The organism is Janthinobacterium sp. 64, assembly GCF_002813325.1.
Taxonomy (GTDB): domain Bacteria; phylum Pseudomonadota; class Gammaproteobacteria; order Burkholderiales; family Burkholderiaceae_D; genus Janthinobacterium.
Genome location: NZ_PHUG01000001.1, coordinates 2222532 through 2337874 on the forward strand (window position 1 = coordinate 2222532; position 115343 = coordinate 2337874).

Below are 115343 nucleotides of genomic sequence, written 5' to 3' on the forward strand. Positions count from 1 at the left end.
AGTGTCCGGGTGATGGCAGAACGACAGCTTGCCCACCTGGTGCGGTTCATCGACCATGCCGATGCCCAGCGCGGCGGCCGGGTCGCCCGCATGCGCATCGTGGTTGCCGCGCACCACCGTCAGGCGCAGGCCCGGATGGCGCGCGCGCCAGGCCAGCATGGCGGCCACGGTGGCGGGCGCATGCGCGGCGCGCGCGTGCAGGAAGTCGCCGAGAAAGACGATTTCCTCGCAAGCGTAACTGGCCATCAAGGCGTCGAGCGCCAGCAGGTTTTGCGTCGTGGTGCCGCGCGGCACGGGCACGCCCAGCGCGCGGAACGCGGCCGCCTTGCCGAAATGGATGTCGGCGATGACCAGCATCTTGCGCGCCGGCCAATACACGGCCTTGTGCGCCAGCAGCCACATAATCTCGCCGGCCAGTTCCACCACGCAGTGCGCCTGCTGCTGCCCGCTCATGCGGCCGCCTTTTCCAGCGCGCTGACCAGGCGCGCCACCCGGTCCGACAGTTTTTCCGTCGTCAGCTGTTCGCGGAAACGCTCGACCATCAGGCCGAAGGCAAAGGGCGACGCGCGCTCCAGCGCTTGCAGGCTGATGCTCCTGCCATGCAACTCGCGCAAGGTGGCGCGCAGGCGCGTCAATTCCAGCTCCTGTTCCAGCACTTCGCGCTGCGCCTGCGTGAGCAGCAGATTGGTCGCATCGTGCTTGCGGAACACTTCAAAAAACAGCGAAGACGATGCCTGCAGCTGGCGCGCGCTTTTCGGCTGGCCCGGATAACCCTGGAACACCAATCCCGCGATGCGGGCGATTTCGCGGAAGCGCCGCTGCGACAGCTCCGTCGCATTCAGGCTGGCCAGCACGTCTTCGAGCAGATTGTCCGTGCTGAACAGGGCAAGATCGGCGCCGCTGGCGCCCGTCAACAACGGCGCAAAGTCGATGTCGTGCGCGCCCAGCAATTCAAAGCCGTAATCGTTGACGGCGATCGACAAGGTCGCCGGCTGAGTACGGGCAATGCGGTAGGCCAGCAGGGACGCCAGGCCCAGGTGCACCGAGCGGCCCGCAAACGGATACACGAACAAATGGTGGCCTTCGCGGCTGGAGAGGGTTTCCACCAGCAGGGTTGCGCGCGTGGGCAGGCTCGACCATGCCTGCTGGATGGCCAGCAGCGGCGCCAGCGCGCGCATTTCCGGCCCGCTGGCCTTGCCTTCCTGCGCCAGCTGCAACTGGTCCAGCACGGCATGTGCCAGTTCCGACGACAGCGGCATCTTGCCACCCTGCCAGCGCGGCACGGCGCCGCGGCTGCCTGTTGCGCGCCGCACATAGGCCGTCATCTCATGCACGCGCACAAATTCCAGGATGCGCCCGCCGAACAGAAAATGGTCGCCCGACTTCAGGCGCGCGATGAACGATTCCTCGATGCTGCCGATCCGCCCACCGCCGAGGAACTTGACCTGGATCGCCGCCTCCGACACGATGGTGCCGATGCTCATGCGGTGGCGCCGCGCCAGGGCGACGTCCGGCACGCGGTACACGCCTTCCTCGTCCGGCAGCACTCTCCGGTATTCCGGATACACGGTAAGGCTTTGCCCGCCGCGCGCAACGAAATCGAGCGCCCATTGCCACTCGTCCAGGCTCAGGTGACGATACGACCAGGCGGCGCGCACTTCCCGGTACAGCTCGGGCGAATGAAAACCGCCACCCAGCGCGATCGTCACCAGGTGCTGCACCAGCACGTCGAGCGGCTTGTCCGGCACGGGCCGCGCCTCCAGCTGGCCTTGCGCCAGGGCGGTGCGGGCAGCGGCCGCTTCCAGCAATTCCAGGCTGTTGGTGGGCACCAGGGTGACGCGCGAAATGCGTCCCGGCGCATGGCCGCTGCGTCCGGCCCGCTGTACCAGGCGCGCGATGCCTTTCGCGCTGCCCACTTGCAGCACCCGCTCGACGGGCAGGAAATCGACGCCCAGGTCCAGGCTGGACGTGCACACGACGGCTTTCAGCTCGCCCGATTTCAAGTGCTGCTCGACCCACTCGCGCACTTCGCGGTCCAGCGAACCGTGGTGCAGGGCGATCAGGCCGGCCCAGTCGGGCCGCGCATCGAGCAAATGCTGATACCACAGCTCGGCTTGCGAACGCGTGTTGGTAAACACCAGGGTGGTGGCGCTGCCTTCGATCTCGGCAATCAGCGGTTGCAGCATCTGGATGCCCAAATGCCCGCCCCAGGGAAAGCGCGTGGGGTTGGCGGGGATCAGGCTGTCGACGAGGATGCGCTTTTTGACTTTGCCTTCGACCAGCACGCCGGCGTTTTCCTCGCCCAGCAAGACGTCCTGCGCCTGCCGCAGATTGCCCAGGGTGGCCGACAGGCCCCACGTCATCAACGTGTCATTCCAGCGGCGCAAGCGGGCCAGCGCCAGCTGCACCTGCACGCCGCGCTTGCTGCCCATCAATTCGTGCCACTCGTCGACGATCACGGTTTCCAGCAGGCCGAAACGCTCCCGGGCATCCGCCTGGCTCAGCATCAGCGACAGGCTTTCCGGCGTGGTCACCAGCACCTCGGGCCAGGCTTTCGCCTGCCGCGCCCGCTGCGCGGCGCTCGTGTCGCCCGTGCGCGCCTCGATGCGCCAGCCCGGCGCTAGCTCGGCGCCAGAGGCTTGCAGCGCGCGCACGGTGTCGGCCGCCAGCGCCCGCATGGGCGTGATCCACAGCACGCGCAAGCCCTGCTTTCGTCCCTTGCGCGCCAGCCGCTCGGCGCGCAGCAAGGCGCCGAACCAGACGGCATAGGTCTTGCCCGATCCCGTGCTCGCATGCAGCAAACCGGACTGGCCCTGTGCCGCCGCACGCCAGACGGCGCGCTGGAACGGGAACACGGTCCAGCCGCGCGCGTCAATCCAGGCGTCGATGCGCTGCGCCAGCGCACTTTTGCTCATCGCTTGCTCATGTGGCCTGGACCAGCATGGCCTTCAAGGTGGCCAGGGTATCCGCATCGGCGATGGCCTTGTCTTCGCGCCGGCGCAGGATGCGGGGAAAGCGCACGGCGATGCCCGCCTTGTGCCGGCTGGACGCGGCGATGCCTTCGAAGCCGATCTCGAACACCATCGTCGGCTTGACGCTGCGCACGGGGCCGAATTTTTCTATCGTCGTCTTGCGGATGGCGGCGTCGACCTGTCCGATCTCCGCATCCGTCAAACCGGAATACGCCTTGGCGAACGGCACCAGCTTACGTTCCCCCTGCTCGCCTTCCTCGACGTCATCCCACACGGCAAACGTGTAGTCCGTGTACAGCGACGCGCGCCGGCCGTGGCCCGCCTGGGCGTAGATCAGCACGGCGTCGATGGCATACGGGGCTATCTTCCATTTCCACCACGTGCCCACGTCTTTCGTGCGGCCCACGCCATACGCGGCCGACACGGCCTTGAGCATCAAGCCTTCCACGCCGCGCGCCCGCGATTCAGCGCGGATGGCCGCCAGCGCCTCCCAGCTTGCCGCCGCTATGCGCGGCGACAGCCGCAGCGCGCGAGCATTTACCTGCGCCACGACGCTTTCCAGCAGCGCGCGGCGCTCCAGCTGAGGCAACTGGCGCACGTCCACGCCTTCGCATTCGAGCACGTCGTAGGCCACGAGCACGGCCGGCAGCCCGGCCAGCAACTTGGACGACACCGTCTTGCGGCCCATGCGTTGTTGCAGATCGGCAAACGGCGCAGGTACGTCGCCCGGCTGCCAGATAAGGATTTCGCCATCGAGCACGGTGCCCTCGGGCAAGGCCAGCTGCGCCAGTTCGGGAAAGCGCTCCGTGATCAATTCCTCGCCACGCGACCACAGCCAGTTCACGCCTTCGCGGCGCAGCAGCTGGGCGCGCATGCCGTCGTATTTCCATTCGGCCAGCCAGTCGCCAATATCACCGAGACTCTGCGGCTCCGCCTGCAAGGGATGGGCGAGAAAAAACGGATACGGCTGGCCGCCGCGCAGCGCATGTTCGCCATCGGACTGCGCGGCGATCAGTTTGAGAAAACCCGCGCCCGTGGGATTGACCTTGCCATCGGTCCAGCCCATCAAACGCTGGGCGATCAGCTTGCTGTCGACGGCGGCAATCGACGCCAGCGCGCGCGTCACCAGCAGTTTGGACACGCCCACGCGAAAGCCGCCGCCGATCAGTTTGATCAGCAGGAAGCGTTCACGCGTTTCCAGTTCATCCCAGTAAGCCAGCAAGTCGGCGCGGATGGTCTCGGGCGGCGCGCCGCGCAGCGGCGCGATGCGCTGCTCGACCCACTCGGCCAGGCCGACGTCGCTGCGCCTGCCCGGCGCGGGCAAGATCAGGGCGATGGTTTCGGCCAGGTCGCCTACGGCATGATAGGCCTCGTCGAACAGCCAGGCGTCAAGGCCCGCCCTTTCGGTCGCATACTCGCGCAGCAACCTGGTGGGCACGGCCTGGCGCGGCTTGCCGCCGGCCAGAAAATACACGGCCCAGGCTGCGTTTTCCGGCGAGGCGCCGCGAAAATACGCTTGCAGGGCCGCCAGCTTGCGGCTGGTGGAGGTCGTCTCGTCGAGTTCCGCGTACAGCCGGGCAAAGTCACGCATGGGTGACGTCCTCCGCTGCCGTGGGCGCACCGGGCGCACCGTCATCGGCCTCGTCGTCGCCATACTCCGTCTCGAAGCCGCCCGCCTGCCAGCCGTTTTGCCGCAGCCAGCGCACCATCACGGGAATCGATCCATGCGTGACGATGATGCGTTCGGCCTGCGTGGCCGTGATCGCTTGCATCAGTCCCGGCCAGTCGGCATGGTCGGACAGCACAAAACCGCGGTCCACGCCACGCCGCCGGCGCGCGCCGCGCAGCAGCATCCAGCCGCTGGCAAACGCATCGCTGTAGTCGCCGAAGCGCTTCATCCACGGCGAACCGGCAGCCGACGGCGGCGCGATCACCATCGCCGTTTTCAGTGCCGCCTTGTCCGTCACGTCGCCCGCCATCACGGTGGCGGGCAAGGCCACGCCGGACTCGCGGTACACCTGCGTCAAGGCTTGCGCCGCGCCATGGCAGATGATGGGGCCGATGGAAGGATCGAGCCCCGCGAGGATGCGCTGCGCCTTGCCGAAGGCATAGCAGAACAGCACGCTGGCGCGCCCCTCGGCCGCATTCCTGCGCCACCACTGGTTGATGTCATCATAAACTTCCTGCGGCGCCTGCCAGCGGTAGATGGGCAGGCCGAACGTCGATTCCGTAATAAACGTATCGCAACGCACAGGCTCGAACGGTGCGCACGTGGGGTCGGGCTGCAGCTTGTAGTCGCCCGAGGCCACCCACACTGTGCCGCCCACTTCCATGCGCACCTGGGCCGAACCCAGCACGTGGCCGGCCGGATGCAGCGACACGCGCACGCCATGGTGTTCGATGGTCTCGCCATACGCGAGGCCCTGGATGGACACGGCGCCCAGGCGCGCACGCAGCACCTGCTCGCCGGGCGCGGCGCACAGGTAATGCCGGTGGCCAACTCGCGCATGGTCGGCATGCGCATGCGTGATGATGGCGCGCTCGACGGGGCGCCACGGGTCGATGTAGAACTGACCCGGCACACAGTACAAGCCCTCCTTGCGCACCACCACCATGTCTGCCATGCCCTGCCCCCTGCGTTAAAAAGCGCGTTGGAATGGGGTGATTCTAGCGCGCTTGCACCAGATCACTGTTCGACAGCGCACCATGGCTTCACGCAGGGACAACGAACTCCGCCATGAAAGTACGCGTGGTGTTTTCCGGAAAGGCAATGGTGACCTGGTCGCCGGCTACCGATAGTACGGTACCGATCTGGTAGCGGGGCACGCGCACGCGGCTGCCGACGGCGATCTGGGGCGCTGGCGCGGGCGGCGGCGCTTCAGCAGGCGCTGGAGGGAACTCGTCGAGGGAGATGGGCGCGGCCAGCGCGGGCGGCGACAGGCAATTGTCGCAGGTGCAGCAGCGCTCAAAATCGTCCGCATCGCCAAAGTAATCGAGCAGCAGTTTCCAGCGGCACAGGCCGCTTTGCGCATATGCCACCATCTGCTCGAGCGCCTGTTTGTCGCGCTCCTGCTTGTCGACGTAGATCTGCGCCAGCTGCGCATACGAGGGCGACTTCGCCGAGGGCGCTTTCAGGCTGTAGCCCAGCTTGCGGTCCTGGCGCAGCAGCTTGCCGTCTTTTAACAATTTCAGGCAGACCTTCAGGTGGCCGTCGGAAAACTCGGGCAGGCTGGACGCCAGCGCAGCGAACGCAAACGTGGCCGGAAATGTTTGCGCTGCGGCCACGATGGCCGCCAGTTCTTCCGCCGTGGGATAGTGCTTGGCCAGAAAGAATTGCTGCACCCGCTTGTCTTCCTGAAAGTACAGCAAGGTACAGTCGGCGGGCAAGCCGTCGCGCCCTGCCCGGCCCGATTCCTGGTAGTACGCTTCCAGGTTAGCCGGCACCTGCAAGTGGATGACGAAGCGCGTGTCGGGCTTGTCGATGCCCATGCCGAAGGCGTTGGTGGCGACCATGATGCGGCGTTCGCCATTCATGAACAAATCCTGCTTGTGCTTGCGCTCGCGCGCCGCCAGCTTGCCGTGGTAGCACGTGACGCTCTCGCCCAATTCCTCCAGCCGCGCCGCCAGATCTTCGACGGCCTTGACGGTGGCCGCATACACGATGCCCACGCCGGCCGTCTCGCGCAGCAGGCGCAGAACTTCGTCCTGTTTTTCCGCGGCATTCGTGACCTGGATCACGCGGTAGCGCAAATTGGCGCGGTAGATGCCGGTATTGATGACTTGCAGCTTGCGCGCTTCCAGCTGCGCGTCGATATCGGCTATCACTTCCCCGGTGGCCGTGGCCGTCAGCGCCAGCACGGGCGGACGGCCCAGCACGCGCAGGGCGGCCGCTATCTCCAGGTAGGCGGGACGGAAATCGTGGCCCCACTGGGAAATGCAATGGGCTTCATCGATGACGACCAGGCTGGGCGGCGCACTGGCCAGCAGGGACAGAAAATCGGGGCTGGCCAGGCGTTCCGGCGTGCAAAAGATGATGAGCCTGCCGCCCTGGCCGATGCGGGCGATGGCCTCGTCCTCTTCCGCGCGCGACAGGCTGCTGTTGAGCTGCACTGCCGTGATGCCCAGTGCATGCAGCTTTTCCAGCTGGTCTTTCATCAGCGAGATCAGCGGCGAGACGACCAAAGTGGCACTTGGCAACAGCGCGGCGGGCAACTGGTAGCACAGCGACTTGCCGCTGCCGGTGGGCATGATGGCCAGGGTATCGCGCCCGGCCAGCACGCTGTCGATGACTTCCTGCTGGCCCGTGCGCAGCCGTGCCACGCCAAAGACCGAGCGCAGCAGGCGCTGGATGTGTCGACCAGATTGGTACACTGAAGCATGCATGATTACCGTCCCGAAAGTAGCACTGCCGGCGCCCCAGCGCCAGCGTAGAACTACTTTACGGAAGGGCCTGGCGCGCCGCCATAGGACGGGCGCCACAGCTGACGTAGGAATTCAGGAAGCAAACAGGATGGCCCAGAACAGCATCAGCAAGCCGGCTATCGACACGCACCACACGAGCGTGCGCACGACGGGCACGCCAAACGCGTACAGCGGTAAATACAGCACGCGCGCGGCCAGGTACAGGGCCGTGCCGTACAGGGTCAGTGCGCTTTCCTGCGCCGTCACGTGGACGATCAGCACGGCGGCGGCGAACAGGGGCAGGGTTTCAAACAGGTTCGCCTGGGCCCGCTGCAAGCGGCCCGTGATCTTGCCCACGGGCGGCCCGTCGCCATCGCGCGCGCTCACGTTATAGGCCGTACCCGTTTCGCGCGTGCGGAACAGCGCGGGCAGCAGGATGTGCACCAGCGCCAGCACCAAAGTACAGCCCAGCATGGTCAATTCAGGAGTCATCTTTACCTCTGCGGATGGGATAGGCAAGCCGTGCCGGCGCGTGCCCGTCAGGGTTGGTCGAGTGCTGCTTGCAACTCTGTCAAATCATAGGGCTTGCGCAAGACACTGGCGGAAAAGCCCAGTTCATCCATCGATTCCTTGCCATAGCCCGTGGAAAAGATGATGCGCATGTCCGGTTTCTCGCGCAGCACCATGCGTGCCAGCGCGATGCCAGACATGCCGGGCAGGCTGACATCGGTAAACAAAATATCGAAGTCTTGCTCATTGAGCAATTTCCACGCCGCCTCGCCATCGGACACGCCGCTGACCGTGTGGCCCAGCATGCCCACCAGTTCGCATACCATCAGCTGGGAATCGAGATTATCTTCCACTACGAGTATCTTCATCGATGTCGGCATGTCACCCTGCGGTGTTGGCGCATGGCCCGTCAAGTCCAGCCCCGGCGTACCGCTCGCCAGTATGCTGGCCGCCATGGTGCCGCTTGCCGGAGCGCCAGCCACCGGCGCGCCGGACCGCTCAAACTGGCGCGCGCGCATTTGCTGCTGGCGGTTGGCCAGCACATGGCGCAGCTTGCGCGCCAGCTCTTCGCGCCGGTACGGCTTGCTGAGCAATTCCACTCCCGCGTCGAGCCTGCCCTCGTGCACGATCACATCCTGCGCGTAGCCCGACGTAAACAAGACGGCGATATCGGGCTGCAATTCGCGCGCCTGGCGCGCCATCTCCGTGCTGCTGACGGGGCCTGGCATGATCACGTCCGTAAACAGCAAGTCGATCTGCGCGCCACTGTGCAGCACGGCGAGCGCGCTTTCGCCATCTTCGGCTTTCAGCACCGTATAGCCGAGCGCGCCGAGCATATCAACCACGGTGGTGCGCACGCCCACGTCGTCTTCCACCACCAGCACGGTTTCCGTGCCGCCCGTGACGACGCCGCTCAATTCCAGTTCCTCGTCCGCTTCGGCCATCAGGGAACGGGGCAAATAGATTTTGACTCCCGTGCCCACGCCAGGTTCACTGTAAATGCGGATATGGCCGCGGCTTTGCGTGACGAAACCATACGCCATCGACAGGCCCAGGCCCGTGCCCGCGCCTTCCGGCTTCGTCGTGAAAAACGGCTCGAACGCGCGCTGCAGCACGGGGCCGCTCATGCCGCGGCCCGTGTCCGTCACCGACAGCATCACGTACTGGCCCGCCGGCACGTCGACCAGATTATGCACATACTGCTCGTCGAGCACGACATTGCCCAGTTCGATGGTCAGCTTGCCCACGCCATCCATGGCGTCGCGCGCATTGATGGCCAGATTGAGAATGACGTTCTCGATCTGGCTGCGGTCGACCAGGGTATTCCACAGCCCGCCGCCGCCCACCAGCACGATGTCGATCGCTTCGCCCAGAGCGCGCCGCAGCAGCGCATCCATGTTGCGCACCACGCGCGCCAGGTCGGCCACTACCGGTTGCAGCGGCTGGCGCCGCGCAAACGCCAGCAGATGCGACGACAACTTGGCACCCCGCTCGACGGCGGCAATCGCCGTGTCCAGGCGCTGGCGCATCAAGCCATCCGTGCCCGCCAGATGATGCAACAAATGCAAATTACCGGAAATGATTTGCAGCACATTATTAAAATCGTGCGCGATCCCCCCTGTCAGCTGGCCCACGGCTTCCATCTTTTGCGCCTGGCGCAAGGCGTCTTCGGCCTTGGTGCGCTCACCGACTTCCTGTTCGACACGGTGTTCCAGCGTTTCGTTCAATTCATGCAGCGCTTTTTCCACGCGGCGCCGGTCCGTGATGTCCGTCTTGACGGCGATCAGGGAACGCGTATGACCCTGCTCATCGACCAGGCGGCTGACATTGCTCGACACCCACACTTGCGAGCCATCGGGTTTCAGGTAGCGCTTTTCCAGCGAGAACGACTCGCCCGTTTCCACCAGGCGCCGGAACAGTACGCTGTTGCCGGGCACATCCGCCGGATGCATGATGTCGTTCATGTTTAGGCTCAGCAGCTCTTCGGCCGAGCGGCCCAGCATGCAGCACAGGGCCCCGTTGACCCTCTGGAAACGGCCATCGAGGCCCAGCTCGGACAAGCCCACGGAGGCCTGGCCGAAAATGGCCGCCATGCGTTCCTGGCTGGCGTTCAGTTCATCCTCGATCTGGCGCCGCTCCGTCACGTCGAACGACACGCCCACGTAACGGCGCTGGCCCGGCACGCGGCCGGCCACCACCTCGCCCTGGCGCGCGATCCAGCGCAGCGCGCCGTCGGCAGGACGGCGGATGCGGTATTCCACGTATTCGAGGGGATTGGGCGTCAGGTCCAGCTTGCTCGGTCCGACCTTTTGCTGGTCGCGCGCATCGACCAGGCTCACCAGCAGGCGTTCCGTCACCTCCACCTCGTCGGCAATGCCCCACAGGCGGCGGAAGGTGGGCGACACCAGCATCGCGCCCGTCTCGGGGAACCATTCGAAGGTGCCGATACCGCCCGCCTGCTGGGCCAGGCGCAAACGCTCCTCGCCGTCCATGCGCTCGGTGACGTCGATGCCTTCGACGAGGATGCCCGTGACCACGCCCTCGTCATCCTTGATGGGCTGGTACACGAAATCGATCTGGCGCAGGCCCGTCTGCCCATCCGCCGTCTGCAAATCCACCTTCATCTGGCGCCCTTCGAAGGGCTCGCCCGTGCGGTAGACCTGGTCGAGCAATGCGATGAAGCCTTGCTCCTTGACTTCAGGCAAGGCCGCTTCGACTGTCTTGCCCAGCATATCGCGGTGCCCCACCAGGCGCAGATAATGCTCATTGGCCAGTTCGAACACGTGCTGCGGACCACGCAGCATGGCCATGAAGCTCGGTGCCTGCTGGAACAGGGCGCGCAGCAGCGCGCGCTCCTCGCCCAGGCGGCGGTTGGCCGCGCGCACGGCCTCGCTCTCGGCCTGCAAGGTGGTGTTGAGTTCACCCAGCTCAGCCGTGGCCAGCTTCAGCTGGCGCCCCTCTTCCATGCGCGCCGTCAATTCCAGCGCCGTGCACAACACGCCATCGACCTGGCCGTCGGCGCCATGCACGGGCGCATAAAACAGGTCGAAGCAAACATCCGTCGGTTTTCCATCACGCAACAGCGGCAAACAGCACTCGCGGTGTACCTGCGTTTCGCCGCGCAGTCCCGCTTCGAGGATGCGCGCGTTCCAGTCCCAGATTTCGGGCCAGACGGCGGGCACCGTGCCGCCCAGCGCCGCCGGATGGCGCGCCCCGGCGATCTGGATGTAATCGTCGTTGTAAATCATGACGTGCTGCGGACCCCACATCAGCACCATCGCCATCGGCGAATGGAGCATGATGTCGACACTGGTACGCAAATGGGCGGGCCAGCCTTCGAGTGCGCCCAGGCTGGTGGCGGACCAGTCGCGCTGGCGCACCAGTTCGCCCATGCTGCCGCCGCCGCGCGGCCAGGCTGGCGCGCTCATGTGGCCAGTCCCGCTTGCACGCGCACCTGGCACTGGCGCGGGATGCGCACCGTCACCAGCGTGCCCTGCGTGGCCGTGGAACTGAGCTCGACCGTACCGCCGTGGGCCTTGACGAACATGTTCACCGTGTACAGCCCCAGCCCCAGCCCCTGACCCGTCCGGCGCTTCTCGCCCGCTTGCTGAAACGGCTCGAACAGGGTCGGCAGCAAGGCGGCAGGAATCACGCCACGATTGGCAATGCGCAACGCAATGCAGTCGGCGGCGCGTCCGTCCAGGGCCAGTTGCACGGGCGTGCCCGCCTCGCCATGCGTGAGGGCATTGCTTAACAGATTCGAGATGACTTGCGACAGCAAGCCCGCATCGCATTGCCCGTGCAGCTCGCCGACACTGCTGACTTCGACCAGCGGGACCTGGCCGGCCGTCTCGAATTCCTCGACGATGGCGCGCACCAGCGCCAGGTAGTCGTGCGTGCTGCTGCGCAACTCCATCGTGCCGGAACGGATGCGCGCCAGGTCCAGCAACTGGTCGACCATGCGCGCCATGCGCTTGGCGCTGCTTTCGATGCGCTGCGCCGTGACGATCACCTTCGGGTGGTCGCTCATCATCGGCAACAGCATGGCGCCGTTCATCACCACCGACAGGGGCGTGCGCAAGTCGTGGCCCAGCACGGCCGTGAACAGTTCATTGAGGTGCAGCGCGTGCTTGAGCTCGTCGAGCTGGGCCGACAATTCGCGCTTTTGCTGGTACAGCTGCACCAGCACCGCCACCTTGCTTTGCAAGGCTTTCACGTCGATGGGCTTGTAGAGGAAATCGACGGCGCCCGCCTCGTAGCCACGGAAGCTGTAGCTCGGTTCGCGCGACGCGGCCGTGAGGAAAATCAAGGGGATGCCGCGCGTGCGTTCGCTGCCGCGTATCAGTTCGGCCAATTCAAAACCGTCCATCTGCGGCATTTGCACGTCGATCAGGGCCAGGGCGACTTCATGCGTCAACAGCAATTCCAGCGCTTGCGCGCCCGAACTTGCTTTCAGGATCACAATACCGGGCCGCGCCAGCACGGCTTCGGCGGCGACCAGGTTTTGCGCGATGTCGTCAACGACGAGGATATGGATAGGAGCGGTCACGGAATCATCTTCAGGCATCGCAACGGCAAGATGCCATCGTGTTTCGATATGAACATCAACATTGTTTCAATTCTCACATATATTACACGCACTGCCCCACTCCCATTCACTTGTGTTCGTCAGCGCCCAGCAATGCCAGGCTGGCTGCCATCTGCGGCAAATCGAGCACGCGGTCGGCGCCGGCCCGCTTGAGCGCGGCGGCCGGCATGATGCCACAACTGGCCCGTTGCGGATCTTGCACCCAGGCGCTGCCGCCCAGTTGCCGCACGCGCGCCAGGCCCGCCGCGCCATCGGCCGAAGCGCCCGTCAGGATGATGGCCAGCATGGCGCGCCGGTAAGCCAGGGCTGCCGTTTCCAGCAGGACATCGATGGACGGGCGCGAAAAATACACGGGTTCTTCCTGCGACAGGGAAAAACAGCCATCGGGTTCGACTTGCAGGTGGTAGTCGGGCGGCGCGAAATACACGGTGCCACCTTGCAGCGGTTCCTTGTCCTGCGCTTCGCGCAAGGGCAGCGCGCAGCGCGCCGCATACAGCTGCGGCAAACGGCTGGAACGGCCCGGCGCCAGATGCAGCACCACCACCACGCTTGCGCCGCAGGTGTCGGGCAAGGCGCGCAGCACGGTGCCCAGCGCTTCCACGCCGCCGGCCGAGGCGCCGATGGCGATCAGGCGCAGGCCAAGGGGCGGCGGCGCCACGTCGCAGGTCGGCAGCATGTCAGGCACGCTGGAAGATTTTTTCAGCCGGGCACAGCTCATTGAAGCTGGCGCAGTGGCGGCTGAAATGCAGGCTTTCCTTCATGCCCAGGCCCAGGAAGCCCCGGTTCACCAGCGCTTCGTGGAACAGTCCCAGGCTGCGATCTTGCAAGTCTTTATTGAAGTAAATCATGACGTTACGGCAGGAAACCATGTGCACCTCCGAAAACACGCTGTCCGTCGCCAGGCTATGGTCGGCGAAGACGAACTGGCGCCGCAGGCGCCGGTCAAAGATGGCGCCCTTGTAGGCGGCCGTGTAATAGTCGGACAGCGAACGCTTGCCGCCCGCCAGCTGGTAGTTTTCGCTGAACTGGGCGATGCGCTCGACTGAATAGATGCCCGCTTCGGCAGCGGCCAGCGCCTCGACATTGATGTCGGTCGCATAAATCATGCTGCGCTCCAGCAAGCCTTCCTCTTCCAGCAAGATGGCCAGCGACCACACCTCTTCGCCGCTGCTGCAACCGGCCACCCAGATCTTGATGGAGGGATAGGTGTGCAGAACGGGCACGACTTTTTCGCGCAAGGCGCGGAAGTAGGCGGGGTCGCGGAACATCTCGCTCACCTGCACCGTGAAAAACTGCAGCATCTGCGCGAACATGGCGGGCTCGTGCAAGATGCGGTCCTGCAGTTGCGACAGGCTGGCGCAGCCGAAGCGCTCCATGGCCTGGCGCATGCGCCGGCGCAGCGACGCCACGGAATAATCGCGGAAATCGTGCTGATAGCGCAGCAGTATTCCCTCAAGCAATAACTTCAGTTCTATATCGAAAATATCGTCATCTAACAACATCCACCTCATCGGATACCTGACCGTTAAACACGGTACAACCTGCCAAATGCTAGCAGATCACCGGCAATTATCGCGCAGAGAAAGTGTCAGTTAGGTACGCTGGCGTACGCTCGCGCGTTTTTTTCACGCATCCACGCCCTTCATGCCCTCGTCCGTATAACGCGCCCCCGCCGCCATGCCCAAGGGAAAGGCCGCATTCATCGCCGCCAGTTCCGCCCCGTCCAGCTGCACGGCCAGCGCGCCGAGGTTGTCGTGCAAATACGCGATGCGCTTGGTGCCGGGAATGGGGATGATGTCGTCGCCTTGCGCCAGCAGCCAGGCCAGCGCCAGCTGGGCCGGCGTGCAGCCTTTTGCGCGCGCCAGGTCCCGCACTTGCGCGACGATGGCCTGGTTGCGCGCCAGGTTGTCGGCCGCGAAGCGGGGATTGAAGTGGCGGAAATCGCCCGCATCGAGACTGGCCGCATCGGCGATGGCGCCCGTCAGGAAACCGCGCCCCAGCGGGCTGTAGGCAAAGAAACTGGCGCCCACGTCGCGGCAGGCGGCCAGCACGCCCTGCTCCGGCTCGCGCGTCCATAGCGAATATTCGCTCTGCACGGCCGCCACGGGGCAGATGGCCGCCGCGCGCCGCAAGGTAGCGGCGCTCACTTCGCACAGGCCCACGGCGCGAATTTTTCCTTCTTGCCGCAGTTGCGCCAGCGCCCCCATCGACTCTTCCAGTGGCGTGTCCAGGTTCAGCCGGTGCAGGTAAAACAGGTCGATGCTTTCCACGCCCAGGCGCGCCAGCGACGCGTCGCACGCCTGGCGGATGTAGGCGGGGGAATTGTCGACGCGGCGCGCATAGCTGCCCGCCTCGCGCGCCAGGCCGCACTTGGTGGCGACCAGGGCCAGGCCCCTGTGGCGCGCCAGGAAACGGCCCAGCAATTGCTCGTTGTGGCCAAAGCCGTAGGCGTCGGCCGTGTCGAACAGGGTCACGCCCGCCGCCAGGGCAGCTTCCAGCGTGGCCAGCGATTGCGCCTCGTCCGTGGCGCCATAAAATTCCGACATGCCCATGCAGCCCAGGCCCAGTGCCGAGCTGGTCAGGCCGCTATGGCCGATGCGTCGTTGTTGCATGCTGCTCTCCTCAGTTGTTAACGCGATGGAGCCAGTCTGGACCGAGCAGCCAGGCAAGGGAATGCCCGATTTCGTGATACCTTTATGGTATGAGAGCCCTTGACACCCACGCCTTGACCCTGTTTTGCGCCGTCGCCCGCTGCCTGAATTTCCGCCAGGCGGCGGAGCAATTGCACATGACCCAGCCGCCCTTGTCGCGCGCCATCAAGACGCTGGAAGACAAGCTGGGTACACGATTGTTCGAACGCGACACGCAAGGCGTGGCCCTGACGCAGGCGGGCCGCACCTTGCTGCCGCAGGCGCTGCACATTCTCGATTTGCTGGAGATGGCACAGCAATCGCTGCGGCAAGACAGCGCGCCCGCGCGCCTGCGCCTGGGCCTGACGAGCTCCGTGGCGGCCGGCCTGTTCCGTCCGCTGCTCGCGGCGCTGGAAACGCAACTGGGCAAGGTCCGCCTGGAACTGACGGCGGCACCGTCGCCGCGCCTGGTGGCTAGCGTGCGCAAGGGCCAGCTCGATGCGGCCCTGCTCGCGCTACCCAGCGCCACGTTCGAACTGGCCGTGCAGCCGCTGGCGCGCCAGCCCATGATGCTGGCCCTGCCCGCAGGCCACCGGCTGGCGAAAAAGCGCAAGCTCAGCCTGGCCGACATTTCGATGGAATCCGTCTACTGGTTCGAACGGGCACGCCAGCCCGCCTTCTTCGACCATTGCCAGCAAGTGTTTCGCCGGCATGGCTTCGCGCCGCATTTCCTGCGTGAAGCGGTGGACCACCACGTGCTGCTCGGCGATGTGGCGGCCGGCAAGGGCATGGCCCTGCTGGCCGACTCGTTCCGCGCGCTGCGCATGGATGGCGTGGTCTACCGGCCCTTGCTGGAAGGTGAAGAACTGGCTGCCGGCATCGGCCTGGCCTGGCAGACCGATGCGGGCCATGCGGCCCTGCCCCTGCTGCGCCAGCTGGCGCAAGAACATCTGAGCATCAGTTGCCGGCCTTGACGGCGATGAATTCGCCCTTGCCGACGGTGGCCAGGCACGTCGTGTAGCGGCTGTCGGCGCGGATGGCTTCGATAAAGCCGGCCATATCCGCGTAGTGCGAACTGGCGTTGTCAACCACCAGCACGCCGCCGGCCGCCAGAGCGCGGTCCAGCTGCGGCCACCATAGGGCGTATTGCTGGCGCGCGGAATCGAGGAAGATGACATCGTAGGCGCCGTCCGCCGCATCGCGCAGCACGTCGCCCGCGTCCGCCAGCAGCTGGCCTATCACCCCTTGCAATTGCGCGCGCACGAAGTTGGCGTGCGCCATGTCGAACTTGTCCTGCGCCTTTTCCACCGTCACCACCTTGCCGCCCAGCGCCTGCACGGCGCGCGCCAGCCACAGGGTGGAATAGCCGTTCGAGGTGCCGATTTCCAGCACCCGCCGCGCGCCGCGCGCGTGCACCAGCATGGCCAGCAATTCGCCCGTGTCGCGCGTGATGTTGAGCATGCGGCTGGCGCGCTCCGTCTGCGCCGCGTCATTGGTGTTGCCGAATGCTTCCAGTTCACTCAACAAAGTATCGATGTCAGGCATGGCGGCTCCTTATCCAAAGCGCCAGCATAGCAAAAATACTACGCTTGCGCGCGCCTCAACGGGCGTTTCAGGGTTTGCACCATCAGCACGCCCAGCAAGGTCACGCCGCCGCCGATCACATCGTAGCTGTGCAAGGTTTCACCGAGGAACAGCATGGCGATGATCACCGTAAACACGGGCAGCAGATTCATCAAGGTCGTCGCGCGGCTCGGGCCCAGCTTGGCCAGGCCATGCATCCACAAGAACGGCGCGATGATCGAGGCGGGAATGCCGGCAAACAGCACCAGCGGCAAGCCGGCGCTGGTGACGGGCGGCGCGGACTGGCTCAGGTAGTACACGAACAGCACGGGCACGGCGCACCAGACCTGGATCAGCAAGGAATGCCAGTTATTCATGGGAATCTTCCAGCGCTTGAGCAGCACGCCGTAACCCGCATACGACAGGCAAGCCAGCAGCATCAGCGCGTCGCCCACGGCCGCGCCATGGGCCAGCAGGGCGGCCGGGTCGCCATGGCTGAGCAGATAGCCGAGTCCCAGCAAGGACACGATACCGCCAAACACGCCGCCCACCGTCGGCGCCTCACCCAGCAGCAGCACGGACAGGCCCACGGCCAGCAGCGGCATCATCGACGCCAGAATGCCCATGTTCGTCGCCGTCGTCGTTTGCGCGGCGATGTAGGCCAGGCATTGATACATGACCATGCCCAGCATGCCCAGCACAAACAGTTTGCCCAGATACGGTTTCACCACGGACCGCTGCTTCCATACAGGGCGGGCAAACACGAGCGCCAGCAGCACGCCGGCCAGCAGCCAGCGGTAGAACGAGATGGCGGCCGGGTCGATCACGCCGACAGCCATCTTGCTGACGATGGTATTGATGGCCCAGATCAGCACGGCGATCACGGGAAACAGATAATGCTTGGCTTTCATGCAAGTAACTCCAGTATTCAAGACTGCCATTTTCGCACGGTCCGATTCCATGGATATAATGCATATCGGACAAACGATGCGAAGAACCGGACAAAGGCACCATGGCCAGCAACCAGCATTTCCCTGCCGTCTCCGACGCCCTGCCCTATCCCGTGTATTTCCGCCTCGACGATTATCACGCGCACCAGCAGTTCGATTACCAGAGCCATCCCTGGGGACAGCTCACGTATTGCTCCACGGGCGTGATGGAAATCACGGTGGCGGGCCAGCGTTATCTGTCGCCGCCCCAGTACGCCGTGTGGATACCGCCCGAGACCCTGCATGACGGCTATATCCGCCAGGATGTCGTGTTTCACTCGGCCTACATCGACGCCAGCCTGTGCGAGGGGCTGCCAGCGCAGCCGTGCGCGCTGGTATTGAGTCCCTTGCTCAAAGCCATACTCGGCGACTTTGCCGAGCGCAACGTCACCACGCCCGCCACCGAAGCCGACCAGCGCCTGGCGCAAGTGCTGGTGGACCAGCTGCGGCTGGCGCCGTGCAGCCGCAACTACCTGCCCGGCAGCGACGAGCCCGTCATCGCGGCGCTGCTGGCCGCCCTGCAGGCGGAGCCCGGCAGTAACCGCTCACTGGCGCAGTGGGCCGTGCAACTGCATGTTACCGAGCGCACCCTGGCGCGCCGCTGCCAGCGCGAACTGGGCATGCCGTTCGGCGAATGGCGCCAGCGCCAGCGTTTCCTGGCAGCCCTGCCCCTGCTGGAACAGGGAGACACCGTGCAGGCGATTGCGCTGGAACTGGGCTACAGCACGGCGTCCGCCTTCATCGCCATGTTCCGCCGCCAGAGCGGCGGCACGCCCGACCAGTTCCGCCGCGGCCTGCGCTGACAAAGGGGGTCCGCTTTGTCATGCTTTGTCATATGGGGATGCTAAAATTCAAACATCTTTCCAGAGAGCAAAAGGACGCGCATGAACCCCAGCACCGAAACGGCCCATGAAGAAACCCCAGGCAGCGAGGATGCGCCGCAGGTGACGGAGACAGCCGCGACGGCGCCAGCGCCCCTCCGCCTCGACAAGGAAGACATCCCCACCGTGCTGGGCAAGCTGCGCACCCTGGTGCAGGACAAGACGCGCTTCGAGCCGCAGGACATTACGCCGCTGGCAGAGGAAGACGTGCTGCAGGAGTTTTCGCTGCAAGCGAACTATGCGCTGGAAGCGCGCTTCGAACAGCGCATCATCAATGGCTATTTCACGCCGGCGGGCAATGACTGCCGCTGTGGCTCCCATGAGGTGGGAGCGCTCGCTCACGCGCAGGAAAAGGAAAGACTGCGCCGCGCGGCGGCAAAGCTCGACAATGCCTTGCGCCAGCCGGGCCAGGCCTACAAAGGCATCGAGGCGGGCGTCTACCTGCCGCACGCCGTCAAGCATTGGCACCTGGATACCTGCAACAACTGCACCGGCAAAGGCCGCATCAGCTGCCACACCTGCCACGGCTTGACCACGGAAACCTGCTGGAGCTGCCACGGCGGGCGCACCGTCAGCTGCGACGCGTATGGCTGCTACGGCAGCGGCAAGGTGTCGTGCTCGTATTGCAGCGGCAGCGGCACGGTGGCCGAGCAAGTCACCGATTACATCACGGTGCAGGTGCCCACTACCACCTACAGCAACGGCAGCTCCCACACCAGCTACCACAGCGAAACGCGCACGCAGTACCGCACCGAATACCGAAATTGCTACCATTGCAGCTACGGCAAGGTCACGTGCAACAGCTGCCACGGTTCCGGCAGCATCAATTGCGGCACCTGCCGCGCCAGCGGCAAGGTCACGTGCCGTACTTGCAGCGGCGTGGGCGACTTGCGCTGCAACCCGTGCGACGGTTCCGGCAAGGTCGGCAAGGCGGCCTGGGTCGACGTGCACGTGGCGCCCGGCTACAGCGTCAGCCTGCCCAAGCAGGCGCCCGACGACGCGCGCCGCATCCGCGACAAGGAGAGCGTGTACTCACTGGCGGCCATTGCCAGCAGCCTGGCCCTGGCGAAAGTGAGCATTTACAATGAAGACCAGCCGCAGGAAGTCGACGCCCTGTACGGGGGCAAGCTGCGCATCGTGCGCCTGGACGCATCGTGCAACGCCGAAAAGCACCACCTGGTGGCGTACGGCACCGACCTGCGCTGGCTGACCCTGGACGACATCGTGGAAAAGCTGCTGCGCGGCGACCTCAAGGCGCTCAGCGACGCGCTGGCCGGCAGTGCCGACGACGGCCTGTTCTCGGCCCATGTGCAGGGTTTGCTGACGCCGCTGCGCGACGTGGCCGCCTCGGAACTGAATGCGGACGTGATTGAATCGGTGCTCAGCGGAGTAACCGACCACGCGCACGTCGACGTCGTCTCGGCCGAGTATGCGCAAAATGTGCGCACCTGCGTGCTGGGTGCGCTGCGCCAGGTCTACACGCGGCTGGCCAAGCAATTCTGGTGGAAAAGCGCGCTGGCCGCCCTGGCCGCCGCCATCGCCACCTGGTTCTTCGCCGGGCGCGGTGCGGCCGCCGTAGCGGGCCTGCTCGTCACGGGCGCCAGCTACTGGCTGTTCAACCGCAAGGTGAAAGCCGTGCTGAGCGAGGCGCTGGGCGGCGAGCAGCAAGCCGAACGCGCCATGGGCATCGCCGGCAAGGGCCGCCGCAACCAGCTGGCGCAGGTGCTGATCCTCGCGCCCGCCACTCTGGCCGTGCTGGCCGCCAGCTATGGCTTGCCCGTGCGCGTGCGCCCGGTGTCCGCGCCGCCGCAAACGGCCATGGCGTCGGCGCCCGTCGCACCCCATGCGCCAGCCGCCGTGCCGCAGGACGCGAGCAGCGCCAAAGCCGTCAAGCTGTACGAAAATGGCGACAAGGTGCAGGCGCTGGCCATGCTGGAAAGCCTGGTCGGCAAGGGCGACGCCGGCGCGTATGGCCTGTATGGCTGGATGCTGCTGATGGGCGAAGGCAAGCCCGGACCCGCCACGGCGCCAACGGCGCAGCAGCGCGCAGCGCGCCAGGTGGCCGCCAAGCCCCTGGTCGGCAAGGGCTTGCTGAAAAACGACAGCTATGCGCTGACGGCGAAAGGCGTGATGCTGGCCGAAGGCTGGCAAGAGCCGCGCAACATGGCGCGCGGCCTCGACTTGCTAAAACAGGCCGCGAACAAGGGCAATGCGCAAGCCATGCACTTATTGGGCCTGTACCACGTGCGCGGCTACCAGATCCCCGTCAACCACAAGGAAGCGCGCAAATGGTTCACCCTGGCCGCCGACAAGGGCAGCGCGGGCGACATCTACAACCTGGGCCTGATGGACTGGGAAGGCGCAGGTTTGACGCGCCCCGACCGCGCCAGCGCCATGCAGCGCTGGAAGATCGCGGCCGCCATGGGCGAAGAGCGCGCCATTAAAGCCGTCGCACAGGGAAAACCTTAAGCGGCTGCCGCCAACGCCTGCAGCGCTTGCAGCGCCATCGGGTTCGGCGTCGGCTCGGCGACTTTTGTCAGCAGGTTGCGGTCCGTGTGGTGGAACGGCTCGTCCTTGCCGCGAATGAGCATGACCGTGTCTTCATCGTAGCCCCAGGTGCCATCGGCGTGGATGTCGACCTTGATCCGGTATTCGACGGTGGTGAACGCGTGTTCGAGGAAAGGGTTCGAGCAGATGCCGTAGGCCGTCGAATCGCGCCTGGCCACCAGTTCGAAACTGGTGGCGTCCGCCGTCGTCGTGCCGGACGCCATGGCGATCTGGCCGCGCGGGATGGCCAGGGTCTGGATCACGGCGCCCGTGGCCGGTTCCCACAGCCAGTAGCCGACCTGCTCATGATACGTCTTGACCTGGTCCGGCTTGGTGATGTGGATGTAGTAGCGCAAGCCGTAGAACAGTTGCGGGCCGTTGGTGACGGGGTCGATCGGCTGCAGTTCGATGCGCTCGACGAAGGCCTGCTTGCGCGGGCCGTCCGCTTTCGGCTTGACGTCCAGGCCGCGCGTGCCCGTCCAGATGCCGGCCATGCCGGTCAAGGGGCCCAGGTTGTTCAGGGTGTGCACGTCGGCGGACGGCTCGGTGTAGATATCTTCGGGAAAATCGCTCATGCGGAAGTCTTCAAAATGGGGCAACAGTGCTTGCCTCCATTGTAAGACGCGCGCCACTATCCGGGGAAGAGCGCGATGTGGCGTTCGATGAACAGCAGGGCCGCAGGGGCAAGTGCGGGGCGCTGCGCCTCGAACACAGTCGCGTCGCGCGCCTGCAGCAAGTTGGCGGCCACCGCGGGCAGGTCCAATGCACCGGCGATGATCGCCGCCACCGCGTCGATATTCGCGTACAGGGCGCTGTCAAAACCCTCCCAGTCCACATAGGCCAGCCACTCGGCCAGCAGCACCATGCCGGCGACGGGCGGCGCCAGGGCCGCGATGCGATCAAGGCGCAGCACGCTGTCATCGCGGATGCCCTCCTGCTGCAGCACGGCCAGCGCCACCTGCTGCAGTGCGTCTTCGGCGTCGAGCCGGTGCCGCTCCAGCAGGCGCTGCGTCAGGCTGGCGCCATCCATCGTCAGACCAGCGGCTCGGTCGAACCGGTCAGGGTGAAGATTTCAAAGCCCGTTTCCGTCACGGCCAGCGAGTGCTCGAACTGCGCCGACAGCGAACGGTCCTTCGTCACCGTCGTCCATTTGTCCGGCAAGACCTTGACCTGGTAGCTGCCCACGTTGAGCATCGGTTCAATCGTGAAAATCATGCCCGGTTCGAGCACGATGCCCGTGCCGGCGCGGCCGTAATGCAGCACTTGCGGCGTGTCGTGGAAGACCTGGCCCACGCCATGGCCGCAGAAGTCGCGCACCGAGGAAAAGCCCTGCGCCTTGGCCACCGCTTCGATGGCGGCGCCCACGTCGCCCAGGGTCGCGCCCGGACGCACGGTGTGGATGCCGGCCATCATGGCGTCATACGCCGTGTTGACGAGGCGGTTGGCCAGGATGGAGACGGCGCCCACCTTGAAGGTGCGGCTGGTGTCGCCGAACCAGCCCTGGAACTTCGGCGTCACGTCGATGTTGAGGATGTCGCCCACTTTGAGGATCTTGGTCTCGGACGGGATGCCGTGCGTGACCACGTGATTGACGGAGATGCAGCTGGCGTGCTTGTAGCCGTGGTAGTCGATGGTGCCCGGAATGGCACCGGCGGCACGCATGAATTCTTCGCACAGGGCGTCGAGCTTGGCCGTCGAGACGCCCGGTTTGACGAAAGGCGCGATGTAGTCGAGCGTGTCGGCGGCGATACGGCCGGCCGCGCGCATGCCGATGAAACCTTCTTCGTCGTGCAGGGGGATTTTCTTGCCGTGTTCAAGCTGGGTGGAATAGCGCATGGGGATTCTTTTCTTTGTTAGTGTGAGGTAGTGTGGGCGGCCCAGCCGCGCACGGCGTCGTGCGAGGCGCGCAGCATGGCGTCGACGCTGGCCGGTATCGGCCGCTCCTGGGTCAGGTAAGGCTTGACGACGGCCACGGGCGCGTCGATCAGCACGAATTTGAGCAGCATGTGGTCGAGGTCCAGCTCCGTGGTGGCGGGCATGGCTTCGGCGCAGCGCACAAAGCAGGCGTCGAGCGCGGCCTGCTCCTCTTCCACGGCGGCCAGCAATTGCTCGCTGAGGCCACTGCTGAAATCGGGGCTGTCCGCGCATTGCAGCAGGAAGCGCGCATACACGGGCTTGCGCCGGCACCAGTCCAGCAAGCCGTGCACGCCGGCCCAGGTGTCGCCGCCGAGCCAGCGGCTGGCCACTTCCTCGCGGAAGTCGCTTTTCACGCGCAGCCAGGCGCGCGCCAGGATGGCGTTGCGCGAATCGAAGCGGTGATACACGGAACCGATGGGGGCACCAGCCTTGACGGCGATGGCGGCCATCGACACGGCGCCCACGCCGCATTGGGCGGCGACGGCAATCGCGCTGTCGATAAAGTTGTTTTCGTTGAATTTGGCGAGTCTGACCATTCAAATAGAATACAGATTCTATTTGAATCCGTCAAGCGGCCCAGCCAGGCAAGAAACGCGTCCAACGCGAGTTGCCTTGCTGCCTTACAATGGTATGCACGAACCGCTACAAGGAGAATCCGCTTGCTTACGCCCCCCTTCATCGCCTCCTCCCGCTTCGACGATCCACGCCTGGCGTTGGAACAGGTGCAAGCCATTTACCGCAGCAGCATCGAACACTTGCGCGATGCGCTGCAGCGCTTTGTCGCTGGCGAAGACATGCACGAGCGCGTGCGCGCCTGCTACCCCTTCGTGCGCATCCAGACGGAAACCGTGGCGCGCGCCGACTCGCCGCTGGCCTACGGCTTTGTCGCCGGTCCCGGCGTGTTTGAAACCACCCTGACGCGCCCCGACCTGTTCGGCGACTATTACCTCGACCAGTTCACCCTGCTGCTGAAAAACCATAACAGCGGCCAGAAGGTGCAGCTGGAAGTGGGCGTGAGCGCCCAGCCCATCCCCGTGCATTTCTCGTTCGCCGAGCATGACCATATCGAAGGCAATATGGATGCGGGCCGCCGCCTGGCCATGCGCGACCTGTTCGACCTGCCCGACCTGTCGGCCATGGACGACGGCATCGCCAACGGCACGCACGAAACGGCGCATGGCGAAGCGCAGCCGCTGGCCCTGTTCACGGGGCCGCGCGTCGATTACTCGCTGCAGCGCCTGCGCCATTACAGCGGCACCTCGCCGCAGCATTTCCAGAACTTCGTCCTGTTTACCAATTACCAGTTCTACATCGACGAGTTCATCCGCCTGGGCCACGCCATGATGGAGCGCGCGCCCAACGCGCAAGCGCCCTCGGACGACGACGGCTACATCGCCTTTGTCGAACCGGGCAACGTCGTCACGCGCCGGGTCGGCCAGACGGTGGAGAGCGACGATGCGCTGGGCGCCGCGCCGCCGCGCCTGCCGCAGATGCCCGCCTACCATTTGCTGCGCGCGGACGGCAGCGGCATCACCATGGTCAATATCGGCGTGGGACCGGCCAATGCCAAGACCATTACCGACCACATCGCCGTGCTGCGCCCGCACGCCTGGCTGATGCTCGGCCATTGCGCCGGCTTGCGCACCACGCAAAGCCTGGGCGACTACGTGCTGGCGCATGCGTATGTGCGCGAAGACCACGTGCTCGACGAAGATTTGCCGCTGTGGGTGCCGATCCCGCCGCTGGCGGAAATCCAGCAAGCGCTGCAAACGGCGGTGGCGGAAATCACCCAGCTGACGGGGCATGATTTAAAGCACATCATGCGCACGGGGACCGTGGCCAGCACCGATAACCGCAACTGGGAATTGCTGCCGCAGCGCACGCCGGAGCGCCGTTTCAGCCAGAGCCGCGCCATCGCGCTGGATATGGAAAGCGCGACGATCGCCGCCAACGGCTTCCGTTTCCGCGTCCCTTACGGCACCTTGCTATGTGTGAGCGACAAACCGCTGCACGGCGAAATCAAGCTGCCCGGCATGGCCAACCACTTCTACCGCGAACGCGTCGACCAGCACCTGCGCATCGGCATCCGCGCCGTGGAACTGCTGCGCCGCCAGGGCGTGGACCGGCTGCACAGCCGCAAATTGCGCAGCTTTGCGGAAGTGGCGTTTCAGTAAGCGTGCGTCAAGGGAAAAAGCGGGGGTCGTAGCTCCACCGCCGGACGGTGCTGGCGGTGAGCGCCGCGGCATCGGCATGGCGGGGGTTGAGCAAGACATTGTATTCGTCGGGCACGATCACGGAAGGCACCAGCAGCAAGGCGGATTTTCCCGCTGCGATCCAGCCATCGCCGGCCCGCTTGCCCGCCAGGCCGGCCGGTATGGCGTCCCAGCCGCCGGGAAATGGATCGAGGACCTGGCGCGCATTCCACACGCCATCGGGAATGGCGATACGCACCAGGTAACGGTTGAACGGCAAGCCGCCACCGCGCAGGTAATGCACGGTTTCCAGGGTGGCCAGGGCGATACTCGTCGAGCAATACACGACGGGCGCGCCCTTGCTGTTCCAGCGGCCACCCGTGATCCTGGCGCCGGTGCCGCTCAGGTCACTGGCGGCATACGCTGGCGTCTCGACGGCAATACGCCAGAGCACATTCATGCATAGGCCCCGCTCTGCGTCATGGACAGCAATTCCGCCACCAGTTTTTGCCCCTCGAAGGTGTCCATATAGCTGGCCGGCGTGGCCCCCGCCAGCGCAGGCAGCGGTTTGCTCAGCCAATCGGAGACCCAGCGCGCCGCGTCAAAACCGGCGGGATCGCCCGATTGCTCGACCATCGCCTGCACCATGCCGATCAGGGTTTCAATCCCCAGCACGCGTTCCGATTCATCCTTCGACAGCAAGCTGGCGTCTTTTTCCTTGCGGCTGATGGTGGCGCGCGACAACCCCAGGCTGGACAACAGGAATTCCTTGCTCATGCCCATGCGCGCGGACAGGCGGCTGATCGTCGAGGCTGGAATACCCCGCCGTATCAGCGCAATGCGCGCATCAGTATCAAAACCGTACAGCGCCATGCCTTCGTACAGCGTCCTCGCTTGCTGAGCCGGGACGGGAGCATCAATGTGTTGTTCCATAGCCACCTCCTTTAAGACGATAGTATAGCTCAAATGAGGCAACCCACAAGGAAAGCACAAGGCCAAAAAAATGCCGCTCAGCGCAAGCTGAACGGCATGAGCGGCGACCCTGCGCCACGTTCCAGGGCGTTCCTTACAGGAAGCGGTCGAGTATCTTGCGCGTCGTCTTGTCGATATTGAACATGTCGCGTATCAAAAAGTGAATGCCGTGGTTATCGGCGATCAAGAGCGACGCGGCGCCGATGCGGCGGATGTCTTCCTCGCCTTTCAGCACGAATTGCGTCTCGCCCCGGTCCGTATCGACATGCCAGGTGCATGGCGTGGCGAAGCTGGAGACGCTTTTCACGCGCGCGATCTCGGGCATGAACTCGCGCCCTTCCAGCTCTTCCTGCAGCAGGCTGCGCGCCGGTTCCGGCAAGGCGTCGAGGCGCTCGATCCACGCCACTTCCTTGCCATTGCCCAGCACCAGCGAAATGCCTTCGTCGGGCGACTGGATGGGGAAGGCGCGCACGGGCGCCACGCCTTCAAAGACCTGGCCGTCCGCATCCGTCATGACCAGCTTGCCGAAGGGGTCGCGGCTTAATGTAAAAGTTGTACTGGCCATGCTTATTCCTTGTCATCCAGGGCGAGTTCGTTGTTGCGCGCCTGTGCTTCGTAGAGGCGGAAATAGGCGCCCTCTTTCGCCATCAATTCGTCGTGGCTGCCCACTTCGACGACCTGGCCGCGATCCAGCACCACCAGGCGGTCGGCACGGTGCAAGGTCGACAGCCTGTGCGCGATGGCGATCGTCGTGCGGCCCTGCACCAGGTTGTCGAGCGCCTTTTGAATCTCTTTTTCCGTTTCCGAATCGACCGACGATGTGGCTTCATCCATGATCAGGATGCGCGGATCGATCAGCAGGGCGCGGGCGATCGAGATGCGCTGGCGCTCACCGCCCGACAAGCCCTGGCCACGCTCGCCCACCATCGAATCGTAGCCTTGCGGCAGGCGCAGGATGAATTCGTGCGCATGCGCGGCGCGCGCGGCGGCGATGATCTCCTGGCGCGTCGCATGCGGTTTGCCGTAGGCGATATTTTCCGCGATGGTGCCGAAGAACAGGAACGGCTCCTGCAGCACCAGGCCGATGTTGCGGCGGTAGTCGGACACGGCAAACGAGCGGATGTCTACGCCGTCGAGCAGAATCGCCCCTTCCGACACGTCATAGAAGCGGCAGATCAGGTTGACCAGCGTGCTCTTGCCCGAACCGCTGTGGCCCACCAGGCCGATCATCTCGCCCGCCTTGATGTTCAGGGTGATGCCGCGGTTGACGGCCCGGTTGCCATAGCGGAAACCGACTTCGCGCAAATCGATCCTGCCTTCGATCTTGTCCAGCTTCACCGGTTGCGCCGGTTCCGGCACGCTCGACACGTGGTCGAGGATGTCGAAGATGCGCTTGGCGGCCGATGCCGATTTCTGCGTCACGGAGACGATGCGGCTCATCGAATCGAGGCGGCCATAGAAGCGCGTGCTGTAGGCGATGAAGGCGGTCAGCACGCCGACGGTGATTTCGCCGCGCGACAATTGCCAGATGCCGAAGCACCAGATGACCAGCAAACCCATCTCCGTCAGGAAGGAGACGGTGGGCGAGAACAGCGACCAGACTTTATTGAGCTTGTCGTTGACGGCCAGGTTGTGCGCATTGGCGTCGCGGAAGCGGGCCGCTTCGCGTTTTTCCTGCGCGAACGCTTTGACCACGCGGATGCCGGGTATCGTATCGGCCAGCACGTTGGTCACTTCGCTCCACACGCGGTCGATCTTTTCAAAGCCCGTGCGCAAGCGGTCGCGCACCAGGTGGATCATCCAGGCGATGAACGGCAGCGGCGCCAGGGTCATGATGGCCAGCCACGGATTCATCGACCACAGAATGACACCCGTCATGATGATCATCAGCACGTCGGACGCGAAATCGAGCAGATGCAGCGACAGGAAGACGCAGATGCGGTCGCTGCCGCTGCCGATGCGCGCCATCAGGTCGCCCGTGCGCTTGCCGCCGAAAAATTCCAGCGACAGCTTCATCAGGTGTTCATACGTGGCCGAGCGCAAGTCGGCGCCCATGCGTTCGGACACCAGGGCCAGCACATATGTCTTGCCCCAGCCCAGCAGCCAGGCCAGCAGGGCCGAACCGAGCAAGCCGCTCATGTAGTACACCACCAGCCACGGGTCGATATGCTTGCCGTTCTGATACGGGATCAGCACATTGTCCATCAGTGGCGCCGTCAGATACGGTGGGATCATGTGCGCAGCGGTACTCAGCAGCATCAGCATGAAGCCCAGCGCCAGCTGGCCACGGTAGGGATGGGCGAAGCGCCACAGGCGGAACAGGGTCCAGGTCGATGGCGGCGTGTACAGCACCTTGGCGCAGATCGGGCACTCTTCCTGCTCCGGTTCCAGAGGCGCCTTGCAACTCGGACACACTTCCTGCTCCGCTTGCAGCACGGGCTGGCCCGTCAGGTGGCTGTCGAGGCGCTCGACGAACTGCTCCAGCACGCGGATCGCATGCAGGTTCTGGCCCAAGGTGAAGCGCCACGAGGCCAGGCGGCCGTGGTCGTCGAACAGTTCCAGGTGGCCGACACCGGCGTGGTCGTGGTGCGTCAGGCGCAGTCCGGGGCGGAAAGACCAGCTTTTCCAGGCGGTATCGCCCGGTGAACGGGCCAGCAAACGCTTCTCAGTGACAACAATTATGCCTTTTGTGAAACGTAATCGCGCATCGAGGTCAACCTCAACGCTACTTAAAACGTTCTCCCCTGGAGAAAGGTTGCTCTCCACCTCCGCCAGCCAGGCTTCTGCTACCGGCGCCGGCAGCGAGGTGAGGGGAATAGTTGTTGCAGGAACACTCAGTTCAGTTGTCATCGTAAAGCATACTCCGGCTCGAGGCCAAGCCCTTCAGGGCGGGATTTGGGGGATGGGGCAGACGCCCGATCAATGTTTGTGTACTGCGCGATGGCGAGGTGGATGCACCAGTGGCAATTTCCTGTATTGTATCGAATGGATGCCTGCCGGTAAGAAATGATGGCAAAACGGCGCAAAAAAATCAGCGGCCATCGACCAGCGGCAAGTATACAACAGCGCGCTGTTGCGCAAATGCTCCAGCTTGGCCCGGAGTCGGTATCTTTATAACAAGTAAGGCAACATTTAGTAACAATTAGAATGACAACAGCAGCAGAATACGAGAAGCAAACGCGACAAGAGGCCGCTAAAAGTGGCACACTGCGCATACCCGGGATAAAGAACCAAGCACGAGCCTGAAAAGACTCTGTAGAGCCACCATAAAGTATCTGGCGCCCAGACGCCTGGCTTGTTATCAAGAAACCACTTACATGATCAAGAAGAAGAACATCGAATTTGCCCGCGTCACCCACTTGCGCGGCCCCAACATCTGGACTTACCGCCCGGTGATTGAAGCCTGGGTCGACATCGGCGAACTGGAAGACTATCCATCCAATACCCTGCCCGGCCTGTACGAGCGCCTGGTGGCGTGGCTGCCCGGCATGATCGAGCACCGCTGCGGCGTGGGCGAACGGGGCGGCTTTTTCGAGCGCCTGCGCGAAGGCACGTGGTCGGCCCACATCCTCGAACACGTCGTATTGGAACTGCAAAACCTGGCAGGCATGCGCACAGGCTTCGGCCAGACGCGCTCGACCAGCCAGCGCGGCGTCTACAAGATGGCTTTCCGCACGCGCGAAGAGCACGTGGGCCGCGCCGCCCTGGCCGCCGCGCGCACACTGCTGATGGCCGCCATCAACGATGAAGCCTACGACCTGGAAGCGGCCCTGGCGCCCCTGCGCGACATGGTCGATGCGCGCTGCCTGGGTCCGAGCACGGCCAGCATCGTCGATGCGGCCACCGAGCGCGGCATCCCTTCGCTGCGCCTGAACGACGGCAACCTGGTGCAACTGGGCCATGGCGCCGCGCAGCGCCGCATCTGGACGGCCGAAACGGACCGCACCAGCGCGATTGCCGAAGGCATCGCCAGCGACAAGGATCTGACCAAATTCCTGCTCAAATCGTGCGGCGTGCGCGTCCCTGAAGGCAGCCTGGTGCGCAGCGCCGAAGCGGCCTGGGAAGAAGCGCAAGACATCGGCGTGCCCGTCGTCGTCAAGCCCTATGACGGCAACCATGGCCGCGGCGTCTCGCTGAACCTGATGACGGAAAGCGACGTGAAGGCCGCCTACGAGCTGGCCGCGCGCAAGGGCGACAGCTCGGCCGTGCTGGTGGAAAGCTTCATCACGGGCGACGAACACCGCCTGCTCGTCGTCGGCAACAAGCTGATCGCGGCCGCCAAGGGCGAATCCTTGTGGGTCGACGGCGACGGCGTCTCGACCGTGCTGGAACTGGTCAACGCGCAGATCAACACGGATCCGCGCCGCGGCGAAGGCGAAGATTTTCCATTGGGTACCGTCAAGCCGCACGAATCGGGCGAAATCGTGCTGGAACTGCAGCGCCAGGGCATGACCGCCCTGTCCGTGCCGCAAGCGGGCCAAAAAGTGCTGATCCAGCCGAACGGCAACGTGGCCATCGACGTCACGGACGACGTGCATCCGTCCGTCGTGCATGCGGCCCTGCTGGCCGCGCGCGTCGTGGGCCTCGATATCGCCGGCATCGACCTGGTCACCACCGACATCACGCGTCCTTTGGCAGAGCAGCGCGGCGCCATCATCGAAGTCAATGCCAGCCCTGGTCTGCTGGCGCACATCAAGCCGGGCGTGGGCCAACCCCGCCCTGTGGGCGCGGCCATCGTCGACCACCTGTTCGCGCTTGATGAAACGGGCCGCATTCCGCTGATCGGCGTGACGGGCACGCGCGGCGCCAGCCTGATCGTGCGCATGCTGTGTAAACTCCTCAACCTGTCGGGCCTGCACACGGGCGCCGTCTGCAGCGAAGGCATGTACCTGGACCAGCGCCGTGTCGTCAGCAGCGATTGCGTGAACTGGGACGCGGGCCAGCGCCTGCTGCTCAACCGCACCGTGCAGACGGCCCTGTTCGAGAGCAATCCGCGCATGATCCTGGCCGAAGGCCTGGCCTATGACAAATGCCAGGTCGGCATCGTCACGGACATGGGCAGTCTCGATAGCGTCAAGGATTTCGACGTGCTCGACGAAGCGGGCCTGTACAAGGCCGTGCGCAGCCAGGTCGACGTGGTGGTGCCGACGGGCGTGGCCGTGCTGAACGCCGCCAACGCGCACGTGCTGGAGCTGGCCGAACTGTGCGACGGCACGGTGACCCTGTATGCGCAGGATGGCGGCTTGCCAGCCATCGCGGCGCAACTGGCCGCCGGCCAGCGCGCCGTGTTTGTGCGCGGCAACCACATCGTGCTGGCCGAAGGCGGCATCGAAACGGTCTTGCTGTGCCTGGATCTGCTGAAACCGGCCACGGCCGGCAACGTCGACAGCGTGCTGGCCGTCGCGGCCGCCGCCTGGGCCTTGAACCTGCCCGTCGATCTGATCTGCGCCGGCCTGCGCACGTTTGACGCGGCTCCCGGCTGCATCGGGAATTGATCGGCAACAGGCAAAGCAGCACTCAAGCCCGGCCAGCACGGCCGGGCCCACAAGAACACAACAGGATTACGGTTTAATTATGGAAGTATCTCGCGTACGGGCCTTGCGGGGCCCTAACCTCTGGAGCCACGACACCGCCGTGGAAGCCATTGTTTCCTGCACCACGCAGGAACTCGACATCGCGCAGCTGCCCGGCTTCGAAGCCCGCCTGCGCGCACTCTTTCCGCAACTGAGCCCGCTGCAACCGCTGGGCAATTACAACGCCGCGCCGATGGCGCAGGTGCTGGAACTGGCGGCGCTGGGCCTGCAGGCGCAAGCCGGCTGCCCCGTCACCTTCAGCCGCACCACGCCGACGCTGGAAACGGGCATCTTCCAGGTCGTCGTCGAATACTCGGAAGAAGCCGTCGGCCGCCTGGCTTTGGCCCTGGCGCAGCAGCTGTGCCAGGCCGCGCTGGCCGATGCGCCGTTCGACCTGGCCGGCGCCCTGCACCAGTTGCAGGAACTCGATGAAGACGTGCGCCTGGGCCCTTCGACGGGCGCCATCGTCAACGCCGCCGTGGCCCGCAACATCCCGTTCCGCCGCCTGACCGAAGGCAGCCTGGTGACGTTCGGCTGGGGCAGCAAGCAACGCAAGATCCAGGCCGCCGAAATGGATGGCACCAGCGCGATCGCTGAAGCCATCGCGCAAGACAAGGAACTGACCAAGAAGCTGCTGGACTCGGCCGGCGTGCCGGTGCCGCATGGCCGCGTCGCCATCGATGCGGACGACGCCTGGGCCGCCGCCTGCGAGATCGGCCTGCCCGTCGTCGTGAAACCAAAAGATGGCAACCAGGGCAAGGGCGTCACCGTCAACGTCACCACGCGCGAACAGCTGACTGCCGGCTTCCTCGCGGCGCAGGAATTCCGCGACGATATCCTCGTCGAACGCTATCTGCCTGGCCACGATTTCCGTTTGCTCGTCATCGGCAACAAGATGGTGGCAGCGGCCCGCCGCGACCCGCCGCAAGTGGTGGGCGACGGCCAGCACACGGTGCGCGAACTGGTCGACCAGGTCAATCTGGATCCGCGCCGCGGCAGCGGCCACGCCACCTCGCTGACGAAAATCCGCTTCGACGACATCGCCCTGGCCAGCCTGGCCAAGCAAGGCTATGTGGCCGAATCCGTACCGCCGGTCGGCCAGCGCGTGATCTTGCGCAATAACGCCAACCTGTCGACGGGCGGCTCGGCCACCGACGTCACCGTCGACGTGCACCCGGAAGTGGCGGCGCGCGCCGTCGCAGCCGCGCACATGGTGGGCCTGGACATCTGCGGCGTGGACGTGGTCTCCGAAAGCATTTTGAAACCGCTGGAAGAGCAGAACGCGGGCATCGTCGAAGTGAACGCCGCGCCTGGCCTGCGCATGCATTTGGCGCCGTCGTTCGGCAGGCCGCGCCCCGTCGGCGAAGCCATCATCGCCGCCATGTTCGCCGAGGGCGACGACGGCCGCATTCCCGTCGTCGCCGTCACGGGCACCAACGGCAAGACCACCACCGTGCGCCTGATCGCCCACCTGCTCACCACCTCGGGCCTGCGCACCGGCATGACCAACACCGATGGCGTGTACATCGAAGGACGCCAGATCGACAGCGGCGACTGCAGCGGCCCGCGCAGCGCGCGCAACGTGCTGCTGCACCCGGACGTCGACGCCGCCGTGTTCGAAACGGCGCGCGGCGGCATGCTGCGCGAAGGCCTGGCTTTTGATCGCTGCCAGGTCGCCGTGGTCACCAACATCGGCGCCGGCGACCACCTGGGCCTGAACTACATCACCACCGTGGAAGACCTCGCGGTACTCAAAAGAGTGATCGTGCAGAACGTGGCCGACAGCGGCGTGGCCGTGCTGAACGCCACCGATCCTGCCGTGGCGCGCATGGCCAAAAATTGCAGCGGCACCGTGACCTTCTTCGCCGCCGACAAGACCCATCCCGTGATGGCCACGCACCGCGCGCAAGGCAACCGCGTCGTGTACGTGGAAGACGGCAAGCTGGTCGCGGCGCAGGGCAAGGAACGCCACGAAATCGCCCTGTCGCAAGTGCCGATCACGCGCAATGGCGCCATCGGCTTCCAGGTCGACAACGTCATGGCATCGCTGGCCGCCGCCTGGGCCGTGGGCCTGGACTGGAAAACCATCGCGCTGGGCCTGAAAACCTTTGCCAATGAAGCCGACAATGCGCCGGGCCGCTTCAACGTGTTCGATTACAAGGGCGCCACCCTGATCGCCGACTACGGCCACAATCCGGACGCCATCCTGGCCCTGGTGCAGGCCGTCGAAAGCATGCCGGCCAAGCGCCGTTCGGTGGTCATCAGCGGCGCCGGCGACCGCCGCGACGAAGACATCCGCCAGCAGACGGAAATCCTCGGCGCCGCCTTCGACGACGTGCTGCTGTACCAGGATCAATGCCAGCGCGGCCGCGCCGACGGCGAAGTGGTGGCCTTGCTGCGCCAGGGCTTGAACGGCGCCAAGCGCACCAGCCATATCGATGAAATCAACGGCGAATTCGTCGCCATCGACAAGGCCCTGGCGCGCCTCGGTGAAGGCGACCTGTGCCTGATCCTGATCGACCAGGTGGAAGAAGCGCTGGCGCACATCGCCATGCGCGTCGCCGAAGCCTAAGCACCACATCACTGCGCACAAGGGCGGCCTGCGGGCCGCCCTTTTTATTGGCGCGCGCCGCCTCCCTGCACGCACCGGCATGGTGCAAAAGCCCCCTTGCAAGCTTGTATATTCAGGCATGAAAATTGCTCATAAGAAAACATATGGGGCTGACAAGAAGGTGGGGCACGCATGGTGGGCAGAATCTCGCGCATGATCGGGAAAATGACGGTGGGGCGCAAACTGGCGCTGATCTATTTGCTCGACCTGTCCGCCGTGATCTTCATTTCCGGCATCCTCATCAACGAAAAATACATCGCCATCGATTTCTCGCGCAAGGAGATGGCGGGCAACGCCTACATCGCCGCCATCCGCGATGCGCTGCTGCCACTGACGCGCAGCACGGCGCAAGCGGGCGCGCAGGCAGCGACCGTGGAGCAGGCAGAAAGCCGCTTCGGCGCCGGCATGCGCAGCGCCGAACTGAATGCGCAATTTGCCGCCCTGCTGCGCCAGGCCGGCGGCATGCCAGCGGCACATGAGGGCATGGCGCCCGCGCCCGCCTTTGTGGCCGGACGCGCACTGCTCACGCGCGTGGGTAACCAGTCGAACCTGATCCTCGACCCGGACCTGGACAGCTATTACACGATGTCGCTGGTGATCCTGCGCTTTCCGGAACTGCTGGAAGTGATCAACAGCACGCGCGCCCTGGCCCTGCAGCTGGCGACGGCCGAAGGCGCGCAGCGCCAGCGCCTGCAGACGCAGTTCCTGATCCTGGAAGGCCGCATGGACGCCACCATGGGCGGCATCGGCAGCGACTACACGGAGGCGTTCGCTGCCAGCACGCCGCTGCTGCGCCGGCACCTGGACGGCTCGCGCGCGGCCCTGCAGCAAGCCGTGGCGCAGTTTCGCACCAGCACCCAGGCGCTGGCCGGCACGCCGGTCCATGCCGATGGCAACGCCGCGCTGCTGCGGCACGATGCGGCGGCCGTCGCGGCCCTGCAGCGTGCCTGGCGCGCGGCGGAAAACGAATTGCACCGCCTGATCCAGCTGCGCGTGGACGGCTTTTTCACGCGCATGTGGCTGCATCTGGGCACGGCCGTGCTACTGCTGCTGATGATACTGGGCCTGGTGTTTTTCGTCGCGCGGCAGATCGCCCTGCCCATCCGCCGCCTCGCGCGCGTGGCGCAGGAAGTGCGCGAAACGGGTAACCATAGCCTGCGCGCCATCTGGGACAGCGAGGATGAAACGGGACGCCTGGTGCGCGCCTTCAATACCATGCTGCAGCAGCTCGACTTCCAGCGCATGGCGCAGCAGGACCTGGTGGCGCGCGCCAGCGCGGCCGACGCGCAGCGCCAGCTGGTCGACGCCATTCCCATCCCGCTGATGGTCACCTCGATCCCGCATCACCAGGTGCTGCACGCGAACCAGGCCGCGCACGCGTGGCAGGGCGGCCTGGAACTCGATCCATGGGTGGGCGGCATGAGTGCGCAAGCCCGTTCGCGCTTCTTCCAGCGCTTGAGCGACCTGGGCGCCGTCGATGAATTCGAGGTGTGCTGGAGCGGCGGCGGCATGCCCACCTGGGCCTTGATTTCCGCGCGCCTGATCGACTACCAGGGCCAGCGCGCCGTGCTGTCGACCTTCACGCCGATCAACAAGATGAAGCTGATGGAGTCGCGCCTGGAACTGTGGGCCAAGGTCTTCGAGGCCTCGGCCGAAAGCCTGATCGTGATGGACGCCGGCATGCGCATCATCACCGTCAACCAGGCCTTCCGCCGCCATTCGCTGTACGACATGGTGGAGCTGATCGGCAAGCGCCCGGCCTTCCTGCTGTCGCCGCAAAACAGCCATGAGCAGCTCGACAGCCTGCGCCAGACCCTGGCGCGGCGCGGCTACTGGCAGGGAGAAATCTCGGTGCAGCGCAAGTCGCTGGAAAGCTATCCCGCCTGGCTGGTGATGAACGCCGTGCGCGACCTCGATGGCGTCACCACGCATTTCATCGCCAGCTCGCTCGACATCAGCGAACGCAAGGCCAGCGAGCGGCAGATCGAGCACATGGCCCACCACGACGCGCTGACGGGCCTGGCGAACCGCCACGTGTCGAAACTGCGCCTGACGGCCGCCATCGCGCAGGCGCGCCGCAGCGGTGAAAAAGTGGGCGTGCTGTTCCTCGACCTGGACCGTTTCAAGCACGTCAACGACGCGCTGGGCCACCATGTGGGCGACGCGCTGCTGCAATCGGTCTCAAAGCGCCTGCTGCAGCTGGTGCGCGAAGGCGATACCGTCAGCCGCCTGGGCGGCGATGAATTCGTCGTCATCCTCAACGGCATCGGCGACGCAGAGGCCATCGGCGCGCTGCTCGACACGCGATTGATCCCGGCCATGCGCGAGCCGCACCAGGTGGAAGGCAGCGCGCTGTATGTCTCGTGCAGCGTGGGCGTGGCCATCTATCCGGACCACGGCGACGACATGGATACCCTGATGCGCCACGCCGATGCGGCCATGTACCAGGCCAAGAGCGGAGGGCGCGACCATGCGCGCATGTTCACGCCGCAGATGCAGGAGCAGCAATTGCAGCAGCTGCACCTGGAAAGCGACCTGCGCCACGCCATCGAGCGCCAGGAACTGGTGCTGTACTACCAGCCGCGCATCGATGCGCAAAGCAGCCGCGTCAATGGCGTGGAAAGCCTGATCCGCTGGCAGCACCCGCAACACGGCCTGATCGCGCCCGACAGCTTCATACCCGCCGCCGAGGAATCGGGCCTGATCGTCTCCATCGGTGCATGGGTCATGCGCGAAGCATGCCGCCAGCAGCTGGCATGGCGCGAGGCAGGCGCGGGCGAGATCGCCGTGTCGATCAACCTGTCGGCCATCCAGCTGAAAAGCGGCACCCTGGTGGCCACCTTGCGCGAGGTGCTGCGCGAGTTTCCCGTCACGCCGGGACAGATCGAATTCGAACTGACCGAATCGATCCTGATGGACAACGTGGACGACACCATTGCCACCCTGCACGCCATCAAGGCGCTGGGGTTTGCACTGTCGATCGACGATTTCGGCACCGGCTATTCGAGCCTGAACTACCTGTGCCGCTTCCCGCTCGACAAGCTGAAAATCGACATGAGCTTCGTGCAGGACATCCACGGCTCGCCGCAAAACCTGGCCGTGACGAAAACCATCATCGGCCTGGGCCATACCCTGGGCTTGACGGTCACCGCCGAAGGCGTGGAAAGCGCGGCCGATGCCGACGTGCTGCGCCACGCCGGCTGCGATGAATTGCAAGGGTATTACTTTGCCCGCCCCATGCCGCAGGCGCACTTCATGGCATGGCTGGCGCACAGCGACGCGCCCTGCGCCGCCTGACACCTCCGCTGCAGCACGCGCCGGATCCGACAACGCGCAGACGCGCCGCCAGGGCGCATGAATGCAGCAGGGATACCGGAATCGGTATTGACATCGCAAAAGAAGTCATTTGTGGGGCAAAGTCATCCCCCCTACCATGCTTCCTGAGCAAGTTCCAGCTCTGGCGGTGACTGCCGCGGCATTCTCAACATAACTACAATACAGGTGGAGACAAGATGAAGCAATGGATGGCAACGGGCAGCCGCACGCCCAGGCAAAACACACGATTGACCTTGAAGGCCACGGTGGCCGCGCTGGCCGGCGCAGGCCTGCTGAGCAGCGCTTCCGTCCGGGCGCAACAGGCGCCCGCCGTGGAGACACCGGCGGCAGAAGTGGCAGAAGCAGCGCCAGTGGCGGCGCCAGCCGACAATGCCGGCATCGCCGTCGTCGCCGTCACGGGCGTGCGCAGGGCGGCACAAAGCGCGCAGACGATCAAGAAGAACAACGACCAGGTGGTCGACTCCATCGTCGCCGATGAAATCGGCAAATTCCCCGACAAGAACGTGGCCGAAATCCTCGGCCGCGTGACGGGCGTGCAGGTGCGCCGCGAAGGCGGCGAAGCAGGCACCGTCGTCATCCGCGGCTTGCCCGGCGTGGTGACCTTGCTCAACGGCCGCGAAATGTTCACCTCCGTGGGCCGCAGCCTGTATCTGGCCGACATCCCGACGGCCATGCTGCAGCGCGTGGACGTCTACAAATCGCAGGGCGCCGACATGGTCGAAGGCGGCACGGCCGGCGTGATCGACGTGCGCACCAACCGCCCGTTCGACTTCAAGGGTTTTACCGCATCGGGCAACGTGCGCGCCGAGCACCGCGACAAGTCCGGCTCGACGGATCCGAACGTCAGCGGCATGGTCTCGAACCGCTGGAAAACCCAATACGGCGAATTCGGCGCCCTGCTCGGCCTGTCCTACCAGCGCAGCAAATACTATGACGAGACGATCTGGAACGCCGAACCCGTCAAGCGCCCCGAAGCGGGCAACATCACGGGTCCCGATTCCGTCGGCATGATCCCGACCGTGGGCGACCGCAAGCGCTATGCGGCCAACGCCGCCTTCCAGTGGCGTCCGAACTCGCAGGTGGAAGTGTATGCGGAAGGCATGTCGACCCTGATCAAGCACGCGTTCGACAGCCAGTTCTTCGTCGGTACACTGCCCTGGGGCCAGAACCCGGACATCACCCTGATCCCCGGCACCACCCAGGCGGCCACGGTGGGCAAGATCGACGGCCCCTGGTCGCCGTTCACGCTCGGTTCGACCCAGGCGCGGCGCGACCGCTCGATCGGTTCGCAAGGCGCCATCGGCGCGCGCTGGGACATCACGCCGCAGCTGCGCGCCACCACGGAACTGGCGCGCACGGTGAGCAACTTCGAGCGTGAATTCCCCATCCTCGACTTCCTCGCCCACCCCACCACCATCATCGGCAGCACGAACGTGAACGGCGGCGCGCAGATCAGCTACCCCGGCTACAACATGCTGGACCCGAAAAACTATACGCTGCTCGGCTTCTACGATAACCACAGCCACGACGAAGGCAGCTCGACCGACTGGCGCGCCGACGTCACTTACGACATGGACAGCACGGGCTTCTTCCGCGAATTTTCGGGCGGCGTGCGCATGGCCAAGCGCAAGGCCGAATCGATCCGCGAAAAAAATGGCCAGGGCGGCCTGACGTCGACCATGTACGCGGACGCGATTCCCGGCCTGGCCTGTACCTCGCACGAGAACACGGGCAACTTCGGCCTGCAAAGCTGGCTCACGCCATGCCGCGACTTCATGCTCAACAACACGGGCGTGCTGCGCCAGCTGTTTACGGGTAGCAGCGAACGCAGCCCCGACGATCCGATGAGCCACTACATGGACGTGGAAAAAACCAATGCCGTGTACGGCAAGGCGCGCATCGGCTTTGACCTGGCCCAAGTGCCGGTCGATGGCACTCTGGGCGTGCGCGTGGTGCAGACCAAGCAGGACTTGCAAGGCAATTCCTCGCAAAACGGCATCATCACGCCCGTGCGCGTGAAAACGTCGGACACGGACGTGCTGCCCAGCCTGACCCTGAAAGCCCTGCTGCGCCAGGACCTGATCGCCCGCCTGACGGCCGGCAAGGCCGTACAGCGCCCGAATTTCGCCGACTTCAATCCCGGCGTGACCCTGGGCCAGAGCCTGGAAATGGTGCGCCCGACGGGCAGTGGCGGCAATCCCGACCTGAAACCCGTGGAAGGCAAGAACCTCGACGTGGCGCTGGAATGGTATTTCGCGCAGACGGGCTCCGTCACGGCCACCGTGTTCCGCCACAACTTCAAGAATTACATCCTGTCCGGCTCGGCCAAGGAAACGTATGGCGGCATCGTGTACGACATCACGCGTCCGCGCAACACGTCGAAGGGCCATCTGCAAGGCCTGGAAATGGCCTACCAGCAGTTCTACGACAAGCTGCCAGGCTGGATGAGCGGCCTGGGCCTGCAGGCGAACGCCACCTACATGACGGGCGAGCTGGCAGAACTCGATGGCGGCATACATCCGTTCACGGGCATGTCGAAATGGTCGGCCAACATCGTCGGCCTGTACGAACAGGGACCATGGTCGGCGCGCCTGGCCTACAGCTGGCGCGACAAGTACGTCGACGACTACAACTACCGCGGCAAGGGCATCCACCTGACCGTGGCGCCGACGAAAACCCTGGACGCGTCGGTGTCGTACAAACTCAACCCGAATACCACGGTGACCCTGGACGCCAACAACCTGCTCGACTCGACCTACCGCGACTACCACGACACGCCGGACTATGTGCGCGACGTGCGGCGCTATGACAAGGTCGTCGGTTTGTCGGTACGCTGGAGCTACTAGTGGACACCTGACCAAACCGGCTGCGCGGCGCGCTTTGCGGCCGGCGATGCTCACGGCACTACAGTGCCGCTGCGCTTCTCGGCCACAAATCACTGCCGCTCGCGATGGTTTTGTCAGGCGTCGATACGTCGTTGAAATCTATAACTTTTTCTTCCTTGCGAGGGTTTTCAGCGCCAGCCGGCAACGGTTGGCGTTTTTTTTGGCGCCAGCTTGTGCCATGCGAAAATTGCCCAATGACAATTTCTTTTAGGCAATGGATAATAGGGCATCTCGCGGCTTCGCCATTTTTGCTTGACGCAATCGACGCCTGCCGCACTCCATCCGCTGCACCCCGACTCAATCAGGCTGGTTTTGAACAATACATATACGCATCTGGCGCTGGCAGCCATGCTGCTCGCGTCACCCTCTGCAGTCGCCAACAAATCGGCACCCCAGGCTGACACTGCCGCCACCGCGCAAGCCGCCCGGCCTGCCAATCCGTTGAACGACGCCATGCTTGCCATGCACCGCGAATGGCAGGAAAAAGCGGGCGCCGATGCCCAGCTGCTGCAACTGCTGAGAAATTTCCCCGACAATTGGTCGGCAACGACCCAGGCAAAGCTCGTCACCATTTTTGGCACGAGCGAGCCACTGAGCGTGGTGCGCACACAACCGGCCCCTGGCAAGGAACATTTCGCGGTGCGCCAGAGCGGTGCCAATGTCGCCGCGCCAAACGGCCAGCACTACCTGTTCTCGCCCTTGCTCGCCACTTTCGAGACCAGCGACAAGGGTCGCCAGCTGACAGCCTCGGGCGACTGGAAGATGCTGAACATCACGATCGGCGCAGACAATCTCTTGCTGCTGGGCCTTGATCATGCAAGCGTGCAGCGCCAGGCAAGCAACGGCAACTGGTATGGCAAAAGCCGCAATCGCATGGGACTGGCACAAATCGCCATCGCCGGCAGTCCCACGCTGCGGCTCGAAGAGATCCGTTTTGACACGCACCATCTGCGTGGCAAACAATTTGACGAGTTGCGCTACACCGGTGGCGTACACAAGACCAGCATGGCTGGCGTGGACATCGATGACTTCCGCTTCGGCATGCGCATCGTCAAGTTTGACGGCAATGGCTATGCCGCGCTGAAGAAAAACATGGCACGCCTCCAGTCCCAGGCCGGCAACGGCGCGCAGCAAGCCACGGCCATGCTGGAGCAGGTGCAACAATTCACCATGAAGACGATCAACGCCGGCGCCACCATCGTCATCGATGAACTGGGCGCCAGCTACCGCGGCCACCGCGCCAGCCTGAAAGGCCAGATCGGTTTCAACACCTTGAACGAGCGCGACGTGGTGCGCAGCGAGAGCGTCGCGGACAAACTCCACATCCGCCTCGATATCCGCCTGCCCCTGCCGCTGATTCAGGAAATCAGCCAGGTTATCGGCCGCCATCTGGGCCGCAGCGATGCCAGGCAGATCGGCGATCAGCTCGTCAGCAAGCTGGTAGCTGACGGGTACGCCAGCATCGTGAAACACGAACTGCGTACGACCCTGCGCCTGGAGCAGAAAAAATTCAGCCTCAACGGCAAGTTCTTCAGCCAGCTCCCACCGCCCGCCAAGCCGTCCGATGATGCGGCCGCAGCCGAGGAGCGCCTCGTCTCGCCGATCAAAATAGCGCAGCGATGCCCGCCCTTCATTTATCCTGCCGATGCGCCCAGGAGCTATGCCACGGCCAGCTTCCAGGTCGGCACCGACGGTCAGGCGCGCTGGGCCAGCATGGTCGACAGCAGCGGCAGTGCGGCGCTGGACGCAGCCATCCTGACCTCGGTCAGCGCCTGCGCCTGGATGCCAGCCACGTATCGCGGCGCAGCTGTCGCCGTGACACAGTTAGAAACATTTGGCGACGATCCACGGGCACGCCCGGCCATGCCGTAAAGGGATCTTGATTTTTCGCAATATCGTCTTCTGCCATCGTTCTAAGCTGGAAAGCCCGGCAGGAGGTGGCGATGGACGACACGCGACGACTCAGGACACAGTTATTTCAACCCGACATCCCGGTGCGGCTCGACATGCGCACGGCGGCGCTGGTCGAACATGCGCTGGCCTTGCAGGAAATGGCCGGCACGGGCGCCGCCGCCCTGTTTTTGCATTGCCACGACGTGCCGCTGCCCACCGCCTTGCGCGTGCTGACGACGGGGCCGCGCCGCCAGCCGGCCGGGCCGCACCTGTTTGCCCGCCTGCGTCCGCGCACGGCGGCCCTGGCGCAAGGCGTGCCGCTACCGGCGCGCTGACGAATCCTGTACCATCGCCGCAACCTATCCAATGAGGCACGGCGATGCAGGCAGCGACACCCCACGATTCCTATGCGGCACTGATGGACCTGATCAAGGCGCGCCATGCGGAACTGAGCCCGCAATTCCAGGCCGGCGCCCGCTACCTGGCCGACCACCCTGACGAAGTGGCCGTGTCGTCGATGCGCAGCATCGCCGCGCGCGCCCAGGTGCAGTCGGCCGCCCTCGTGCGCCTGGCGCAGCAACTGGGCTTTGCCGGCTGGCCGGAACTCAAAGCCATCTTCGTCGAGCGCCTGCGCGCGGGACCGGCCGGGTATGCTGAAAAAGCCAACGCGCTGGCTGGCAAGGAAGGCAATCTGGTCACCGAAGTGTTCACGGTGCAGCAGCGCAACCTGGCCGCCACGGAAAGCGCCAACCACGCCGCCCTGGAATCTGCCGCCAGCCTGCTGCAGGCGGCGCCCCGCGTGCACGTGGCGGGCTTTCGCGCCGCCCACCCGATCGCCTACACCCTGCACTATCTGTACCGGCTGCTGCGTCCCAGCGTGCAGCTGCTGAGCGGCCAGGGCGGCACTTTGGAAATGGACTTGCGCGCCCTGCAGGCCGGGGAGGCCGTCGTCGTCGTCAGCTTCGCGCCGTATTCGAGCGAAGCGCTGCTGGTGGCGCAGGCGGCGCGCCAGGCCGGCTGCCAGGTGGTCGCCATCAGCGACAGCGCCATGTCGCCGCTGGCCCTGCAGGCCGATGCCAGCATCGTCATCGCCATCGACAGCCCCTCGTTCTTCCCCTCCATCGTGGCCGGCGTCGCGGCCGTGGAAAGCCTGGTGGAATTGCTGGTGGCGCGCGCGGGGCCCGATGCCGTGCACGCCATCGGCGCGGCGGAAAACCAGTTGCGGAGACTGGGCGCCTACGCAAAAACATCAAATGATGTAAATTAAAAAGACTATACATCAAACGTTGCATTACGGCGCGGCGCATCCTATACTTGGCCATCTCCCTTGCCGACAAGAAAGCGATGCCATGAGCCATGTCTTCCACCGCAGCCTGACCGCCAATTACCCCGTCGCCACGGGCGGCGATGGCCCTTACCTGATCGATGCCGATGGCAAGCGCTACCTGGACGCCTGCGGCGGCGCGGCCGTGTCGTGCCTGGGCCATGCGGATGCGGCCGTCATCGCCGCCGTGCAGCAGCAGATTGCCAGCATGGCCTACGCGCACAGCGCGTTCTTTACCAGCGAACCGATGGAGCAGCTGGCCGATTTCCTCGTCGCGCGCGCGCCTGCCGGCATCGACAGCGTGTATTTCGTCTCGGGCGGGTCGGAAGCCGTGGAAAGCGCGTTGAAAATGGCGCGGCAGTATTTCGTCGAGCGGGGCCAGCCGCAGCGCCGCCACGTCATCGCGCGCCGCCAGAGCTACCACGGCAACACCCTGGGCGCCCTGGCCACGGGCGGCAACGCCTGGCGCCGCCAGCAATTCGAGCCATTGCTCATTGGCGTGACCCATGTGTCGCCCTGCTACGCCTGGCGCGAGCAGCAGGCGCATGAAACGGATGCTGACTACGTGGCGCGCCTGGGCCAGGAGCTGGAAGACAACATCGCCGCACTGGGCGCGGACAATGTCATGGCCTTCATCGCCGAACCCGTCGTCGGCGCCACGGCCGGCGCCCTGCCCGCCGTGGCCGGCTATTTTGCGCGCATGCGCGACATCTGCCAGCGCCACGGCATCTTGCTGATCCTCGACGAAGTCATGTGCGGCATGGGCCGCACGGGCAGCCTGTTCGCCTGCGAGCAGGAAGGCATCACGGCCGACCTGATCTGCATCGCCAAGGGCCTGGGCGCCGGCTACCAGCCCATCGGCGCCGTGATGGTGTCCCAGGACATCCGCGAGACCATCCGCGCCGGCACGGGCTTCTTCCAGCATGGCCACACGTATGTCGGCCACGCCACGGCCTGCGCCGCCGCCCTGGCCGTGCAGCGGCAGATCGAGGAGCGCGATTTGCTGGCCAATGTGCGCGCCATGGGCGGCTTGCTTAAGGAGCGCCTGCAGCAGCGTTTCGATGGCCATGCGCACGTGGGCGACATCCGCGGCCGCGGCCTGTTCCTGGGCCTGGAACTGGTGCAGGACCGCGATACCAAGCAACCGTTCGACCCGGCCCGCCGCCTGCACGCGCGCATCAAGGCGCACGCCATGCAGGGCGGGCTGATGTGCTACCCCATGGGCGGCACCATCGACGGCCTGCACGGCGACCACGTCCTGCTGGCGCCGCCCTACATCATCAACGCCAGCCACGTCGATGAGCTCGTCGACAAGCTGGGCGCTGCCATCGACGCCTGCGTCGTCTAACTGCGCCCGCTGTTGCCCACGGTGGACATCAGGCTGGCACCGCAGCTGGTCTTGTGACCGTCAAAGGCCACGGGCACGCCATCGATCAACACCTGCGGATCGCCCTCGGCGATCACGCAGCGCACGTGGCCCTTGATCGGACACACGCAAGGGTCGCCCTTGCGCGCCACGGCCACGCCCAGCACCGTACTGTTCGGCGCCGCCCCCACTACCTTGCCGCCATGGCTGGTGGGGTCGTTCAAACGGATCACGCCACGCATGCTTTTCTCCCTGGGTAAGTACGGCGCCTCATTGCGAAAACCCCTGGTAATACTCGCGCGCATCATGGCGCAAGCCCCACCAGGGCAGATACGCATGGTTGCCGCTGCGCGCGCGGAACCACGGCTTGTCGGGCTGGATCGGCCGCACGACGGCGGGCGGCGCCACCACCAGCGCCACCGGCGCGGACAGGTCGCTGGTGCCGGCCACCAGCACGGGTTTCCCGAAATGATGCGCGTAAGCGATGCCCAGCGCCACGTTCGTCAGGGCCGTGCCCGCGCCCGTCTCGCCCAGCACGGCCGTCAGATTGAAGCTTTGCTTCAGAAAATCGAATTCCGGCAATTGCACGGTGAGCGTCTGCGCCAGCGCACCGAGCCGTGCGGACGAATCCTGGTGTGTATTGCCCGCGTCGTGGATCAGATAGCCGATCCCGGTCTCGGCTTGATTGGCCTTGGCCGCAGCCTCTTCGATGGCCGCCGTCCACGCCTGCACCAGGCGCGGCGGTTCGCCCTTTTTGACTTCAAAATCCGCCACAGCCTTCCTGCTTGGATAGCCTAGCCATGCCAGTGGCGCGCGCTCCGTTTTAAAGTCGGGACCAGCCAGCACCAGCAGCACCAGGTTCTCGTTGATCTGCCGGTCCAGGGGCCGGCTGGGCGCATCCCAGTTCATGACCCAGACGGTTTCCTTGGGGTGAGTTTGCAGATAGTCGAGCGCCGCGGCCAAAGAAGTAAAACCGGCGTTGGGACCGCCCATGGTGACGCGGACGTCGGGTGGGGTGGAGCGGGTCCAGAGGGTGGGGAAGTTCGGGTTTCCGATGGTAAAAATGCGACGGACATAGTTCTGTACGAAGGCGGCAGACTCCACAGGATCAAGCTTATCTTCAGGCAGCGCATATTCGATACGGATACCGGCCAGTTCACGCCAGCGCGACCTATCCTTGGCAGAGTGGACGTTATAGAAGTATTCGGGATCGGAGTAATACACCCCATGAAAACGATCAAACATATCTTCGATATATTTATGGTGGTAGCCGCGGAAGGTTTCAGAGCCATTATTTCCAACCGCAATAGACGCAATGCTTTGCAGTTTGGAGTATTTTTCAGGCCTTTCCCTGACCATCTCATCGCCTGGATTCGGCTGCACCAGTCCCATAGTCCACAGTAGTTGCCATTGCGTGGGGTAATCCCGACGCTGCAGCGGATTCAACCATTGCAGTCCCACCACCTGCGCCATCAACGGGCCGCTGCGCGGCACTGCCGACTCCTGCAATGGCGGCGTCGCGCATGCTCCAAGCAACATCGACATGAGAACCGCGATCAGCGCCCTCATTGCGAAAACCCCTGGTAATACTCGCGCGCATCGTGGCGCAAGCCCCACCAGGGCAGGTACGCATGGTTGCCGCTGCGTGCGCGGAACCATGGCTTGCCGGGCTGGATCGGCCGCACGACGGCCGGCGGCGCCACCACCAGCGCCACGGGGGCGGACAGGTCGCTGGTGCCGGCCACCAGAACGGGTTTACCGACATGGTGCGCGTAGGCGATGCCCAGCGCCACGTTCGTCAGGGCCGTGCCGGCACCCGTCTCGCCCAGCACGGCGGTCAGATTGAAGCTTTGCTTGAGGAAATCGAATTCCGGCAATTGCACAGTGAGCGTCTGCGCCAGCGCGCCGAGCCGTGCGGACGAATCCTGGTGCGTATTGCCGGCGTCGTGGATCAGATAGCCGATCTCGCTATCGTGCCTGTTCGCCTTCGTTGCCGCATCCTCGATGGCCGCCGTCCACGCCTGCACCAGGCGCGGCGGTTCGCCCTTTTTGACTTCAAAATCGGCAACCTGTTTGGTACTCGGATAGCCTAGCCACGCCAGCGGCGCCCGCTCCGTCTTGTAGTCGGGGCCAGCCAGCACCAGCAGCACCAGGTTTTCGTTGATCTGCCGATCCAGGGGACGGCTGGGCGCATCCCAGTTCATGACCCAGACGGTTTCCTTGGGATGGCTTTGCAGGTAGTCGAGCGCGGCGGAAAGTGAAGTAAAACCGGCGTTGGGGCCGCCCATGGTGACGCGGACGTCGGGTGGGGTGGAGCGGGTCCAGAGGGTGGGAGAGTGGATGTTGCCGATGCTAAAAGTTCTTGCTACGCGCTGACGAACAAATTCCGTCGTCTCGACTAAATCCAGTTTCCCTTCTGGCAACGCATATTCGATATGGATGCCGGCCAGTTCACGCCAGCGTGATTTGTCCTCGGCTGAATGAACGTTATAAAAATATTCGGGGTCGGAGTAATACACATCATGGAGTAAACTCATCAACTTACTGATATATTTCTCATGATAACCATCAAATGATTCTGAACCATCATTTCCCGCCGCAATAGATGCAATGCTCTGAAGTCTAGAGTATTTATCAGGTTTTTCTTTTACCATCTCATCATCCGAATTCGGCTTGACCAACCCTAGCATCCAAAGCAATTCCCACTGTGTTGGGTAGTCTCTACGCTGCAAAGGATTTAGCCATTGCAAACCAACGACTTGGGCCATAAATGGCCGCGCTACTGGCATAGGAGTATTTTGGGTTACAGATACCACCTTTGTGCTTGTAGGCGTACGCAAGCGTACACAGGCTGACAGAATCAAGACAATCAGAAACGTACCGAGCGCATAAAAAAGTATAGATCTAACCACGGTATAGCCTCCAAAAAAATTGGAACAACTCTGCAATACACTAAAAATTCAATATCCCGCTACAAAATGGGCTTTAGTTAAATGCTCGCTCACCGGAATTGGGATGCGAATCAGGAGCAGAGTTTTCTCGCACATCAACTATAGATGCAGGAAGGCTCCCGCCCCCGTTGGTCTGCTGCGTCCAGTCCGTGATGGTCAACCCATGGAATTTCCCTTCAATAAAATACTCCTCAAATAATCTAGCTGATTCTGTTTTACTCAGCACCTCCAACAACCGCCAATCCGCCGCCACCCTCAACTTGCGCAGCTGGTCCGGCTTGATGCGGCACACGCCCACCGCCATGTCATACGCGAGCGCCCGCTCTGCGTGCATGGGGTTGGTCAGGATGGTGGAATGGTCGGTGGCGTAGGCGCCGGCCTGGCGGGACATCATTTCCTCTATCCGCGTGCTGCGCCATGCTTGGTATTCGGCGTCGGGCGTGGCGTTGGGCATTTCCTGCTGGACTTTTTGACCCGCGGGACTTTTTCCTTCGCGTACGGCTTGCGCGCGTATCACCGCGCGCTGCTCGAATCGCAGGCGCGCCTCGTCATCGGCCGTGCCCCTGGCGCTGTCCATGCGTTTGGCTTCGTTTTTCCCCGCCTGCCCCTGCAGGCCGCCGCGCGGAATCTCGTGATCGGCAAGGTAATCGTCGCCAGCAGCGCGCTGCTTGCCCTCCTGGCGCGATTCGCCGGGGGGCGCGTAGCCTTCGTCGAATTGCTCGCTTGTCTGGCCAAAGCGCAAGGACTGCGGCTTGAAGGGCGGCAAGTCGGGCGCGTTCAGTTCGATTTTCCAGTCTTTGTGGGGCAAGGCATTGCAAGGGCTTTGAGCCAGGCCCGTTGCCACGATAAACAAGGGCGCAAACCCGACCGTCAGGATGGTGGAAAAGGAGCCTTCGCTGGCCTCCACGCCCTGCTTGATGGAATACGACGCATATTTCTGCGCCGGAAACCAGAAGTCCTTGCCGCCCGGCGCAGGCTTGCGCCAGTGATCGCTCCAGTAGTGATAGCTGCCCTGCTTGCCCACCTCAAACCCCTGGGCAAACACGCGCTGCACGCACACGCCTGCGGCCTCGGTGGCCGCCAGCTCGCCGCCGTCCTTGCCGTCCTTGGCCAGCGAACCCGACAGGCCGCGCCAGCCGATGCCCTCGATGGCGATGGACGACACCACCATGTCGTGCGGATTGCAATAGATGGTCACCCTGCCATACGATGATTTCTTGCCGCCCCGCGCGGCGCCGGCAATCCCATATTGTTCACGATCTTTGGCGGCGGAAAAACCGTGCTGCACGTTGGCCATGCAGCGGTCGATTTCTTCGTCCGTCTGCGCCTCGCCCAGGCTGGCGCGCTGGCCGATGATGGCAAAGAAGTTTTTCAAGGTGGCGATGCGCGCCTGCACCGTCAGCCTGCCCGTGCTGCCGTCCGCCGCACGCAGATTGCCGGCCACCCAGTTCTCGGCGCTATTGCTTTTCGCCAGGCTGTACGGCGAATTGCAAATGACATAGTTGTCGGCCACGCAGGGAACGCCATCGGCGTTGGGCAGGCGGGCGCCGAGAAAAGCGGCCGCCATCGCCACCATCGTGCCCTGGCTGTGGCACACGATGGTGACGGGCACGTCGGCCTGCTGCTGGCGGATGGCTTCGACCAGCCGGGCCAGGCGATAGGCGGCCAGTACGAAATACGCTCGCGGCGGGCAGCTGTACACTTGCCGTTCCGGGAAGGGATTCATGTGCTGTATCGTGTTCCACAAGAATAAACCCTCGCTCAGCCCATCCTTCCACAAGTCGGCCAGTGCACTGCAGCCATTGGCAAATGGGCCGCCGCCCCAGTAATCCTGTTCGTTCAGGTAGATGCCCTTGCCGTATTGCTGCAGTTCCTCGCCCGAAGCCTTGTAGCCCCAGCGAAAGCGGATCACGGGAGAAAAAGTGCCGGCATCGCGGATCAAGGTATCGGCCGACATTTCCGGATGAAGAAAGCCTTCGTCCGTGATCTCGGCGCCATAATTGACCGCCGTCAGTTCGCCGCCCTCCACGCCACGATGCTGCAGGTGATGGCAGGAACGCTTGAGGCGTTCGTTCAGGCCCTTGCACAGGCCCTCTTCGGCTGCCGCGTACCACTCGCCATCGGAATTGACGCCGTGCACGAAGATCACGATGCCGGGCAGCGGCAACTGCTGCAGCGTGTCCCGGTCGCTGCTCTGGAAATTGGCGTTGCAGGAAAACTGACCGAGGATATCGATTTTGGGGTCGTCGCACAGCGGTGGATGGGGATCGAACAGCATGGTGTGGTCTCCAGATCCGAAACTCTCAAACCGTGGCACAAGAAAAAGCCACCGTCCTTCAAAAATGCCTCATTGCGAAAACCCCTGGTAATACTCGCGCGCATCGTGGCGCAAGCCCCACCAGGGCAGATACGCATGGTTGCCGCTGCGCGCGCGGAACCACGGTTTGTCGGGCCGGATCGGCCGCACGACGGCGGGCGGCGCCACCACCAGCGCCACAGGCGCGGACAGGTCGCTGGTGCCGGCCACCAGCACGGGTTTGCCGACATGGTGCGCGTAGGCGATGCCCAGCGCCACGTTCGTCAGGGCCGTGCCGGCACCCGTCTCGCCCAGCACGGCGGTCAGATTGAAGCTTTGCTTGAGGAAATCGAATTCCGGCAATTGCACAGTGAGCGTCTGCGCCAGCGCGCCGAGCCGTGCGGACGAATCCTGGTGCGTATTGCCGGCGTCGTGGATCAGATAGCCGATCTCGCTATCGTGCCTGTTCGCCTTCGCCGCCGCCTCCTCGATGGCCGCCGTCCACGCCTGCACCAGGCGCGGCGGTTCGCCCTTTTTGACTTCAAAATCGGCAACCTGTTTGGTACTCGGATAGCCTAGCCACGCCAGCGGCGCCCGCTCCGTCTTGTAGTCGGGGCCAGCCAGCACCAGCAGCACCAGGTTTTCGTTGATCTGCCGATCCAGGGGACGGCTGGGCGCATCCCAGTTCATGACCCAGACGGTTTCCTTGGGATGGCTTTGCAGGTAGTCGAGCGCGGCGGAAAGTGAAGTAAAACCGGCGTTGGGACCGCCCGTGGTGATGCGGACGTCGGGGAGCGTAGAACGCGTCCAAAGGGTAGGAAAGTTGGGGTTACCAATCGTAAAGGTGCGTCGGACGTAGTCCTGCACGAAGGCTCCTGCATCCGCCGGATCGAGTTCCCCTTCAGGAATGGCGTATTCGATATGGATCCCAGCCAACTCACGCCAGCGTGAGCGATTCTCGGCTGAATGAACGTTATAAAAGTATTCGGGGTCGGAATAGTAAATATCGTGGAATAGATTCATGATTTCGCGAATATATTTTCGATGATAGCCACGAAAAGTTTCCTCACCTTCATTGCCTGCGACAACAGGCGACACGGCCTGCAAACTGGAGTACTTTTTTGGATTCTCCTTGACCATATCATCGTCGGGATTCGGTCGTACTAGTCCTAATGTCCACAGCAATTGCCATTGAGTGGGATAATCCCGACGCTGCAAGGGATTCAGCCATTGCACAGCGACAACTTGCGCCATATATGGGCTTTTTTTAGTGTCAGGTGATTCGGCAACGGCCTTTTCCGACGTAGGAGGCGATGAACGAAGACGCGCACAGGCTGTCAGGAAAAGCAACGCCAGAAAAATCATCAAAGCATAAATAAAAAAGGATTTCGTCATATTGAATTCTCCATTGTTGAAACAGATTTCAAATAACAGCATCTGATATGACTGAAAAAACCACTGTAATGTCACCCATGAGCACGCTCTCCAGACGTTGGCTTAGAATCCTTCGAAGGATTTTCACGCTCGTCGACTATTAAACTAGGCATACTGGCTGGCCCGTCTTTATCCCCTGCCCAATCGGTTATCGTCAATTCATCAATGGTGGCACTTGTAAAATACTGTTCAAATATCTTTGCAGAAGCAGCTTCACCCAACCACTTCAACAACCGCCAATCCGCCGCCACCCTCAACCTGCGCAACTGGTCCGGCTTGATGCGGCACACGCCCACCGCCACGTCATACGCGAGCGCCCGCTCTGAGTGCATGGGGTTGGTCAGGATGGTGGAATGGTCGGTGGCGTAGGCGCCGACCTGGCGGGACATCATTTCCTCTATCCGCGTGCTGCGCCATTGCAGGAATTCGGCGTCAGGCGTGGCGTTGGGCATTTCCTGCTGCACTTTTTGGCCTGCGGGACTTTTCCCTTCCCGTACGGCTTGCGCGCGTATCACCGCGCGCTGCTCGAATCGCAGGCGCGCCTCGTCATCGGCCGTGCCCCTGGCGCTGTCCATGCGTTTGGCTTCGTTTTTCCCCGCCTGCCCCTGCAGGCCGCCGCGCGGAATCTCGTGATCGGCAAGGTAATCGTCGCCAGCAGCGCGCTGCTTGCCCTCCTGGCGCGATTCGCCGGGGGGCGCGTAGCCTTCGTCGAATTGCTCGCTTGTCTGGCCAAAGCGCAAGGACTGCGGCTTGAAGGGCGGCAAGTCGGGCGCGTTCAGTTCGATTTTCCAGTCTTTGTGGGGCAAGGCATTGCAAGGGCTTTGAGCCAGGCCCGTTGCCACGATAAACAAGGGCGCAAACCCGACCGTCAGGATGGTGGAAAAGGAGCCTTCGCTGGCCTCCACGCCCTGCTTGATGGAATACGACGCATATTTCTGCGCCGGAAACCAGAAGTCCTTGCCGCCCGGCGCAGGCTTGCGCCAGTGATCGCTCCAGTAGTGATAACTGCCCTGCTTGCCCACCTCAAACCCCTGGGCAAACACGCGCTGCACGCACACGCCTGCGGCCTCGGTGGCCGCCAGTTCGCCGCCGGGCGCAGCACCGGCAATCCCATATTGATCGAGGTCCGCAGCGGCGGACAAGCCGTGCTGCGCATTGGCCATCGAGCGGTCGATTTCCTCGTTTGTCTGCGCCATGCCCAGACTGGCGCGCTGGCGGATGATGTCAAAGAAGTTTTTCAAGGTGGCTATGCGCGCATGCACCCTGCCCGTGCTGCCGTCCCACGATGCCCAACGCGCCGGCGATGGCCGGATAGCGCCGGGCAAACGCCTGATTGTGCGCATGCAAGGTGCCCAGTTCGCGCTCGTAATACTGCAGCAGCTCATCCATCCCCGCTCCCGTCGCCAGATCGGCACATGCCGGTATCATCCCATCTGCATTATTGAGGAAGCGGGAACAAGGAAAGTTGAGTTGGGACAAGATTGCATGCATCAGCAAGGAATGCCATCCCGGCGCTGGCATGGCAGCTTTTGTTCACTCCTTGTCAATATTAATTGACTTATTCGAAACAATCGTTTTAAATCAGGAAGTTACTCAAAATCAATCATCTTGGGCACTCAAGCATCGCATTGACCCTTTTCGATGTTTGCCGTCCACGCTGATGCACTCTGAAGCCAAGGTATATGGAACTGCTCGACTCCCTGCGTCAGACCCCACCGCAAGACGACACGATCAGCGGGCACTATGAAGTGCGCCGCTTGCTGGGCGAAGGCGGTTTCGGCCATGTATTCGAAGCCTGGGATGCCAAGCTGTGCCGCAGCGTGGCGCTCAAGCGCCTGAAACCGCAAGCCGACGTGCTGCATCCGGAAAAACTCATCAATGAAGCGCGCCTGGCCGCCTCGCTCAGGCATGCGGCCTTCGTGCGCATCTTTGCCATCGAGGGCCAGGGCACGAGCCAGTCCATCGTCATGGAACTGGTCGAAGGCCAGACGCTGGGGCAATTCATGCACAGCGGCAAGGCTGACTTGCAGGCGGCGCTCGACATCGCCTACCAGATCGCCGACGCCATGGACGAGGCGCACGCCATGGACCTCGTCCACGGCGACCTGAAACCGTCGAACCTGATGCTGGAGGCAAGCGGCAAGGTGCGCATCCTCGACTTCGGCCTGGCGCGCCACATCGACCCGCAAGCGACGCAAACGACCACCCTGTGCGACTTGCAGGGCACGATCGCCTACATGGCGCCCGAGCGCCTGATGGGCCGCCTGCCCGACACGCGCGGCGACGTGTATGCCTTGGGCGCCATGCTGTACGAAATGCTGGCCGGCCAGCGCCACTTCGCCCACCTGAACGGCCTGGCCCTGGCCGCTGCCCACATGCAGGCAACGGAGCCGTGGCCCGACCTGCCCGACTCCGTCCCGCCCGCCATCAACGCCCTCGTGCGCGCGATGACGGCGCACGACCCGGCCGAACGGCCACGCACCATGCGTGACGTGCGCGAGGCGATTGGGACGCAGCGTAGCAAAGTGGATTTGCCGCAAGCGGCGGTTTCGTCCATACGGGAGTCCGGCAAGAATGAGAACAGGCCTCCCGCCGCTATCGCCATCCGGCTACGTCTTCCAGTCAAGCGCACCCTGTTCGCCTGCGCAGCGCTCGCGATCCTTGCAATGAGCGCCTGGAAGGCGCCGGAGATAAGGCAGGCGATTGATGAGCGCAGGGCTGCTGCGTCGTATTCGGAAATGGCCTCCATCGCTGCCGGCATAGAAGCGTTGCGCGTATTTGACCGCGATACAAGTCAGAAACAGGCAATCGCACATTTCAGCACTGTCCTCAAGCACAATCCAGCCAGCGCCGCTGCCTCTGCGGGCCTGTCGCTTGCCTCATCTCTACGCTATATCGGAGATGGCCGCGATGACACTTGGCTGCAGCGCGCGGACGCAGGAGCCCAGCAGGCGCTGGCTCTGGACAATCAATTGGCGCTGGCCCACATAGCGCATGCCTGGGTGCTTGAATTTCAAGGCAAACGGGAGGAGGCGCTGAACGCATCGACCAAAGCCTTGAACCTGGATCCGAATAATTTACTGGGACTTGTCGGCAAGGCACGCCAGTTGATTCATTTGAAGAAATTTGATCTGGCCCAGTCTGCCCTTGACAACGCGTCCGCTTTGTATCCCAAGGAGCGGCTATTCTCGATATTACGCGGAGCCATGCTGTATCGACAAGCCGACTACACGGGTGCCGAACAGGCATTTCGCAAAAGCATAGCGCTCGATCCGCAATCGGCCAATGCCTACGCCTATTTACACGCCGTCCTCATGCATCAGAACCGGAACGACGAAGCCATGCGCGTCTTGCAGCAAGGCTTGCAGTTCCAACCACACTGGGAACTATATAATAATCTTGGGACATCCCTGTTCGCCAAGGCAGATTATCTGGGTGCCGTACGATCCTTTGAAAAAGCGGTATCTGCCAGTAACGGCAGCCCTGGCCACTATCAATTATGGGCCAATCTTGCTGATGCACAGCGTTGGATACCTGCACAAACCGCAGCATCGCAGCGGTCATACCAGCGCGCCATCGCACTTCTCACTCCAATCCTGGCACGCATGCCGGAAGATGCCACTGCCAACTCGCGCATGGCCTTATATTTAGCCTATGTGGGTGCAAAACAGGAAACACTCGATAAAGTCAGAAAAGCCATCGCCATCGCTCCTCATCTACCCGATGTGCAATTCCGGGCAGCCTTGACGTATGAGCTGACAGGCAATCGTGATGTCGCCGTGACGGCGCTGCTGGAAGCCGTCAAACTTGGCTATCCACTCAATCTGATCGAAACCGCTCCCGATCTATTGAACCTCAGGCGAGACGCTCGCTACCAGCAGTTTATTATCAACATGAAAAGAGATCCTAAAACATGACGCCTGTAAGCCCGTGGATGAAATTATCCGTACATTTTGACGCAGATCAGATCACCAACCAACTCGACTACAACTTCACCTCGTGTGATGGCACGGCAGATCCACGCCACGGTCCCTATATGGGTGGCGTGCACTTCCAGCAAGGCCAGCACGTATATTTGGACGTTAATTGCTGCGGTTCCAAGGAAAGTGGATTCACGTCGTTCCAAATTGTCGATTGCTGCCTCATCACTGTGCCCCAGTTGACCCAGATTGGCGCCAACGTGCCAACCCGCTACTCGCCACCGTCGCCTTTCCTGCAGGCGCTTGGTGCCACCTACAATTTACCACTGGACTTTGAGTCCCAGGTATTGCTGGAAGACCCGACAGATCCTGCGTTACCAGTGCTGCGTCGTATCCGCCAGGAATGGAAACATACGCTTGATGTAGGACATGCCAAGGGTCGCTGGGAACTGTCTTTCGTGCTCACCGTCCGCATTTTCCGCAGCGAACAAGATCTACCTGAATTGCGCGTGTTTAGCTTCGATCCGGAAGCCTCGGTCGGCGGAACAATAGGCTGGGACTAACCCTGCCGCGCAAGGCGCCAGCCGCTCTGCGAAAGCACGCTATTTATGAAATGCCTAAGCCGCGCCGATAAATGTCGATGCGGTTTTTTTGACTGCAAGGATAAGCAAGTATTCAATTTTCTTTCTTACGTTGAAAGAAGTTCAGGTATTGATCTCAGAATAATCTTGATATTCCACAAAAATCGGAACGACTCCCCTTGCCCATGGTCGCCGCAGCCCTTCCTGCAAGCCACCGCGCCACCGCCATCCGCGCGGCTTTTTCACATCCGCACGCAATACGCCGCCCCGCCTGCCGAAAGCGGTAAAATGACGGCCTTGAACCCAAGCTCCGCCCCCTGGCGCGGCCTGGCACGCACACAGCACCACCCACAGCCCGGCAGGCACGCCTTCCCTGCCGCCGGACCAACGACAAAGAACACATGACCACCGTCCCAAAAGAAATCAACGCCGCCGCGGCAAAGAAAAATTCGGCTGAAAAGCTCACTCCCATGATGCAGCAATATCTAGGCATCAAGGAAAACCACCCGACGATGTTGGTCTTCTACCGCATGGGCGATTTCTACGAGCTGTTTTTCGAGGACGCGGAAAAAGCCTCACGCCTGCTGGGCATTACCCTGACGGCGCGCGGCGTAGCCAGTGGCAATCCCATCAAGATGTGCGGCGTGCCGTTTCATTCGCTCGACGGCTACCTGGCCAAGCTGGTCAAGCTGGGCGAGTCGGTGGCCATTTGCGAACAGATCGGCGATCCGGCCACCAGCAAGGGGCCTGTCGAGCGCAAGGTCATGCGCGTGGTCACGCCCGGCACCCTGACGGATGCGGACTTGCTGCCAGAGAAGGCCGAGCGCCCGCTGCTGGCCATGTGCAGCATCACGCAGCGCAAGACGGTCACCACGGGCCTGGCCTGGCTGTCGCTGGCCAGCGGGGCCTTGAAACTGATGGAGTTTTCCGGCGACAGCAGCACCGTGGCCGCGCGCCTGCAGCAGGAACTGGAACGCATCGTGCCGGCGGAAATTCTCAGCGGCGACAATGGCAACCTGTTTGACGACTACGCGGGCACGCACATCAACCGCGTGCCGGACTGGCATTTTGACGTGGTCGGCGGCCACAAGGCCCTGCTCGACCAGCTGGGCGTGGCGACCTTGACGGGTTTTGGCGCCGATGGCCTCGGTGCCGCGTTCGGCGCGGCCGGCGCGCTGCTGCGCTATGCGCAATCGACGCAGGGTCGCGGCTTGCAGCACGTGCGCTCCCTGACGACGGAAACGGAAAGCGAATTCATCGGCCTGGACGCGGCCACGCGGCGCAACCTGGAGTTGACGGAAACCATCCGCGGCCAGGAATCGCCTACGCTGTTCTCGCTGCTGGATCATTGCCGCACCGCCATGGGTTCGCGCATGCTGCGCCACTGGCTGCACCATGCGCGGCGCGACCAGAACGTGGCGCGCGCGCGCCATGAAGCCATCGCCGCGCTGGCGCAAAGCGAAGCGGCGGGACCGCTCGCCGCCACGCTGGCGCAAGTGCCCGACATCGAACGCATCACCACGCGCATCGCCCTGCTGTCGGCGCGTCCGCGCGACCTGGCCGCCCTGCGCGACGGTTTATTACAACTGCCGGCTCTGCGCGGCGACGTGGTGCGTTGTTATAGGGGTGAACAATGCGGCCAGGGCGGCGAAAGCGGTTTGCTGGCCGCCATCCACGCGGCCCTCGCCACGCCAACGGCCTGCCTGGACTTGCTGGTGCGCGCCGTGGCGCAGGAACCGGCCGCCATGGTGCGCGACGGCGGCGTGTTTGCCACCGGCTTCGACGCCGAACTCGATGAATTGCGCGCGCTGTCGGAAAACGCGGGCCAGTTCCTGCTCGACCTGGAAACGCGCGAACGCGCACGCACCGGCATCGCCAACCTGCGCGTCGAATACAACAAGGTGCACGGCTTCTATATTGAAGTCACGCACGGCCAGACGGACAAGGTGCCGGACGACTACCGCCGCCGCCAGACCCTGAAAAACGCCGAACGCTACATCACGCCCGAACTCAAAGTGTTCGAAGACAAGGCCCTGTCGGCGCAAGACAAGGCACTGGTGCGCGAAAAACTGCTGTACGACCTGCTGCTGGCCGAGCTGGCGCCACACATCGGCACCTTGCAGACGATTTCGCAGGGCCTGGCCCAGCTCGACACCCTGAATGCGCTGACGGAACATGCGCAGCAGCACAACTGGGCCGCGCCGCAACTGGTCGACGAGCCGTGCATCAACATCATCGAAGGCCGCCACCCCGTGGTGGAAAAGCAGATCGAACGCTTCATCGCCAACGATTGCCGCCTCGTCAACGAGCGCCGTCTGCTGCTGATTACCGGCCCGAACATGGGCGGTAAATCGACCTTCATGCGCCAGGTGGCGCTCATCACCCTGCTGGCTTACGTGGGCAGCTATGTGCCGGCCGCATCCGCCACCATCGGTCCCATCGACCGCATCTTCACGCGCATCGGCGCCACCGACGACCTGGCGGGCGGACGCTCGACCTTCATGGTGGAAATGACGGAATCGGCCGCGATTTTGAACGGCGCCACAGAACACTCGCTGGTGCTGATGGATGAAGTCGGCCGCGGCACCTCGACCTTCGACGGCCTGGCCCTGGCGTGGGCCATCGCGCGCCATCTGATCGACAGCAGCCGCAGCTTCACCCTGTTCGCCACGCACTACTTTGAGCTGACGCAACTGCCGGACAGCCACCCGAGCGCCGCCAACGTGCATCTGTCCGCCGTCGAGCACAAGGACAGCATCGTCTTCCTGCACGCCGTGCAAGCCGGTCCCGCTTCGCAAAGCTACGGCTTGCAGGTGGCGCAGCTGGCCGGCGTGCCGCAACCGGTGATCAAGGCCGCGCGCAAGCACCTGGCGCGCCTGGAAGCGCAGGCGCTCGACGCCACGCCGCAGCGCGACCTGTTCGCCGCACCGGCAACCGATCCGTATGCGCAAGAGGAAGAAGAGGAAGCTGCAGCGCCGCTGGTTGCGCTCAACGAAGCGCAGCAAGCCTTGCTCGACGCCATCGCCGACCTCGATCCCGATGCGCTGACGCCGCGCGACGCGCTGGAGCAGTTGTACCAGTTGAAACGGCTGGCCGCCGCATGACCATACGGCGCAGCATGGCTAGCCTACGCCTGCGCCTGCTGGCCGCCGGCATGCTGGCCGCCAGCCTGCCATGGCAAGCGGCGCTGGCCGCACCAAGCGACCAGGCCGGCTTCGAGTTTGCCGTGCTGGGCCATTCCTTCAACGCGGGGCCGGACGACGGCCCCCTGAAAAAAGCCATCGCGGAAACGAGCGCCTTCAATGCCTCGTTTGTGGTGGCTACCGGCATCAAGGCCGCCAGCGCATCCTGCAGCGACAAGCTGTACAGCCAGCGCAAGGACGTGCTGGACGCCAGCGGGCCGCCGCTGATCGTCTCGCTGTCGGCCAGCGACTGGGCCAACTGCCGCAATTCGCGCGGCAGGGTCAACGCCATCGAGCGCCTGAACCGCTTGCGCGACGTGTATTTTGCCGACGACCAGAGCCTGGGCCAGCGCAAGCTGACCCTGTCGCGGCTGTCATCGACGGCGAAGTTCCGCAGCTATGCGGAAAATGCCCACTGGGAATACGGCGGTGTGCTGTTTGCCACCATCAACCTGCCCGCGAATAACAACCATTTCCTGCCAGAAGCGGGACGCAACAGCGAATTCGAAGACCGCCTGGTCGCCAACCGTTCCTGGCTGCAGCGCCTGTTCGCCATGGCACAGCGCAAGCAGCTCGACGGCATCGTGCTGTTTTCCGATGGCGACGTGGGCGTGCTGGACGAAGACGACAATTCGCTGCTGCCCAGCTTCAGTTCGAAACAGGACGGCTTTGCCGGACCGCGCAAGCAGATCCGTACCCTGGCAAAGAAATTCAGCGGCAAGGTGTTATTGGTCGATACGCAGCGCGCTGGCGATGCGGATGGCAAGGAGGGCAAGAGTAAAAAGGCCGCGGCCAGGGTTGGCGGGCCAAAAATCAGCTGGAAAGGCAACCTGGGCCACGTCAGCATCGACAACGACTGGTCCGCCATCGCCGTACGGCCCGGCAAGACGCCATTCTTTGATGTGCGTCAACGGGCCACGCGCCCATCGGCGCAAGCGCGGGTTAAGGCGTCGACTGTGCGCAGATAAACGTGCGCCGCAATAGATAAAGGCCGACGCAAAGCCAGCCTTTATCTATCCAATCCACCAGCGTCACGGCGCCTGACAAAACCGTAGCGAGCAGCTGCGCGGCGTGGCCGAGAAGCGCAACCGTACTAGAGTACGGTGAGCATCGCCGGCCGCGCCCCGCTGCGCGCAGTAGGTTTGGTCAGGCGCCCCAGATTAGTGAATCGGATGCGTGCGGAAGTGATCGCCCTCGTCGCCTTCATCATCGCCATCTTCATCGCCATGGTCATGGCCGTGTGCGCCATGCACGTGGCCATGGGCGATTTCTTCGTCGGTGGCTTCGCGCACGTCAGCGACGGTCAGCGAGAAGCGCAGCGCGATGCCGGCCAGTGGATGGTTGCCGTCCAGCACGACTTTGTCGTCGGCGATATCGGTCACCGTGAAGATCATCGCTTCTTCGTCCGGCGAATCGCTTTCCGGCATGCCTTCGAACTGCATGCCCACTTCCAGCGGCTCAGGCAGGCGATTGCGCGGCTCGACCTTGACCAGGGCTGGATCGTATTCACCGAAAGCATCATCCGGTTCGATCTGGATCGTGTTGGAATAGCCAACTTCCTTGCCGTCGAGCTCTTCTTCGATCTTTGGCAGGGTGTTTTCATAATCACCGTGCAGGTAGACCATCGGCTGGCGGCCGTCTTCGATCAGATTGTCTTGCGCGTCTGACAGTTTGTAGTTGACAGTCACGACCGTATTTTTGGCAATCTTCATTATGCTTCCTTTCATTGTATAAGCTGGCAAATTATACCTTCACGCCGCCAACGGCAGGCGCATTCCTGCATTTCCGGTTGCTATAATGGGCGCATGAAAAAATTAACTCTCCTCGGCGACATCACGCCGGCGCAATTCCTGCGCGACTACTGGCATAAAAAGCCCTTGTTGATCCGTCAAGCCGTGCCTGGTTTCAAGGCCTTGTTCGATATCAAGGCCCTGGCCGAGCTGGCCACCCTCGACCACGTCGAATCGCGCCTGGTCAGCCATGCGGATGGCCACTGGAACATGCAGCAAGGCCCGCTGACCAGCCTGCCCTCGCTGAAACAGAAGGAATGGACCCTGCTGGTGCAGGGCGCCAATCTGCACAGCGCCAAGGCCGACGCCCTGCTGCGCCAGTTCCGTTTCCTGCCGGATGCGCGCCTGGACGACCTGATGGTCAGCTTCGCCACCGATGGCGGCGGCGTGGGCCCGCATTTCGATTCCTACGACGTGTTCCTGCTGCAAGGCCAGGGCAAGCGCCACTGGCGCATCGGCGCGCAGAAGGATCTGAGCCTGATCGACGGCTTGCCGCTGAAAATCCTCAGCAACTTCACGCCCGACGAAGAATTCACGCTGGAACCGGGCGACATGCTGTACCTGCCGCCCCACTACGCGCACGACGGCGTGGCCATCGGCGATTGCCAGACGTATTCGATCGGCTTCCGCTCGCCCACGTTCCAGGAACTGGGCGAAGCATTCCTGCAATTCATGGCCGACTCGATCGACTTGCCGGGCATCTACAGCGATCCCGACTTGAAAGCGTCGGGCAAGCCGGCGGAAATCCCCCGTGAAATGCTCAGCACCATCGCGGAAGAAATCAACAAGGTACGCTTCACGGAAGAAGACGTGACCATTTTCCTGGGCGAACACCTGTCGGAACCGAAACACAATGTGTTTTTCACGCCGCTGTCCAAGCCGCTGACGGTGGGCCGCTTCGCGGACGCCGCACAGAAAAAGGGTGTCGTGTTGTCACGCAAGACGCTGATGCTGTATCGTGGCAAGAATGTCTTCATCAATGGCGAATCGTTTGCCATTGGCAAGGCCGATAAAACGGCCTTGGAAACCCTGGCCAACGAACGCGCGCTCGATGGCGCCGCCGTGGCCCAGGCTTCCGATGACGTGATGGATGCCTTATATACCTGGTATCAGGATGGCTGGATCGAACTGGCTTGAATGGGTGCGGCGTAGCAAAGTGGTATGACAGTAGGTAAATTAACAGCATCTGCGTTAGCGCAATGAAACATATTATTTTTATATCGTTTTGTCGTGCTTTCGCAAAACACTTACACTTGCTTGCAATTTGCTTCGGCAAATATTGCGATATCACAAAATAGTTGCGAATTTGCCTCTTGCTCCTATTGCGACGCACCAAAAATCGCTATAATATTCGGTTAGGAAGTTTCCGTTGTCTGGCAGGCACCACCTGGTACGAAAAGCCTTCGAAGACGACCTAACGAGCGATAATTACCGGTAATTATTCATCGCAACAATATTGATTTATTTTTTGAAATAATTAAGGAAAACAAATGAAAAAATCCCTGCTGATCGCCTCCCTGATGGTTGTTGCTCTGGCTGCTTGCAGCAAAAAAGAAGAAGCTCCTGCACCAGCACCAGTAGTTGAAACCCCAGCAGCTGCTCCAGCAGTTGAAGCCGCTCCTGCTGCTGCTGCTGACGCTGCTGCTTCGGCCGCTACCGACGCTGCTGCTGCTGCTTCGGCTGCCGCTTCGGCCGCTACCGACGCTGCTTCGGCTGCTTCGGCTGCTGCATCGGCTGCTAAGTAATTTAGCACCCTGCATTAGGAAAAGCCGGCCTTCGGGCCGGCTTTTTTGCGTCCGGCGTTTTATCCGCAAGATATAACGCGGGACGCAGGCAATAAAAAAGGCTGACCCGGTTTGCACCGGGCCAGCCTTTTTTTGTGCGCAGCAGGTTTTTCAAACCTGCCGCTGCCACACTTCTTATTTCAACTGCTCGTTCAACAGGCCCAGGATCTTCTCTGCCACTGGCGAGGTATCTGGCTGGCCTTCGTTGCTGAGGATGCTGACCACGCTGGTCGCGCCATTGCCGGCCTTGACCAGGACGCGGTAGCGCTGCGCTTCCTTGTCCTTGTCGGACGACGAGCCCCAGCTGAACAGTTTCGAGAAGAAACCATCTTTCTTGACTGCATCCGGATCGACGTAACGCACGAAATACGTGCCTTGCGTACGGTCGCGGTCTTCCACCGTGAAGCCGACGCGGTCCAGCGCCAGGCCGACACGGCGCCAGGCGCGGTCGAAGCCTTCATCGACTTCGATGGCGCGCGCCGGCGTGGCGGCCTGGCCCACCAGCTTGGCGTGCTGCGGCTGCACGATGGCGGCGTCAACAGCCGTCTTCGCTTGCGCATCGTCGCTGGCCGCGCCCAGGCGCGTCATCAGCTTGGCCAGGAATTGCGCTTCCAGGCCCGGATCGTTCGGACGCGCGGTCCAGGTGGTGGTTTCCTTATCGCGGCCCGTAACGACCTCTTCCACGCCACGGTGGCTGATGTAGATCTCGGTCGAACCGTCAGCCAGGCGTTCCACGCGGGTGCGGAACTTGTCTTTTTCACCCGTCGAGTACATCGAATCGAAAGCCTTGCCGATGGTGTTGCGGATAAAGTCCTGCGGCAGCTTGGCGCGGTTTTCGTTCCACTCGGTTTCCATGATGCCAGCCGTGGGCTGGTCGATGGCGACGGTAAAGCCGGAATCTTCCCAGAACTGCTTGAGCTGCGGCCACAGCACTTCAGGCGACTGCTTAACGACCAGCCAGCGCTGGTTGCCCGCGCGCTCGACCTTCACGCCACCGGCCGTGACGGGCACGACACCGACCACGCCGTCGGCACCCACGATGACGGGCGTACCGGCCGTGGCGTTGCGCTGGGCGTTGTAGCCGGAAGCCGTGGCCACGCCGTTTTTCGAATCCGGCAAGGAATAACGGTTGTCCTGCTGCAATTGCGTCAGGTCAGGCGGCACGTCCAGGGTGCCGGCTTTCTTGACCGACTTGTAGTCGACCTTGTCGCCGCCGACTACCGAACTGATCATGCCACAGCCCGCGAGGCTGGCTGCGACGGCGCCGATGACGATGCCGCGGACGGCGATGGTGGCAGGCGCCGGTTTGGTTTTCTTGCAATTAGTCATGTCGTAACTGGATAAGAAGCTAAGTAGCAGCTGGAATCAGGGAAGGTCCGGACTGGTCAAGCCCGGGCTTGAAGTTCGGCTTAAGACAGGATGCCAGCGTCGCGCAAGGCCTCGCGCACGGTGGCATGGCAATTTTCAGCCAGTGGCACCAGTGGCAAGCGTATGCCGGCTGGCATCATGCCCATTTCGGCCAGCGCCCATTTGACGGGCACCGGGTTGGGCTCGACAAACAATTTCTGGTGCAGGGGGAAAACTTTGTTATTGATGGCGATCGCCGTGGCGCGCTCGCCCGCCATGGCTGCGACGCACAGTTCATGCATGGCGCGCGGCGCCACGTTGGCCGTCACGGAGATGTTGCCGTGGCCGCCGCAGAACATCAGCGCCATGGCCGTCGGATCATCGCCCGAGTACACGGCGAAGTCGGCTGGCACCAAACGCAGCAGGTCGATGCCACGGCCGATGTTGCCGGTCGCATCTTTCACGCCAACAATGTTCGGGATGGCGGACAGGCGCACGATGGTGTCGTTGCTCATGTCGGCAACGGTGCGGCCAGGCACGTTGTACAGGATGACGGGAATGTCGACGGCTTCGGCGATGGCCTTGAAGTGCTGGTACATGCCTTCCTGGGTAGGACGGTTGTAGTACGGCACCACTTGCAAGACAGCATCGGCGCCCGCTTCTTTCGCATAGCGCGTCAGTTTGATGGCCTCGGCCGTGGAGTTGCCTCCGGCACCGGCGATGATAGGAATGCGTCCCTTGGCATGTTCGACGGTCAACTTGATCAGTTCGCAGTGTTCTTCCACGCTGACTGTTGCCGATTCGCCCGTCGTGCCAACGATGACGATGCTGTCCGTACCCTCGGCAATATGCCAGTCGATCAGCTTGCGCAGACCTGGAAAGTCCAGACTGCCGTCAGCGTGCATCGGGGTGACGATTGCTACAATGCTGCCCTTGATCATAGTAAGTTTATAGCGCCGATAAATAAAACAACGATTGTAGCGGATAGCCCGCGCCTGTGGTGCATTCTGACATAGTATGGCCGCTCAAAACGTCGGCAGCAAGGCTGCCAACCGTGGAAAATCCGGCCTGACGGCACAAATTCGTTGCACCAGAGCAGCTTTTGGCTGTTCCACGCGCCCATCCTCGTACGCTACCACACGCAAGCCGTGCTGCACCGCCCAGGTCAGCATTTCGCCTTCCTTCAGCAGGAATTTCGGATTCGACGGCTTGCCGAACTGTTCATTGCCTTCGGCAAAGGTTTCATACAGCAGCACGCCATCGGGCGCCAGGCTGGCCACCATCGCTTCGAGCAAAGGCCGGTGCAGATAATTGGTGACGACGATGCCGGCAAAGCGGCCGGGGGCGAAGGGCCATACGGCGCCCGGCGCCTCCAGGTCCACCAGCGAGGTGGTGATGCCCGTGCCGGCCGCCTTTTCCAGCATTTCCGGATCGTGGTCGAGCGCGATCACGGGGTGGCCCAGGCTGACCAGGTGGCGCGCATGACGGCCCGCGCCACAGGCCAGGTCCAGCACTTCGCCACCCGGGATCAGGGGCGCCCAGCGGCGCAGCCAGCCGGAAATCGCTTCGGTTTCTAATATTGGTTCAGTGACTTGCATCGGTACTTCCATCAGTTAATTTCGTATTGGCAGCATCAACCCAGCAACATGCGCAACGGCAAGGTCATCGCATACAGTATCTCCACGGCCCGCTGGAGCACGCCGCTCAACGCCAGGCCCAAATAGCCTTTGTAGCTCAGGAAGATCAGCAGACCGAAGACAAAGGGCGTGTAGCGGTCGATGCTGGCGTACTTCCTGGACAAGCTGCCGGGCAGCAATCCGGCGACGATACGCCCGCCATCGAGGGGCGGCACGGGTATCAGGTTAAAGCAGAACATGACCACATTGACCGCCACGCCAGCCAGGCTCACCTCGTCAAGGTAGTCGCGCATGGCAAAACCCGGCGATAGCGTACTCAGCAAGACATGCGCAACCATCCAGCCAAACGCCATGACCAGGTTGGCCATCGGCCCTGCCAGCGCCACCCAGGCCATCTGCTTCTTCGGATTGCGCAGCCGGCTGAAATCGACAGGCACTGGCTTGGCATAGCCGAACGGCACACCAATCGCCCAATACAGAGTCAAAGGCAGCAGGATCGTGCCGAAAAGATCGATATGCCGGATGGGATTGAGGCTGAGCCGGCCCTCGTTCGAGGCCGTGGGATCGCCAAAATACTTAGCCATGTAGCCGTGAGCAGCTTCATGCAGAGAGATGGCAAACAGCACCGGCACCAGGTACACCGCGACCGTCTGTACCGTCACATTGATATCATTCATGACGCTGATTTTAACAGAGGCGTCCACCGTCCTTGCTTACGTTGTCATTAAGAACAGATGAAGACGGGCGCGGCAAAGGACGCGCCCTGCCCCGCTACAAACCCAGCACGGCCGGGTCGCCGCGTCCCACGCGCACCACTTCCGGCTCCGGCCCCGTCAGGTCGATCACGGTGCTGGGGCCATGCGCGCAAATGCCGCCATCGATGATCAGGTCGACCAGCTTTTCCAGCCGTTCGCGGATCGTGTCGGCATCCGTCAGGCTGTCTTCGTCGCCAGGCAGGGTCAATGTCGCGCCCAGCAGGGGCTGGCCCAGTTCTTCCAGCAGGCATTGCACGATGCGGTGCTGCGGCACGCGCAGGCCGATGGTCTTGCGCGAAGGATGGCTGAGGCGGCGCGGCACTTCCTTGGTCGCCTCCAGGATGAAGGTATAGGCGCCCGGCGTGCCCGCCTTGAGCAGGCGGAACTGGCGATTGTCCACGCGGGCATACAAGCCCAGTTCGCTCAAGTCGCGGCACAGCAGGGTCAGATGATGCTTTTCATCCACGCCACGGATGCGACGCAGGCGCTCGACGGCGCCCTTGTCGTCGAGCTGGCACACCAGCGCGTAGCAGGAATCGGTGGGCAAGGCCACCACGCCGCCGGACTGGATGATCTGCGCCGCCTGCTTGATCAGGCGCAATTGCGGATTCTCGGGGTGAATCTGGAAAAATTGACTCATGGTCTAGGTATTCTTAGTTATTGGCATTAGTTATCATTGTTGCACGCCACGCAGGGCGGCGATGCGTTGCTCGATCGGTGGATGGGTGGCGAACAGCGCGCCCCAGCCGCCATTGCCGCCGCTGATGCCCAGCGCCTGCATCGATTGGGGCAGTTCGCCCGGCGGCACGCCGCCCAGGCGGGCCAGCGCATGCATCATCGGCGTCGGGCTGCCCAGCAGCTTGGCGGAACCGGCATCGGCGCGAAATTCGCGCTGGCGCGAGAACCAGGCCACGATGATGGACGCGAGCAAGCCGAAGATGACTTCGCACACCATCACGGTGACAAAGTAACCGATGCCGCGCCCGCCGCCTTCGCGGTTGTTATTTTTCAGCAGCACATTGTCGACAAAGAAACCCACGACACGGGCCATGAAGACGACGAAGGTATTCACCACGCCCTGGATCAGGGTCAAGGTCACCATGTCGCCATTGGCGACGTGGGCGATTTCATGCCCCAGCACGGCTTCGACTTCATCGCGGTTCATGCTCTGCAGCAAGCCGGTCGAGACGGCCACCAGCGCCGAATTCTTGAACGCGCCCGTGGCGAACGCATTCGCGTCGCCTTCGTATACGGCCACTTCCGGCATGCCGATGCCGGCCCGCTCGGACAAGGCGCGCACGGTATTGACCAGCCACAACTCCGTCGACGAGGTCGGGTTATCGATCACGCGCGCGCCCGTGCTCCACTTGGCCATCGGTTTGCTGATCAGCAGCGAAAAGATCGACCCTGTAAAACCCACCACCAGCGAAAACACCAGCAGGCTGCCCAGGTTCAGGGTACTGCCGCGCGCCGGATTGCCCACGCCCAACAAGCTGAGGACGAGCGACAGCACCAGCATCACGGCCAGGTTGGTTGCAATAAACAGGACGATACGTTTCATGGGCGTTGGCTCCGGAAAAACAAGAATAGCTAAAGATAAGTGTGCAGCCGCGACTTTTCAAGCCCGCGCGGCAGGCGCAGGCCAGCCGCACCCTAGAACCAGTCGTGCCAGATAGGGGTCACGTTGGCGGGCAGCGGCGGCAGCATGGCAAAATCCACGCGCGACTCGCCTGGCGCATGGAAATCCGTGCCGCGCGAGGCGAGGAAGCCGTAGGCGTTGGCCAGCTGCGCGTATTCGGGATACTGGTCCGGACTGTGGCTGCCCGTGACGACTTCGATGGCCACGCCGCCGAGCTGCTTGAACTCATCGAACAGCACGCCTTGCGCCATCTCGCTGAAGCGGTAGCGGCCCGGATGGGCGATGACGGCCACGCCGCCCGCGCCACGTATCCAGCCCACGGCCTCGGCCAGGGTGGCCCAGCGGTGCTCGACATAGCCCGGCTTGCCTTCCGACAGGTATTTCTTGAACACGTCGGGGATGTTCGCGCATTTCCCCATTTCCACGATGTAGCGGGCAAAGTGCGTGCGCGACATCAGGTCCGGGTTGCCGACGAATTTCAAAGCCCCTTCATAAGCGTCGGGGATGCCGGCCAGGTCGAGCTGGCGGGCGATTTCGCGGCCGCGCGCATCGCGCCCCGAACGCGTCTGGTGCAAGCCCTGTACCAGACCCGGATTGTTTTCATCGACTTGCAAGCCCACGATGTGCACGGTCTGGCCGGCCCAGGTGATGGAAATTTCCACACCGGCCACGAAACGCATGCCCAGGTCCAGCGCGGCCGTGCGCGCGGCGGCCACGCCCGATACTTCATCGTGGTCCGTCAGCGCCCACACATCGACGCCGGCCTTGCGTGCGTGCGCAGCCACGGCGGCGGGAGACAGCACGCCGTCGGAGATATTCGAATGACAATGCAGGTCGACTTTAAGCATGTGAAAACAATACCCTGCACGGGCTCAGCATGGAAGAAGTTTTCATTGTACGCTGCTTGTCCAATCGCGCTGCGGCGTTCCCGACACACATCAGGCCAAAAAGGCTTCCACGAGACGCGCCAATGCCGCCGGCTGGTCATGGTGCAGCATGTGGCCCGCGTCCGCCATCATCTCGCAGCGCACCTCCTTGATGCAGGCCAAACGACGGTCGATTTCAATGCGCGCCTCTTCCTTTGGCCCCATCCATTGCCACATATTCGTATCATCGGCTTCCACCCACAGTACGGGCGCCGTGATGCGGCGCCAGCACGCCATCACTTCTTCCACCTGATACAGGATGGGATTGACCCGCTTGTGCTGCGGGTCGCCCATGATGTCCCACTCGCCCGCCTCGTTCTGCGCCGACCAGTGCTCGGCCAGGAACGCTGCGCGCGCGTCCGGCAGGCGCGGGTTGGTCTTTTGCAGGCGCTCGGCCACGGCCTTTTGCGTGGGATAGCTGCGCATCGCGGGCGGCTCGCGCAATTCATCGAGCCACTTGGCGTAGCGGCCCGGCGCCTGCTCCGGTTTTGTTGCCATCATGCCGAAGCCTTCCAGGTTGATGAAACGGCTGATGCGCTCGGGCCGCACGCCCGCGTACAGGCCGGCCACGTTGGCGCCCATGCTGTGACCGAGCAGGTTGACGGGCGCGTCCGGCGAATAGTGCAGCAGCATGGCGTCGAGGTCGGCCAGGTAGTCGGGGAACCAGTAGGTGTCCGATTGCGTGTAGTCGCTCAGGCCAAAGCCGCGCCAGTCGGGCGCGATCACATGCCAGTCGCCAGCCAGCTCGTCGACGACGAACTGGAACGAGGCGGCCACGTCCATCCAGCCGTGCACCATGAACAGGATGGGCGCCCCTTCGCGGCCCCAGTGGCGCACATGCGTGCGGGCGCCGCGAATGTTGATGAATTCGGAACGGGAAAGTTTCATGGGTTTCATCTGATTGCCTGCCTTGAAAGTGGCGCGGATGGCGCCACATGCTGTGTCTGTAGATAGTGGGGGCATAAAAGTACGACCGTTCGATAATTATACCGGATTGACGCCCGACGCTCGGACTTGCCCTACAACAGCGTAAAATAGCGCAAAACTCCCGCGTCCGGCCGTGCCTGGCGCTTCCACCACCGCCACAGGCTAACGATGACACTCTACCAATTGGGCGCCGATGCGCCACAGATTGACGCTTCCGCTTTTGTTGCCGACACGGCCAACGTGATCGGCAAGGTGACCCTGGAAGCGAACACGTCCGTATGGTTCGGCGCCACGCTTCGAGGCGACAATGAACGCATCACCGTGGGCGCCAACAGCAATGTGCAGGAAGGCGCCGTACTGCACACGGACCCAGGCTACCCGCTGGACATCGGATCGAACGTGACCATTGGCCACCAGGCCATGTTGCACGGCTGCACCATCGGCGATGGCGCCCTGATCGGCATCCAGGCCGTGATCCTGAACGGCGCGAAGATCGGCAAAGGGTGCCTGGTCGGCGCGGGCGCCCTGGTCACGGAAGGCAAGGAATTTCCCGACAATATGCTGATCATCGGCTCGCCGGCAAAAGCCGTGCGGCCCCTGACGGCAGACGATATCACCAGGCTACAAGGCAACGCCGTGAACTATGTGCAGCGCGGCCTGCTATTTAATACGCAACTCAAGAAGATTGGATAAGAGAATGACGACTGAAACCACAGGCGCGGTCAGCGCAACCGTTAGCGGCCAAGATACCCTGCAAAAATTTATTTTCGACAACGCCGCCGTGCGCGGCCAGTTCATCGACGTGTCCCACACCTGGCAGGAAGTGGTGTCGCGCCACGCCTACCCGACGGCCGTGAAAAAAGTGCTGGGCGAAATGGTGGCCGCCGCCGCCTTGCTGTCGGCCAACCTGAAATTCAACGGCTCCATCATCATGCAAATCCACGGTGACGGCCCCGTGCGCCTGATGGTGGTCGAGTGCGACTCCGACCTGCGCCTGCGCGCCACGGCCAAGCTGGACCCGGACGCCGCCATCCCCGACGTGGCCACCGTGCCGCAATTGCTCAACGCCACGGGCAAGGGCCGCTTCATCATCACCCTGGACCCGGCCGACAAGGTGCCAGGCCAGCAGCCGTACCAGGGCATCGTGCCGCTGGACGGCGACGACATGGCAACCGTGATCGAAAACTACATGTTGCGTTCGGAACAGCTCGACACGCGCCTGTGGCTGGCCACGGACGACAGCGTCTCGCGCGGCCTGCTGCTGCAAAAGCTGCCCCACCATGGCGGCAAGGCCGAAGCGACACCTGTCTCGGAAGAAGCGGCACTGGACACGTGGAACCGCGCCGTGATGCTGGCGTCGACCCTGAAAGAGGCGGAAATCCTGTCGACCGACATCGAGACCCTGATGCAGCGCTTGTTCTGGGAAGAAACCATCCGCGTCTTCGACCCGCTGCACCCGAGCTTCCATTGCAGCTGCACGCGCGAAAAAGTCGGCAATATGCTCAAGATGCTGGGCGAGGAAGAAGTCAACGGCACCCTGGACGAAGTGGGGCAAGTGGGCGTCAATTGCGATTTCTGCGGCCAGCACTATGCATTTGACAAAGTCGATTGCGCGCAGCTGTTCGTCACGGATGCGCCAGCGGAAGTGCTGATCCCTCCAGCAGCGAGCATTAACTAATTGTAATATTCCCCGCGCCGCCTTTCAGGCGGCGTTTTTTTTCCACTGTCATCGTTCCGTCATCAGTTCGTCATCAGCCCGTCACGCGCCGCCGTTACGCTGCGCAGCTTGTATTCCTCCCAATACTTTCCACAGGCTGATAATGACCACCCACTTGACGCTGGCCCTGCGCCGCCATTCCTTCCATGTGTTGCTGGGCGCTTGCGCCGCAGGCTTGAGTTTGCATGCCCTGGCGCAAACGGCCGTCGCCGCCGCCGTGGCCTCCGCCGCTACCGAGATGGCAGCGCCCGTTGATGACAACGCACCGATGACCACGGTGGAAATTTCCTCGCGCAAGACGCGTTCTTCCGTGGCCCTGAGCAAGAATGAAATCCAGAAAATCCTGCCCGGCACGAATCCCCTGAAAGCCCTGCAAACCTTGCCTGGCGTCAGCTTCCAGACGGCCGATCCATGGGGCAACAACGAGCAAAACCTGTCGTTGTTCGTGCATGGCTTTTCCGGCCAGCAACTCGGCTACACCATGGATGGCGTGCCGCTCGGTGACCAGCAGTACGGCAACTACAACGGCCTGTCGCCGCAGCGCGCCGTGATCAGCGAAAACGTGCGCAGCGTCGTGCTGTCGTCGGGCGCGGGCGATTTGGCCACGGCCTCGACCAGCAACCTGGGCGGCACCATCGAAACCTATTCCAGCGACCCGCTGGCCACGCAAGGCGCCAGCGTGCAGCAAACGGTGGGCAGCCACCGCACTTCGCGCACGTTTGCCCGCTACGACACGGGCGCCTTCGGCGACGGCAGCAGCGCCTACTTTTCCATCCTGCACCACGAAGCGCGCGCCTGGGACTTCGATGCGCGCCAGGGCGGCGACCAGTTCAACGCCAAATACGTCAACCGCAGCGAGGCGGGCAAGCTGACCCTGTTCTTCAATTATTCGGACAAGATCGAGCCGAACGAAGACAGCACCGTGCACGTGGCCGGCGAGACGAGCGCGCCCTACACGCGCCCCTTCCTGTACCCGAACTTCAAGGCGGCCCTCAATTACCTGTCGCCGACGGGCGCCACGCCTGCCGCCGACGGCAATAACTACCGCAATTACTACAGCGATGCGCAGCGCACCGATTACCTGGCCTACGCCAAGTTCGACGCCAACTTGTCCGATGGCATGACGTGGGCTAACCAGGTGTATTACCACAAGGATGACGGCGCGGGCGTGGTAGCCGGTCCCATCGGCGTGGCCGGCTTGCCGGGCCTGTTCAGCGTGTACTATCCGAAGCAGAATTTGAAGCAAGTCTTCGGCAACTCGGGCTACGCCGTGCGCACGACGGAATACGACATCAAGCGCGGCGGCTTTATTTCCACGCTGCGCAAGGAAATCGGCAATCACCAGCTCGAAGCGGGCCTGTGGCTGGAACAGAACCGCTCGTCCGCCTACCGCCGCTGGTATGCGCTCGACGTCAACAATCCGACCTCGCCGTATGACCGCCCCAGCAATCCTTTGATCACACAGTACGGCAGCGAGATCGACAACAAGGTGGTGCAGCTGCACTTGCAGGATGAATGGCGCATCCGCCCCGATATCGCCCTGCAAGCCGGTTTCAAGTCCAGCCTGCAATTCGCCGATGGCCAATTCCCCGTGCAGCCGGCCAAGGGCGCCATTTCCGGCGGCTCGACGGCCTTGCCAGTCGGCACCATCAACACGAAAAAATGGTTCTTGCCGCAAGTGGGCGCGCGCTGGGATGTCACGCCGCAAGACCAGCTGTATTTCAACATCCAGAAAAACATGCGCCAGTTCGTCACCTATGGCGGTGGCGGTGCCTCGCCATGGAGCTTGTCGAGCCAGGCTGCGTTTGATTTGTTCAAGCGCGATGCCAAGCCGGAAACGGCACTCACCTATGAAGTGGGCGTGCGCGGCAGCCATCCATTGAACCTGGGCGCCATCACGGCCATCGATGGGCAAGTCAACGTCTACCACGTCGATTTCAGCAACCGCTTGCTGCAGATCAGCCCAACGCCCGTGATTTCCTCCATCATAGGCGGCAATCCCGTGCTGGCCAACGTGGGCAGCGTGCGCACGGACGGCATCGATATCGCGGGCACCGTCCACTTCGGCAACAATTTCTCGTTCTACAATGCGCTGTCGTACAACCGCTCGCAGTACGCGGACAATTACAACAATGGCGCCGCGCTGGTCTTGACTGCCGGCAAGAACGTACCCGGCTCGCCGGAATGGCTGAACAAGTTCGTGGCCTCGGCAACGTTTGGCGATATCGAAGTACAGCTGACGGGAGACTATGTGGGCAAGCGCTACGCGACGTACACCAACGATTTATCGGTCCCCAGCTATTTCCTGATGGGCCTGGGCGTGTCGGGCAAGCTGCCGGCCATGGCCGGCTGGCTGAAAAACCCGCGCTGGAGAGTGAACGTCAGCAACCTGGCCAACCGCGAAGGCTCGCTGAACGTGGTGGTCGGTGCGGCCGACAAGACCTACAACACCTTCCCGATCGCCCCGCGCCAGGGCTTCCTCACCTTGACGGCGGATTTCTGATGCGCACATCAATCTTGCCGCAACGGCATTTTTCGCGCCGCAGCTTCGTGCAGGCGGCCGTGGGCGGCCTGGCGCTGGCCGCCGTGCCCGGCTTTGCGGCCGGCCTGCTGGCTCCGCCACCGGCGCGTCCGCTGGTCTTCGCCCACCGCGGCGCCAGCGCCCTGCGTCCCGAGCATACATTGGCGTCCTACGCCAAGGCCATCCTCGACGGCGCCGACTACGTGGAGCCCGACCTGGTCGCCACGCGCGACGGCATCCTCGTGGCGCGCCACGAAAGCAATCTGATCGACACCACCGACGTGGCGCGCCGGCCCGAGTTTGCGAGCCGGCGCGGCAAGAAGCTGGTCGACGGCGAATGGCACGAGGGCTGGTTCGTCGACGACTTCACCCTGGCCGAACTGAAAACCCTGCGCGCCATCGAACGGCTGCCGAAAGTACGTACCGGCAACACCTTGTACGATGGACAATTCCAGATCCCGACCTGGGAAGAGATCATCGATTTTGTTGCAGCGCAATCTGCCGCCAGCGGACGCATCATCGGCCTCGTGCCGGAGCTGAAAAGTTCCACCTATTTCCGCGATGCGGGCCTGGCGCTGGAAGACCGTTTCCTGTCGACCATGCTGGCGCACGAATACACGCGCCGCGCGCCGATCGAAATCCAGTCCTTCGAAGTGGCCAATTTGAAGTACCTGCGCGAGAAGCTGGGACGGCGCGCCAACGTGCGTTTGATGCAACTGGTGGTCGGTGGCGATATCCGCCCCATCGATGTCGTCAAGGCCGGTGGCAAGCTGACCTTCGGGCAAATGATCACGCCGGCCGGCCTGCGCGACATCGCCGCCTACGCGGACGTGGTGGCGCCGCCCACGCGAGCAATCATCCCACTGGGCGCCGACCAGCGCCTGGCCAAGCCCACCTCCATCGTCGACGATGCGCACCAGGCAGGCTTGCTGCTGCACACGTGGACCTTCCGCCCGGAAAACCGTTTCCTGGCAGCCGACTTCCGCGATGGCAATGGAGAAAACGCGCGCAACGAAGCGGGATCGGTGGCGGAAATGCGGCGCTATATCGAGACCGGACTGGACGGCTTTTTCAGCGACGATCCGGGCCTGGGACGCATCGCCGCCGGATAAACATTTCGTAACAATTTTAATTTCAGGGCGTGGCCGGCAGCTACGCCCTTATTATTCGTTTCTTGAATTTCTGAAATTGGAATTTGAAATTGGACGCATATCGCAAACTCCATTATTGTGCAATGCAACAACAGACCATTCATGGAGGGCATATGTCCACTTTTACCAACACCTACAGCAACGACAACGACAACTACTTCAGCAACCTGGGCCGCGCCACGCGCGCCTTCCTGGGCGCCCTGCTCGCTTCCAAGCCGTACAGCGCACTGGCGCAGAAGGAAGTCATCGCCAGCAGCGTCACCAATGAAGAGCGCTATGTGCGCCCAAGCAAGCGCGACATCGCCCTGCTGAACTCGGAAGCGGCACGTTACGAGCACCTGATGCCGAATCTGGCCTCCGAATTGCGCTTCCTGGCGTCGCGCGGATAACTCAATACACTTAAAGGAAATTTTATGATATTTCTCGAAACCGTACTGGTGAGCGTGGCTGTCGTGGTCACCGGCATCCATTTCTACCTGATCTCGACCGGCAAAGCCCGTTTCTGATCAGCAAGCAGCAAGGCAATCGCGTGCAGCAGTACAAGGTAACAAAGTAGTAATGTGACAGGTCAGCCTGGCAATCGGTCCAGGCTGGCAAGTGGGAAGTCGTACTATCTTAATGTGGCGCAGCAGCGTCCACCGGTGTTTCCAGCAGTGGCGGGGTTTGTCCCTTGCGCACGATCTGCACGAAAATCTCATTCTGTTTGACCATGCCCAGCTCAAAGCGGGCACGCTCCTCGACGGCGCCCGTACCATCTTTCAGGTCGCGCACTTCGGATTCGAGCTTGGCGTTTCTCGCCTTCAATTCCATATTCTTTTTATTAGCCAGCGCCACTTGGGATTCCATGTCGGCAACACGCAGCCAGCCGCCTTTACCCAGCCAGAGGGGAAATTGAATCAACAGCAGCAGGGCTGCCAGGGCGAGCGTAATCAGGCGCATGGGGTATTCAGTTAACAAACCGGCCGGATATCTCCGGCCGGCCAGTGGGTTTTACATCAGCTTACTTCAGATTATAGAACGCATCGCGGCCAGGGTAGCTGGCGATGTCGCCCAGGTCTTCCTCGATACGCAGCAGCTGGTTGTACTTGGCCATGCGGTCCGAACGCGACATCGAGCCGGTCTTGATCTGCAGGGCATTCGTGGCAACGGCGATATCGGCGATGGTCGAGTCTTCCGTTTCGCCCGAGCGGTGCGAAATGACGGCCGTGTAGCCGGCGCGCTTGGCCATTTCAATGGCGGCGAAGGTTTCCGTCAGGGTGCCGATCTGGTTGATCTTGATCAGGATCGAGTTGGCGATGCCTTTCGAGATGCCTTCTTTCAGGATCTTGGTGTTGGTGACATACAGGTCGTCGCCGACCAGTTGCACTTTCTTGCCCAGTTCCGCCGTCAGGATCGCCCAGCCGTCCCAGTCGCCTTCGTGCATCGCGTCTTCGATCGAGATGATCGGGTACTTGTCGCACCAGGTCGCCAGCAGGTTGGTGAACTCGGTGGCCGTCAGGCTCAGGCCTTCGCCTTCCATTTCGTACTTGCCGTTCTTGTAGAACTCGGACGCGGCGCAATCGAGGCCGATGGCGATCTGCGTGCCTGGCTCGTAGCCCGCTTCTTCGATGGCCTGGATGATCAGCTTGATGGCTTCTTCATGGTTGGCCAAGGATGGCGCGAAACCGCCTTCGTCGCCCACGTTGGTGTTCAGACCCTTCTTGTGCAGGATCTTTTTCAGCGTGTGGAACACTTCCGCGCCGTAGCGGACGGCTTCCTTGAACGACGGGGCGCCCACGGGAATGATCATGAATTCCTGGATGTCCAGGTTGTTGTCGGCGTGCGCGCCGCCGTTGATGACGTTCATCATCGGCACCGGCATCTGCATGGCGCCCGAACCGCCGAAATAGCGGTACAGCGGCAAGCCCGCTTCTTCGGCGGCAGCCTTGGCGACGGCCATGGAGACGGCCAGGATGGCGTTGGCACCCAGGCGCGATTTGTTTTCCGTGCCGTCCAGGTCGATCAGGGTACGGTCCAGGAACGCCTGTTCATTGGCGTCCAAGCCCATGATGGCTTCGGAGATTTCGGTGTTGATGTTTTCGCATGCTTGCAGCACGCCCTTGCCGAAGTAGCGCTTGGCATCGCCATCGCGCAATTCCACGGCTTCGCGCGAACCGGTCGAGGCACCCGACGGCACGGCCGCACGGCCCATCACGCCCGATTCCAGCAACACATCGCATTCGACGGTCGGGTTACCGCGCGAGTCCAGGATTTCGCGACCGATAATATCAACAATAGCACTCATGTCATTCTCCAAAGTTAAGCGTAACAGGGGGCTGCACACTGCGTTCTGATGCGCAATTGCACAAAGGGGGCAAAGAAACTCCCGGCGGGAACCATCTGGCCGGGAGCTGTCTTACGGGTAATACTGTGCGATCGACCGGCGTTATTCAGCGACGGCGTTGGCTTCCTTGTGCGCCAGCGCTGCCTTGATGAACGAGGTAAACAACGGATGGCCAGTGCGTGGCGTCGACTTGAACTCGGGATGGTATTGCACGCCCATATACCATGGGTGGGCATTTTCACCCGTGCGTGGCAATTCCATGATTTCGCACAAATCTTCGCTCGGCGTGCGGGCCGAGACGATCATGCCAGCCGCTTCGACACGGGCCAGGTAATGATTGTTGGCTTCGTAGCGATGGCGGTGACGCTCGGTCACCACGCTGCCGTAGATCTCGGCGGCCAGGGTGCCCGGATTGACGGCGCAGGTCTGCGCGCCCAGGCGCATGGTACCGCCCAGGTCCGAGTTTTCATCGCGCAACTCGACTTTACCATCGTGGTTTTGCCACTCATTGATCAGTGCAACGACAGGTTGATCCGTATCAAGGTCGAACTCGGTCGAATTCGCGTTCGGCATGCCTGCCTTGTTGCGCGCGTATTCGATCAGGGCCACTTGCATGCCCAGGCAGATGCCCAGGTAAGGGATCTTGTGCTCACGGGCGAACTGGGCCGCCTTGATCTTGCCTTCCACGCCGCGCTTGCCGAAGCCGCCCGGTACCAGAATGGCATCGTACTTGGCCAGGTTCTCGCAACCGGTCGTTTCGATTTCTTCCGAATCGATGTACTCGATGTTGACGCGGCTTTCCGTGTGGATGCCGGCGTGGCGCAGCGCTTCGATCAGCGACTTGTACGACTCGGTCAGCTCGACATACTTGCCGACCATGCCGACGGTCACTTCCGCCTTCGGGTGCTCCATCGTGTAGATCAGCTTGCTCCAGATCGACAGGTCGGCCGGTGCCGGATCGAGGTCCAGCGCGTCGCAGATGATCTTGTCGAGGCCCTGGTCGTGCAGCATTTGCGGCACTTTATAGATGGTGTCGACGTCCCACACGGAAATGACGGCGTCTTCCTCGATGTTCGAGAACAGCGAGATTTTCGCGCGCTCGTCTTCCGGGATGGCGCGGTCGGCGCGGCACAGCAGCGCGTTTGGCAAGATGCCGATTTCGCGCAGCTTTTGCACCGAGTGCTGGGTCGGCTTGGTCTTCAGTTCACCGGCCGAGGCGATGTAAGGCACCAGGGTCAGGTGGACGAAGGCCGTGTTCTTGCGGCCGGCGCGCAGGCTCAGCTGACGCGCCGCTTCCAGGAAGGGCAACGATTCGATATCGCCGACGGTGCCGCCGATTTCGCACAGGGCCACGTCGTAGCCTTCGGCGCCACGGCGGATGTAATCCTGGATTTCATTGGTGATATGCGGAATCACCTGCACGGTCTTGCCCAGATATTCGCCCCGGCGTTCCTTGCGGATCACCGATTCATAGATCTGGCCAGTGGTGAAGTTATTCACCTTTTTCATGCGGGTGGAGATGAAGCGCTCGTAGTGACCGAGGTCGAGGTCGGTTTCGGCCCCGTCATCGGTGACGAAGACTTCACCGTGTTGCATAGGGCTCATCGTGCCAGGATCGACGTTGATATACGGGTCGAGCTTGAGCATGGTGACTTTAAGGCCGCGCGATTCGAGGATCGCGGCGAGGGAGGCGGCGGCAATCCCTTTTCCAAGGGAAGACACAACGCCACCAGTGACGAAGACAAATTTGGTCATTGCAGATGGTGCCGAACGGCACGTGCGGGAAATTGAAATTATACACTAAAGCCCGCCTGCGTCACTTCCCGCGCACGGAAATTTGCGGCAAATGCCGACTATTCCGCCCTCTCCTGCTGTCTACGCACAACAAAATTACCCGATGGCAATAATTGAAATATTTCCAATTCCATATGTTGTGTGGGCGAGCGAACAGACCCTGCCGCGCCCCGGCGGCAGACTGGCATTTTCAACAGGAGGTCCATCATGAGCTACGAAGAACGCGACGCCTATGGCATGTATGTCAACCGCGGCCACAAAGGTCCCGGCCCTGAACTGATGGGCGCCGACACCCTGATCGGCGACCATGTGCACAACGCCAAGGATGAACACCTGGGCGAAATCAAGGAAATCATGCTCGACATGCGCAGCGGCAAGATCGCCTACGCCGTCATGTCGCACGGCGGCGTCTTCACCATCGGCGAAAAACTGTTCGCCGTGCCCTGGGAAGCGCTGCTGCTCGACACCGTCAACAAGCGCTTCACATTGAACGTCGACAAGGAACGCATCGAAAACGCGCCCGGTTTCGACACGGATAACTGGCCGAACATGGCCGATACCACGTGGGTGAACTCCATTCACAGCTATTATGGAACGACACCACGCGAATATTAAACAGTTGGCCTCATTTGGGGTCAGACCCGCCGGGGGCATGCGGTCCAATGGACCGCATGCCGATTCCAAAGGAACTGACCCCAGCTTTAAACTAGAACCGGTACTCCAGCCCCGCCACATACGTCCTGCCCCGCGCCGTGCTCAGCGGCGTGTTGTCCTGCGATTGCGACGGCATCGAGTTCAGGCGGTTCAGCGCTTCCGAGAAATCCTTGTTCATGGCGTTCTGCACGGACAGGCGCAGGAACAGGTTTTTTGACACCTGCCAGCTCGCATACAAGTCGATCACGGCCGGGATCTTCGGATTGTCGGCCTTGAGCACTTCGCCCGTCGCTTCGTCGGCTTCGTTGTCGGGCGACAGGCGGCGGTTCGAGCCCGTGTGCTTGAGGATGGCGCCCACTTCCAGCTTGTTGTCCAGCAAGCGCGTGCCCACGTCGAGATTGTAGTACACGCTGGGCAGCTCGCTGATGTCGGCCGCGCCAAACCAGGCGCTGGCGATCGAGGTGGGCTGGCGCGTCGTTTCGCGCGTGTACGACAGGCGCGCATACGCCGGCCCCAGCTGATATTGCGCTTCCAGCTCCCAGCCGCGCGAATACACGGGCGTGGCCGAATTGATGTAGATATACATATTCGTCACGTAGTCATCCACATTCTTCCAGTCATTGGCCAGCACTTCCGCGATATTGCACTTGCGGCCGCTGTCGCACACAAGGAAGGACTGGCTGGTGATATAGCCGTCGATCTTGCTCTTGAAATACAGGGCCTTGAAGTTCAGCACATCATTCTTGCTCAGCAAGCCATGCAGGCTGGAATTGAAGCCCAGCTGATAAGTGCTGGCCCGCTCGCCCTTCAGGAAGGGATTCATCGAAGCACCGCCATCGTTGGAAAAGAATACTTCCTGCGGATTCGGCCCGCGCATGGTGCGCTCGGCGCTGGCGAATGGCTGGAACCATGGCGCCACTTGCGCGGAAACGAGCAGCGATGGATTGATGCCATGTTCCTTGAGCGCGATATTGCTCGCCCCTTGCGGGAAACACTGCACGCGCAGGTCGCAGGCGGGCTTGTGGCCGGTCAAGTCAAAGTGCGTGGTGTTCAGGCCCGCATTGACCTGAACCATCCCACGGTTGTATTGCAGGCCCGCATACAGGCTGCTGATCTTTTGCACGCCCTCGGGCCCGAACGTATTGTTTTCAATCGATTGCTGGTTCGCGTCCGGATTATCCGGGTCGTCGACCAGGCTTTCCACGTGCTTGCTGTACTTGTTGCGCATCAGCTTGCCACCGACGGTCACCAGCGCGTCACCACCGGCCAGTTTGAAACTGCTGGTGTTGTTGATGTCGATGGCGTCGGCGCGGTTGGCCGCATTCGTGTTGATGAAATTGGTCAGCGCCTCGGGCATGTATTTCTGGTTGCCGCGGCTGCTGCTGGCCACCACATTGAGGTCGATCAATTCGGAAAACGGCGTGTAGTGATATTTGACGTAGTAGTCATTGCTGTGGATGTCGCGGCGCGTAAAGGTGCTGCGGTAATCGCGCGCCGACAGCTCCAGCGCGTGGAAGTCGCTCAATTTGAGGTCGAGCTTGAGCAGTTGCGACTTGGGCTTTTGCTTGTAATAGCGGTTGTAGCCGAAACCGAATTCCTCGCTGTTGACGCCCTTCGCATTCTTGTAGTTGTTGCCGATCACGCTGGCACTGGTGGCCGCCATGAAGCCCACGCTGCCGCCATCGAAGGCGGGATTTTTCATGGCCACGGCCAGCATGGCGCTGCGTCCCACGCCGTTATTGCCGGTCGACATCTTCGTGCGCGCCCCATTTTTTTCACCGCTGAAGACGACATCATCGACGCCGATGGTGCGGAAATTGGCGCTGCCGGCCAGCGCATTGACGCCGTCGCCACCGACGACATTACCACGCGACACATCCACGCCGATGATGAAGTTCGGGTCGATCAGGGCGCCGAACTGGCTGCTGGGCACGCCGCCGTGCGACACGGACGACGGCGCGCTGCCATAGTAATTCTGGCTCACGCCATCGACCATCATGTTCACGCGCCCCAGCCCCGACAGGCCGCGGATGTTGACGCTGACGGCGCCCTGCGCCGGGTCGATCTGGGTAAACGTGCCTGGCATGCTGCGCACGATCTGGTCGACGCTCTGCAAGCGCGTATCCGCGCCGCGCGCGCTGACGGCGCCCGGCTTTTCCAGCGCCTGCTGTTCCGCCGAAACAGCCTCGCCCGATACATTCAGCGGCGAAAATTCCACCTTGCCACTGTCTTGCGCCTGTTGCGCCCATGCCTGCTGCGCCAGCAAGGCCAGGCAAACGCCCACGGCCTGCGTCATTGTCTTGATATGCATACACCCTCGATTTCTTATGTGATTGAAAAATTCAGCTGGCGCCGTGGCCGCTCCCGGCATCGAGCCGGAACGACACGGGCAAAGTGACCGTCACCGTGCCCTGGCGCAATACGCTGGCCGGTGGCGCCGGCAACGGTTGCGCGCGCTCAAGCACTTGCAAGGCTTCGCGGTCGAGCAGCACCGTGCCCGACGAGGTGACCAGTTCGCTGGCCAGCAGCTTGCCATCGCGGTCCACCTGGAAGCGCACCCAGGCGGCGCCAGCCTTGTTGCGCTGGCGCGCGTCGCCCGGATAGCGCTTGAAATGGGCCAGATGGCCAAGCACCCGGCTTTGCCAGCTGGCCGGCGCGGCATTGGTCGACGGCGTGTCGCTGTCGAACGGCGCCGCCTGCGGGCCGCGCACGGGGCTTGGTGCCGGCGTGGCGCTGCTGCTGGCCTGCGCGGGCAAGGACGCTTCCTTGGCGGCATCCTTGCCGGGATCGGGCGACGGACTGGTTTCTGCCTTCGCCTCTTTTTCCGCCGCGACGATGTCCGGCGCGGCGGCACGCGCCAGCACCGGCAAGGCTTCCTGCCGGACTGCACTTTTGGGCGGCCGGGCGGCGCTGGAGGCGGCCGACTGGCGCGCGCCCACGGCATGCGCCACCTGTGTTTCCGGCGACATCGCTTGCGCGGCAAAGACCAGCATCACGCTGGCGGCCGGATTGGCGGGCGCGACGCTGACGGGCCGCCAGGCCGCCCACAGCAGCAGCGCCAGCGCGCCCGCCATCACCAGCGACGTGGCGATGCCCCAGCTCAATACCGGACGCGCAGTCACCCGCCCTCCCGGCCGACCAGGCCCACTTTCAGATAGCCGGCCTGGCGCAGGGCATCCATCACGCCCAGCACGTCTTCATATGCGGCTTGCTTGTCGGCCTGGAAAAACAGCGTGCGCTGGCGGTCGCCGCCCGTTTGCGCATCGAGCAGGCTGCCCAATTGCTCGCGCGCCACGGGAGATTCCCCCAGATACAGGCTATGGTCGGCTTTCAGGGAAACGAACAGGGGCTTGTCGGGACGCGGCTCGGGCTTGGCCGTGGCAACCGGCAAGTCGATTTTCAGGTCGACGGTGGCCAGCGGCGAGACCACCATGAAGATGATCAACAGCACCAGCATCACGTCGATGAAGGGCGTGACATTGATCTCGCTCAATTCCTGCATGTCGGCCGTATCGTCGTCAGGTGACGGAAACAGGGAAGCCATGGCTCAGGCCTGCTGGCGCATGTCGAGGTCGCGGCTCAGCATCAGCAGCACTTGCGCGGAAGCGGCACGCAGCTGCGCCTTGACCTGGTTGATGCCACGGCTGAGCACGTTATAGATGACGACGGCCGGTATCGCCGCCACCAGGCCCAGGGCGGTGGCCAGCAAGGCTTCCGCGATGCCGGGCGCGACTGTCGCCAGATTCGTGCTCTGGCTGACGGCGATGCCGATAAAGCTGTTCATGATGCCCCACACGGTGCCGAACAGGCCGACGAACGGCGCCACGGCACCGATGCTGGCCAGCAAACCGATGCCTTGCGTCATCGCGCGCACTTGCTGCGCGATTAACTGTTCCTGGCGGAAACCGGCCCGTTCTTTCAACGCCGCCGCCGGCGCATGCGCGTGCGACAAGCTCAGTTCCTGCTGCACGTCATCGAGCAACCGTTGCGCCAGCAAAGACGCCCCGCTCTTGACTGCCGCGTCCGGCAAGGAAGTCGCCGACTTCAGCATGGCGACGGCCAGCGCCGCCTCGCGCCGCGCTTGCAGCAAGCTGGCGCCCTTCACCAGCAAGACCACCCAGGTGGCCAACGCGGCGATCAACAGGCCGATGAGCACGCTTTTGACGACCTGGTCGGCGGCGAAGAACATGCCCAGCGGCGACATGTCGTGCGGCAAGGCGGACGCTTGTGCGCCGGAATGAAAGATGAAAAGAAACACGCCGCCGGCAGCGGCTTTGATACAGGAAATACGCATGGAAGCTTCAACAGGTAAGAAAAAATCGGACGGACTACCTGGCTGCTGCTAAGAAGCTTGCTGGGGAAGAGTGCCGGGCAGAACGCCCGGCGGCAGTACAAGGAATTACTTGGCGCTGGCGACGGCGGCTGCGGCGGCGGCTGTTACTGCCGGCGTGAACCAGACGAAATCGGCCTGCGGCGCCAGCACCGTGGCGCCCTGCTGTGCCAGCACCAGCACCAGCGGCGCCGGGCCGCCCGTCAAGTCCTGCACGTGCAGCGGCACGCCCAGGTCCTTGTGCGCATGGTAGGCGCCAGCGATCAGCACGGCCGGCGCGGGCGCGGCCAGCAGGCGCTCGGCCATGCGGCGGTCGCGCTGCTGCTGCACCGACAGCATGGCGGCCAGGCGCGGCGCGTCGATCTGGTTGTCGTGCATGACGCGGATGATGTCTTTCAGTTTGTCATGCACCTTGCCATCGTTGGCCAGGTTCGAATGCTTGCCCTGCACGGCCGGCTGGTCGATAAACAGTTGCTTGATCTCGCTGCGGTCCAGGTTGGCCGACCAGACCGGGTATGGCGCGCGCATCACTGTCATGACCAGCTCGCCATATTGCGCCCACTTCCAGCTCGGTTGCCAGGCCAGCAGTTCGGCCACGTGTTCGGGACGCACGACGGGGTCCGTCTGCAGCCACGGCTTGACCTTGTCGACCTTGACTTGCTGGTCCGGGTTCAGCATTTCCAGCAGCACGCTGCCTTGCGGGCGCTGGCCCTGCAATTGCTGCAGCAGCCATTGCTCGATCTGGTGATGGCTGAGCTGGTCATGCTGTTCGCCGATGATGACCCTCGGCGCGGCGGCCAGCTGGGCCAGCAATTGCTCGGCGCTCAGGCGCTGGCCGCTGCGCAGGTCGACGATCTGGCCCAGCTGGCGCACGTCTTGCGCGGAAGCAGGCGTCACGGCGGTGGCGCCGGAACCGGTGGCTGGTGCGACACTGCTGCAGGCGCTCAGCGCCAGCACGCAGGCGGGCAGGACGGCGGCGAGGGACAAGGGGAATTTCATGGCAGGGCCTTTCGGGTCTGAGCACGCATTGCAAAATAACTACTGGCGGGCATTCTAATAGAAATGATTCTCATTTACAACTAGTGCACGGCAAACCCTGCGGATTTTTTTACAAGCGGCAAAAAATCAACATGGTGCTTCGGTGAAATCCCCGGGCGCGGAGTAGAATAAAAAAAACGGAGGACTCGCGTGAATCAAACTGACCAGTTGGCGGTACTGAAAAAACCGCTGCCAGAATCCCTTTCTGCCGTACTTTCCCTGATCTTTGCCGACCGCTTTTCCATGACGCAAGCCATGCGCGCACACCATGGCCGCGACGAGTCGAGCTATCCCCCCATGCTGCCCGATGCCGTTATCTTCGCCCATTCCACCGAGGAAGTGGCGGCCGCCGTCAAACTGTGCAGCGCACACGACGTGCCCGTCATCGCCTATGGCAGCGGCACCTCGCTCGAAGGCCATGTGCTGGCCCTGCATGGTGGCGTGACGATTGATCTGTCGCAAATGCACCAGATGGTAGCAGTGCATGCTGAAGACTTGACGGCCACCGTGCAGGCGGGCGTGACGCGCAAGCAACTGAACGAGGAAATCCGCGGCACGGGCCTGTTCTTCCCCATCGACCCGGGCGCCAATGCGTCCTTGGGCGGCATGGCGGCCACGCGCGCCTCGGGCACGAATGCCGTGCGCTACGGCACCATGCGCGAAAACGTGCTGGCCCTGACGGTGGTCACGGCCGATGGCCGCATCATCAAGACGGGAACCAGGGCGAAAAAATCGTCGGCCGGCTACGACCTGACGCGTTTGTTCGTCGGCAGCGAAGGGACGTTGGGCATCATCACGGAAGTGACCGTGAAACTGTATCCGCTGCCGGAAGCGATCTCGGCGGCCGTGTGCTCGTTCCCCGGCACGGGCGAAGCCGTCAGCGCCGTGATCCAGACCATCCAGATGGGTATTCCTGTGGCACGGGTCGAGTTTCTCGATGAAAATGGCGTCAAAGCCATCAACGCCTACGACAAGATGGCGCTGCCAGTGAAACCGCTGCTGCTGTTTGAATTCCACGGCACGCCGGCCAGCGTGGCCGAGCAGGCGCAGCTGGTGCAAGCCATCACGGCGGAGCACGGCGCCAGCGATTTCGAATGGGCCAGCCGCCCCGAAGAACGCTCGCGCCTGTGGGCTGCGCGCCACAACGCGTATTTCGCCCTGCTGCAGATGCGCCCCGGCAGCCGCGCCATTTCCACCGATTGCTGCGTGCCGATTTCGCGCCTGGCCGAATGCATCCTCGCCACCAAGGCCGATTGCGAGGCGCAGGGTCTGATCTACGCCATCATCGGCCACGTGGGCGACGGCAACTTCCACGTGCAGATGCTGGTCGATCCCGATGATCCGGCCGACATCGCCCGCGCGGAAAAGGTCAACAGCGACATGGTCACGCGCGCCATCGGCATGGACGGCACCTGCACGGGAGAACACGGCGTGGGCATGCACAAGATGGCTTTCCTGGTGGAAGAACATGGAGAAGGCGCCATCGACACCATGCGCGCCGTGAAGCACGCGCTGGATCCGAAGAACATCATGAATCCAGGCAAGATCGTGCGCTGGTAATCAGGCCGTCAATTCCATGCGCATCGGCACAAACGCGATGCCGCCCGTCTCCACCTTCGGCCCCGTGGCGACAAAGCCCAGGCTTTCATACAGGGGCAAGGCGTAGGCCGAGGAGTTGACGGTAAATGCCGTCACGCCGCCCCTGACCAGCGACGCATCGCGGGCAGCCTGCCACAAACGGCGCGCCATGCCGCGCCGGTGCAGGGCGCGCGGCACGAACATATGGAACAGGTGCGTGTTGTCGCGCATGGCCACCACGCCGGCCAGTTCGCCGTCGATGTGCGCGAGCTGATACGCGTAGCGCGACTGCGACAGATAGCCTTCGATGGCTGGCTGGCGGCAATGTTCGATGAACTTTTCCGCCCCCGCACCGTCCGGGTGCAAGGTCAGAAAAGGCATCAGGTCGTCGATCAGCGCGACGATGGCGGGCGCGTCGGCAACCAGGGCGGGACGCAATGTCGGTTCGGGTAAAGTAGTCATGATGATAATCATGCCATCGTCTGGACGATGTTGACAAGCATCAACAGAAATCGCGGCTGCTGGTCCGCAGCCGCCCCAGCAAATGCGACATGTCGACCAGACGCTTGGCCACCAGGTTGCGCACGATGCCCTCCCTTTGCCACACGCCGTACACGCCCAGCAGCGGCGCGCTCAGCACTTCGCGCCGCTGGCTTTCCACCAGGTCGGGCCAGACGATGACGTTGACCGTGCCCGTCTCGTCTTCCAGTGTCATGAAGATCACGCCCTTGGCCGTGCCCGGCCGCTGGCGCACGGTGACGATGCCGCAGGCGCGCGCCAGCTGGCCATGCGTGTAGCTGGCCAGCGCGGATGCGGGCAGAAAGCGCTCCTCCAGCAATTGTGCGCGCAGCAGCGCCAGCGGGTGGCGGCCCAGGGTCAGACCTTGCGAACGATAATCGCTGACGATGCCCTCGCCTTCCGTCGGCGCGGCCAGCACGGGCAAGTCTTCCTCTTGCGTGGTGGCGCGCAGCAAATCCCTGTCGGGCACGGCGCCGGCCGCCTGCCATAGGGCCGCGCGCCGGTGGCCCGCCAGCGCGTGCAGCGCATTGCCGGCGGCCAGCACCTGCAAATCATGGCGGTCCAGGCCGCCGCGCCGCGCCAGGTCGGCCACGTCGACGAAGGCAGCGATGGCGCGCGCATCCCCGATGCGCAGGGCGGCCTCGGCGCGCATGCCGAACAGGCTGTTCAAGCCCAGGCGCACGGCAGGCGCACTCCCCTCGCCTTCCAGGGTTGTCTCCCAGTCGCTGACGGCCACATCGACGGGCAGCACCTGCACGCCATGCCGACGAGCATCCTGCACCAGTTGCGAGGGACTGTAAAAGCCCATGGGCTGGCTATTGAGCAAGGCGCACAGAAAGGCGGCCGGTTCATGGCATTTCAGCCAGGAACTGGCATACGTCAGCAGGGCGAAACTGGCCGCGTGCGACTCAGGAAAACCGTATTCGCCAAAGCCCTCGATCTGGCTGAAGATAGCCTCGGCAAAACCTTTCTCATAGCCATTATCGACCATGGCATCGACGATGCGGTCATGGTAATTGTTCATGCCGCCCTTGCGTTTCCAGGCCGCCATGGCGCGCCGCAACTGGTCCGCTTCGCCGGGCGTGAAATCGGCGGCGATGATGGCCACCTGCATCACTTGCTCCTGGAAGATCGGGATGCCCAGGGTGCGTCCCAGCGCCTTTTCCAGGCCCTTCGGATAGTCGACCGGTTCTTTCTGCTGGCGCCGCTGCAGATACGGATGCACCATGCCGCCCTGGATGGGGCCGGGACGCACCAGCGCCACTTCGATGACGAGGTCATAGAATTCACGGGGCCGCAGGCGCGGCAGCATGCTCATCTGCGCGCGCGACTCGATCTGGAACACGCCGATGGTGTCGGCCTGGCACATCATGTCGTAGGTGACGGGATCTTCGGCGGGAATATCCTGCAAACGAAATTCCTCGCCGCGCCGTGCCCCCACCAGTTCCAGGGCACGGCGCAGGGCCGACAGCATGCCCAGCGCCAGCACGTCGACCTTCATCAAGCCCAGTTCCTCCAGGTCATTCTTGTCCCACTCGATGACGCTGCGCTCGGCCATGCTGGCGTTTTCAATCGGCACCAGGCGCGACAATTTTCCCTGAGCGATGACAAAACCGCCCGGATGCTGCGACAGGTGGCGGGGAAAACCCAGCAACTGCTGCGCCAGGCCAGCCCACTGCTGCGATAGTTCCGCCTCCGGGTCGAGCCCGCATTCGGCCAGGCGCTCCAGCAGATCGTGCTTGCCGTCGAACCAGCGGTGCGCCTTGGCCACCTTTTCCACGATGGCCAGGTCGATCCCCAGCGCCCGGCCGCTGTCGCGCAAGGCGCTTTTCGGACGGTAACTGATCACCACGGCCGCCAGCGCGGCCCGCTCGCGGCCGTATTTGCCGTAGATATATTGAATCACCTCTTCGCGCCGCTGGTGCTCGAAATCGACGTCGATGTCGGGCGGCTCGTTGCGCTCGCGCGACATGAAGCGCCCGACCAGACAATTGCCGCGCGCCGGGTCCACTTCCGTGATGTGCAGGCAATAGCAGACGGCCGAATTGGCGGCCGAGCCCCGCCCCTGGCACAGGATGTCTTGCGAGCGGGCAAAGCGCACGATGTCGTACACGGTCAAAAAGTACGCTTCATACGACAGTTCGGCGATCAGTTCCAGCTCCTGCTCGATCTGCTGCTGCACGTTGGCGGGAATACCCAGCGGAAAGCGGCTGCGCGCGCCCGCATAGGTTTCCTCGCGCAAATAGGTCGCCGGCGTGTGGCCGTGCGGCACCAGCTCGACTGGATAGTCATAGCGCAGGCTGTCGAGGGAAAATGTGCACTGCTTGGCGATGCGCACGGTTTCCGCCAGCGCTTGCGGCGGATACACATTGGCCAGGCGCAGGCGCGCGCGCAGATGCTGCTCCGCGTTTTGCGCCAGCGCATAGCCGCACTCACCCACGGGTTTGCCCACGCGTATCGCGCACAGGGTGTCGAGCAAAGGCTTGCGCGACCGCACGTGCATGCACACGTGGCCGACGGCCACCACGGACACGCCCAGCGCCTGCGCTACCTCTTGCACGGCGCTGCGGTGCGCGTCATCCTGCGCCCGCTGCAGCAAATTCAGGCCGATCCAGCTGCGCTCGCCGCCAAAGGTGGCCGCCATCCACACACCCTGCGCGCGCACGGTTTCCGGCTGGGCCGGATAGCTGGGCAGCAAGATCATCAGGCAGCCGGGCAGCCCCCGCAAATGGGCAAACTCCGCCGAAGGCGCGGCGAAATCGTCGGGCGTCAGCAAATAGCGCCCCTTGGCTGCCCGCGTGCGCGCCATGGTGATCAGTTCCGACAAATTGCCGTAACCGTCGCTGTCGCGCACCAGCGCCAGCAAGGACAGGGCCGGACTGCCGTCGGCCTGCGTCAAGTGAAAATGCGCGCCGATAATCAGGGGGAGGCCTGCCCGCTTGGCTACCGCATGCGCGCGCACGACGCCCGCCAGCGAGCACTCGTCGGTGATGGCCAGCCCCTTGTACCCGAGCTGGACGGCGCGCGCCACCAGCTCTTCCGCATGCGAGGCTCCATGCAGGAAGCTGAAATTGCTCAGGCAGTACAACTCAGCATACTCGGGTAAGACGGCGCCCCACATGATCTACCTCAATACTGTATATAAACACAGTATATTATACTCATCTGGAAAAGGTGGCCGGGAAGCGCAACGACTGTTGATTTAGAAAATCAACCGCTGAGAGCATGAAACGTCAATGCGCGACAATGCGAAACTCCGTCGCGGTGGCGATGGGGCGAACTTGATTGCGCTCCCGTTTCAGTTGCACGATGCCGTAGTTGGACATGGTTTTCAAGGTGCGCGACAGGTTGCTCGGTTTACGGCCTGTTGTCTCAGCCAATGCGGAGATGGATTCCGGTTGCGTTTCCAGAATCACGTGCAGCAATGCCCGGTTTTCGTCGCTCAGGACTTCCGCCAGCGATTTGATGGAAGTGAACCAGACTTTAGGCTCGTTCGGCTTCGGTTTATAGGTACCGCTAGCGATAGCCAACACGCGTTCGCGGATTTTCTCTTGCGGCATGATGCCAATAAAAATCGGTTTCATTGATTTTTCACCTCCAGCAAAACGCGGTCCACGTCAGCAAAGAAATCAGTAATGAGATGCTGCGCATCCTTGAATTCATAGGGCACTCCCTGATCCGACGGATGCCGGTGTTGATGGTCAAAAGCCACGATACGTCCCGCATATTTGAATTTCTTTGGCGGCTTTACCATGTGCGCATTGTCATAGCCGAGGATGCGTTTACCATACGGTTCGTGCAGCGTCAGAGAGTAGCGTATGCCGTGGGGTATTTCATCCGATACCTTCGTCCGCCTGGCCTCTATCTTGATCCAATAGCCGCCATCCTGATCGAGGATGCAACCGTCGAGGTCCAGCAATGTATCAATGGCAGGATCGATCCACATGCGACAAAGTATATCATCTGTTGATATACCACTTCTACGAAATGATCAATAAGCAGAGCCTTGGGACTACAGTCGACCAAGACATCCTGAAGCTTTGCACGGTTTTTCGCTTATGCTGGTGTTTTACCGTTCACATCGTCCGCCATGATTGTCCATCTCTTGAAATGTTTCGGCGCCGCACCCGGTGGCGGCAATGCGGCGCTGGTCGTGGAAAACGACCACGGCAGCGAATCGGCGCGCCAGACCTTCGCCCGCGAGCGGCAGGTCAGCGCCTGCGTCTTCATCGACCGGCAGGCGGACGGCGCGGAGGGATGCCTCGTGCTCGACTATTTTTATCCGCACACGCGCAGCCCCCTGTGCCTGCATGCCACGCTGGCCGCCGCACATGTGCTGCTGACGGCGCCTGGCGCGCCAGCAACCCTGACGGTGACGACGGCCATGCGCGGGCAAGCCTTGCAGCTGGTGCGCAACGCCGCCGGTCTATTCATCGGCCTGGCGCCGCAGCCGGCGCCGGCCATCATGCTGGAAAAATATGTGCCGTCCGAACTGATGGGCCAGCACATGCACTTGCTGTCGCCGCCCGTGATCGCCTCGGTCGGCAGCCCGAAGCTGCTGCTGGAAGTGGCCGACCGCACCACCCTGCGCGCGCTGCGGCCGAACCTGGAACTGATCGCCGACTGGAGTACCTTGCATCAGGTTAATGGCTGCTATGCGTATTGCCGCACGGGCGAAAACGAGTTTGAAGGGCGCAACTTCAACCACCTCGACCCGGCGCTGGAAGACAGCGCCACGGGCGTGGCGGCGGGCGCGCTGGCAGCGCATTTACAACAGTCGCTGAGTCTGTCGCAGGGCCACGTGACGGGGCAAGACTGCTTGATCCAGGCACAGTACGGCGAGGGAACAATCTGGGTCGGCGGCATGGTGCAGGCAGGCACCTGAACGGGGCATCATGCACCAGCAGCATGCAAGAAAACAAGGGGGATCGCCACAGCCAACAAGGAAACAACAGTTAGCTGTAATTTGTAACAACAAAGCAAATTAACACTGGTGGACGATGAAATGATGGCACTAGAATCGAGTGACGAATCTAACCCATCAGCCACTTGGAGATCTGCGTGCCGACCCTCACCACCTTGCGTAAAGCCGTCCTCATCAGCCTCTACGGCAGCGCCGCCCTGGCCGTCTTTGCCCCGGCCGCCATGGCGCAAACCACGGACACAGGCGGCAGCGCCGCCGATGCAGGCGCCGTGCAAACGGTCAGCGTGGTCGGTTCGCGCCGGGTCGCCAGTTCCGCCACCGACACCATGGTGCCGGTCGATATCATTCCGATTTCCAAGGTGGCCGAGCAAGGCGGCCAATTCGACCTGGCGCAATCGCTGCAATACATTTCTCCCTCATTCAACTCCACGCGCCAGTCGGGCGCCGACGGGGCCGACCTGGTCGATTCAGCCGCCTTGCGCGGCCTCGGTTCCGACCAGACCCTCGTGCTGGTGAACGGCAAACGACGCCATACGACGGCCCTCGTCAACCTGTTCGGCGCGCGCAACCGCGGCAACACGGGCACGGACATGAATGCGATTCCCTTGCTGGCGATCAAGAACGTGCAAGTGCTGCGCGACGGCGCCGCCGCCCAGTACGGCTCGGACGCCATCGCCGGCGTGATCGACATCGAACTCAAGAAAAGCCTCGGTTGCGAAGCGGTGGCCGGCTACAGCCAGTATTCGGCAGGCGACGGCAAGAATTACATGACCTCGGCCTACTGCGGCATCGCGCTGGGCGACAAGGGCACCCTTGCGATTACCGGCGAATACCTGGACCGGGGCCGCTCGAACCGGGCCGATGCGGACAGCATGCGCATCATCGGCGACACCAAATCCAAAAACAAAACCCTGTACGTCAATGGCGACTACGCCACCAGCGGCACGGGCAAGCTGTACTTCACGGCCGGCGCGCAGACGCGCGACGCCTCGAGCGCCGCGTTCGGCCGCGACGGCATCGGCAGCGTTGACGTCCCTGCGCGCAATTCGGCCGCCATGTACCCCGATGGTTTCGTGCCTTTCATTAACGGCAAGATCGACGACCAGTACGCCACCATCGGCCACCGCAGCCAGATCGGCGAATGGCATGCGGACTTTTCGCAAACCTATGGCTACAACAAGATGCGCTACGACGTCAGCCATACCTTGAACGCCTCGATCGCCAATCTCGACTTATTGAACGGCGGCAAGGGCGTCAGCGCCAGCAGCTTTGACGCGGGTGGTTTCTCGTTCCAGCAACTGACCAGCAACGCCGATTTCAGCCGCTATTACGACACCGTGATGCGCGGCATGAACGTGGCCTTCGGCGCCGAATACCGCAGCGAGGAATACAAGATCATGGCCGGCGAACCGGGCTCCTACAGCGACGTCGACGGCGTGGGCGTGGGCGGCAATGGCCGCAGCCAGGGCTTTCCCGGCTTCCAGCCCAGCGATGTGACGAAAGCCAAACGCCACAGTATCGCCGCGTATGGCGACGTGGAACTGGACTGGACGGAGCGCCTGAAAACCCAGGCGGCTTTGCGCTATGAAAAATTCAGCGACTTCGGTGCCACCGTGACGGGCAAGCTGGCCGCCAGCTATAAAGTGGCGCCGAACGTGCTGCTGCGCGGCTCGGCCAGCACGGGTTTCCGCGCGCCGTCGTTGCAGCAAGTATATTTCTCGTCCACCTTTACCGACTTCGTCGGCGGCGTGGCCACCGACGTGGTGCTGGCGCCGAATGGCGGCGCCGTCGCCAACGCGGCCGGCATTCCCAAGTTGAAAGAGGAGAAATCCACCAGCTTTACGTTCGGCACCACCTGGACGCCCACACAAGCCATTTCCGTCACAGCCGACCTGTACAACATCAAGATCAAGGACCGCATCGTGCTGTCGGGCCGTTTTAATGCCGGCAATTACCCCGACCTGGGGGCACGCCTGGCCCAGCTGGGCGTGACGGAAGCGCAATTTTTCGTCAATTCCGTCGACACGCGCACGCGCGGACTGGACCTGACGGCCTCGCACAAGGGTGAACTGGCCGGCAACCGCCTGAACACCTTCCTGGCCTTGAACCTGAGCAAAACGGAAGTAACAAAGGTCAAGACGCCCGCCTCGCTGACGGGCTTCGAGGATGTCTTGCTGTCCGAGCGCGAACGCCTGTTCATCGAACAGGGCGGCCCGCGCGCGAAAGCCACCCTGGGCTTCGACTACATCACGGGCAAGCTGGAGTCCGACCTGCGCGTCATCTACTTTGGCCCGCAAACCCTGGGCACCTTCAGCGGCACGGCCAATGGCGTGCCGAACGCCCGCTACGCGGCCAAGACCTCGGCCGACCTGAGCTTTACTTACAGCATCAGCAAGAACACCAAGCTGACCTTTGGCGGCAACAACATCTTCAACGTCAAGCCCACCACGCAAAACGCAAACGAGACGGATAACGGTTTCAAATACGACAGCGTGCAGTTCGGCCTGAACGGCGCCTCGTACTTCGGACGGCTGTGGGTGAAGTTCTGATCACCGTGCCTGCGTAAGAAAACAGCGGAAAACAGCGGCTGCGCCAGCATGGGCAGCCGCTGTTTTTATGTCGGCGTCACCATTCAATGCTCATCGCCTGCATAGATCCACATGGGTTCTGTTTTCCCGGCGCGCACGAAGCCCATGGATTCGTAGAACGCGATGGCCTTGCCGTCCGCTGTCAGCATTTGCTGGTGAAACCCCGCGTATTTTTCCAGCATGGCCGCCATCATCTTTCTGCCGACGCCCTGGCCTTGCGCCAGCGGATCGACGAGCATATGTGGAAAATAGACAACCAGATGGCCATCGGAAATGGCATTGCCGATGCCAATCAATTTGCCATCTGCGCGGGCCGTCACCAGGCTGTGGGAATTGCGCAGCGCGGCCATCAATTCTTTTGGTTTTTCTGCGGACGACCAGTGATTGGCCTTGTAGAGATCAATCACTTCTTGCTCAGCGATCACATCATTCATGGAAATTTGCATCGGCACGGCCTTCTTTATGGATGACGCTGACCTTCGCAATGGGAAGGCTTGAGCGTTTCGATAACATTACCATCTATTGTATCGTTCCACGCCCACCAGTTTCACATCTCATACACGCCCATGCTCCAGTAGCGGCTGCCTTGCCTGTTGCGGGCAAGCCAACCCAATGCCTGCAACTCCTTGCCGATCAGGCGATTCATGATGCCATGTCCGACCAGCAGCACAGGCCCCTTGGCGGCCAGCGCAACAAGCCGCTCGGCGGCAATCCTGGCGCGCCGCCGGCTTAGCGTCAGCGAATCGGCTCCGCGCGCATAACCGAATAACCAGAGCAGGCGAAAAATCGCTGCCCAGGCTGCAGGCGGCAGCCAAGGTGCTCTCCAGAGCGCAAAAGGCAGCCCGGCCTCGGTGAAAATCGCCTCTTGCATGAACGGCAAGTCACCCAGTGCCCTGGCCGACGAGCATGCCCTTGGTGCCGTGCTGGCCACGATAGTTGACGCCGATAGCGCTGCCATGGCGCACTCTGCAGGTATGCCATTGTCTTTGATGAGCGATTGGTTGTAGAGATCAATCCACGCTCCCATTTGCATGGGCGCTATCCAGCCCCCCTTGGCGAGGCCAGGCTCGCCGTGACGCATCAGTGTTATTCGCATGTAGTCAGATAGCCTCGCACATTTATCAGTCTGTTCAGCACGGCCGCAGTGAACAATGTTTGCCCTGCGGCGGAAAGCACGGATAATAGCGCCTAACTCATAAGCACAGTATTGGATTACCTCATGGAAATTAAAGTCAACTTTCTCGACAAGCTGCGTCTCGAAGCCAAGTTCGACGATTTTACCGTCATCGCCGACCAGCCCATCCGCTACAAGGGCGATGGCTCGGCGCCTGGCCCGTTCGATTACTTCTTGGCATCATCGGCACTGTGCGCGGCCTACTTCGTGAAGTTGTATTGCGATACGCGCAATATTTCCACCGAAAACATCCGCCTGTCGCAAAACAATATCGTCGATCCGGAAAACCGTTACCAACAGATTTTCAAGATCCAGGTCGAGCTGCCGGCCGATATCTCGGCCAAGGACCGCCAGGGCATCCTGCGCTCGATCGACCGTTGCACGGTGAAAAAAGTGGTGCAAGCAGGGCCAGAATTCGTCATTGAAGAAGTCGCGAACCTGGACGCCGATGCGCAATCCTTGCTGATGCTCAATCCGACCAGCGAAGCCAGCACCTATATCGTGGGCAAGGATTTGCCGCTGGAACAGACCATCGCGAATATGTCGGGCCTGCTGGCGGGCCTGGGCATCAAGATTGAAATCGCCTCGTGGCGCAACATCATTCCGAACGTGTGGTCGCTGCATATCCGCGACGCGCACTCGCCCATGTGCTTTACCAACGGCAAGGGCGCGACCAAGGAAAGCGCGCTGGCATCGGCCCTGGGCGAGTATATCGAGCGCCTCAGCAACAACCATTTCTACGCCGGTTCGTTCTGGGGCGAGGACATCGCCAACGCGGACTTTGTCCATTACCCGAACGAGCGCTGGTTCAAGCCGGGCCGCAAGGATGCGCTGCCGAAAGAGATACTCGACGAGTATTGCCTCGACATCTACAATCCCGATGGCGAGCTGCGCGGCTCGCACCTGATCGACACCAACTCCGGCAATGCCGAGCGCGGCATCTGCTCGCTGCCGTATGTGCGCCATTCCGATGGCAAGGTCGTGTATTTCCCCTCGAACCTGATCGAAAACCTGTACGTCAGCAATGGCATGAGTGCCGGCAATACCCTGGTTGAAGCGCAGGTGCAATGTCTGTCGGAAATTTTTGAGCGGGCCGTCAAGCGCGAAATCCTCGAAGGCGAAATCGCCCTGCCCGACGTGCCGCAGGACGTGCTGGCGAAATACCCGGGCATCCTGGCCGGCATCGCCGGCCTGGAAGAACAGGGCTTCCCCGTGCTGGTCAAGGATGCGTCGCTGGGCGGCGTGTACCCGGTGATGTGCGTCACCCTGATGAACCCGCGCACGGGTGGCGTGTTTGCCTCGTTCGGCGCGCACCCGAGCCTGGAAGTGGCGCTCGAGCGCAGCCTGACGGAATTGCTGCAGGGCCGCAGCTTTGAAGGCCTCAACGATTTGCCGCAGCCGACCTTTGCCAGCGAAGCCGTCACCGAACCGAACAACTTCGTCGAACACTTCATCGATTCGAGCGGCATCGTCTCGTGGCGCTTCTTCAGCGCGAAAGCTGATTACGATTTTGTCGAGTGGGATTTTTCCGGCCACGGCGAGAACTCGAATGCCGAGGAAGCGGCAACCCTGTTCGGCATCCTCGCCGGGATGGGCAAGGAAGTCTACACGGCCGAGTACGACCAGCTGGGCGCCACCGCCTGCCGCATCCTCGTGCCCGGCTATTCGGAAGTGTATCCCGTCGAAGATCTGATCTGGGACAACACCAACAAGGCGCTCCTGTTCCGCGCCGACATCCTGAACTTGCATCAGTTGGACGATGCCAGCCTGGAAGACTTGCTCGAGCGCCTGGAAAACAGCGAGCTCGACGAGTACGGCGACATCGCCACCCTGATCGGCATCGAGTTTGACGAAAATACGGTCTGGGGCCAGCTGACGACGCTGGAACTGAAGCTGCTGATTCATCTGGTTCTGCAGCAGTTCGAGGAAGCGAAAGAGCTGGTGGAAACCTTCCTGCAGTACAACGACAACACGCTCGAACGCAAACTGTTTTATCAAGCCTTGAACGTGGTGCTGGAAGTGGAACTCGACGACGAGCTGGAACTCGACGATTACGTCGTCAATTTCCGCCGCATGTTTGGCGACGCCCGCATGGACGCGGTGCTGGGCTCGATGGACGGCAGCGTGCGCTTCTTCGGCCTGACCCCGACCAGCATGCAACTGGAAGGCCTCGACCGGCACCAGCGCCTGATCGACAGCTTCAAGAAGCTGCACGCGGCGCGCGCCAAGTCGGCGACCCGCTAGGACAGCAAGCGGCTGACGGGAGTCAGCCGCTTGCCAGCGCCGCGATCTCCTTCTGCATGTTTTCAATCGCCCGCGCGTTGTACTGGTCGGCGAAATACGCATCGCCAAACAGCTGGCCCGCCTGCGCCTTGCTGCATAAATGCTGCAGCGCCAGGCCCCGCTGCGCGTTGAAGCGCACGGGGTCCACGTGCGCGTATTCTCTTCCGATGGCTTGCGTATAGGCGTGATACACCTCGTCATCCTGCCCCAGGATGGCCAGGTCGGCGCTGAGCATGGCGTCCTTCAGCGCGTGGCTGATGCCCGGCCCCTGGAAATGGTCGGTGGCGCGTATCAATTGCGCCACATCAAGGTTGTCGCCCGCATCGAGGCCGCTGGCCAGCCACAGCTGGGCACTGGCCTCTTCGCTCGAATACAGGGCCTCGTCGTCGTGGCTGTAGACGGCGTCATGGAACCAGAACGCTTTCTTGACCAGCGCACTGTCGCGTTTGGGCGCATAGGTATTGTCGGCCCACACGCGGATCTCGGCCAGGCCGTGCACCAGATGGTCGAGGTTGTGATAATGGCGCTCCGCGCCGCCATACGCCTGTGGTCCCGTCAGGTGCGCGAACCAGTGATCCGCCAGCGCGATGTCATCTTGCGAGGCGGTCGCGTAATTCCACAGCGCTTCCCACTCCTTGCGCAGGCAGTCGAGTATCCACGCCTGGTAGGCGGGGCCGGGGACGAATTTTTTCATGGTCCAGTTCCAGCCGACAGGCCCTTCCAGCGCCTTGACGAAGCTGGAGCTGACGGAACCGAGGTCGCGCGGCGGCATGACGAAAATCGTCTTGGCGCCCGCAAGCACGTCCACATTCGTTTGCTGGATCAGGTTTTCATAGTCGAAATCGGCCGTCGTGCGGATGCCGCGGATCAGGTAGTCGCAGCCATGCTTTTTCGCCGCGCGCGCCGTGTAGTCGCCCTTGACGATGACCACCTGCACATTGTCCCAGCCGCACTCGCGCGCGCTCTGTTCGATGATGCGCTTGCGGTCTTCGGCGGGAAATTGGGGACGCTTGGCGGGGTTTTGCGACAGGAACACGATCACCTCGTCGGCGAGCGAACGCGCTTCGCCGATCACCCACATATGGCCATTGGTGATGGGATCGAGGGTGCCTGAAAAGCCGATCTTCTGCATGCTGCGCTCCGTTTGCTTGATTGCTTATTGCGCAGACAATATATGCCAGCGGCGCGCGCGTCAATGCAACATGCCAAAGATCATGATCAAAATATTATTTTTTCACGGCTTGCGGGAATTCCACGCGCACGCACAGGCCGCCCAGGCGCTCGGATTTGTCCAGCACCAGGCGCGCGCCATGGCGCTCGGCGATGGCCTTGATGATGGCCAGGCCCAGGCCGCTGCCGTTGGCGTCCGTGCCGGGCACGCGGTAGAAGCGGCTGAAGACGCGCTCGCGTTCCTCGGGCGGGATGCCGGGGCCGCTGTCTTCCACCGACAAGGTCACGCCGACGGGGCTGGCGCGCAGGTCGATATCGACCGTGCCGCCCTGCGGCGTGTACTTGATGGCGTTATCGACCAGGTTGCGCAGCATGATGTTGAGCGCATCGGCCTGCCCCGCCACCTTGGCCGCATCCATGTGATGCAGGCCCAGGTCGATCTTGCGCGCCTGCGCGATGCCGGCCATGTCGCCCAGCGCCCGCTTGACGACGTCGTTCAAGTCCACCGCCTGCAGCTGATCGCCGCTGGCGGCACTCGCTTCCTGGCGGGCCAGCACCAGCAGCTGCTCGACCAGGCGCGTGGCCCGCTCGATGCCGGCGCTCACGCGACTGATTGCCAGGCTGCGCTTTTCTTCCGATTCGGCCCGCTCCAGGCTCAATACCTGCAGCTTCAATGCCGCCAGCGGCGTGCGCAATTCATGCGCGGCGTCGGCGACAAAATGCTGCTGCGCGTCGAACGCCGTTTTCACGCGGCCGAACAGCAGGTTCAATTCATGCACCAGGGGGCGCACCTCGTCGGGCAAGCCCGCTTCCGAGACGGGAGATAAATCGTCGGCCTGGCGCGCCGCCACCTGCTTGCGCACGCGCGAAACGGGTGCCAGCGAACCGCTGACGACCCACCAGACCACCAGCATCAGGATAGGCGCCATCAGCGCGATCGGCCCCACCGTGCGCAGCGCCAGGCTGCCAGCCATGCGCTTGCGCACTGCCATGTCCTGGGCGATCTGCACGGTCTGGGAACTGGTTTGCACGGAGAAGATGCGGTAGGTGGTGCCGTTGGCTTTCACATTCGAAAAGCCCAGCACGGCGCGCTGCGGCAGTTCCGCGCGCGTGATCGAACGGAACACCTGCACGCCGTCCGGCGTCCACACCTGCACCACCATGTCGTTGTTGACGGGGTCGGCCGGCAAGGCTTGCGCATGGTTGGCCAGCGGCGCGCCGGAGCGCAGCGACAGGGCCATCTGCTGCATGTGATAGTCGAAAATCTGGTCGGCGTCGTACAGGGCGCTGCGGTAGGCGATCGACGCCTGCGCCAGGGCCGCCATGATGATGGCCGCCAGCAAAAACCACAGCAGGCGGCCGCGCAGCGAATGCGTCACCGTGACCTTCATCCTCATGCCTTGGGCACCATGTAGCCGAGGCCGCGCACGTTCTGGATCAAGTCGCTACCCAGCTTCTTGCGCAAGCCGTGGATATACACTTCCACGGCATTGCTGTTGACTTCATCCTTCCAGCTGTACAGTTTTTCTTCCAGCTGCGCACGCGACAGCACGATGCCGGGGCGCGCGATCAAGGCTTCCAGCACGGCCCATTCGCGCGCCGACAGGTTGACGGGATGGCCTTCGGCGATCACTTCGCGCGTCAGCGGATTGATGGACACGCCCTGGTGCTCGAAGATCGGTTCCGGCCGGCCCGAGGCGCGCCGCAGCAAGGCGCGTATGCGCGCCAGCAGTTCGTCGAGGTCATATGGTTTCAAGACGTAATCGTCGGCGCCCGCGTCGAGCCCCGCGATGCGCTGCTCGACGGCGTCGCGCGCCGTGGCCACCAGCACGGGCGTGTCGAGCTTGCGCAAGCGCATCGAGCGCAGCACGTCGAGGCCATCCTTGCGCGGCAAGCCCAGGTCCAGCAGCACCAGGTCATAGGTCTGCGTCTGCAGGGCCGTATCGGCCATGTCGCCATCCTTGACCCAGTCCACCGCATAATGCTCGGCGCGCAGCAAATCGAGCACCACCTCGCCGATCATCGTGTCGTCTTCTACCAGCAATAGCCGCATGGCTGCTCCTTTTTTTATTGATTAGCCCCACAGCGGAAGGCTGGGGTCAGACCCGGCGGGTCTGACCCCGGTACTCATTCATTAGCCTAAACGTACGGGAATAAAAATCTTGTCCGGTCCCCGCTGTATCAGCAAGGCGACCGACTTGGCGGATTTTTCCACCACGTCGCGCACCTGCTCGACCGTGTTGACGGGATGGCCATTGACCGACAATAACACGTCGCCCGGCTGCACTCCGGCATTCGCCGCAGCACCGCCCGCGTCTTCCACCAGCAGGCCGGCGCTGATGCCCGCCTCGCGTTTTTCATCCGATTGTAACGGACGCAGGGCCAGGCCCAGCTTTACCTTGCCGGCGGCGCCGTCGCTCTTCGCCACTTCGGCCACCTTGTCGGCCGCATTGCCCAGGGTCGCCGTCAGGCTGACGATCTTGCCGTCACGCCAGACATCCATGCTGATCTTGTCGCCTGGCAAGGACGTACCCACCAGCGCCGGCAAGTCGGCCGAAGCGATGATGCGCTGGCCATTCACCTTGCGCACCACGTCGCCCGACTTCAGGCCCGCCTTGTCGGCCGGGCTGCCCCGCTCCACGTTGGCCACCAGCGCGCCTTCCGGCGTGGCCAGCTTGAACGAGTCGGCAAAGCCCTGGTTGACTTCCTGCACCGTCACGCCCAGCTTGGCATGGCTGGCCTTGCCGGTGGCGACGATCTGGTCCTTGATGCGACCCGCCAGGTCGATCGGAATGGCAAACGACAAGCCCTGGAAGCCGCCCGTCTGGCTGTAGATCTGCGAATTGATGCCGACCACTTCGCCCCGTGTATTGAACAGCGGGCCACCCGAGTTGCCGGGGTTCACCGCCACGTCCGTCTGGATGAACGGCACATTGCTGTCGTCGGGCAAGGAACGGCCCTTGGCGCTGACCACGCCGGCCGTTACCGTGCTGTCGAAGCCATAAGGAGAACCGATGGCCAGCACCCATTCGCCCACTTTCAGGTCGCTCGAATGGCCGAGCGGCACGATGGGCAGGTTGTTGGCGTCGATCTTCAATACTGCGATGTCCGTCTTCGGATCCGTGCCCAGCACCTTGGCGCGGAATTCGCGGCGGTCGTTCAGCTTGACGGTCACTTCGCGCGCATCGCGCACCACGTGGGCATTCGTCATGATGATGCCGTCCGGGCTGACGATGAAGCCGGAACCGAGGCCGTGCGTGGGCACGTCGCGGCCACCGCGCTGCCCGCCTTGCGGACCCTGGAAGCGGCGGAAGAATTCGAAGAACGGATCGTTGCCGAAGTCGTCGTTGCCGGCCTGGGCCGATGGGTCGTAGGCCACCTTGGTGCTGCCCGTGACGCTGATGTTGACGACGGCCGGGCTGTTGCGCGCGGCGATCTGGCTAAAGTCGGGCAAGGCCACCAGCGGCGCGCTGGCGGCAGGCGCCACGGCGGCAGCCACGGGGGCGGGGGCGGCGACATTCGCGCCGGCATTATTCTGATGCATCACCATGGCGCCACCGGCGCCCAGCACACCGATCGCGGCCAGCGCGGCTACGGTGCGTTTGATTTTCAGCGATGCGGTATTCTTTTGCTGTTCCATGAATTGCTCCTCATTCAATGAGATTTTGATGTATGCAATAGTGGGCCACGAGTCTTAGGCGGTGCTTAACATTTTTCCATTTGGAAACAGGCGTTGGCGCCTTTAAGCATCGCTTAATCTGGCGCGCCGCATGGCGGGCGATGGAGGGGCTACGGGGCCTGGACGTGACACTGGCCGGATCAACCGGCCAGTATTTTACTGCATGGGAGGGTGCCTTCCTGGCTGCCCGGGCGCCCGAGAGGCGCCGCAGTCAGCTCAGCTCAGCTCAGCTCAGGCTGCCTGGCGCTGTTCCAGCACGCTGACGGTATCGCCGCCGGTGCCGATCTCGATCTTGCGCGGTTTCAGCGCTTCCGGCACTTCACGCACCAGGTCGATGGTCAGCATGCCGTTTTCAAACGTGGCGCCCGTGACCTTCACGTGGTTGGCCAGCTGGAAACGCTGTTCGAAATCGCGGGCAGCGATGCCGCGGTGCAAGAACGTGCGCTCGACGCCATCTTTCTGCTTGCGGCCCGTGACGTGCAGCGAGTCGCGTTCGGTGATGATGTCGATCTCTTCGCGCGAAAAGCCGGCCAATGCCATCACGATGCGGTATTTATCTTCCGATACCAGTTCGATGTTGTAGGGCGGGTAGCTGGGCTGCGCATCGGCGCGCTGTTCGTTGAGCAGCTGTGCCAGGCGGTCAAAGCCAATGGCGGAACGGTACAGGGGGGCAAGGTCAAAAGTACGCATGATAAATATCCTTTTCAAATGAAGCGATAAGAGGGGCGGACCTCACCGTGAGCATCCGCTTGCTACCAATCTAAGGACGATCAAGCGGCCTTCAAGGCCTTGAAAAAGACGATTTTTGCCCCAGTGCCGAAAATATTTTGCGGCTTGCCGTGCGGCGGGCTAGTCTTCGGTGCGCAAGGCGCAGGCCAGCGCCGTCCGGTTGCTCACGCCGAGCTTGCGGTAAATCACATGCAGCTGGTTGCGCACGGTGGCTGGCGACTTGTCGAGCGCGCGGGCGATCGATTTGTACGGCGTGCCGCGCATGGCCATGGCCGCCACCAGCCGCTCGGCCGGCGTCAGGCGCTGCATGGCGACGTTGCCGGAGAGCATATTTTCATGCATGGGCTGGCTCCCCGCCCCGGCTGGCATCGCGCAAGGTCTTGTCGCGTTTTCTCATGATGGGACTGTCCTTTTCGGCTTGGCGGACCAGCGGCAATGCGGCCCTTCATGCTCTTGTTCGCAGCGCGCCGCCATCCGGTTCAATCTTTTTGCAATGAAATTGCGCCAGCCCCTGCGCCCGCGTCTTTGCAGGCATCTCCCTTAACAATACGGCACTATTTCCCCGGTGCTATAATCGCCACGACGCCCTTGCCTGACGCTCCCATTCAACCTGTCCCGCCCCCTTCACCATGAGCGCATTGCCAGTCAACCCTGCCGAACTGCTCGCTGCCATGGCAGCAGGCGACCAGCGCGCGCTCGATATCCTGTACCGCGCCTGGTCGCCGCGCGTGCGCGTGTTTGCGCGCCTGCAACTGTCCGGCTCGGGGCTCGATGTGCACGCGGTCGCCGACGAAGTCACGGTGGACGTGTTCCACGATATCTGGCGCGCGCCCATGCGCTACGACGGCCGGGTGGCGTTCGGCACCTGGCTGCTGACCCTGGCCCGCAACAAGGCCATCGACCAGATCCGCCGCCACGGCAAGCGCCTGGCACGTGAAGTGCCGCTCGACAACGATAGCGAGGAGCCGGCGCAGCAGGAGCAGGCGGATTACGATCCGGGACCACAGGTGGCGCGGGAGAGTTTGCAACGGCGCCATGCCGTGCTGAAATGCCTGCTGCGTCTGCGCAACCCGATGCAGCGCGAAAGCCTGACCCTGTGGGCCATCGACGATCTGTCGGTGGCCGATATTGCCCATATTCAACAAGCACCGGAAGGCACCGTCAAGACGCGCTTGTTTCATGGCCGCCTCAACTTACGCCAGTGCATACAGCGCTGGTTTGCCCAGGAAGGCGGCCGCCATGGCTGAGTCCATCGATCCTCAGGAACAGGCGCTGCGCGAGATGCTGCCCGACTACCTGAATGGCCATGCCCCCGCAGACGTGGCCAGCCGCATCGCCGCCAGGCTGGAACACGATCCGGACTGGGCCGCCGATGCCGGCTGGCTGGGCGAGATCCGCACCGCCATCGAGGCCGAAGCGGCCAGCATGGATCCCGCCGCAGGCCTGGCGCAACTGCATCGCCGCCTCGAACGCCCCGGCTTCTGGCGCCGCTGCTGCCAGCGCCTGTCGCTGCCAGCACTGGCGCCAGTGGCCATCACGGCACTGGCCAGCCTGTGCATGGGCCAGGCGTGGCTGCTGTGGCAGCAACCTGCCCCGGCGGATCAACTGCGCTGGCGCAGCGTGCCAGGTGCAGTGGCGCCGCCGGCCAGCCTGCGCGTGCAATTCCTGCCTGGCGCCAGCATGGCCCAGGTCGCCGCAGCGCTGGAGCAGGCACAGGCAGGCATCGTCGCCGGCCCCCTGCCTGACCACAGCTATCTGCTCGATGCGGCCGACCCGCCCGCAGCCCTGCAAAGCCTGCGCGCGAGCGGCGTGGCCGGCGAGGCATCGCGCGTCGACGCGCGCACCGCGCCATGAGACGGATGCGGCGCCGGCAAGCATGGCTGCTGCTGTCCTGCCTGCTGGGCGGCGCGGCGCTGGCCGGCGAACGCCACGCGCTGCTGATCGGCGTGGGCGCCTTGCCGGCCATGCCGCGCGGCAGCTGGCTGGCCGGTCCCACGGCCGACGTGAATGCCATGCGCGCGGCGTTGCGGCAACAGGGTTTTGCCGATGAACATATCTACCGCCTGGCCGATGATGCGGGCGCCAGCCAGACGCCCACGCGCGCAGCCATCCTGGCGCGCCTGGCGCAGCTGGAAAAGACGCTGGGCAAGGACGATGTCCTGCTGCTGTACTGGTCGGGCCACAGCGTGCTGCTGCCCGTCTATCCGGGCCAGGCAGCCGCGCCGCAAGGACGGCGCACGCGCTTGCTGACGCGCGACAGCCAGGTCAGCCATCAGGGGCGGCAGCTCGATGGCGGCGTCGGCAGCAGCGAACTGGGGCGCGCCATCGATGCGTTTGCCGCGCGGCAGACACAGGTCGTGGCCATATTCGATACCTGCCATGCGGCGGCCGGCACGCGCAGCGGCGACGGCCTGGCGTGGCGGGGGCTGGCGGCGACCGACATTGGCTGGCGCCCGGCCCCTGGCAAGGGCACGCCACCCGACGAACCGCAGGCGCGGCCCCGTCATGTCGCCTTTTTCGCCGCCGAAGCCCAGCAGCGCACGCCGGAGGCCGCCACGGCCGCCACGCCGGGTCTGGCAGCGGGCTTGTTTACCCGGGCCGTCATCGCCGCCTTGCAGCGCCAGCCACCAACCTATGCCATGTGGGCCGGCGGCGCCACGCAGCAATACAGGAACGCATTGCAGGCTTACCAGCTGCCCCGCTCGGCCTGGCCTTCGCCCGTGTATGCGGGGGCGCTCGACGCGCCGCTGTGGCAGGGCGGCGGCAGCGGCCCTGCGCAGCTGTGGCCCGTGCAGCGCGATGCGCAGGGCTGGCAAGTGCCGTATGGCCTGCTCGACGGCATACGCGAGGGCGACCTGTTCCGGCAGGCTGGCGCGCACTGGCGCGCCGCCACGGTCGGCTGGGGAGAAACGCGGCTGACGCTGCTACCGGACAGTGCAGGCGCCGCAGCGGGCTGGGCCAGCCGCACGCCCGCGCCGCTGCCTGCGGGATCGATACGCCCGGGTAAACAGGGTGAGCGTCTCGCCGCCCTGCTGGCGCTGCCCGCCACGCCGGGCCCGCCCCTGCTCGACGCGCGCATCGAACTGACCCTGCCGGGCAAGGCGCCGCGCCAGCTGGCATTCGCCGATGGCGACCTCGGCGTGCTGCCGGCCGGCACGCGCATCCGCCTCAGCGTGGAAAACCGCAGCGCCGCTTCCGTCGACCTGGGCCTGGCGCACTTGCCGCTGGACGGCCCCGCCGCGCGCATCTATCCGGCGCTCGACGGCGACAGCAACCGCATGCCGCCCGCCATCGGCGCCGGCGTCAGCCGCTTCGAGCGCAGCTTCGTCGTCAGCGGACCCCACTATGGCGTGGAATGGCTGGCGCTGGTGGCGGCACCGGCGGCAAATGGCAGCCTGCCGCGCCGCTTCGCCATCATCGAAGCGTTGCCGGCCCTGCCAGCCACGCGCGGCGCGGCCAACGTTGCCGTCCCCGTGGCGGAAGCGGGCAACCCCGACCGGGCCCAGGTGGCCCGGCTGTCCTGGCGCTCCGTCCAATGAAGCGCCTCGTCCTGGGCCTGCTGCTGGCCGTATCGGCCTTGCCGCAAACGGCATCGGCCGGCACCTGCCAGGCCGTCATCGCGCCATGGCTGGCGCAGGCGAACGACGCGAACGAGAAGGAGCAGCCGGCCGTCTCGCTGCCCCTGTTCCAGCGCAGCGTGGCCGCCTGCCGCGCCGCGGACGACCGGGCCGGCATCGCCACCGGCCTGCTGGGCGTGGGCCAGAGCCTGCACATGCTCAACCGCTACGCCGAGAGCGAACAGGCCTTGCTGGAAGGCTGGGCCATCCGCCAGGCGCTGGACGACGGCGATCCCGGGCGCGAAAGCATGTACTACCCGAGCGAACTGATGTACCTGTACCGCCAGTGGAGCCGCTTCGACCTGGCTTGGCAATGGGGCGACGTCGCGCTGGCGGCGAAAGCCCGCCTGATCGGCAAAGACACGGTATCGTATGGCACCAGCCTGTCCAACCTGTCCGGCGTGGCGCTGCAGACCAAGGAGTATGCGCGCGGCCTGCCGTATGCGCGGCAAGCCATGGAAACGTGGGCCCGCACCTCGGGCGAGGACAGCACCGACCATGCGTGGGGCATGCGCGACGTGGGCGTGCTGCTGCTGCGCATGGGCCGCATGGAAGAAGCCTACGGCTACCTGGAGCGCGCCTACCGGATACGCCTGGCGGCCTTCGGCGAAAACCGCACCGAGACGCAAACGAGCGTGACCGACATGGCCAACTGGTACACCCTGAGCGGCAACGACCGCCAGGCGCTGGCGTTCGCCCAGCGCGCGCTGGCCATCGCGGTGCAGCGCTCGGGGGCAGACTCGATGCAGGCCAGCGTGGCCCTGAACCGCCTGAGCGGCATCCACCTGCGCTTGGGCGAAAGCGGCAAGGCATGGCAGGAGGCGGAGGACGGCCTGCGCATCCGCCGCGCCCTGTTCGGCGACCGCCATGCCAACACCGTCAGCGCCTGGCAGGACGTGGCGCTGACGGCGCTGGCGGACAATCAGCTGGGCCGCGCGGAAGTGGCCGCCGCCGCCGCGCTCGAACATTGCCGCGCCGTGTATGGCGAGGCCGCCGCCACCTGCGCCGCGCACCAGCTCGCGCATGGCGGCGCGCGCATGGCATTGGGGCAGTACCAGCAGGCGCTGGAAGCGGCGCAGGCGGCGGCGCGGCTGGCCATGTCCGGCGGCCAGGCGCTGCCGGCCGACGAAGCCGATGCGCTGCTGCTGGCGGCGCAGGCACAGGCCGCGCTGGGACTGCAGGACGAGGCGGAAACGGCACTGGCCGGCCTGGAGGCGCGGCTGCTGCAAACGCCTCCCGCCACGGCCGGCATGCTCGACACGGTGCGCCAGGCGCACCTGCTGGCGCGCGCGGAGCACGCCGGCATCGGCGCGGCCGAACTGCAGGCGCTGGCGCGCGAGGCGGGCACCATGGCGCAGCAGCTGGCCGCCTCGCGCGGCGTGGCCCATCCCGCCCATGCACAGGCCTTGCTGGACGCGGCCGGACTCAATGCGCGCGCGGGCGATACCGCCACGGCGCGGTCCCAGGCGGCACGCGCACTGGCCATCGGCATGGCGCATGAACAGAGCATGCTCGAAGCGCGGGCAGCGGCGCAGCTGGGCGCGCTGGAACCGGACGCGGCCGGCATTTTCCTCGGCAAGCAGGCGGTCAATGCGCTGCAAGCCACGCGCGCCGGCACGGCCAGCCTGCCCGTGCCGCTGCGGCAGGGCTTTGTGCGGCAAAAACGCGCCGCCTACGGCCAGCTGGCGGACCGCCTGCTCGACCAGCGCCGCATCCACGAAGCGGAAACCGTGCTGGCCATGGTGCGCGAAGACGAATTCCACAGCCTGGTGCGCAGCGCCCCCGATCCGCGCGCCACGCGCCTCGGCTACACGGGCGCGGAGGGCGAATGGCAGCGCCAGTTCGAAGTGCGCGCCGCCGCCCTGCGCGCAGGCGCCCAGGCGCTGGCCGCGGCGCGCGAACGCCAGGCGCAGGGCCTGGCGCAAGCGGACGATGCATGGCGGCGGGCGAACGACGCCATGGCGCTGCTGCTCGATGACGCCACCGAAGCGCTGGCGGCGCTGCCGGCCGGCAGCGTGGCCACGCCCGCGCCGGCAGACAAGACTGGCAAGGCTGGCATGGCGCGGGCCGAACCGCTCAAGCGGGGCGTGCTGCACCTGACTTATCTGGTTACCGACACGCGCCTGCGCATCGTCGCGCAGCGCGGCGGACGGAGCGGCAGCACCATCCACGACGTGGCCATCGACGAGCGCGCGCTGGCGCAGCGCATCGCCCGCCTGCGCCGCAGCGCGCAAGACCCGGCACAGGACGCGCGCGCCGATGCGCAGGCGCTGTATGCGCTGCTGCTGGCGCCGGCCAGCCGGGAACTGGACGGCGCCACCTCGCTGTCGCTGTCGCTGGACGGCGTCTTGCGCTACCTGCCGTTCGCCATGCTGCATGACGGGCGCCGCTGGCTGGTCGAACGGCTGCCCGTCTCGCTGCATGGCGAACAGGCCGGCGCGCAAGCAGCGCCGCGCCGCGCGCCATCGCTTGCCCTGTTCGGCCAGACGCGCGCCAGCGGCGAACTGCCGGCCCTGCCCTTCGTGCAGCGCGAACTGCGGGCCGTGCAGGCGATCGGACACGCGGCGCGCATCCCCAGCCAGATCTACCTCGATGGCGACTTCACCGGCGCGGCGCTGCAGCGCGCGCTGCCCGCCAACAGCAGCGTGCACATCGCCAGCCATTTCGTGCTGCGCTCGGGCGCGGGCGCGGACTCCTATCTGCTGCTGGGCGATGGCGGCAAACTCAGCCTGGCGGAACTGGCGCAGGATGGCTACCGCTTCGCCGGCCTGGACCTGCTCACCCTGTCGGCCTGCGAAACGGCCGTGCCGGCCGGCACCGATGCCACGGGACGCGAACTGGAAGGCCTGGCCTGGCTTGCCCGCCAGCGCGGCGCGCGCAATGTGCTGGCCAGCCTGTGGCGCGTGCCGGACCAGTCGACGGCCACGCTGATGGGCGATTTTTATGCGGCGCTGGCGCAAGGCAAGGGCAAGCCGCAAGCCTTGCGCCAGGCGCAGTTGCGGCAGATCCGCGCCGCCCGGCAGGCCGTCACGGCGACGCGGGGCCTGACGCCGCTCGACGCCGCCGGCGGCAGCGGCGAGACGCGCGGCCATCCCTTCTACTGGGCCGGTTTCATCCTGCTCGGCTCCTGAACACCGCACTACGCAAGGCCGTTTTTGGTGTATGCTGGCGTCATGAACAATGACACCGACATCCAGCTCAGCGGCCCCTTCAAGGCCATCGACGGCTCCGGCCGTGCCCACGACATCAAGGCCATCCGCATCTTCGACGAAGGCTACGGCATCATCGACGTCTACGTCGATTTCGCCGCCCCGCTCGAAGCGGGCGCCTATAAGGACAAGACCCTGGTCGGCCACATCCTGGCCCGCCTGCGCAGCCTCGGCTACGTGGGCCCCGACTTCGGCCATGGCGACCTGGGCTTGCAAGACAAGAAACTGATCGTCCTGGAAGCGCCCGAGGAATTTTCCGCCTTTGCCATCAGTAAAGGCTGGAAGGATCTTTCGGCAGAGTTTGACGAGGACTGATCCGCTCTTCCCCATCTGCGCCGTACCCGCATCTTGCCGGTACGGCGTTTTTCATGGGCGGCGATTTATGCCAGGTAGCGCGCGCTCCAGGCGGCGATGACGTTGGCAACATAGGCCGCGTCATCGCGCCCCGTCAACAAGTGGTCGGCATCGTCGAGCGAGACGAAACTTTTCGGGTGCTTCGCGGCCGTAAAGATATCCATCGCATTCGACAGGCTCACCGTCGTGTCGTTGGGCGCGTGCATCACCAGCAGGGCGCGGCGCAGGCCGGCGATGTGGGCCTTCAGGCTGTGGCTGCCCGCGTCGTCGACGAATTGCTGGCGGATGCGGAAGGGCCGCCCTTCCAGCTGCACCAGCGCCTCGCCTTCGGCGGCAATCTGCTCCAGGTGCGCGCTGAACATGCGCGTGACATACGCGGGCGTGCTGGGCGCGGCCAGGGTCACCACGGCCGTCGCTTCCGGCACGTGCGCGGCAGCGGCCAGCACGGCGGCGCCGCCCAGGCTGTGGCCGATCAGCAATTGCGGCGCAGCATGTTTTGCCCGCAAGAAATCAGCGGCGGCCAGCAGGTCGTCCACATTCGACGAAAAATTCGTGGCGGCAAACTCGCCCTCGCTGGCACCGAGCCCCGTGAAGTCGAAGCGCAGCACGGCGATGCCGTGCTGCGTCAAGCCTTGCGCGATGCGCCGCGCGGCCAGCACGTCCTTGCCGCAGGTAAAACAGTGGGCGAACAGCGCATAGGCGTGGATGGCGCCGTCGGGTGCATCGAGGCGCGCCGCCAGCACATGGCCGTGGGCGCCGGGAAAATCTTGCCGGGTGGATTTCATTGTCTCAGATCAAAGCTGCCGCGCAGCGCGGCCGATGGCGCATTGTAGCGCCGTCCGGCCACCGCTGTTTTAGCCACGCGATGGGATGTCGACGCCCTTGATGACGGCAGGCCGGGCCAGGAAAGCGTCCAGCGCGCGCTGCACATTCGGGAAGTTACTAAAACCGACGAGGTCGCCTGCACCATAGAAACCCACCAGGCAGCGCACCCACGGGAAGATGGCGATGTCGGCAATCGTGTACTGCTCGCCCATGATCCAGTCGCGGCCCTGCAGGCGCTGCTCGAGCACGCCCAGCAGGCGTCTGGCTTCGCCGAGGTAACGTTCCAGCGGACGCTTGTCTGCATAGTCCTTGCCGGCGAACTTGTGGAAGAAACCCACCTGGCCAAACATGGGGCCGATACCGCCCATCTGGAACATCAGCCACTGGATCGTTTCATAGCGCAAGCCCGCGTCCTGCGGGATGAACTTGCCCGTCTTTTCCGCCAGGTACAGCAGGATGGCGCCCGATTCGAACAGGGCCAGCGGCTGGCCACCGGGACCGTCCGGGTCGAGGATGGCGGGAATCTTGTTGTTCGGATTGAGCGACAGGAAGGCGGGCGACAGCTGGTCGTTCTGCTCGAAGCTGACCAGGTGCGGCTCGTACGCCAGGCCCAGCTCTTCCAGCAGGATCGAGACCTTGATGCCGTTCGGTGTCGGCAGCGAGTACAGCTGCAAGCGCTCGGGATGCAGTGCAGGCCATTTACGGGTGATGGGGAAGTCGGAAAGTTGGGACATGGAAATCCTTATTCAAGTGGTTGACGCGGCGCAAGCAAGAAAGCCAGTATAGCCAAGCATGGCAACGTGCGTGCGTGGCCAGCACGTCCTTGCCACAAGTAAAACAATGGGCGCACCGTGTGTAAGCGCGGATAACGCCGCTGGGCGGCCCGGCCATCGCCACGGTTGGCATCACTGCTTGCGCTGGTTCAGCAGGCTCACCGCCTTGTTCAGCACGACATCCTCGCCTGCGGCCAGACTTTCCCTGGTGGCACGCACCTCGACATCTGGAAAAATGCCGACACCCACGAATTCCCGCCCATCGGGATAGGTATCGCGCTTGGCGCAAATCCGCCCATAGCCGCCGCCCGGCAAATACACCAAGATGGGCTGGCCCGTACTGCCTCCGGTCGCCTCGCCTATCTTCAATCCCCTCTGCAATGTATCGAAGGAAACAAGAAAATCTTCTGCCGCTGAAAACGTGGCTGCGCCTGTCAGCACCGCCACCGGGCCGTCAAAAACGCGCTTCCGCGAATAATGCGCTTCACTGCCCTTTCCGCCCATGACTTTCCATACGATATGTGCATCGTCACTCCGGGAAAAACCATTGTCGCTCCGAACGTAACTTTTCGAAAACGGGATCGGCTGCCGGGTCAGATAACTGAGAATATCTGCGCCGAACTGTGTGGAACCTCCACCATTTTTCCGGATATCGAGGACGAGCGCCTTGGACTGCAGGATTTCAGGGAAAACCTTTTCCAATTTTCTGACGCCTTCATCACTCTCGAAATGGTCGAGGGAGAGATAGGCTATTCGCCCAGGCAACATCTTGAATATAAATACTTCTTTCTTTTCAATATCGGCATGCCCCGACCTGGCGATGACTTCAATACGCTCCAGCCCGGCCATATTGCGCAAGCCAAGCGTGATCGGCCTGTCCGCATCGCCCGCCAGGAGCTGATAAGTATACGTGCGCAATTGCCGGTCCTGCTCCGTTGAACTGCTCACCAAGGGCAAAATGTATTGTTTCGCATAGTCATGAACCGGCATGCCATCGATGCTGAGCACTTCATCGCCCACCGCAAGCCTGGCCTTCAGCACAGGACTATAAATTGCCTCTATGACTACTTTGTTATCCAGCATGGCCGTGCGCAGCGGTGGCCGGGCATACAATTTCTTGCTGAGTTCTGGCGGCGCATAAATATTCGTGTGGCCATCCCTGAGCAAGGGCGCCAGTTGCAACAGCACGCGGTAATATTCTTCCGTCGTTCCGGCTGCGATCACCTTGCCCAGGTATTCCAGGTAGACCTTATTCCAGTCGAGCTCCGGCACGTTGTCGAAATAGACGAAACTTTCCCTGACCTGGTGCCAAAATTGCGAAAGCCCTGCCACCCGCTCCTCGACGCTCAAGGTGGCGGCGTAGGGATACGCGGCCTCGGATGGCCATAGCTGCCTGGGGATAGCGGCAACGGACAGTATCTTTTGCACGCGTGGGTCATCTGCCATCTTCGCCAGGCCGGGCCTGTCTTTCATTACTTTCAGCAGTATCGGCGTCCAGCTTATGTCGTTGATATCCTGCAAGGTCTTGACCGCCTTGTCTTGCTGCTTCAGTTTGCCATACGTTTCGACCAGGTCCAGCCGCAGATTAAATCCGCAAAATTTCAGATAAATATTGCCCGCCGCCAGATCACGGACTTCCGGCCTGTCCAGATAGACGAGGATGGCTTCCAGCGCCTGCGCATATTTTTTCAGCGCCGCCTGGTCATCCCTGGCATTGACAATGATGTTGAAAGCGGCTTTCCGCAGAAACTGCACCTGCTCGTAGCTTGCCATGGCAGTATGCGGAGGCGGCTGATGAGCGGCATGCGCCGGATTCCGGCACGACATGAATCCCAATACCAGCAGCAATAGCAGTTTCATATTTCCCCAAAGATGTCGTAACGCTCCCTGTCCAGGCATCCTGCATCCATCACACAAGATGCAGACCGGCGGTCTGAGCATAAACAGGATGTGCATCTTACAGGAGCAGACAGTGTCAATTCTCTCCGTTTATCACGGGAAGCCGAACGCAAAACAGGCAAGCAAGGCGCGCAGGAACGGCTCCCCCACTCAGCCAAACAAACCATGCAAAAAC

94 protein-coding genes (2 of these 94 cut by a window edge) are annotated in these 115343 nt (G+C 63.2%); 33 read left to right on the forward strand and 61 right to left on the reverse strand.

Annotated features, from left to right (window positions below):
- The 11 genes from pdeM to CLU91_RS09820 all read right to left on the reverse strand — a co-directional run.
- Window positions 1-453, reverse strand: partial view of a ligase-associated DNA damage response endonuclease PdeM gene (gene pdeM / locus CLU91_RS09770; protein WP_100873992.1) — the 5' portion only. The gene continues 237 nt to the left of window position 1, outside the view; the window shows 453 of its 690 coding nt (coding positions 1-453); the start codon lies at window positions 451-453; the stop codon falls past the left edge of the window.
- Window positions 450-2915: a ligase-associated DNA damage response DEXH box helicase gene (locus CLU91_RS09775; protein ID WP_100873993.1), complete on the reverse strand. Its 2466-nt coding sequence runs from the start codon at window positions 2913-2915 to the stop codon at window positions 450-452. The genes pdeM and CLU91_RS09775 overlap by 4 nt, the downstream gene beginning before the upstream one ends.
- A gap of 7 nt (window positions 2916-2922) precedes the next feature.
- The gene (locus CLU91_RS09780; RefSeq protein WP_100873994.1) at window positions 2923-4563 is read right to left on the reverse strand and encodes an ATP-dependent DNA ligase; all 1641 of its coding nucleotides are present in this window, start codon (window positions 4561-4563) and stop codon (window positions 2923-2925) included.
- On the reverse strand, window positions 4556-5596 hold the full coding sequence (locus CLU91_RS09785; RefSeq protein WP_100873995.1) for a ligase-associated DNA damage response exonuclease: 1041 nt from the start codon (window positions 5594-5596) through the stop codon (window positions 4556-4558). The genes CLU91_RS09780 and CLU91_RS09785 overlap by 8 nt, the downstream gene beginning before the upstream one ends.
- Window positions 5597-5684: 88 nt before the next feature.
- Complete coding sequence (locus tag CLU91_RS09790) at window positions 5685-7355, reverse strand: RecQ family ATP-dependent DNA helicase (protein WP_100873996.1); 1671 nt, start codon at window positions 7353-7355, stop codon at window positions 5685-5687.
- Window positions 7356-7466: 111 nt separating this feature from the next.
- Complete coding sequence (locus CLU91_RS09795; protein WP_100873997.1) at window positions 7467-7865, reverse strand: MAPEG family protein; 399 nt, start codon at window positions 7863-7865, stop codon at window positions 7467-7469.
- Window positions 7866-7912: 47 nt separating this feature from the next.
- Complete coding sequence (locus CLU91_RS09800; protein ID WP_100873998.1) at window positions 7913-11311, reverse strand: hybrid sensor histidine kinase/response regulator; 3399 nt, start codon at window positions 11309-11311, stop codon at window positions 7913-7915.
- Window positions 11308-12432 (reverse strand): hybrid sensor histidine kinase/response regulator, encoded by a 1125-nt coding sequence (locus tag CLU91_RS09805; protein WP_100876664.1) that lies wholly within the window; start codon window positions 12430-12432, stop codon window positions 11308-11310. The genes CLU91_RS09800 and CLU91_RS09805 overlap by 4 nt, the downstream gene beginning before the upstream one ends.
- Window positions 12433-12538: 106 nt before the next feature.
- Window positions 12539-13147, reverse strand: a complete 609-nt coding sequence (locus CLU91_RS09810; protein ID WP_100873999.1) for a chemotaxis protein CheB — start codon at window positions 13145-13147, stop codon at window positions 12539-12541.
- A gap of 1 nt (window position 13148) precedes the next feature.
- On the reverse strand, window positions 13149-13973 hold the full coding sequence (locus CLU91_RS09815; RefSeq protein WP_198521293.1) for a CheR family methyltransferase: 825 nt from the start codon (window positions 13971-13973) through the stop codon (window positions 13149-13151).
- Between the two features lie 123 nt (window positions 13974-14096).
- Window positions 14097-15083: an aldo/keto reductase gene (locus tag CLU91_RS09820; RefSeq protein ID WP_100874000.1), complete on the reverse strand. Its 987-nt coding sequence runs from the start codon at window positions 15081-15083 to the stop codon at window positions 14097-14099.
- An 89-nt stretch (window positions 15084-15172) separates the two neighbouring features.
- Here CLU91_RS09820 and CLU91_RS09825 point away from each other — a divergent pair, with 89 nt between their 5' ends.
- Window positions 15173-16075, forward strand: a complete 903-nt coding sequence (locus tag CLU91_RS09825) for a LysR family transcriptional regulator (protein WP_198521294.1) — start codon at window positions 15173-15175, stop codon at window positions 16073-16075.
- Here the strand turns inward: CLU91_RS09825 and CLU91_RS09830 are convergent.
- Together CLU91_RS09830 and CLU91_RS09835 are read right to left on the reverse strand one after the other, a co-directional pair.
- A complete protein-coding gene (locus CLU91_RS09830; protein ID WP_100874002.1) occupies window positions 16059-16646 on the reverse strand; it encodes an O-methyltransferase in 588 nt (195 codons plus the stop codon). The two genes, CLU91_RS09825 and CLU91_RS09830, sit on opposite strands and share 17 nt — an antisense overlap.
- A 38-nt stretch (window positions 16647-16684) precedes the next feature.
- Window positions 16685-17575 carry a DMT family transporter gene (locus CLU91_RS09835; protein ID WP_100874003.1) on the reverse strand — a complete coding sequence of 297 codons (891 nt, stop codon included), beginning with the start codon at window positions 17573-17575 and terminating at the stop codon, window positions 16685-16687.
- 101 nt (window positions 17576-17676) lie between these two features.
- Between CLU91_RS09835 and CLU91_RS09840 the strand changes: the two genes are divergently transcribed.
- Together CLU91_RS09840 and CLU91_RS09845 are read left to right on the forward strand one after the other, a co-directional pair.
- Entirely contained in the window at window positions 17677-18456 is a 780-nt protein-coding gene (locus CLU91_RS09840) for an AraC family transcriptional regulator (protein WP_100874004.1), read from the forward strand.
- A gap of 81 nt (window positions 18457-18537) precedes the next feature.
- The gene (locus CLU91_RS09845) at window positions 18538-21003 is read left to right on the forward strand and encodes a tetratricopeptide repeat protein (RefSeq protein WP_100874005.1); all 2466 of its coding nucleotides are present in this window, start codon (window positions 18538-18540) and stop codon (window positions 21001-21003) included.
- On the opposite strand, the gene CLU91_RS09850 is transcribed toward CLU91_RS09845, so the two are convergent.
- From CLU91_RS09850 to CLU91_RS09865, 4 genes are read right to left on the reverse strand one after another with little or no spacing between them, the layout of a single operon-like run.
- A complete protein-coding gene (locus CLU91_RS09850) occupies window positions 21000-21656 on the reverse strand; it encodes an FABP family protein (protein ID WP_100876666.1) in 657 nt (218 codons plus the stop codon). The two genes, CLU91_RS09845 and CLU91_RS09850, sit on opposite strands and share 4 nt — an antisense overlap.
- A 56-nt stretch (window positions 21657-21712) precedes the next feature.
- On the reverse strand, window positions 21713-22111 hold the full coding sequence (locus CLU91_RS09855) for a hypothetical protein (protein WP_100874006.1): 399 nt from the start codon (window positions 22109-22111) through the stop codon (window positions 21713-21715).
- Window positions 22112-22113: 2 nt separating this feature from the next.
- Window positions 22114-22917, reverse strand: a complete 804-nt coding sequence (gene map / locus CLU91_RS09860) for a type I methionyl aminopeptidase (protein ID WP_100874007.1) — start codon at window positions 22915-22917, stop codon at window positions 22114-22116.
- Between the two features lie 17 nt (window positions 22918-22934).
- A complete protein-coding gene (locus tag CLU91_RS09865) occupies window positions 22935-23534 on the reverse strand; it encodes a TetR/AcrR family transcriptional regulator (RefSeq protein ID WP_100874008.1) in 600 nt (199 codons plus the stop codon).
- A gap of 123 nt (window positions 23535-23657) precedes the next feature.
- Here CLU91_RS09865 and CLU91_RS09870 point away from each other — a divergent pair, with 123 nt between their 5' ends.
- Window positions 23658-25172: an AMP nucleosidase gene (locus tag CLU91_RS09870; RefSeq protein ID WP_100874009.1), complete on the forward strand. Its 1515-nt coding sequence runs from the start codon at window positions 23658-23660 to the stop codon at window positions 25170-25172.
- A gap of 7 nt (window positions 25173-25179) precedes the next feature.
- Here CLU91_RS09870 and CLU91_RS09875 read toward each other — a convergent pair whose 3' ends face one another.
- From CLU91_RS09875 to CLU91_RS09890, 4 genes are all read right to left on the reverse strand, one after another.
- Window positions 25180-25650 carry an RES family NAD+ phosphorylase gene (locus CLU91_RS09875; protein ID WP_100874010.1) on the reverse strand — a complete coding sequence of 157 codons (471 nt, stop codon included), beginning with the start codon at window positions 25648-25650 and terminating at the stop codon, window positions 25180-25182.
- Window positions 25647-26123, reverse strand: a complete 477-nt coding sequence (locus CLU91_RS09880; protein WP_232730692.1) for an antitoxin Xre-like helix-turn-helix domain-containing protein — start codon at window positions 26121-26123, stop codon at window positions 25647-25649. Before CLU91_RS09880 ends, CLU91_RS09875 begins: the two co-directional genes overlap by 4 nt.
- Before the next feature lie 133 nt (window positions 26124-26256).
- Window positions 26257-26727 carry a cyanophycin metabolism-associated DUF1854 family protein gene (locus CLU91_RS09885; protein WP_100874011.1) on the reverse strand — a complete coding sequence of 157 codons (471 nt, stop codon included), beginning with the start codon at window positions 26725-26727 and terminating at the stop codon, window positions 26257-26259.
- Between the two features lie 2 nt (window positions 26728-26729).
- On the reverse strand, window positions 26730-29012 hold the full coding sequence (locus CLU91_RS09890) for a cyanophycin metabolism-associated ABC transporter (RefSeq protein ID WP_232730693.1): 2283 nt from the start codon (window positions 29010-29012) through the stop codon (window positions 26730-26732).
- Between the two features lie 467 nt (window positions 29013-29479).
- On the opposite strand from CLU91_RS09890, the gene CLU91_RS09895 reads away from it, so the two are divergent.
- From CLU91_RS09895 to CLU91_RS09930, 8 genes are all read left to right on the forward strand, one after another.
- Window positions 29480-31657, forward strand: coding sequence for a cyanophycin synthetase (locus CLU91_RS09895; protein ID WP_100874012.1), 2178 nt, complete (start codon window positions 29480-29482; stop codon window positions 31655-31657).
- 79 nt (window positions 31658-31736) lie between these two features.
- Window positions 31737-34307: a cyanophycin synthetase gene (gene cphA, locus CLU91_RS09900; protein WP_100874013.1), complete on the forward strand. Its 2571-nt coding sequence runs from the start codon at window positions 31737-31739 to the stop codon at window positions 34305-34307.
- A 192-nt stretch (window positions 34308-34499) separates the two neighbouring features.
- Window positions 34500-37643 carry a bifunctional diguanylate cyclase/phosphodiesterase gene (locus CLU91_RS09905; RefSeq protein ID WP_232730694.1) on the forward strand — a complete coding sequence of 1048 codons (3144 nt, stop codon included), beginning with the start codon at window positions 34500-34502 and terminating at the stop codon, window positions 37641-37643.
- Window positions 37644-37858: 215 nt separating this feature from the next.
- Window positions 37859-40528: a TonB-dependent receptor gene (locus tag CLU91_RS09910; protein WP_100874015.1), complete on the forward strand. Its 2670-nt coding sequence runs from the start codon at window positions 37859-37861 to the stop codon at window positions 40526-40528.
- Between the two features lie 351 nt (window positions 40529-40879).
- Entirely contained in the window at window positions 40880-42439 is a 1560-nt protein-coding gene (locus CLU91_RS09915; protein WP_100874016.1) for a DUF945 family protein, read from the forward strand.
- Between the two features lie 71 nt (window positions 42440-42510).
- Complete coding sequence (locus CLU91_RS09920; RefSeq protein WP_157814668.1) at window positions 42511-42795, forward strand: hypothetical protein; 285 nt, start codon at window positions 42511-42513, stop codon at window positions 42793-42795.
- 44 nt (window positions 42796-42839) lie between these two features.
- Window positions 42840-43727, forward strand: a complete 888-nt coding sequence (locus CLU91_RS09925) for a MurR/RpiR family transcriptional regulator (RefSeq protein WP_100874018.1) — start codon at window positions 42840-42842, stop codon at window positions 43725-43727.
- Window positions 43728-43809: 82 nt separating this feature from the next.
- Complete coding sequence (locus CLU91_RS09930; RefSeq protein WP_100874019.1) at window positions 43810-45132, forward strand: aspartate aminotransferase family protein; 1323 nt, start codon at window positions 43810-43812, stop codon at window positions 45130-45132.
- On the opposite strand, the gene CLU91_RS09935 is transcribed toward CLU91_RS09930, so the two are convergent.
- The 7 genes from CLU91_RS09935 to CLU91_RS28245 all read right to left on the reverse strand — a co-directional run bounded on the left by CLU91_RS09935 (window position 45129) and on the right by CLU91_RS28245 (window position 53310).
- Window positions 45129-45392: a PAAR domain-containing protein gene (locus tag CLU91_RS09935; protein WP_100874020.1), complete on the reverse strand. Its 264-nt coding sequence runs from the start codon at window positions 45390-45392 to the stop codon at window positions 45129-45131. The two genes, CLU91_RS09930 and CLU91_RS09935, sit on opposite strands and share 4 nt — an antisense overlap.
- Before the next feature lie 28 nt (window positions 45393-45420).
- Complete coding sequence (locus CLU91_RS09940) at window positions 45421-46719, reverse strand: hypothetical protein (protein ID WP_232730695.1); 1299 nt, start codon at window positions 46717-46719, stop codon at window positions 45421-45423.
- Window positions 46716-47687, reverse strand: coding sequence for a hypothetical protein (locus CLU91_RS09945; RefSeq protein WP_232730696.1), 972 nt, complete (start codon window positions 47685-47687; stop codon window positions 46716-46718). Before CLU91_RS09945 ends, CLU91_RS09940 begins: the two co-directional genes overlap by 4 nt.
- A 448-nt stretch (window positions 47688-48135) precedes the next feature.
- Window positions 48136-50379: a T6SS effector phospholipase Tle3 domain-containing protein gene (locus CLU91_RS09950; protein ID WP_100874021.1), complete on the reverse strand. Its 2244-nt coding sequence runs from the start codon at window positions 50377-50379 to the stop codon at window positions 48136-48138.
- Window positions 50380-50448: 69 nt separating this feature from the next.
- Window positions 50449-51792: a hypothetical protein gene (locus tag CLU91_RS09955; RefSeq protein ID WP_232730697.1), complete on the reverse strand. Its 1344-nt coding sequence runs from the start codon at window positions 51790-51792 to the stop codon at window positions 50449-50451.
- 71 nt (window positions 51793-51863) lie between these two features.
- On the reverse strand, window positions 51864-53027 hold the full coding sequence (locus CLU91_RS09960; RefSeq protein ID WP_198521295.1) for a hypothetical protein: 1164 nt from the start codon (window positions 53025-53027) through the stop codon (window positions 51864-51866).
- A gap of 28 nt (window positions 53028-53055) precedes the next feature.
- Window positions 53056-53310, reverse strand: coding sequence for a type VI secretion system baseplate subunit TssF (locus tag CLU91_RS28245; RefSeq protein WP_198521296.1), 255 nt, complete (start codon window positions 53308-53310; stop codon window positions 53056-53058).
- 203 nt (window positions 53311-53513) lie between these two features.
- Between CLU91_RS28245 and CLU91_RS09965 the strand changes: the two genes are divergently transcribed.
- The 4 genes from CLU91_RS09965 to CLU91_RS09980 all read left to right on the forward strand — a co-directional run bounded on the left by CLU91_RS09965 (window position 53514) and on the right by CLU91_RS09980 (window position 60482).
- A complete protein-coding gene (locus CLU91_RS09965; RefSeq protein WP_100874023.1) occupies window positions 53514-55748 on the forward strand; it encodes a serine/threonine-protein kinase in 2235 nt (744 codons plus the stop codon).
- Entirely contained in the window at window positions 55745-56314 is a 570-nt protein-coding gene (locus CLU91_RS09970) for a hypothetical protein (RefSeq protein ID WP_100874024.1), read from the forward strand. Before CLU91_RS09965 ends, CLU91_RS09970 begins: the two co-directional genes overlap by 4 nt.
- A 419-nt stretch (window positions 56315-56733) precedes the next feature.
- Window positions 56734-59436, forward strand: a complete 2703-nt coding sequence (gene mutS / locus CLU91_RS09975; protein ID WP_100874025.1) for a DNA mismatch repair protein MutS — start codon at window positions 56734-56736, stop codon at window positions 59434-59436.
- Between the two features lie 14 nt (window positions 59437-59450).
- A complete protein-coding gene (locus tag CLU91_RS09980; RefSeq protein WP_232730698.1) occupies window positions 59451-60482 on the forward strand; it encodes a hypothetical protein in 1032 nt (343 codons plus the stop codon).
- Between the two features lie 192 nt (window positions 60483-60674).
- On the opposite strand, the gene CLU91_RS09985 is transcribed toward CLU91_RS09980, so the two are convergent.
- The gene (locus CLU91_RS09985) at window positions 60675-61226 is read right to left on the reverse strand and encodes an FKBP-type peptidyl-prolyl cis-trans isomerase (protein WP_100874027.1); all 552 of its coding nucleotides are present in this window, start codon (window positions 61224-61226) and stop codon (window positions 60675-60677) included.
- 93 nt (window positions 61227-61319) lie between these two features.
- On the opposite strand from CLU91_RS09985, the gene CLU91_RS09990 reads away from it, so the two are divergent.
- Both CLU91_RS09990 and CLU91_RS09995 read left to right on the forward strand, forming a co-directional pair.
- Window positions 61320-62441 (forward strand): cupin domain-containing protein, encoded by a 1122-nt coding sequence (locus CLU91_RS09990; RefSeq protein WP_100874028.1) that lies wholly within the window; start codon window positions 61320-61322, stop codon window positions 62439-62441.
- A 353-nt stretch (window positions 62442-62794) separates the two neighbouring features.
- Window positions 62795-63049, forward strand: coding sequence for a hypothetical protein (locus CLU91_RS09995; RefSeq protein WP_100874029.1), 255 nt, complete (start codon window positions 62795-62797; stop codon window positions 63047-63049).
- A 174-nt stretch (window positions 63050-63223) separates the two neighbouring features.
- Here the strand turns inward: CLU91_RS09995 and bamC are convergent, their stop codons facing one another.
- From bamC to CLU91_RS10035, 8 genes are all read right to left on the reverse strand, one after another.
- Window positions 63224-64417, reverse strand: coding sequence for an outer membrane protein assembly factor BamC (gene bamC / locus CLU91_RS10000; RefSeq protein WP_100874030.1), 1194 nt, complete (start codon window positions 64415-64417; stop codon window positions 63224-63226).
- A gap of 80 nt (window positions 64418-64497) precedes the next feature.
- Window positions 64498-65376 (reverse strand): 4-hydroxy-tetrahydrodipicolinate synthase, encoded by an 879-nt coding sequence (gene dapA, locus CLU91_RS10005; protein ID WP_100874031.1) that lies wholly within the window; start codon window positions 65374-65376, stop codon window positions 64498-64500.
- Window positions 65377-65460: 84 nt separating this feature from the next.
- Window positions 65461-66033: a class I SAM-dependent methyltransferase gene (locus CLU91_RS10010; RefSeq protein WP_099666949.1), complete on the reverse strand. Its 573-nt coding sequence runs from the start codon at window positions 66031-66033 to the stop codon at window positions 65461-65463.
- 35 nt (window positions 66034-66068) lie between these two features.
- Entirely contained in the window at window positions 66069-66749 is a 681-nt protein-coding gene (locus CLU91_RS10015) for a site-2 protease family protein (RefSeq protein ID WP_198521297.1), read from the reverse strand.
- A gap of 94 nt (window positions 66750-66843) precedes the next feature.
- Window positions 66844-67467, reverse strand: coding sequence for an L-threonylcarbamoyladenylate synthase (locus tag CLU91_RS10020; RefSeq protein ID WP_100874032.1), 624 nt, complete (start codon window positions 67465-67467; stop codon window positions 66844-66846).
- A 33-nt stretch (window positions 67468-67500) separates the two neighbouring features.
- Window positions 67501-68388: a protease HtpX gene (htpX, locus tag CLU91_RS10025; RefSeq protein WP_100874033.1), complete on the reverse strand. Its 888-nt coding sequence runs from the start codon at window positions 68386-68388 to the stop codon at window positions 67501-67503.
- Between the two features lie 92 nt (window positions 68389-68480).
- Entirely contained in the window at window positions 68481-69314 is an 834-nt protein-coding gene (locus CLU91_RS10030; RefSeq protein ID WP_100874034.1) for a 3',5'-nucleoside bisphosphate phosphatase, read from the reverse strand.
- A gap of 90 nt (window positions 69315-69404) precedes the next feature.
- On the reverse strand, window positions 69405-70280 hold the full coding sequence (locus CLU91_RS10035) for an alpha/beta fold hydrolase (protein WP_100874035.1): 876 nt from the start codon (window positions 70278-70280) through the stop codon (window positions 69405-69407).
- A 207-nt stretch (window positions 70281-70487) separates the two neighbouring features.
- On the opposite strand from CLU91_RS10035, the gene CLU91_RS10040 reads away from it, so the two are divergent.
- From CLU91_RS10040 to CLU91_RS10060, 5 genes are all read left to right on the forward strand, one after another.
- Entirely contained in the window at window positions 70488-71012 is a 525-nt protein-coding gene (locus tag CLU91_RS10040; protein WP_100874036.1) for a gamma carbonic anhydrase family protein, read from the forward strand.
- Between the two features lie 4 nt (window positions 71013-71016).
- A complete protein-coding gene (gene hslO / locus CLU91_RS10045; protein ID WP_100874037.1) occupies window positions 71017-71997 on the forward strand; it encodes an Hsp33 family molecular chaperone HslO in 981 nt (326 codons plus the stop codon).
- 142 nt (window positions 71998-72139) lie between these two features.
- A complete protein-coding gene (locus tag CLU91_RS10050) occupies window positions 72140-74539 on the forward strand; it encodes a TonB-dependent receptor (RefSeq protein ID WP_100874038.1) in 2400 nt (799 codons plus the stop codon).
- A complete protein-coding gene (locus CLU91_RS10055) occupies window positions 74539-75669 on the forward strand; it encodes a glycerophosphodiester phosphodiesterase (RefSeq protein ID WP_100874039.1) in 1131 nt (376 codons plus the stop codon). Before CLU91_RS10050 ends, CLU91_RS10055 begins: the two co-directional genes overlap by 1 nt.
- A gap of 152 nt (window positions 75670-75821) precedes the next feature.
- Window positions 75822-76097 carry a hypothetical protein gene (locus CLU91_RS10060; RefSeq protein WP_100874040.1) on the forward strand — a complete coding sequence of 92 codons (276 nt, stop codon included), beginning with the start codon at window positions 75822-75824 and terminating at the stop codon, window positions 76095-76097.
- Window positions 76098-76323: 226 nt separating this feature from the next.
- Here the strand turns inward: CLU91_RS10060 and ftsB are convergent, their stop codons facing one another.
- The 3 genes from ftsB to CLU91_RS10075 all read right to left on the reverse strand — a co-directional run bounded on the left by ftsB (window position 76324) and on the right by CLU91_RS10075 (window position 79786).
- Window positions 76324-76647 carry a cell division protein FtsB gene (gene ftsB / locus CLU91_RS10065; RefSeq protein ID WP_100874041.1) on the reverse strand — a complete coding sequence of 108 codons (324 nt, stop codon included), beginning with the start codon at window positions 76645-76647 and terminating at the stop codon, window positions 76324-76326.
- Window positions 76648-76708: 61 nt separating this feature from the next.
- Entirely contained in the window at window positions 76709-77992 is a 1284-nt protein-coding gene (eno, locus tag CLU91_RS10070; protein ID WP_034750709.1) for a phosphopyruvate hydratase, read from the reverse strand.
- A 141-nt stretch (window positions 77993-78133) separates the two neighbouring features.
- A complete protein-coding gene (locus CLU91_RS10075) occupies window positions 78134-79786 on the reverse strand; it encodes a CTP synthase (RefSeq protein ID WP_100874042.1) in 1653 nt (550 codons plus the stop codon).
- Between the two features lie 246 nt (window positions 79787-80032).
- On the opposite strand from CLU91_RS10075, the gene CLU91_RS10080 reads away from it, so the two are divergent.
- Window positions 80033-80440, forward strand: a complete 408-nt coding sequence (locus CLU91_RS10080; RefSeq protein WP_100874043.1) for a PRC-barrel domain-containing protein — start codon at window positions 80033-80035, stop codon at window positions 80438-80440.
- 91 nt (window positions 80441-80531) lie between these two features.
- On the opposite strand, the gene CLU91_RS10085 is transcribed toward CLU91_RS10080, so the two are convergent.
- From CLU91_RS10085 to CLU91_RS10105, 5 genes are all read right to left on the reverse strand, one after another.
- Entirely contained in the window at window positions 80532-82790 is a 2259-nt protein-coding gene (locus CLU91_RS10085) for a TonB-dependent receptor domain-containing protein (protein WP_100874044.1), read from the reverse strand.
- 31 nt (window positions 82791-82821) lie between these two features.
- Window positions 82822-83601 (reverse strand): energy transducer TonB, encoded by a 780-nt coding sequence (locus CLU91_RS10090; protein WP_100874045.1) that lies wholly within the window; start codon window positions 83599-83601, stop codon window positions 82822-82824.
- Entirely contained in the window at window positions 83598-84023 is a 426-nt protein-coding gene (exbD, locus tag CLU91_RS10095; protein WP_100874046.1) for a TonB system transport protein ExbD, read from the reverse strand. Before exbD ends, CLU91_RS10090 begins: the two co-directional genes overlap by 4 nt.
- A gap of 3 nt (window positions 84024-84026) precedes the next feature.
- Window positions 84027-84773 (reverse strand): tonB-system energizer ExbB, encoded by a 747-nt coding sequence (gene exbB / locus CLU91_RS10100; protein WP_100874047.1) that lies wholly within the window; start codon window positions 84771-84773, stop codon window positions 84027-84029.
- A gap of 105 nt (window positions 84774-84878) precedes the next feature.
- Window positions 84879-85808: a ChaN family lipoprotein gene (locus tag CLU91_RS10105; protein WP_100874048.1), complete on the reverse strand. Its 930-nt coding sequence runs from the start codon at window positions 85806-85808 to the stop codon at window positions 84879-84881.
- Between the two features lie 189 nt (window positions 85809-85997).
- Between CLU91_RS10105 and CLU91_RS10110 the strand changes: the two genes are divergently transcribed.
- Window positions 85998-87407, forward strand: coding sequence for an FAD-binding oxidoreductase (locus CLU91_RS10110; protein ID WP_232730699.1), 1410 nt, complete (start codon window positions 85998-86000; stop codon window positions 87405-87407).
- On the opposite strand, the gene CLU91_RS10115 is transcribed toward CLU91_RS10110, so the two are convergent.
- From CLU91_RS10115 to CLU91_RS10130, 4 genes are all read right to left on the reverse strand, one after another.
- Window positions 87408-87887 carry a GNAT family N-acetyltransferase gene (locus CLU91_RS10115; RefSeq protein ID WP_232730700.1) on the reverse strand — a complete coding sequence of 160 codons (480 nt, stop codon included), beginning with the start codon at window positions 87885-87887 and terminating at the stop codon, window positions 87408-87410.
- Window positions 87888-87927: 40 nt separating this feature from the next.
- Window positions 87928-91065, reverse strand: a complete 3138-nt coding sequence (locus CLU91_RS10120; protein WP_100874049.1) for an error-prone DNA polymerase — start codon at window positions 91063-91065, stop codon at window positions 87928-87930.
- Between the two features lie 112 nt (window positions 91066-91177).
- A complete protein-coding gene (locus tag CLU91_RS10125) occupies window positions 91178-91528 on the reverse strand; it encodes an HVO_A0114 family putative DNA-binding protein (protein ID WP_100874050.1) in 351 nt (116 codons plus the stop codon).
- Window positions 91525-91890, reverse strand: a complete 366-nt coding sequence (locus CLU91_RS10130) for a toxin-antitoxin system TumE family protein (RefSeq protein ID WP_100874051.1) — start codon at window positions 91888-91890, stop codon at window positions 91525-91527. The genes CLU91_RS10125 and CLU91_RS10130 overlap by 4 nt, the downstream gene beginning before the upstream one ends.
- Before the next feature lie 144 nt (window positions 91891-92034).
- Here CLU91_RS10130 and CLU91_RS10135 point away from each other — a divergent pair, with 144 nt between their 5' ends.
- Both CLU91_RS10135 and CLU91_RS10140 read left to right on the forward strand, forming a co-directional pair.
- Entirely contained in the window at window positions 92035-92829 is a 795-nt protein-coding gene (locus CLU91_RS10135) for a PhzF family phenazine biosynthesis protein (protein ID WP_100874052.1), read from the forward strand.
- 176 nt (window positions 92830-93005) lie between these two features.
- Window positions 93006-95417, forward strand: a complete 2412-nt coding sequence (locus CLU91_RS10140; protein WP_100876672.1) for a TonB-dependent receptor plug domain-containing protein — start codon at window positions 93006-93008, stop codon at window positions 95415-95417.
- A gap of 83 nt (window positions 95418-95500) precedes the next feature.
- Here CLU91_RS10140 and CLU91_RS10145 read toward each other — a convergent pair whose 3' ends face one another.
- Window positions 95501-95890, reverse strand: a complete 390-nt coding sequence (locus CLU91_RS10145) for a GNAT family N-acetyltransferase (RefSeq protein WP_198521298.1) — start codon at window positions 95888-95890, stop codon at window positions 95501-95503.
- A 113-nt stretch (window positions 95891-96003) separates the two neighbouring features.
- On the reverse strand, window positions 96004-96489 hold the full coding sequence (locus CLU91_RS10150) for a hypothetical protein (protein ID WP_198521299.1): 486 nt from the start codon (window positions 96487-96489) through the stop codon (window positions 96004-96006).
- A 186-nt stretch (window positions 96490-96675) separates the two neighbouring features.
- On the opposite strand from CLU91_RS10150, the gene CLU91_RS10155 reads away from it, so the two are divergent.
- Window positions 96676-98874: an OsmC domain/YcaO domain-containing protein gene (locus tag CLU91_RS10155; RefSeq protein ID WP_100874055.1), complete on the forward strand. Its 2199-nt coding sequence runs from the start codon at window positions 96676-96678 to the stop codon at window positions 98872-98874.
- A gap of 22 nt (window positions 98875-98896) precedes the next feature.
- Here the strand turns inward: CLU91_RS10155 and coaD are convergent, their stop codons facing one another.
- The 6 genes from coaD to CLU91_RS10185 form a co-directional block, all read right to left on the reverse strand.
- Window positions 98897-100045, reverse strand: coding sequence for a pantetheine-phosphate adenylyltransferase (gene coaD / locus CLU91_RS10160; RefSeq protein ID WP_100874056.1), 1149 nt, complete (start codon window positions 100043-100045; stop codon window positions 98897-98899).
- 94 nt (window positions 100046-100139) lie between these two features.
- Complete coding sequence (locus CLU91_RS10165; protein WP_046685864.1) at window positions 100140-101474, reverse strand: ATP-binding protein; 1335 nt, start codon at window positions 101472-101474, stop codon at window positions 100140-100142.
- Window positions 101475-101476: 2 nt separating this feature from the next.
- Window positions 101477-102136, reverse strand: coding sequence for a response regulator (locus CLU91_RS10170; RefSeq protein ID WP_010400558.1), 660 nt, complete (start codon window positions 102134-102136; stop codon window positions 101477-101479).
- A gap of 81 nt (window positions 102137-102217) precedes the next feature.
- Window positions 102218-103723, reverse strand: a complete 1506-nt coding sequence (locus CLU91_RS10175; protein ID WP_100876673.1) for a Do family serine endopeptidase — start codon at window positions 103721-103723, stop codon at window positions 102218-102220.
- A 270-nt stretch (window positions 103724-103993) separates the two neighbouring features.
- Window positions 103994-104452: an Hsp20 family protein gene (locus CLU91_RS10180; RefSeq protein ID WP_100874057.1), complete on the reverse strand. Its 459-nt coding sequence runs from the start codon at window positions 104450-104452 to the stop codon at window positions 103994-103996.
- Window positions 104453-104611: 159 nt separating this feature from the next.
- On the reverse strand, window positions 104612-104833 hold the full coding sequence (locus CLU91_RS10185) for a helix-turn-helix domain-containing protein (protein WP_157814669.1): 222 nt from the start codon (window positions 104831-104833) through the stop codon (window positions 104612-104614).
- A 287-nt stretch (window positions 104834-105120) separates the two neighbouring features.
- On the opposite strand from CLU91_RS10185, the gene CLU91_RS10190 reads away from it, so the two are divergent.
- Genes CLU91_RS10190 through CLU91_RS10210 form a run of 5 tightly spaced genes read left to right on the forward strand, consistent with a single transcriptional unit; the run spans window position 105121 to window position 111632 of the window.
- Window positions 105121-105738 carry an RNA polymerase sigma factor gene (locus CLU91_RS10190; protein ID WP_100874059.1) on the forward strand — a complete coding sequence of 206 codons (618 nt, stop codon included), beginning with the start codon at window positions 105121-105123 and terminating at the stop codon, window positions 105736-105738.
- Complete coding sequence (locus CLU91_RS10195) at window positions 105731-106345, forward strand: hypothetical protein (protein ID WP_100874060.1); 615 nt, start codon at window positions 105731-105733, stop codon at window positions 106343-106345. Before CLU91_RS10190 ends, CLU91_RS10195 begins: the two co-directional genes overlap by 8 nt.
- A gap of 5 nt (window positions 106346-106350) precedes the next feature.
- The gene (locus CLU91_RS10200) at window positions 106351-108030 is read left to right on the forward strand and encodes a caspase family protein (protein ID WP_157814670.1); all 1680 of its coding nucleotides are present in this window, start codon (window positions 106351-106353) and stop codon (window positions 108028-108030) included.
- Complete coding sequence (locus tag CLU91_RS10205) at window positions 108027-111239, forward strand: CHAT domain-containing tetratricopeptide repeat protein (protein WP_100874062.1); 3213 nt, start codon at window positions 108027-108029, stop codon at window positions 111237-111239. Before CLU91_RS10200 ends, CLU91_RS10205 begins: the two co-directional genes overlap by 4 nt.
- Window positions 111240-111281: 42 nt before the next feature.
- Window positions 111282-111632 (forward strand): hypothetical protein, encoded by a 351-nt coding sequence (locus CLU91_RS10210; RefSeq protein WP_100876674.1) that lies wholly within the window; start codon window positions 111282-111284, stop codon window positions 111630-111632.
- Window positions 111633-111697: 65 nt separating this feature from the next.
- On the opposite strand, the gene CLU91_RS10215 is transcribed toward CLU91_RS10210, so the two are convergent.
- The 4 genes from CLU91_RS10215 to CLU91_RS10230 all read right to left on the reverse strand — a co-directional run.
- Window positions 111698-112456, reverse strand: coding sequence for an alpha/beta hydrolase family protein (locus CLU91_RS10215; RefSeq protein WP_100874063.1), 759 nt, complete (start codon window positions 112454-112456; stop codon window positions 111698-111700).
- A gap of 69 nt (window positions 112457-112525) precedes the next feature.
- On the reverse strand, window positions 112526-113230 hold the full coding sequence (locus CLU91_RS10220) for a glutathione S-transferase N-terminal domain-containing protein (RefSeq protein ID WP_100874064.1): 705 nt from the start codon (window positions 113228-113230) through the stop codon (window positions 112526-112528).
- 171 nt (window positions 113231-113401) lie between these two features.
- Complete coding sequence (locus tag CLU91_RS10225; RefSeq protein ID WP_198521300.1) at window positions 113402-115129, reverse strand: S41 family peptidase; 1728 nt, start codon at window positions 115127-115129, stop codon at window positions 113402-113404.
- 189 nt (window positions 115130-115318) lie between these two features.
- Window positions 115319-115343 carry the end of a Y-family DNA polymerase gene (locus tag CLU91_RS10230; RefSeq protein WP_100874066.1) on the reverse strand. Its footprint extends 1463 nt past the window's final position, so the window shows 25 of its 1488 coding nt (coding positions 1464-1488); its start codon lies off the right edge, out of view; the stop codon is at window positions 115319-115321.

Coding starts and splice junctions, on each gene's coding strand:
- CLU91_RS09775 (WP_100873993.1), bottom strand. CDS start 2,915: ATGAGCAAAAGTGCGCTGGCGCAGCGCATCGACGCCTGGATTGACGCG.
- CLU91_RS09780 (WP_100873994.1), bottom strand. CDS start 4,563: ATGCGTGACTTTGCCCGGCTGTACGCGGAACTCGACGAGACGACCTCC.
- CLU91_RS09785 (WP_100873995.1), bottom strand. CDS start 5,596: ATGGCAGACATGGTGGTGGTGCGCAAGGAGGGCTTGTACTGTGTGCCG.
- CLU91_RS09790 (WP_100873996.1), bottom strand. CDS start 7,355: ATGCATGCTTCAGTGTACCAATCTGGTCGACACATCCAGCGCCTGCTG.
- CLU91_RS09795 (WP_100873997.1), bottom strand. CDS start 7,865: ATGACTCCTGAATTGACCATGCTGGGCTGTACTTTGGTGCTGGCGCTG.
- CLU91_RS09800 (WP_100873998.1), bottom strand. CDS start 11,311: ATGAGCGCGCCAGCCTGGCCGCGCGGCGGCGGCAGCATGGGCGAACTG.
- CLU91_RS09810 (WP_100873999.1), bottom strand. CDS start 13,147: ATGCTGCCGACCTGCGACGTGGCGCCGCCGCCCCTTGGCCTGCGCCTG.
- CLU91_RS09815 (WP_198521293.1), bottom strand. CDS start 13,973: ATGTTGTTAGATGACGATATTTTCGATATAGAACTGAAGTTATTGCTT.
- CLU91_RS09820 (WP_100874000.1), bottom strand. CDS start 15,083: ATGCAACAACGACGCATCGGCCATAGCGGCCTGACCAGCTCGGCACTG.
- CLU91_RS09825 (WP_198521294.1), top strand. CDS start 15,173: ATGAGAGCCCTTGACACCCACGCCTTGACCCTGTTTTGCGCCGTCGCC.
- CLU91_RS09830 (WP_100874002.1), bottom strand. CDS start 16,646: ATGCCTGACATCGATACTTTGTTGAGTGAACTGGAAGCATTCGGCAAC.
- CLU91_RS09835 (WP_100874003.1), bottom strand. CDS start 17,575: ATGAAAGCCAAGCATTATCTGTTTCCCGTGATCGCCGTGCTGATCTGG.
- CLU91_RS09840 (WP_100874004.1), top strand. CDS start 17,677: ATGGCCAGCAACCAGCATTTCCCTGCCGTCTCCGACGCCCTGCCCTAT.
- CLU91_RS09845 (WP_100874005.1), top strand. CDS start 18,538: ATGAACCCCAGCACCGAAACGGCCCATGAAGAAACCCCAGGCAGCGAG.
- CLU91_RS09850 (WP_100876666.1), bottom strand. CDS start 21,656: ATGAGCGATTTTCCCGAAGATATCTACACCGAGCCGTCCGCCGACGTG.
- CLU91_RS09855 (WP_100874006.1), bottom strand. CDS start 22,111: ATGGATGGCGCCAGCCTGACGCAGCGCCTGCTGGAGCGGCACCGGCTC.
- map (WP_100874007.1), bottom strand. CDS start 22,917: ATGCGCTATTCCACCCAGCTTGAACACGGCAAGAAAATCCCCCTGCAC.
- CLU91_RS09865 (WP_100874008.1), bottom strand. CDS start 23,534: ATGGTCAGACTCGCCAAATTCAACGAAAACAACTTTATCGACAGCGCG.
- CLU91_RS09875 (WP_100874010.1), bottom strand. CDS start 25,650: ATGAATGTGCTCTGGCGTATTGCCGTCGAGACGCCAGCGTATGCCGCC.
- CLU91_RS09880 (WP_232730692.1), bottom strand. CDS start 26,123: ATGGAACAACACATTGATGCTCCCGTCCCGGCTCAGCAAGCGAGGACG.
- CLU91_RS09885 (WP_100874011.1), bottom strand. CDS start 26,727: ATGGCCAGTACAACTTTTACATTAAGCCGCGACCCCTTCGGCAAGCTG.
- CLU91_RS09890 (WP_232730693.1), bottom strand. CDS start 29,012: ATGACAACTGAACTGAGTGTTCCTGCAACAACTATTCCCCTCACCTCG.
- CLU91_RS09895 (WP_100874012.1), top strand. CDS start 29,480: ATGATCAAGAAGAAGAACATCGAATTTGCCCGCGTCACCCACTTGCGC.
- cphA (WP_100874013.1), top strand. CDS start 31,737: ATGGAAGTATCTCGCGTACGGGCCTTGCGGGGCCCTAACCTCTGGAGC.
- CLU91_RS09905 (WP_232730694.1), top strand. CDS start 34,500: ATGATCGGGAAAATGACGGTGGGGCGCAAACTGGCGCTGATCTATTTG.
- CLU91_RS09910 (WP_100874015.1), top strand. CDS start 37,859: ATGAAGCAATGGATGGCAACGGGCAGCCGCACGCCCAGGCAAAACACA.
- CLU91_RS09920 (WP_157814668.1), top strand. CDS start 42,511: ATGGACGACACGCGACGACTCAGGACACAGTTATTTCAACCCGACATC.
- CLU91_RS09925 (WP_100874018.1), top strand. CDS start 42,840: ATGCAGGCAGCGACACCCCACGATTCCTATGCGGCACTGATGGACCTG.
- CLU91_RS09930 (WP_100874019.1), top strand. CDS start 43,810: ATGAGCCATGTCTTCCACCGCAGCCTGACCGCCAATTACCCCGTCGCC.
- CLU91_RS09935 (WP_100874020.1), bottom strand. CDS start 45,392: ATGCGTGGCGTGATCCGTTTGAACGACCCCACCAGCCATGGCGGCAAG.
- CLU91_RS09940 (WP_232730695.1), bottom strand. CDS start 46,719: ATGAGGGCGCTGATCGCGGTTCTCATGTCGATGTTGCTTGGAGCATGC.
- CLU91_RS09945 (WP_232730696.1), bottom strand. CDS start 47,687: ATGAGTTTACTCCATGATGTGTATTACTCCGACCCCGAATATTTTTAT.
- CLU91_RS09950 (WP_100874021.1), bottom strand. CDS start 50,379: ATGCTGTTCGATCCCCATCCACCGCTGTGCGACGACCCCAAAATCGAT.
- CLU91_RS09955 (WP_232730697.1), bottom strand. CDS start 51,792: ATGACGAAATCCTTTTTTATTTATGCTTTGATGATTTTTCTGGCGTTG.
- CLU91_RS09960 (WP_198521295.1), bottom strand. CDS start 53,027: ATGGCGCAGACAAACGAGGAAATCGACCGCTCGATGGCCAATGCGCAG.
- CLU91_RS09965 (WP_100874023.1), top strand. CDS start 53,514: ATGGAACTGCTCGACTCCCTGCGTCAGACCCCACCGCAAGACGACACG.
- CLU91_RS09970 (WP_100874024.1), top strand. CDS start 55,745: ATGACGCCTGTAAGCCCGTGGATGAAATTATCCGTACATTTTGACGCA.
- mutS (WP_100874025.1), top strand. CDS start 56,734: ATGACCACCGTCCCAAAAGAAATCAACGCCGCCGCGGCAAAGAAAAAT.
- CLU91_RS09980 (WP_232730698.1), top strand. CDS start 59,451: ATGGCTAGCCTACGCCTGCGCCTGCTGGCCGCCGGCATGCTGGCCGCC.
- CLU91_RS09985 (WP_100874027.1), bottom strand. CDS start 61,226: ATGAAGATTGCCAAAAATACGGTCGTGACTGTCAACTACAAACTGTCA.
- CLU91_RS09990 (WP_100874028.1), top strand. CDS start 61,320: ATGAAAAAATTAACTCTCCTCGGCGACATCACGCCGGCGCAATTCCTG.
- CLU91_RS09995 (WP_100874029.1), top strand. CDS start 62,795: ATGAAAAAATCCCTGCTGATCGCCTCCCTGATGGTTGTTGCTCTGGCT.
- bamC (WP_100874030.1), bottom strand. CDS start 64,417: ATGACTAATTGCAAGAAAACCAAACCGGCGCCTGCCACCATCGCCGTC.
- dapA (WP_100874031.1), bottom strand. CDS start 65,376: ATGATCAAGGGCAGCATTGTAGCAATCGTCACCCCGATGCACGCTGAC.
- CLU91_RS10010 (WP_099666949.1), bottom strand. CDS start 66,033: ATGCAAGTCACTGAACCAATATTAGAAACCGAAGCGATTTCCGGCTGG.
- CLU91_RS10015 (WP_198521297.1), bottom strand. CDS start 66,749: ATGAATGATATCAATGTGACGGTACAGACGGTCGCGGTGTACCTGGTG.
- CLU91_RS10020 (WP_100874032.1), bottom strand. CDS start 67,467: ATGAGTCAATTTTTCCAGATTCACCCCGAGAATCCGCAATTGCGCCTG.
- htpX (WP_100874033.1), bottom strand. CDS start 68,388: ATGAAACGTATCGTCCTGTTTATTGCAACCAACCTGGCCGTGATGCTG.
- CLU91_RS10030 (WP_100874034.1), bottom strand. CDS start 69,314: ATGCTTAAAGTCGACCTGCATTGTCATTCGAATATCTCCGACGGCGTG.
- CLU91_RS10035 (WP_100874035.1), bottom strand. CDS start 70,280: ATGAAACTTTCCCGTTCCGAATTCATCAACATTCGCGGCGCCCGCACG.
- CLU91_RS10040 (WP_100874036.1), top strand. CDS start 70,488: ATGACACTCTACCAATTGGGCGCCGATGCGCCACAGATTGACGCTTCC.
- hslO (WP_100874037.1), top strand. CDS start 71,017: ATGACGACTGAAACCACAGGCGCGGTCAGCGCAACCGTTAGCGGCCAA.
- CLU91_RS10050 (WP_100874038.1), top strand. CDS start 72,140: ATGACCACCCACTTGACGCTGGCCCTGCGCCGCCATTCCTTCCATGTG.
- CLU91_RS10055 (WP_100874039.1), top strand. CDS start 74,539: ATGCGCACATCAATCTTGCCGCAACGGCATTTTTCGCGCCGCAGCTTC.
- CLU91_RS10060 (WP_100874040.1), top strand. CDS start 75,822: ATGTCCACTTTTACCAACACCTACAGCAACGACAACGACAACTACTTC.
- ftsB (WP_100874041.1), bottom strand. CDS start 76,647: ATGCGCCTGATTACGCTCGCCCTGGCAGCCCTGCTGCTGTTGATTCAA.
- eno (WP_034750709.1), bottom strand. CDS start 77,992: ATGAGTGCTATTGTTGATATTATCGGTCGCGAAATCCTGGACTCGCGC.
- CLU91_RS10075 (WP_100874042.1), bottom strand. CDS start 79,786: ATGACCAAATTTGTCTTCGTCACTGGTGGCGTTGTGTCTTCCCTTGGA.
- CLU91_RS10080 (WP_100874043.1), top strand. CDS start 80,033: ATGAGCTACGAAGAACGCGACGCCTATGGCATGTATGTCAACCGCGGC.
- CLU91_RS10085 (WP_100874044.1), bottom strand. CDS start 82,790: ATGCATATCAAGACAATGACGCAGGCCGTGGGCGTTTGCCTGGCCTTG.
- exbD (WP_100874046.1), bottom strand. CDS start 84,023: ATGGCTTCCCTGTTTCCGTCACCTGACGACGATACGGCCGACATGCAG.
- exbB (WP_100874047.1), bottom strand. CDS start 84,773: ATGCGTATTTCCTGTATCAAAGCCGCTGCCGGCGGCGTGTTTCTTTTC.
- CLU91_RS10105 (WP_100874048.1), bottom strand. CDS start 85,808: ATGAAATTCCCCTTGTCCCTCGCCGCCGTCCTGCCCGCCTGCGTGCTG.
- CLU91_RS10115 (WP_232730700.1), bottom strand. CDS start 87,887: ATGACTACTTTACCCGAACCGACATTGCGTCCCGCCCTGGTTGCCGAC.
- CLU91_RS10120 (WP_100874049.1), bottom strand. CDS start 91,065: ATGTGGGGCGCCGTCTTACCCGAGTATGCTGAGTTGTACTGCCTGAGC.
- CLU91_RS10125 (WP_100874050.1), bottom strand. CDS start 91,528: ATGAAACCGATTTTTATTGGCATCATGCCGCAAGAGAAAATCCGCGAA.
- CLU91_RS10130 (WP_100874051.1), bottom strand. CDS start 91,890: ATGTGGATCGATCCTGCCATTGATACATTGCTGGACCTCGACGGTTGC.
- CLU91_RS10135 (WP_100874052.1), top strand. CDS start 92,035: ATGATTGTCCATCTCTTGAAATGTTTCGGCGCCGCACCCGGTGGCGGC.
- CLU91_RS10145 (WP_198521298.1), bottom strand. CDS start 95,890: ATGAATGATGTGATCGCTGAGCAAGAAGTGATTGATCTCTACAAGGCC.
- CLU91_RS10150 (WP_198521299.1), bottom strand. CDS start 96,489: ATGCAAATGGGAGCGTGGATTGATCTCTACAACCAATCGCTCATCAAA.
- CLU91_RS10155 (WP_100874055.1), top strand. CDS start 96,676: ATGGAAATTAAAGTCAACTTTCTCGACAAGCTGCGTCTCGAAGCCAAG.
- coaD (WP_100874056.1), bottom strand. CDS start 100,045: ATGCAGAAGATCGGCTTTTCAGGCACCCTCGATCCCATCACCAATGGC.
- CLU91_RS10165 (WP_046685864.1), bottom strand. CDS start 101,474: ATGAAGGTCACGGTGACGCATTCGCTGCGCGGCCGCCTGCTGTGGTTT.
- CLU91_RS10170 (WP_010400558.1), bottom strand. CDS start 102,136: ATGCGGCTATTGCTGGTAGAAGACGACACGATGATCGGCGAGGTGGTG.
- CLU91_RS10175 (WP_100876673.1), bottom strand. CDS start 103,723: ATGGAACAGCAAAAGAATACCGCATCGCTGAAAATCAAACGCACCGTA.
- CLU91_RS10180 (WP_100874057.1), bottom strand. CDS start 104,452: ATGCGTACTTTTGACCTTGCCCCCCTGTACCGTTCCGCCATTGGCTTT.
- CLU91_RS10185 (WP_157814669.1), bottom strand. CDS start 104,833: ATGCATGAAAATATGCTCTCCGGCAACGTCGCCATGCAGCGCCTGACG.
- CLU91_RS10190 (WP_100874059.1), top strand. CDS start 105,121: ATGAGCGCATTGCCAGTCAACCCTGCCGAACTGCTCGCTGCCATGGCA.
- CLU91_RS10195 (WP_100874060.1), top strand. CDS start 105,731: ATGGCTGAGTCCATCGATCCTCAGGAACAGGCGCTGCGCGAGATGCTG.
- CLU91_RS10200 (WP_157814670.1), top strand. CDS start 106,351: ATGCGGCGCCGGCAAGCATGGCTGCTGCTGTCCTGCCTGCTGGGCGGC.
- CLU91_RS10205 (WP_100874062.1), top strand. CDS start 108,027: ATGAAGCGCCTCGTCCTGGGCCTGCTGCTGGCCGTATCGGCCTTGCCG.
- CLU91_RS10210 (WP_100876674.1), top strand. CDS start 111,282: ATGAACAATGACACCGACATCCAGCTCAGCGGCCCCTTCAAGGCCATC.
- CLU91_RS10215 (WP_100874063.1), bottom strand. CDS start 112,456: ATGAAATCCACCCGGCAAGATTTTCCCGGCGCCCACGGCCATGTGCTG.
- CLU91_RS10220 (WP_100874064.1), bottom strand. CDS start 113,230: ATGTCCCAACTTTCCGACTTCCCCATCACCCGTAAATGGCCTGCACTG.
- CLU91_RS10225 (WP_198521300.1), bottom strand. CDS start 115,129: ATGAAACTGCTATTGCTGCTGGTATTGGGATTCATGTCGTGCCGGAAT.